The organism is Acidithiobacillus ferrivorans, from assembly GCF_016250455.1.
Taxonomy (GTDB): domain Bacteria; phylum Pseudomonadota; class Gammaproteobacteria; order Acidithiobacillales; family Acidithiobacillaceae; genus Acidithiobacillus; species Acidithiobacillus ferrivorans.
This window is the reverse complement of record NZ_CP059488.1, coordinates 1,173,142-1,288,484: the sequence shown is the minus strand read 5'-3', so window position 1 is coordinate 1,288,484 and position 115,343 is coordinate 1,173,142. Positions and strand designations below refer to the sequence as shown.

Genomic DNA, 115,343 nt, shown 5'->3' with positions numbered 1-115,343 from the left:
CTCCGCGGTGAAACCCTATGACTATGGCCTGTCGAAGGTCTTCGCAACCCTGATCTACAACCGCGGCAATGGATATGAGTCCGACTATGGGGGCTACCCGGTGGCCTTGCAGCAGAAAAATGGCCTCTACTACAATGTGCCTTTGTCGCAGACCAGTACCCGGCAGTTCAACCATTACCTCACGGCGATTGTTGGAGATAGAACCTACATCAACCGCCATGTGATTGCCAGCGCACGGTTTTTTTACATCCATAAGTCCAGCAAGTTTGAAGCGCAGACCAATCCCGCTGTGATCGGTTTCAACTATCCCTACCAGAATAACTACTACACCCCGATCGTATACGACGGGTATCTCGGCGGTCCCGGTGCGGCCCACCACGACTTTTCCTATAATCCCGTGCAAACTTTTGGCAGCTATATCTCCGGCGAAGCGGCTGGGATCAATTACACGAACTCGGATACCATCGGCTTTGTACCAAAAGTCAACTTCTTCCTGCCACACAACGACATCAGCCTCGGCGGCTTGATCGCCGAGGAGACGAGCCACTCCTCTCAGTATGTCTATGGCACCCTCAATATGCCGCAGATCAATGGTTATAATGCCTATGAATATGGACTCCGGGGCCACCGCGTCGTCTATAGCGGCTATCTACAGGACAAGATCAATCTATTGAACGACACCCTGCACATCGAGCCAGGAGTCACTCTGACGGGTGTGAGTTCGAGTAACTATATCCCGCAGAACGTGTACGCGACGCCTGATCATGCCTACACGCTGAGTAACTACGACAAGACCATCCTGCCGTATCTTGGGGTGTCTTACGACGTCACCAAAAATGTCATCGCTTATGCCAGCTATGGTAAAGGCGCGCGTTTTGCACCCGTTGGCGACTACACCTTAGGGGGGGCGGGAAGCACCACAACGGCGCCTGGACCAGAAACAGTGAACGCTTATGAGGCGGGACTGCGTTATATCAGCAAAAGACTTTATGCCAATTTCGACGGTTTCTTACAAGATGAGCGTGGCGCATTCTCATTTGTGACACTGCCCGCGGAAAATCTGTCCTTGTATACCAATGTCGGCAAACTCCAGTACAAGGGCCTGGAGGCATCTGGTAAATATCTGCTGACACAGCATTTAATACTTGCGGGCAATGTGTCCTATACCCAGGCAAATTATAAAAACAGTTACTTCGCGGCGGATACCGCTTCGTCAGTCCAGTACGGATATGTCCTGGCTGGAGACCCTTTGGCGGATGTCCCCAACTGGCTGGGCAATCTCTCGCTGACCTATGAGAGGGGAAACTTCACGGGTCAATTGCTCGGCAGTTATACGGGCACCATGATAGGGACTAATGCCCCGCCATTGCCACCGGCGGTATCCGCGGCGTCCGGAATCCCGGATCTTGCGGGCTGGACTACACCAGACTCCGCGGTGCGATTCGGGAATTATTTTTTAATGAACCTGTCCGCCGCCTACAAAATTCCGATACACGAAGATCACCTGAAATGGCTGAAAGTAACCCTAAATATAGATAACTTACTGAACAGACACTATTATGCGCACTACGATCAGATTTATAAGTTGTTGCTGGCAAAACCAGCACCAGGAGCAAGCCCCCTCTACGTCGCCTATCCGGGCATGCCGAGATTTATCGAGCTTGGACTAGAAGGTCGATTCACTTAGCAGTGACTATCAGTATCCATTCGAAGGCCCTTCGGTCGCGTACCACTACTCAATATTCATGATGTCTACGTACGGCCAAAAACACATGGTTAAGGCGTTTTTCGCGGGTATCGACATGTCCTGACAAAAATATTTACCTGCCGATCCTGTCTAAAACGTACACGCAGGTAAAGCGCCTACCGTGGCGCAGCCCTTTCAGGTACTTGTCATGACTGCCATCCTTGCCCCAGAATCGCTGCTTATGACGAAAGACTCCATGAATCCCCTGCTGAAAACCTTGCAGGCTTATCCTTTCGAGCGCTTACGCACGCTCCTGGCTGGAATAACTCCGCCAGCCAAAGAACTTATCGACTTTTCCATCGGTGAGCCGCGCCATCCGGCACCGGCCATAGTCAGTGAAGCGATCATTGAGCACCTGCATGGTCTCGCCGAGTATCCCAAGGTGCTCGGCGACTTGCGTTTACGGCAGGCCATTACCGACTGGGCCACCCAGCGCTTTGCCCTGCCCGCTGATTTTCTGGATCCGGAGCGGCATGTCATCCCCGCCAATGGCAGCCGGGAGGCCTTGTTCAGCATCGCACAAGCGGTGCTGCCGCCTTGTCAGACCCCCAAGCCCCTGGTCTTGTTACCCAATCCCTTCTATCAGATTTATGAAGGTGCTGCCTTGCTCGCCGGGGCAGAGCCCTATTATCTGAATTGCGCTGCCAGCGGGCAGCCGGACTTTGCCGCCGTAAACGAATCCGTCTGGGCACGCACCGCGCTGCTTTACGTCAACTCTCCCCATAATCCCACAGGGGCGACCCTGTCTCTGGAGACGCTGGGCTGGCTGATTGCCAAAGCCCGACAACACGGCTTCCTGCTCGCCGCTGACGAGTGCTACAGCGAACTCTATCCCGAAGGGCAGGCGCCAGCAGGCATTCTGGAGGCAGCCGCGGCAACCGGCAGTCTGGCGCAGGTGCTGGCTTTTCACAGCCTCTCCAAGCGCTCCAGCATCCCCGGTGCGCGCAGTGGTTTTGTCGCGGGTGACGCGGATATACTCAAGGCTTTTGTCCGTTACCGCACCTATCTGGGGGCGGCGACACCGCCTTTTATTCAGGCCGCCGCCATTGCCGCCTGGCAGGATGAACAACACGTCAAGCACACCCGCACCGATTATGCCCGGAAGTTTGCCGCCGCCCATGATATTCTCGGTGCGGTGCTGCCGGTAGAAACGCCCGCCGGTGGCTTTTATCTCTGGCCGCAGGTGGGGGATGGCGAAGCCTTCGTTCGCGCCCTCTACGAGGCAGAGCATGTACGCTGTCTGCCCGGTGCTTATCTGGCACGGGATGCCCACGGCATCCACCCCGGCCAGGATCGGGTCCGCATCGCGCTGGTCGGCAGCCTGGAAGATTGCGTCGAGGGTCTGCAGCGCATTCGTCATTTTTTGGACAGCCACCCCATTTCGACTTTATAATCAACATTCATCAAGGAGTTCGTGTGAGCCAGAGTCTTGCCACCATTATCGACGCCGCCTGGGAAAACCGGGCGGCGATTTCCCCCAAGCAGGCTCCGGCCGAACTGCGGGAAGCCGTACATCAGACCATTGAAGGGCTGGACAAGGGCGTCCTGCGGGTGGCCGAGAAACGCGATGGTCAATGGGTCACCCATCAATGGATCAAGAAGGCGGTGCTGCTCTCCTTCCGTTTGCAGGATAACGCCCGCATTCCAGGGGCCGAGACTAATTTTTACGACAAGGTGCCGGGCAAGTTTGCCGACTATAACAGCAACGATTTTCGCACCGGCGGTTTTCGGGTAGTGCCACCCGCTACAGCGCGGCGCGGGGCCTTTATCGGCCGCAACTGCGTGCTGATGCCCTCGTTCGTCAACATCGGTGCCTATGTGGATGAAGGCACCATGGTGGATACCTGGGCTACCGTCGGCTCCTGTGCCCAGATCGGCAAAAATGTGCATCTCTCCGGCGGTGTTGGCATCGGTGGCGTGCTCGAGCCCTTGCAGGCCAACCCCACCATCATCGAGGACAACTGCTTCATTGGTGCCCGCTCGGAAGTGGTGGAAGGTGTGATTGTTGAGGAGGGCTCGGTCATCTCCATGGGCGTCTTCATCGGCTCCAGCACGCGCATATATGATCGCGCAACCGGCGAGATTAGCTACGGACGGGTACCCGCCGGTTCGGTGGTGGTTTCCGGCAGCTTGCCTTCCAAAGATGGCAGCTACAGCCTCTACTGCGCCGTCATCGTCAAGCAGGTGGACGCCAAAACCCTGGGCAAAGTCGGCATCAACACCATTCTCCGTGACATCTGAGGGACGCCCCGTGGGCAAAAGTGCCGTACTGGAGCTGGCTGAGGACCTGATTTCCCGCCCTTCGGTGACCCCGGAGGATGCCGGCTGTCAGGATCTGATGATCGCCCGACTGGAGGCTATCGGTTTCCGGGTGACACGCCTGCCCGCCGGGGGAGTGGAGAACTTCTGGGCGGAGCGCGGCAACGTCGGTCCGCGCCTTTGTTTTGCGGGACATACGGATGTGGTCCCCAGCGGCCCGCTTGCAGAATGGCAGAGCGACCCCTTTGAGCCGACCATCCGCGATGGCATGCTCTACGGTCGTGGCGCCGCCGATATGAAGGGCAGTCTTGCCGCCATGATCGTCGCCGCAGAACGCTTTGTCGCCCTGCATCCGGGGCATTCCGGGCGTCTGGCCTTTCTGATCACTTCCGATGAAGAAGGCATCGCCACCCATGGCACCCGGCATGTGGTGGACTGGTTACGGGAACATGGGGAGATCATCGACTGGTGCGTGGTGGGGGAGCCCTCTTCCGAAAACATGCTGGGCGATGTTATCAAAAATGGCCGACGCGGCTCGCTGAACGGACGTCTGACCGTGCAGGGTATACAGGGTCATGTAGCCTACCCTGACAAGGCCGATAATCCCATCCATCGCGCTTTTCGCCCACTCGCGGATCTCGTGGATCAGACTTGGGATGCGGGGAATGATTTTTTCCCGCCCACTCGCCTGCAGTTCTCCAATATCCATGCGGGTACCGGGGCTAACAACGTCATTCCCGGCCAGTTGCAGGCGGATTTTAATTTCCGTTTTTCCACGGAGTCCACGCCGGAATCTTTGCGGGCAGCGGTCCACAAAACGCTTGATGCCTCCGCCATGCGCTACACTATTGACTGGCAATTGTCCGGTCCACCCTTCTTTACTGCACCCGGTCCCCTGGTAGCCGCCACCCAAAAGGCCTTGCAAACCGTAGAACGGCATGAAGCCCGGCTCTCTACTGGCGGTGGCACCTCGGACGGACGCTTCATCGCCCAACTGGGCGGGCAGGTCGTAGAGCTGGGACCCGTCAATGCCACCATCCACAAGATCAACGAGTGTGTCGCCGTTGCCGATCTGGAACATTTGTCCCAGATCTATGCGGAGATCATGGTGCATCTGCTGGCGGCTGCGGATGGCCATTAGGCGCGTGCGGCATATCCTCTACACGGCGGCAGGTATGGGGACTCTGGCACTGGGCGGCTGTGCGGGGGTCGCGCCCCCTCCCCCTGCCGCCGGCGCTTCGCCGTCTTCCTCTGCGGCCTGCGCCACGCCCGCCCCTAATCTGCGCGCTGCCTATAACCGTCCCTATCATATTCATGGTCGCCACTACGCGCCACTGAGCAGTTCCACGGGGTACACGGTGCGCGGTATGGCCTCCTGGTACGGCTGGGAGTCCGGTTCCACCACCGCCATGGGCACCCCCTTCCGACCCCGCGCCTTCAGTGCCGCCAGCAGGGACCTGCCATTACCCACCTGCGCCCGGGTCACCAACCTCAGCAATGGGCGCAGCATTGTCGTGCTGGTCAATGATCGCGGCCCCTTTGTGGATGGTCGGGTAATGGATCTCTCTTATGGAGCGGCCAACGCCCTGGGGATGGCCGGACAAGGGACCGCACCGGTACGGATCGTCGCTCTGGCGCCTGCCGCCACTCCTCCAGCAAGCACAGCGGGGGGCACGAGCACGGTGGCATCCCTGCCCATGGCCCCGGAGATATCTGTGCCGTCACAAAGCTTCCTGCAAACCGGGGCTTTCCGTCAGATCAACAACGCCACTCGCGAGCGTGGCCGTCTGCTCAAGGCGGGCATTCACGGTGTGCTCATCGTACCGGGACTGGTGCAAGGGCAGCCGTATTACAAGGTGCAGATCGGCCCGCTGCCGGATGGCATCACCGCCGTCAAAGTCATTGCCGAGCTTAAGCAGATGGGCTTTCACGACTTTTATAGCGTGGAACAATAAAGGAACCGCATAATGTCCCAAGGTATATGGCCCAATTTCTATATCGTTGGTGCGGTAAAAAGCGGCACGACTTCGCTCTATGCCTACTTGCGGCAACATCCCCAGGTTTTTTTGCCGGCGATGAAGGAACCGCATTTTTTCACCCGGCCCCATCCATCTCCGGAACAAGCCCATCTGATTCAGTACGTAGCCAATGTCGAGCAATATCAGCACCTCTACCGGGGTGCGAATCAGTTTCCCCGTATCGGCGATGCCAGTCCTTCTTATCTCTGGTGCGAAGAGGCCCCGGAGCGTATCCATGCCGTGCAGCCCGATGCACGGATTATTGTCATCCTGCGCGACCCGGTACAACGGGCCTACGCCCAATACCTCATGGATTTCAATGAAGGGGTCCTCGACCTGCCTTTCATGGCGGCGTTGCAGCGGGACTGGACCCGTCCCGACAAAGGCTGGGGCATCTCCCAACTCTATGTGGAACTCGGGCGTTATACGGCGCAGATCATCCGTTATCAGCAGCGTTTTGGAGCCGAGCATGTGCATGTTTGCCTCCTGGAAGATCTCAAAAAAAACCCGCTGATGGTGCTGGAGGGCATTGCCGATTTTCTGGACATTGATCGTGCGGCGATGCGCGCCATTGATTTGGAAACGGCCCACAACGCGCACCGTCTGCCGCGCGGCAACTGGGCCCGGCGCCTTGCCAGCGGACGTTTGAGCCGTTTTATCGGCGAGCATCTTTTCCCGCATAGCTGGGGCGAATATATCTGGCGTCACATTTTCCTGCGCGCCGGTCGTAAGCCGCCCATGGACAGCGCAGCACGCCGTTTTCTGCAGGAACTTTATGCCCCGGAAATCGAGCGCCTGGAACATTTTCTGAATCGACCTCTACCCGAGTTGCGGGTGTCGTGGAAAGACTTTGAGCCGATAAAAGATAGCAAACCGTCCACCCTGCCCCAGAAGCCATCCGGCAATATCTGAGCCCTCGTTCAGGCGCTGCCAAGGCTTGCTGGACCCCGACACGTCTACTATGTTTAATGGAGAGGTGGCAATCGGATTTACAGCAGAGGAGAAGGTTATGTCTGGTCGTTATATTCGTTTTTTCAAAGATATACGCATTGAAGACGTGCCTCTGGTAGGAGGCAAAAATGCCTCGTTAGGGGAAATGTACCGAGAACTGAGTCCACAAGGCGTGAAGGTCCCCAATGGTTTCGCCATCACCGGCGAAGCCTATCGTTACCTGCTGGATCAGGCCGACGCTTGGCCAGCATTGCATGCTGCGCTGGATGGATTAGACCCGACCAACGTCACCGATCTGGCCGAACGCGGCGCACGGGCGCGCGAAATCACCTATAGCGCGCCGTTACCCGCAGACTTACAGACAGAGATTCTGACGGCTTACGCCGAACTGCGTACGGAATATGGAGAAGCACTTTCGGTAGCGGTCCGTTCCTCGGCGACCGCCGAAGACTTACCCACTGCGAGTTTTGCCGGTCAGCAAGATACCTACCTCAACATTTCCGGCGAGGCCGCCCTGCTGGACGCCTGCCGCCGCTGTTTTGCCAGCCTGTTTACCGACCGCGCCATTCACTATCGGGTGGATCAGGGCTTTGATCATTTCAAGGTCGCCCTTTCCGTCGCTATCATGAAGATGGTGCGGTCGGACCAGGCGACCAGCGGCGTGATGTTTTCGCTGGACACCGAGACAGGCTTCCGCGACGTGGTATTCATCACCGCGTCCTGGGGGCTGGGCGAGAACGTGGTGCAAGGCACCGTGGACCCCGACGAATTCTATGTCTTCAAACCCGCGTTTCTGCGTGGCAAAAAGGCGGTTTTGCGGCGGGTGTTGGGCAGCAAGAAAATCAAAATGATCTATACCGAAGGGGACACCCGGCACAGCACTCGCAATGTCGCCACCCATCGCCATGAGCAGGAGAGCTTCTGCCTCAGCGATGCGGACGTGCTGACCCTGGCCGATTACGCCATCAAGGTCGAACAGCATTACAGCCAGAAAATGCATGCAAGTCGACCCATGGACATGGAATGGGCAAAAGATGGTACTGATGGCCAGCTTTATATGGTCCAGGCGCGGCCAGAAACTGTGGCCTCGCAGAAACAGGGGCAAGTACTCGAAGAGTACATCCTCAATGGTCAAGGCACCGTATTGGTGCAGGGGCGTGCCGTCGGCGGCAAGATTGCTTCCGGTCCGGTGCATATTATCAGCGATGTGAAGCATCTGGCGGCGTTCAAGCCCGGGGAGATTCTGGTGGCGGAAACCACCACCCCCGACTGGGAACCCATCATGAAAGAGGCGGCAGCCATCGTCACCAATCGCGGCGGGCGTACCTGCCATGCCGCCATCATCGCCCGGGAACTGGGTATTCCCGCCGTCGTCGGCACCGATCAAGCTACTACCACCTTGAAAGAAGGCGACAGCGTGACGGTATCCTGTGCCATGGGCGATATCGGCAATGTCTACGCCGGTGCCCTACCCTTCACGGTCCGCCATACCGATCTGGCCACCCTCCCCCGTCCGGTGACGAAGATCATGATCAATCTCGGCAATCCGGAAATCGCTTTTCAGACGTGCATGCTACCCAACGATGGCATCGGCCTGGCGCGGATGGAGTTTATCATCAACAGCGCCATCAAGGCCCATCCCATGGCGTTGCTGTATCCGGAAAAGGTCGAGGATGCCCTTGAGCGCAAAGCATTGGCAGCACTGACCCAGGGCTACATCCAGCCCGCTGATTTTTTTGTGGAACGCTTGTCGGAAGGCATCGGGACTATCGCTGCCGCCTTCTATCCGAAGCCGGTGGTCGTGCGCATGTCCGACTTCAAAAGCAACGAATATGCCGCACTGTTGGGGGGACGCTGGTTTGAGCCGGAAGAGGATAACCCGATGCTCGGCTTCCGCGGTGCCTCGCGCTACGCACACCCAGCCTATACCGAGGGGTTTCGTCTGGAGTGTCTGGCCATGAAACGGGTCCGCGAAGAGATGGGGCTGGATAATGTCATCCTCATGCTGCCCTTTGTGCGCCGAGTGCAAGAAGCGGACGACGTGCTGGCGAAGATGGCGGAGTTCGGCCTGCGCCGTGGCGAAAATGGCTTGCAGGTCTATGCCATGTGCGAAATCCCCAACAATGTCATTCTGATCGATCAATTTGCCAAACGCTTTGACGGTTTTTCTATTGGCAGCAATGATCTCACCCAGCTCACCCTGGGCGTCGATCGCGACTCGGCCATTGTCGCTTTCGACTATGATGAACGGGACGATGGTGTCAAAGAGATGATCCGCCTCGCGGTGGAGGGCTGCACTCGTAATGGCATCCACTCCGGGCTTTGCGGACAGGCCCCTTCGGACTACCCGGAAATGGCGGAGTTTCTGGTGCAGATCGGTATTCAGTCCATGAGCCTGAACCCGGATACGGTGCTGGCCACCACCTTGCATGTATTGGACGTAGAGAAAGAGCGGAGAGGAGAGGTATGAAGGTCAACCCGGTATTGCTGGTGATCTTTGATGGTTTCGGTCTCAACCCGAATCGTGCCTTTAACGGCTGGGCACAGGCGCAGACGCCGCATCTCGATCACTATTTTGCCAGTTTTCCCCATACCGCCCTGCAGGCTTCGGGGCGGGCGGTGGGCTTGCCGGACGGGCAATTCGGCAATTCGGAGGTGGGTCACCTCACTCTCGGCTCAGGGCGGATTCTCCTGCAGGATCTGGTGCGCATTTCCGATAGCCTAACGGACAGCAGTTTTGCGCAGATTCCGGCCTGGCAGGATATGCTCAGGAACACCAGACGCCTGCATCTGGTGGGCATGGTCTCCGATGGTGGCGTGCACTCCCATATCGAGCATTTGCTGGGCATCCTGCCGCTGGTGGCGGCGGCGGGTGTAGAGCCGATAATACACATGATTACCGATGGCCGTGACACGGCGCCGCAGTGCGCCGACCTTTACGCCCGTCAGGTGGAGGAAACCCTGCACCGGCTGGGGAAGGGCAGCATTGCCACCGTCTGCGGGCGCTATACGGCCATGGACCGGGCCGGATATTGGGACAGGACGGAAAAGGCCTGGGCCGCTCTGCTGCGCGGCGAAGGATTCACCGCGGACAGTGCTGAGGCCGCTATCCACAGTGCCTGGAAGCGCGGTGAGGGGGATGAGTTCATTCAGCCCACCATCATTGGCGAAGCGCAGCAGAACCGCATAGCCGCCGATGAGCCGGTCTTCTTCTTTAACTTCCGTTCGGATCGCATGCGTCAGTTGAGTGCGGCCGTCGCCATGCCCGACTTCAAGCACTTCGACCGGCAGGGCGAGGCCGCCAGACCTGCCCTGTGCATGACCTCCTACAACAACGAGTATCCCTTTCCAGTCCTTTTCCCCCCCGAAATTCCCGACAGGGTCCTGGCCGAAGTGGTCAGCGACGCAGGTCTGAAGCAGTTCCACTGCGCCGAGACCGAGAAATACGCCCACGTGACCTATTTTTTTAATGGCGGGCGGGAAGACCCTTTTCCGGGGGAAGATCGCGAGATCATCCCCTCACCCCAGGTCGCGACTTATGACCTGAAGCCGGAGATGAGCGCGCCGCAAGTGGCGGACCGCATCATCACGGCGCTGGAGAGTGGTGACTACGCCTTTGTCCTGGTGAACTTTGCCAATGGCGACATGGTCGGTCATACCGCCAAAATCCCCGCCATCCTGCGTGCGGTGGAGACCCTCGACCTACAGTTTCACCGGGTGCTGCACGTGGCCCGACAGCAAGGCTTCAAGGTCATCCTCACCGCCGATCATGGCAATTGCGACGAGATGGTGGACCCGGTAAGCGGCGAGCCCCATACCCAGCACACGGTGTACCCGGTGCCTATGCTGCTGATCGGCGAACCGGGCGCGCGCCTGGGTATCGGTCGCGGCACCGCCGATATTGCGCCCACCATCCTGGAGCTCATGGGTCTGCCGCAGCCCAAAGCCATGACCGGACGCAGCATCCTCCTCAAACATGGCATCGTCTGAGTGCAGATGGCCCGGCAGATGATGCCCCCCCATGGAGAAAGCACATGAAAACAGAAATCACCATGCCGGTACTGTCTGACACCATGCAGACCGGACGCCTCACCCGCTGGAACAAGGCCGTTGGTGAAGCGATCAAGAAGGGCGAAGCCATTGCCGAGGTCGAAACGGATAAAGCGATTCTGGATGTGGAGGCCTTTGCCGATGGTTTTCTGGCAGGCCCCTTAGCCGCGGTGGACACGGACATTCCGGTGCGGCAGGCTATTGGCTATATCGTGGATACTCTGGAGGCCGCCCAAGGCAGTAATGGTATCATTCACGCGGCCCAGGTGCTGGCCAGCGCCCTGGCGCCCGAAGATGCGGACCTGCGCCGCGGCCCGCCCTACACCATCGAGCGACCCAGCATGCTCCGCACGGCAGTGGCCCGCAATATGTCGGCGACCCTCGACACCCCCACCTTTCTCATCAGCAGCCGCTTTGCCACGGCACCCCTACACGCTGCTGCCAAACAGGCGGGCCTCAGTCTGACCCTCGCCCTGACCCGCGCCTGTGCCCTGACCGTCGCCGAAGATCCATGGTTTAACCATGCCTGGACCCGTCAGGGATTGGCCAAACGCAGCCGGGTGGATGTAGGCGTTGCGGTGGATTCGGGTGAAGGTTTGATTACCCCCGTTTTGCGCGATGCGGCCATCCGTCCGCTCAAAGAGCTGGCCGAAACCTGGCGGATCATGCTCGGCAAAGTCAAAAAGGGGCGGATTTACCCGGAAGATTATCAGGGGGCCAGCTTCTACCTCTCTAATCTCGGGGTTTTCCCGGAAGTAGAGCGCTTCAATGCCATCGTGCCGGTGGGCGCCTCCGCCATACTGGCCGTGGCTGCCGCAGGCAGTGATGGGCGTGCGGACTTTACCCTGAGCTGTGATCACCGCGTGATTTTCGGCGCTGACGCGGCGCGCTTCCTGCAGCGGCTGGGCAAGCGGCTGGAGGACTTGTCCTGGTTAGCCTCTGGCGAGGGCGGACGGTGAGTATAGCGGCAACGCGACATGTCCTCTGCCTCAACAGCGGTTCGTCCTCCATCAAGTTCGCGGTTTTTGCACTGGGGGCTGCAGGGGAAGAGAAACTCGCGGAAGGCGCCGCCGAGCGTATTGGACAGAGCGTCGGGCGTTTATGGCTGCGACGCGGAGACGAGCAGGCCATTGACCGGCAGTTGGCCCTGCCGCAGCAGCAGGAAGCGTTAAAGGCCGTATTTGCGGCACTGGCGGAGGTACAATGCGCGACGCCGGACGGCGTCGGCCACCGCATTGTCTCCGGCGGACCGCGTCATCAGGCGCATTGCCTGATGGATAACCAGGTGCTCAGCGATCTGCGCGCCTCCCTGCGTTTTGCCCCTTTACATCTTCCCGCAGAAATCGCCGCCATAGAGGCCGTACAAACGGTGTGGCCCCATATTCCGCAGGTCGCCTGCTTCGATACGGCTTTTCACCAAAGCATCCCGGAAATCGCCAGCCGCCTGCCCCTGCCGCGCAATCTCTGGCAGGAAGGTGTCCGTAAATACGGTTTCCATGGCCTCTCTTACGAGTACATCGTCAGTCGGCTCCCCAATCACGCCACCGGCAAAACCATCATCGCCCACCTCGGCAATGGCGCAAGCATGGCGGCGGTGCATAACGGGCAGTGCCGCGATACCACGATGGGCCTCACCCCCACCGGCGGCCTGGTGATGGGCACGCGCAGTGGCGATCTCGACCCCGGCGTCCTGCTCTATCTCATGGAAGAAAAGGGCTATAATGCCGGGCAACTGGAGCGGATCATCAACCATTTATCCGGCTTGCTCGGCATTTCTGCCAGTAGCGGCGACATGCAGACCCTACTGAAGCTGCGCAGTGGCGATCCCCATGCGGCGCAGGCCATCGACCTATTCGTTTATAGTGCGCGCAAGGCCATCGGTAGCCTGATGGCGGTGCTGGGTGGACTGGACCGGCTCGTCTTTACGGGAGGCATTGGCGAACACGCCGCCGCGATCCGCTGGGCCATTTGCCGGCCCCTGCTGGGGCTGGGGCTGGAGATAGATCCGGTCGCCAATGAAGACCCCGGACTACGCATTTCCGTGCCGCACAGCCCCGTAGAAATCCTCGTCATACCCACCAATGAAGACCTGATGATTGCCCGGCACTGTCACCGGCTCCTGCCGACACCGGAGCACCGTCGTTGAAATCCGGTAAAACCCATCACCGTGCGCAGCAGCCCGCGCACCCAATACACCCCGATCACGCCAGCATGACCCAGATTCTCGACGAAAGCGCCATGCTGCCGATTCATTATCGCATCTGGGCGTTATCCACCGGCGGCACCTTGCTCAGCGGCGTCTCGATGTTTCTATTGGGTGTCACGCTGCCCCTGGTGATACCCATTTTTGCCCTGCCCGCCACCAGCGTCGGCCTTGCCGCCGCCATGCTCATGGGCGGCACCGTCATTGGCGCATTGGTCGGCGGGCACCTGGCTGACCACTTCGGGCGCAAACCCGTCATGCTCATGGACATGATCCTGCTCATGATGGCCGCCCTGCTGGCCGCGCTCGCGCCCAATGCTGCGGTGCTCATCGCTGCCGAATTACTGGTCGGAGTGGGTATTGGCATGGATTTTCCGGTCGGCAGCAGTTATCTGGCGGAATTCATGCCCCAGAGGCGGCGCGGACGCATGATGGCGGCCGCCATCGCCGTGCAATCCATCGGCATGCTGACAGGTGCCGGTTTTGCGCTGGTCCTTTTGCAAAGCGCCCACCCCGGAGACGACACCTGGCGCTGGTTGCTGGCCGCAGAAGCACTGCTGGTGCTCCCCTACCTGCTCGGCCGCCTCACCCTGCCGGAGAGCGTACGCTGGTGTATGGGGCGTGGTCACAACGCCGAAGCCGCCCGCATTCTCGAACGCATCGCGCCGCAACAAAAAGAGATGCTCGCCGCCATGGCCCAGCATCTGGGCAAAAAAATCCACCATGTGACCAAGATCCGTCCGGGTCGACACATGGGTATAGGGACCCTATTTTCTCCGGAATATCGACGCCGCACCTTTCTGGTGACCATGCCGTGGTTTTTTATGGACGTGGCCACCTACGGTGTCGGCCTTTTCACCACCATCCTGCTCGGCACCATGCGCAATGGCGGGAACGCCGGTATCATCGGCGTTGTCGGCAGGGACCTTGCCAATGCCCTGGACAGTGGCAAGGTGGATATTTTCCTCCTCCTCGGTTCCGTGCTCTCTCTCTGGGCGGTACCCTGGCTGGGCCGGATTCATATGCAGATAATCGGTTTCGGGGGCATGGCGCTCGGCATGGGATTGCTCTATTTTGCGACGGGCATGGCCGGAGGGGCCGCTGCCCACCTGCAGCTCATTCTGATAGGTTTCATGGTGTTCAATCTGTTCATGACCGCCGGCCCCAACGCCACGACCTTCATCTTGCCAACAGAAATGTACCCCACCCAGGTCCGTGCCTTCAGCGCCGGGTTCGCTGCCGCCATAGCCAAGATCGGCGCCACCATCAGCGCCTTTCTGCTGCCGGTGATCCAGTCTGCGCTGGGCGTTACCATGGTCTTGCTGCTGATGGGCACGGTCAGCCTGCTGGGTCTAGTGCTTACTTACAGCTTCCGTGTGCAAGGCCGTGGCCTGACGCTGGAAGAGCACCACGGACCGGCCTTGCCCCAATGAAGCATCGAGAGAAGGAGATCAGACATGCCCTATGCCCATTTTGATGCGCTGTTAGCCGCCGTCGCCCCCCTGGACGACATCCCCGTGGCCGTGGTCGATGCCGCCGAGGAGCATGTCCTGCGCGCTGCCTGCGAAGCAAAGCTGCAAAGCATCGTAGAGCCCATCCTCATCGGCGATGAAAACAAAATTCGCAGCCTGTTGCTCAAGCTGGGACACGATTCCGGCGTCTGCCCCACCTTTCGCATCATCCACGTCGACAGTGCCGAAGCCGCCGCGGAAAAAGGCGTCGAGTTGGTGCTTGCCGGAGAGGCCAAGGCGCTGATGAAGGGACACCTGCATAGCGATGCCTTCCTCCACCCCATTCTCGCCAAACTGCGCACGGATCGTCGCCTTTCTCATGTTTTTGTTGCGGATATCAAGACGTATCCGAAACTCCTGCTCATCACCGATGCCGCCATCAATATTGCACCTGACCTGATCACCAAGGCGGCCATTCTGCAAAACGCCATTGATCTGGCGCGGATTCTGGACGTTACACAACCCAAGGCCGCCATTCTCTCGGCAGTGGAGGTAGTCAACCCCGCTATCGTCTCGACCATAGATGCCGCCTGTCTATCGAAAATGGCGGAACGCGGGCAGATTACCGGCGCGCTGGTGGACGGCCCCCTCGCCTTCGACAACGCCATCTCCAAAGAGTCTGCAAAGATCAAAGGGATACAGAGTGCCGTGGCCGGAGATGCCGATATTCTGCTGGTGCCCGATCTGGTATCCGGCAATATCCTCGCCAAAGATCTGGAATATCTGGCCGGGGCGACACTGGCAGGGATCGTGATGGGCGCCAGGGTGCCGGTCATCCTCACCTCCCGCGCTGATCCCGCCCGTGCCCGCCTGGTTTCCGCCGGCCTGGCGGCGCTGGTGCACTATCATCGTCTGCAGATGCTGCCATGATCGAAAGCAACGCCCGCTGCCCGCCCATCGCCACCCTCACCCTCAACCCGGCCGTAGACATCGCCTACGCAGTGGTGCACCTGATTGCGGATCAGAAAAGTCATGCCATATCCACCCGCTACGATCCCGGCGGTAACGGCATCAATGTCGCCCGCGCCCTCAAAGAGCTGCTGGTCTACGCCCACAGTTGCTGTGTCGTGGCCGGCAATATCGGCGAGCTGCTGCAAAAACTGCTGCAGCATCAATTGGATGATCCCCACTGCGTGCATGTGGAGGGGGAAACCCGCGTTAATGCCACCATTTTGCAGGCTGACCCCGCCGCACAGTTTGAAATCACCGGCATCGGGCCGCGGGTTTCAGAACTCATCCTCGCCGAAGTCCGGGAAACCTTTCTGGGCCTCTGCAAAGACGGCTTTGCGGTGCTCACCGGCTCCGTCCCCCCTGGCGTGGATGACCATTTCTACGGAGATATGGTCGATCGCGTCCGCGCCGGCGGCGGCCAATCCATTGTCGATGCCCATGGCGCCCTCTTGCAACACGCCCTTCCCCATCAGCCATTCCTGATCAAACCCAACCGCTATGAGCTGTCCCTGCTGCGTCAGCGCGAGCTCCCCACGCTGGAAGATGTGGCGCAGGAGGCGCGCGCCATACAGCGGGAGGGGGTACAGTATGTTTGTGTCTCCCTGGGGGGCGACGGTGCGCTGCTGGTCGGACCCGATGGCAGTTATTTCGCCAAAGCACCCCCTATTCCAGTGAAGTCGACGGTCGGCTCGGGCGATTCCATGGTCGCTGGCCTCACCGCCGCGCTGGCCCACGGCCAAAGCCCGGCAGAAGCCCTGCGTCTGGGCGTCGCCTGCGGTAGCGGCACGGCCGCCCGACCGGGAACCGAGATATTCTCCCATAATGATCTGGACGAACTACTGCAGATGACCGAGGCACGCGTGCTGGATATTTGAGAGCACCCCCAAAAAAGCCCTCGCGAGGAGGGCCAAAGGGAGGTATGGGAGATGGATCATTCGTCCTGCGGATCAAACAAGGGTGATTGGCGCGTACCCTCTCGGCGCATCAGGACAACGGGCCTTTAGCAATGCCCGTTGTCGTTATCGCCATTTTTCAGATTCTCCTCCGCTTCGGTGCGCCACCAGGTTCCGATCCCTGCGGCGGTCTGGGCCACTGCCTTGTTGGGATAGCAGGTTACCGGGTCCTTTTGTGACTGTGCGGACCTTTGGTACCAGTAAGTCGCCCGCACCCAGTCGGGCTTTTCGATATGCCCCAATTTCAGGTCGGGATCATAAAGCGTCCCCAGATAATACCCGGCAGCACGGTTTCCGGTATCGGCCTGGTTCTGCAGTTGCTGCAAGGACGCAGGGGAATCTTCGGCCTGGTTTCTGAGGTTCAGCATGGACCCTTCGGCCCAGGACAGGACCGGAACCGTGAGACCGAGTAACAACAGGATCGATGCAGTAAATTTGCCTTTGTACATAACGTGCTCCTCTTCCAAAAAAGGTTTCCACCAGCATGCCCGCTTCCCGGCGTGGGTTCAGTAACGGGGAAGGGAATCAACCCTTGCCGCTACACTAATGTGGGAAATTTTCCCACATATATAATTTAAGCAGTATTCGTGCCATATTTAATAACCAATTGTATGGCTGGGGATTTGCCAGTTTCATCCCGAGCCTGGCCGTGATAGTCAAGTAGATCGCTCCGGATATTTGTCGCTGGAACACGACGATATATCAAATTGTTTATAAGTATATATAGTATATATGATAATAAACAATGTGTTACGATTGTAGCCCATTGTCTACACTAGTCCGCCATAGCATCATTCCTGCTGAAACCACTCAGGCCCCCACGGGTGTTACAGGATCATCCGCTGGAGCACTCAAAATCCCCGACTGTTCTATACTGATGACTGATGGACGAAGCCGCCCATAGAGTATCCTGATGGCGACCATGAACCAGCCGCTGCATCCCTTTTCCAACCGCACCTGACGAGGAGTAACAGATGGCTGAGACTACAACGGATATTTTGATCGTTGGCGGTGGCCCCGCCGGCATGATGACAGGCATCACCGCCGCCCAGTTCTCGCCGCACAAAAAGGTGCTGGTGATCCGTCCGGAGACGGACGCGGTGATTCCCTGTGGTATTCCCTACATTTTTGGCACCCTGGGCGGCACCGATGAGGACATGGCCGGACGCGCGCCCCTGCTGGCGGCCGGTGGACAGCTTCAAATTGGCACGGTTCAGAAAATCGACCGCGCCATACACACCGTCATCCTGGCCGATGGCGATGTCATTCACTGGGAACGTCTGGTGCTGGCCACCGGTGCCGAGAACTTCATCCCCTCCATTCCGGGCACCCATCTGGAAGGCGTCTTCAGCATCCACAAGGACTACGATTATCTGGATCAGCTCTTCAGCACCCTCATCCCGCAGATCAAAAAACTGGCCATTATCGGTGGCGGGTTTATCGGGGTGGAATTTGCCGACGAAATCCGCAAGCGCGGCATTGAGGTGCATATCGTCGAAATGCTGCCCCACCTGGTGCAGGCGGCCTTTGACCTGGATGTTTGCGCGGCAGTGGAGAAGCAGTTGCAGGCCCATGGCGTTCATATTCATACCGGGGCCAGGGTGGAGGCACTGCTGCCCGATGCCAGCGGCAAGCGCGTCGGACAGGTGCAGATCGCCGGACAGGATGTCCTGAACGTGGATGCAATCCTCATCGCCATCGGCACCCGTCCCCAGGTCGCACTGGCCAGGGATATGGGTTTGACCCTCAGTCGCTCCGGCGGGATCTGGGTCGATGCCTTCCAGCGTTCACGGGAGGATCCGGACATCTTTGCGGTAGGGGATTGCGCTCACAAGCAGGACTTTTTCACCCGCAAGGCCAATCACGCCATGATCGCCTCACAGGCCGCCGCCGAGGGCCGCATCGCCGGAATGAACCTCTATGGTCTGCGCCAGCTCCGCTACAACGCCGGATCGGTGAGTATTTATGCCAGTGAAATAGATGGCCTGGCCTTCGGCGTCGCCGGACTTACCCAGCATCAGGCAGAACAGGAAGGCTTCCCCATCCTGGTCGGTGAAACCCGTCTGCCCGACCATCACCCTGCCTCCATGCCCAACACCACGGAGATTTACTGCCGGATTATCTTTGCCGCTGACTCCCTGCAGATTCTCGGCGGGCAGATTCTCGGCGGTGCTACCACCGGCGAACTGGTCAACACCATCGGTCTTGCCATTCAAATGCACGCTTCGGCACCCGACTTGGTCAGCATGCAGTTCGGCAGCCAGCCCCGCCTGACGCCTTCCCTACACCCACTGGTAACCGCTGCGGGTGATGCCCTGCGGCGCCATTACGAACCTCTCCATCCCTGCATTACAGGAGCTCCGCATGCCTAAAATTGCCCAAGCACCACTCGGTATGTCCGCCGAAAGCACCCGGCACTGGACTGAAAACTATCGTCTCGTCACCCAGGACAGCGGGCGCCTGTTCCTGATGGCGGGCGATCAGAAAGTCGAGCATCTCAACGACGATTTTATCGGCGGTCAGGTAGCGACGGACGATTCCGACCCGGAACATCTGTTCCGCATCGCCAGTGCAGCGCCCGTGGGCTGCTTTGCCGCACAAATGGGCCTCATTGCCCGCTACGGCATGGATTACCGCGATACGCCCTACTTGCTCAAACTGAACAGCAAGACCCACCTGATCAAAAGCGCGCAACGCGATCCGGTCAGCCTGCAGTGGCAGAGCATGGCGCAAGTCCACGACTTTGTGCGCCATTCCGGTCCCCGGGTAGTTGGGGTGGGTTACACCATATACCCTGGCTCTGAGTTCGAGCCGACCATGCTCAGTGAAGCGGCACGCATCATTCAGGATGCCCATGCCATGGGATTACTGGCCGTCATCTGGGCCTACCCGCGCGGCAAGGCCGTGGGTGAACGCGAGCAGGACCCGCATCTCATTGCCGGTGCCGCAGGTCTGGCAGCCTGTCTCGGGGCGGATTTCGTCAAGATCAACCCGCCACTCAATGCGGCTGGCGCCATGGACGGCACGCTCCTGGGTGAAGCGGTAGCCGCTGCCGGACGCACCCAGGTCGTCTGCGCGGGGGGTTCGGAAACCGATGCGCCGGAGTTTCTGCAACGCCTCTACGAACAGATTCATCTCGGTGGCACACAAGGCTGCGCCACCGGCCGCAATGTGCATCAGCGCAGCCAGCCCGATGCCGTCAACTTTTGCAAGGCCATTCACGCCATTGTGGTCAAAAACCGGGGGGTCGATGAAGCTGTCAAACTGCTGAATCCCAACACATGATGAAACTGCCGACGCAGCGCAGAAAAATTGTCAGCACCATCGGCCCGGCGTCCGATACACCGAAAACAAACGGGTGGCCAGTACACAACCAGTTGCTGCGTACTGAAGAACTGGGCACCGCTCCAACTGCGACCAAAGGAGAGAAATCATGCGTTGCTTAGTCACCAGTGCGCGGCCCTATGATCAACAGTCCCTCAGCGCTGCCAACGACGGGCACCATGAGTTGGTCTTCGTCGACACGGTATTAAATGCCGATACCGCCTTCATTGCCCAAGGCTATCCCGCTCTCTGCCCGTTTGTCGATGACACGCTGGATGCAAAAACTCTGGAAACCATAGCGCGCCTGGGGACAAAGCTGCTGGTATTGCGCAGCACCGGATTCAACCATGTCGACATCCCTGTCGCGGAAAAGCAGGGCATCACCGTCATGCGGGTGCGGGATTATTCTCCCTACGCGGTCGCCGAATACGCGGTCGGCCTCATGCTGACCCTGAACCGGCATCTGCATAAAGCCTATAACCGGGTGCGCGACGGCAACTTCCTCCTCGACGGTTTGCTGGGCTTTGACATGCACGGCAAGACGGTAGGCATTGTCGGTACCGGCAAAATTGGCGCAGCACTCGCCCGGATTCTGCATGGCATGGGCTGTCACTTGTTGGGCTACGATACCGTCCCCAATCCCACCTGCCAGGAACTGGGAGTTGCTTATGTATCACTGGAAACGTTGCTCGCCAAAAGCCAGATCGTCAGTCTCCACATTCCGCTTTTTCCGGAAACCCGGCATCTCATGAATGCAGAGCGCCTCGCCCTGATGTCCGAAGGGGCCATGCTCATCAATACCAGCCGTGGCCCGCTCATTGATACAGCGGCGCTCATAGCTGCACTTAAAAGCCGCCACCTGGGTGCGCTTGGTTTGGATGTCTATGAAGAGGAAGCTAATCTGTACTTTAAGAATCACTGCGACGACATCATCTGCGATGACAGCTTTGAGCGGTTGCTCACTTTTCCCAACGTCGTCATCACGGGCCATCAGGCCTTTTTCACCCGTGAGGCCATGAAAACCATCGCGGACACCACCATTCAGAACCTCGACGACTACAGCGTCGGCAGGGACAGCCCCAACCTCGTCTCTGCCAACCGCACCGCCCAATGAACCGGAGACCTTTTTTGTGATCATCGCACCCTATTACCTGCTCCCCCAACTCCCGGAATCACTGACCGGCCTCGCCGAACTCGCCATCGACCTGCGCTGGTCCTGGAGCCACGCCACTGACACGCTCTGGCAGCACATCGCGCCTGAACTCTGGGAGCAAACTCGCAATCCCTGGCTGATTCTGCAAAACATTGGCGGCGACACACTCCAGCACCTGGCCCAAGATAAAGATTTTATCGCGAAACTGGACACCTTCGTCAGCAAACACCATGAGCACCTTACCCAGAAAGGCTGGTTCAGCGAAACCTATCCCCACCCACCCTTCAGCCAGGTGGCTTACTTCAGCATGGAGTTTGGCCTCTCCGAATCCCTGCCCATCTACTCGGGTGGCCTCGGTATCCTTGCCGGCGACTGCCTGAAAACCGCCAGCGATCTCGGCATCCCCCTGCTCGGTATCGGCCTGCTCTGGCAACAGGGTTATTTTCGCCAGAGTCTTGACGATTGCGGTCGCCAGATCGAACTCTATCCCTACAATGATCCAACCCAGATGCCCGTCACTCCAGTACGCGATGCCGAAGGCGAATGGCTCCGTCTGGAATTGCCATTCCCAGGCCGCACCGTTATTCTTCGCGCCTGGCAGGCACAAGTGGGTCGTGTCACCCTCTATCTGCTCGACAGCAACGACCCTCTCAATGCCCCTGCCGATCGCGGTATCACGGCCGAACTCTACGGTGGCGGCACCGAGAACCGTTTGCAGCAGGAAATCTGTCTGGGCATCGGCGGCTGGATGCTGTTACGCCGCTTGGGTATTCAACCGGATATCTGTCACCTCAATGAAGGACACGCCGCTTTCGCCATTCTCGCCCGTGCCTACAGCCACATGCAGGATCATGGTACCGACTTTCCCTGTGCACTCACCGCCACCCGCGCCGGCAACATCTTCACCACCCATACCCCCGTTTCCGCCGGCTTCGATCGCTTTCCGCCGGAACTGCTGACGCGTTACATCGCTGGCGCCCCCGGGGCTTTCGGCGTGGATGTGGAGACGATCCTCGCTCTTGGCCGGGAGAACCCCGAAGACACCCACGAACCCTTCAATATGGCATGGCTCGCCATTCACGGCAGCCTGATCGTCAATGGCGTCAGTCGCCTGCATGGGGCCGTCAGCCGTCATTTATTCCAGCCCTTGTTCCCCCGCTGGCCCGAGGACGAGGTTCCCGTCATGCATGTCACCAATGGCGTGCATATGCCCTCCTGGGATTCCGCCGAAGCCGACGCCTTATGGACCAACCACTGCGGCAAGGCACGCTGGCTGGGAAATTTAAAGGATATCGAAGCTGACTTTCGCCAGACCTCCGATGACGATCTCTGGCAACTGCGCAGCACCGCGCGCCAGCAGGTGATCCTCTTCGCCCGGCAGCGTCTGCAAAAACAACTGGCAGCGGCGCACGCCCCCAATCAGGACTGTGAAAACGCCAAAACGGCCCTCGACCCCAATACCCTGACCATCGGTTTCGCCCGCCGCTTTACCGCCTATAAGCGCCCCAATATGTTGTTGAACGATCCGGATCGCCTCTACCGCCTACTGAATAACCCGCACTACCCCGTACAACTACTGATCGCTGGCAAGGCCCATCCCCAGGATGATGTCGGTAAGGCCATGATCCAGCAATGGACTCAGTTTCTTCAGCAACACCCCGACCTGGCCGGACGCATGGTCTTCATCGCCGACTATGACATGCTGGTAGCCGAACATCTGGTGCAGGGGGTCGACTTGTGGATCAACACCCCCCGCCGCCCCTGGGAAGCCAGCGGCACCAGTGGCATGAAAGTACTGGTCAACGGCGGCCTCAATCTCTCGGAACTGGATGGCTGGTGGGCCGAAGCCTATAACCCGGAGACCGGCTGGGCCTTGGGTGACCGCCAGGAGCACGATGCCGACCTGGAATGGGATCAGCAGGAAGCGCAACAACTCTACCGTCTGCTGGAAGAAGAAGTCGTGCCCCTCTTTTACCAGCGGCGCGATGCCAGCGGCTGCCCCTGCGGTTGGGTCGCCAAAATCCGCGAGAGCATGAGTCGCCTGACCCCGCGATTCAGCAGTAACCGGATGTTGCAGGAGTACGTGTCAACCCTCTATGCACCAGCGGCGCGCCTGCTCATCGCGCGCCGTGAACGCGCCACCGTTGAAGGCATCTGCCAATGGCAACATGATATCCGTCAACACTGGCAAAGCCTGCATTTTGGCGAGCTGGATGTACAGAGTGACACGGACACGCACCATTTTCAGGTACATGTGTATCTGGACGATCTCGACGCCGACGCTGTAGCCGTACAACTCTTTGCCAATGGCGACGGAGAACAAAATCCTGAAATCTATGCAATGACGCGCGGAGATGCCTTAACCGGGGCCATCAACAGCTACAATTATACCTGTACAGTACCGGCCCATAGCGCGGTCGAAAGCTTCACACCAAGGATCATTCCGCATCGCGAAGGATGTTTGGTTCCCATGGAAAGTACCGAGATACTCTGGTATCGCTGAGAGGATAACTTCATGATCGATCAGATGCCTGATCTTCCCACTATCGTCGAGACTGAACGCAAGATGTTCGGAAAATACGTCCTGCCGATTGCCATCATACTGATAATCATAGGAATACTAGGACTTCTGAGTCCGGTCATTCTGTCTGCTGCAACCGATGGGGTACTGGCCGCCGTATTGATTCTGGCCGGGTTCACCTGGTTCATCCACAGTTATCAGATGCATCAGCACCAGTTGGCAGACTGGCTTAAGCCGGTGCTTCTGTTCGCCACCGGCGGCGTCATGATTGCGCTGCCCAACGCTGGCATCGCTGCCATCGGTCTGATGTTCATCCTTTATTTCGTCATGGATGCCTACCGCAACTTCACTCAATCTAACGCTCACGCCGGCCATCACGGACGGGGGTGGTTTATTTTCAGCGGGGTGATCGATATTGCCATAGCCATTCTGTTTTTTGTTACCTGGCCGCAGGGCTCGCTTATTCTGGTCGGCATCTTTGTGGGCGTAAATCTGATTTTTGATGGCATCATTTTGCTGATGCTCCGTAATGCTGTTGCCGGAGATAACAAATAACAATGGATGGTACTCACACACTGAAGATGCCCCGTCGGGATTTGGTAAACATCACGACGGCAATGCCTGTTGCAGCAGGAACAGTCCATGCCGCAGCCGCGCACATTGAGTGCCGTAATTGAGCCGAACATAGCCGCTTCCCTCCTGTCCGAAGCCGAGCCCGGCATTAAGTCCCAAACCCGCATTCAGCAGACGCTGATGCAATTCGGCATCGGAGAGACCAAAACTCCGCAGATCGAGCCAGGCAAGGTATCCAAAGTCCGGCGGACGAAAGTGTACGGCAGGAATGTTTTGATGCAAAAAGGACTGTAGATACAAGGCATTTTTTTCCAGATAGTCTTTCATCTCCCGCAACCAGGATGCTCCTGCATCCCATGCTGCCTGGCAAGCCACCTTGGCAAAGGTGTTCATTCCCAGGCTCTTGCTTCTGCGCAGCTCTGCCAGATAGACGGATTTTTTCTCCGATTCACCAACCCAGGCAATGGCACCACCGATGCCCGCAATGTTGAAGCTCTTGCTGGCCGATGCCAGAAGCACGCACTGGGGGTCCACGGTGGCCAGGGGAGTATGGACTGCCCAGGTATGGGTCAGATCCGCATGAATCTCATCGACTACGATCTGGACCCCGTGCTTTCTGCATGAGCTGACAACTTGTTGCAGCTCATCCCGGGACCAGACCCTGCCTACGGGGTTGTGCGGGGAACAAAGCAGTAACATTCGCGCTTTGTCCAGCACCTTTTCGAGGTGCGCAAAATCTATGTGATATCGGCCATTGCCCCCATCCAACAAGGGGACGCTGAGTAAATGACGACCATTTTGTTCCACTGCCTCGAAAAACGGCGGATATATGGGCGGCATCACGATGATCCCGTCTCCGGGCCGGGAAAAAGCACGTACGGCTGCGAACAATCCCGGCAAAACCCCTTGTACCAGGATGAAGTTCTCCGGTTCCGATACCCATTGATATTGCTGCTGCATCCAGCGAACTGCCGATTCCTGGACATGAAGATCGTGGTCTGGGTAGCCATAGATGGGATGCGCGATGCGTTGTGACAGGGCATCAGTAATGCACTGGGGGACGGCAAAGTCCATATCGGCAACCCACATGGGGAATACCGCTTTGCCAAATTTGTGTGCCGCACCAGCCCATTTGACGCTATCGCTATGCAGACGATTCCACTCCTTGCTGAATTGCTCTGAGGGTTTATCCATCATACTGGCCATGTTCTGCTGAACTGGATGAATGACTCACTGTCGAACTATCCCCATGATGTTTTTGCCAGCGCACGATGACGTTGCCGTCAATTCCAAATCTGAATACGTTTTCATACCACCCCAGCGCAAACAGGGCCAGATTCTGATTGTAATAGTGTGCCGGAGGATGACCATACAATCCGGTGCCAGGACGATATTTGGATTGCAGTCTGGCCAGTTGCACCTGGAGCAGATCGTCCTCGTGCAGGCTGGCCAGGTAAGGAATGAGGCAGGCGGAAAATCCGCTTGGTCCCTCACCCTCGGCTTTCCCGGTCTGCCAGTCGACCTTGAGTGGTGGAGCGGGGTGGCTGTGCAGATATGTTGACATCCCCCATAGTTCGCGGAGGATTTTCCCTGCCCCGGGAGTTTGGGGATTGGTCATGCCAGCCCAGAGATAGACGCGAATGGCGTTATAACTGGCGATAACGCCTTGGGGAGCGGGGAAATATCCTTTTTGAGGATTAAAAGCGACCCAGTCGGGTGAAAACCCGTGGGGCGCAGATCCGGCGATCACTGCGGGAAGAGTTTCTGCCATTTTTCCCCAAGGACCATCCGGCATGGCTTGCGCCAGACTGGCCAACAAGGGCAAGGGCAAATAGCTGGCATTGATGATCAGGGTTTCCGGGCTGGGGCGAAAGTATTTTCCACCGGGAATCAACATGGGACCGGCGACTGGCATGTCGAGTACTTCTTTTTGGGCGATGTGTCTTGCCAATGCCAACCCTATTTGTCGATAGTATGGATCGTGCCACAAACGCCCTGCCTGAATCAGATCATAGGCAATCCAAAGGTCAGAGTCCGCAGCGTGGTTGGTACTGAGTAATCCCCAGGGGCCATCGTTGCGTTGGCCCCAGCGCCAGGCCGGCAGGTTTTTGCCCAGATCATCCTGGGCGAGGTTATCCTGGGTCCAAGCCAGCAGTTTGTTAAATAAAGGACGGTCATTATCCACCAGCGCGAAAAACAGCGCATAGGATTGTCCTTCTGATGTGGTGATGCCACCCTCATGCCAATCGATGACGCGGCCAGAAGCAGGATCAATGAAATACTGTTGATAAGCCTTCCAGAACTGATGCCACGGCGGCGCTGCCGCCGCATACGCATAGCCGGACCCGAGTAGAAGGGGAATGACCGCCGATAGCCAAATTGCAAAGCGATAGATCACTACGATGGCGACCCTGCGTGAACTCGCCATGAGTATCATGCGTCTCAGTTGCGTTAAAAACATCGACAAGAACGAATTGGGTAGCGCATTGTTAGGATAGGTCTCGGGGATTACGGACGCGTTGCGCTTGCTTCTCGGAAAAGCCCATTTTTTTGGTTAAGGCGTCGAGAATAAGTGCTGCACGGCCCCTGATCCATCTGCTTGAGGCACGCCACATATGACGCAAGAAAATAACACCTCCTTGCGTTGTTTTATAAATGAAATATGCATATGCTGCCGCGAAGGATTTGCGTCCGCGGCGTTTTTCCAAACGATCTTCGAGACGTTTGGCATTGCCATACATGAAATCTACAACTGCTCGTTTTTCTGCCAAATCCTGATATACAAAGCGCGCACCCAGCCAGCCCCCAGACTGATAGATGATTTCCACAATAAACGAGACCATTGTTTTGCTCGCTTCACTGTCAACAATGTTTAGCGTAACAAGTTGGTTATTATTGATTTTATCAAAAATCAGTTCCTCTTTATATTGGAGGCGCGCGCCGTTGACGGAAAGATCATCCACACGCACCGCAATGGATTTGCCGTTCATCTCCATGGTGGCGGGCATGTCTAGGGGGATGGCGACACGGTAGCTACCGCGGACCTGCTTGCGCTCGAACATCACCACCAATGTTGCCAGCATGATGATGAAGTTGATGATTTCCCATAGCATGGTGAAGATGAGTTGGGGACGTTCTCCAGGATGTGAGAACCAACGCCATATGCCTACCAGGAGGGAAATGAATACAATGGTAAAAAAGACAACCTGGACTTTTGCCGCAGAGGAGATAAAATCCTCTCCCAGATGTTCACCCTTGGGTGTGACCTTGAAGGAACGCTTTCCCGGACGCAACAGGGTTCCTAATAGCATGATGGAAGCGAGGGGGGCTTGCACCATTTCGTAAACGTCAGAGGCCAATGGCCAGCGAACTTTTCCATAAGCCAGGTCCGAATAGATCCAGGTGGCGATGAAATAGGGAACACCATAAATGGCATATTGCCACGCAGTGGCATTGTATATCATGACCCCAAAAAGCAGGAACATGGACGGCGCCAGCATGTTTACCAAACGCGCATAAGGGAAGAACCAATAGGAAAAACTGGTGACATAGGCGATCCTCTGGGTAAGCTTCAACCCTTTTAAGCGTAGCGGATTTTTCACCTGCAGGATCTGGATGGCCCCCTGGGCCCAGCGGATGCGTTGCTGGATGAAGCTGGTGACCGTTTCTGGCTGCAAACCGACAACCAAGGACTTATTCAGAAATACGCTATGATATCCCTTGGAGTGGAGCATCATGGCCGTTTCCACATCTTCCGTCAGGGTGTCGGTCTGAATCCCGCCCACCTCCATGAGCATGCTGCGTCTGATGACAGCGGCGGAACCACAGAAAAAGCTCGCCCCCCAGCCATCAAGCCCACTTTGAATATACTGTTGAAACAATTCCGTTTCCGGCGGTGAATCGTGCATGATATCGAGATTTTTCTCGATGGGATCGGGATTAATGAAGCTGTGGGGGGTCTGCACCACGGCACAGAGAGGATCCTTAAGTAAAAATCCGACAGTTTCCCGCAAGATAGCTTTGGCGGGGACATGATCGGCATCTATGATCAGAATAAGATCACCTTCGAGGCCGTTGAGAGCGGCATTGATATTGCCTGCCTTTGCATTATCGTTGTGCATCCGGGTGTGGTAGATGGCGCCTACCCGCTGACATAGCGACAGCAATCGGGCACGCCGTTGCTGTGAGGCATCGGAAATCTTGGGGTTTTGACAGCGATCATCAGTACCCCCATCATCGAGAAGGTGTACAAAGAGCTTACCTTTGGGATAGTCGATATTGGTTGCCCCCAGCAGGGTAATCTCCAATATCTCCTCCGGCTCGTTGTAAGTGGGAACCAGCACATCCACCACGGGTAGTTCGGCGTCTGCGGGGAGCGCGGGCGACTTTCGTTGTCGGGGATAAAAGCTGACGAAAAATCCCAGCATAGAATAACTGGCGGCATAAATTTCCGTGACAAACAGAAGCAACCCGGCGATCAAACTGATTACGCCGTAGCCACCGATGGTATATTCCGCACGCCATATGAGATAGCGAAAAATCATGTAAACAGAAATGGACATACACAGCACTCTGAGCGCCGTCAATGCATATTCTGATGAGGCCGATGTACGTTTGTAAATAAACAGGATAACCATCAACATCAGCACAAAGGCTGCGCTGACATAGGCTTGGCTGGCGTTGCTCACCGGGAGATTAACCAGACCGATGATGCCGGTCAGGCCGAGCGCCAATAGCGCCAATTGGAGCCCATTTGTTATGCGTTCGGATAGAATGCTCATCCGCCGTCACCCCTCATGCCATGTCGCTTCATTGTGAGGATAAATCATGCGCATACTTTCCAATGATGGACCAATGTTCGCGATACCAATCCAGGGTCTGCTGCAGGCCATCGGCAAGCGTGATGCTAGGAGACCAGTCGAGGAGCGTATTCGTCTTTTGAGTGTCAAGATACTTGATGGCTGGCTTGCTCTTCTTGGGGCCAGAAAAAATGGCGTTGCGATGTTTGCCGTCAAAGAGGTGACTCAGTGTCTCCGTCAGCTTCCGTATCTGTGTCGGCTGCCCGCTGCCAAAGTTAAAGGCGTCTCCACTGTGCTCTTCCAGGCGTTCGGCCGTTTTGATGTAGGCATCAGCCATGTCGGAAATGAACAGGAAATCGAGCCCGGAGCTGCCGTCGTCGCGGGAGCCGAAGTCATAGGCTTTATTGTTCATGAGATTGGCAATTGCGCGGGGTACGATTCGGGAGAAATTGAGATCTCCGGGACCATAGGTGTTCATGAACCGGCAGGTGGCGATCTTGAGCCCGTAGATGCGGGCGTAGGCCCTGGCCACGATATCTCCAGCGACTTTCGAGGAGGCATAGATATTGGTGGCATCCAGCGGCGCAGCGTCCTCAGGAATGGCCTGATCCGTGGTGGTCGCTCCGTAGTAGGCGCCACTGGAAGCGAAGATAAGGCGTTGCACGTGCCTGGAGGTACGCATGGCTTCGAGCACGGAAAAAGTACCGGCGACGTTGACGCTCAATGTTTCCCAAGGCACTTCATTGCTGATGGGCACGATGGGCTGTGCGGCGACGTGAAAGATGGTATCGATCTGCAGACGGGCAAGAGTCAGTTTCAGGAATTCATGATCGCGGATGTCGCCAGCGATGTAATTCACGTCATTTTCCAGGTGCTGCAATCTGAGATATGAGCTTGGTGGCAAGACCCGATCGTATACATGCACATTGGCACCTCGCGTCAGTAACTGTACGCAGAGGTGTGCGCCACCAAAACCTGATCCCCCGGTAACCAGACAATTACGTCCCCGCCATGAGCTCGACAAGCTAGTGTTACTCCCATCCGGTCATGAAGGTGTCGCGATAAAATTCAATGGTGCTCCGCAAGGTATCCCGGAAATCGCTGTCCGGGGCGAAGCCGGTTGCGGCTTGTAGCTTCTCCCCATTGAGATGCTGCTTGCTGATGGCCTGCATGGTGGAAGCGTTGTTATTCACTTTCACACCGATGCCATTGCTGAGGATCTGCTTTGCTCGGCTTTCGTCATACCTCGCTTCCACCTCTGCTGCCACCTCGACGATGGTGCGCAACATTGCCGGTGTCGATAGATAGGTACCGCCCGCGAGATTGAATACTTCGCCACGACAATGTGTGGATCGCGTCAAAAGTAGTATGGCGTTGACCAGTTCATCGATATACAGGTAGTCACGCTGATGTTCTATGGCATTGAAATAAAGTTCTGGCGCATCGGGTGTTTGTTTTCCGAAGATGTTGCGCATGGCTTTGGGTAGCAGACGATAGGCGATGTTGTAGTCATACGGGCCGTAGATATTGCACATCCGCAGGGTGATGGTGGGCAGCCCAAAGGCTTCGTGATAGGTGCGAGAAAAGACGTCGGCAGCGAGCTTGGCGGAGTCGTAGACCCCGATGCCCCGCAGCGGGGTGAGATGCTCAAAGTAGGCATCTCCATCCATTTCTCCATAGACCTTGTCGGTGGATGCCAGGAAGGCCATGGCAGGTTTGTGCGCAACCATCCGGCAAGCTTCGAGGACGTTGATCCAACCCATGGTGTTGGCCATGATGGTATCGTAAGGAGCCGTCAGCGCCTTTTCTATCACCGTTGCATAGGCGGCGAAATGGAAAATATAGTGAAAGCGGCCTTCGGTAATGATGTCCAGCATGCTTTTCTTGTCGGTCACGTCTGCCTCTATCACCTGTACCGAATCCCGTAGACGGTGATTCTTGCAGTTCATGATGGACATGCGGGTGGGTGAGGGATCGATATCCAGGACCGAGACATCCGCACCCAAGTCCACGAAACGCTTGCTGACATGCCCGCCGACGAAGCCGAAGCCGCCGGTGACAAGTACTTTCTTGGCATTGAAATATTCATCGATTTTGTGGCTGTGCGGGTGGGTGTGGTGTATGTTCATGCGGCTCACTTTGTCTTTATTGGCTGATTATGTCAGTAATCTCACGAAATCCTGTGCAAAACCTGCTCGACCAAGTGTCACAGACCTGAAAATGGTGCAAAATTTAGTGCGTTGTCATGGGCTGTTTTTCCCTAACTGGTGATGTATGATACCCACAAAGATCGTATCGTTGCCGTATTAGCAAAATCTTTTAAGTATCATCTGTTTCCGTATTAGCAAAATCTTTTAGGTGCCATCTGGACAAAGGTATTATGGATGGCAAGATTGTATCCCCCTCACTTTGTGTGTATTGGGCCGATCCGTGTTGGAAGCGCTGGGTAGGCTCTTCGGGCAGCTTGCAAGGTATGCCAGGATGCACGGTCGTCCAAACCCGCCGCAGCGTAGTGCCGCGCCAATAACGAGGGTTCCGCGCCCTGCTGCTCCAGAACCGCAGCCACCTGCGCGTGCAGATCCCGCCGGGCAAATAAGGGGATTCCCGCATATACGACGTCCCTCAAAAGATCGTGACGAAACTGCCAGCCGCCGGAAATACTTTGCAGCAAATCCTGTCGTACAAGCCGGTCCAGGTCATATAGACAAACCGTTTGGTCCCTACTCGGAAGAACTGCCAGCAGCAGGGGTACCGAAACGGCGTCATTGACAACAGCCGCCACCTGGAGCAGATCGAATGCTTCTTTTCCGCGCACGACATGCACGTCGAGCGCCTCCTGGAGGGTTTGCGGGAGATGCTCGGGAGAGGCCCCAGGGGTTTCAGCCAGGATCTTCAGATAAAACGGAATACCACGACTGCGCGCGATGAGGGCGTCCTCCACGGCAGAATCCCCATACCAGTGGGGTAATTGTCGCAAATAACCTCGCGCCGTTCCGGCCTCCCATGGCGAGAGGTCGAGCAGGGTTTCGTGCTGTGCCACCCCGATCATCGTCGGCATGACGTCGCGGGTGGTGATGAGTATCAACATCGGCAACGGTTGCATCACCTGGAAGCATTGCCGCAGCCAGCTCAAGGTGGCGGCGTCCGCCCATTGCAGGTCTTCGATAACCGCCACCCGGCACCCCGTGAAAAAGTGACAGGTAAGCACACAGTGTATGCTTTCAAAAAGCAGATCCTGATAATCCCGAAACTCTCCGCCGTGCAGCGTCTCGGCTTCCGGACTCCACCAGCTCTCCCACAGGGAGCGCACCAAAGGATCTTTTTCACCTGCCGCATCCAGCAAGGAATGGATGGCCTGTATTTTTCTGGCATGGGATTCTGTCCTGACTCCCATGATGTCCTGCAGCAACATGGCCACCGGGTACAAAAAACTCTCCGAGTGCACTGCGGAACAGGTGTATTGGGTAGTGGTTACTGCGGCGGGGATCTGATCCAAAAAGGTATGCAGCAGATGTGTCTTGCCCACGCCCGCCTCGCCGTGAATCCAAACGACCCGACCACCGGAACCTGCCGTCAGGTCATCCAGCGCCTTTTTCAGTACGCCGAATTCCCGCTCACGTCCATGCAGTGGCGTGTCCTGTATTATATTCCTACTGCTCCACAACTCTTCTGTGAACGGCAGCCAACAGGCAGCCACAGATTCCAGCGGCTGCCCCAAGCGCTGCGGGAACTCATGCGCGCAGAGCCACTCCCAGGCCCCAGCGTTCAGGAGCACCCCCTGCCGTTTCTCGATCACCTCTTTCAGGGCGCCGGTTGCGGGTCGAAAATTAGCTATCGGCAGGCCATCCGTACCGACCCAGGCCGGCCCGTGATGGATGATGAGGCGGAGGACATGGCCCCCCGCTGGACTTTTCGCTCCAATCCGCTCTGCCGCCCATAAGGCCCGGCGCGGTCCATCTTCCACCTGCGCGTCCAGTCCCAAGCGCAATTCGATCTTCCCCTCCTCGTTGATATGTACCACGGCCTGGCACTGTGCCGCGACGGATTCTGCCAAGGCTCGATAGTATTGCACATACCGCAGAATCCCCTCTTCGGCTTCCTCATCTGCGACCAGCAGTTTAATGGTCAACACCGTCAGAAAACGGCGCTGAAACACCGGGGAGATGGTCGGTTCAGGAAGGGGCGCAGCTGGCCGCGATTGATGCAGGCGCTTGATCAATGCATACAATGCCTCTCCAGGTTTACAGCCATACTCGGTCACCCGCCTTTCCTCGTATACATGAAAAAGGTGCATGGCCTCACTCCTGCGGCCACCCTCCACCAGAAGTTCTATGGCCATCTGGTGCGGTAAGTCCAAGTGGGGTGCTTCACGCATCCACTCCTCCGCCAAGCCCCAGCCCCGATGGATATCTTGTTGGGCGATGGCGTCCGCCAGACATTTTTCGTAGTACAGAGAAAGTCTCTGATCAGTCACGCGCCGCATGTCACTTACCCAGCCCCACCATTCTTTGGCGGCAGTTTCCCGTGTCTCCTCCGCAAGGAATACCCCCCGGTAGAGACCTATTGCCTCGCGGCAGGACGCCACATCCCACGAGTCGCAAGCCATGAACTGCGCGTGGTCCACGACAAGAGGCTGGGAAGGATCCATCTGAATCCCCTGCCTATCCGTCCGTAATAAAACAGGCGGGCGCATCAGGCGCAGTTGTTGGAGAGCCTGACGTAGATAGCTGCGCGCCATATCGGCGGGATAGCCGGGAAACAACAAGGGTGCCAATATCTGGCGTTCGTGATAACCCGGTACGACACAAAGATAGATCAGCAGCCGACGTGCATGTCGGGATCCCAGATATAGCTGCCTACCCGGCGCTTCCAACACGGATCGGCCCAATACACGCAAAGTGAGGGGATACAATCTTGCCATCCGTAATACCTTTATCAAGATGAAACATAAAGGATTATTCCAATACGGCAACAACACGATCTTTATGATTATTATACGCCACCAATTAAGGTTCAAGGCAATGTTGTGAGGGACGCATCCCACACCACCAGTAACTTCATGTTCAGCTATCGTACAGGCAGCACGGGCGAATATGGGATTGATATCGCTGGTGTGCATCGGTGTGCCTGCCCTTCGTCCAGAATCCTCCCATGCCTGCCTATCCCCGAATCACCACGCTGGGCGATAGCGTTCTCTGCCGTGGTGGCCTTGCGCCACTTTCTGGTCTCACCAATTCCGGCCTTGTTAAACAGGTGTTGGGAGAAGTCTTCCTCTCCGTTGAATACGACTCCGGTAGCCTCTATCCGCATACACTTCCGTGCTGGTATTCCAGTCATTCAGTACACCTTCAAAGTGCCGGCTGTCGTGGACCTACTCAATCGCCGTGTCAACCCCTTCAATGTGCGTTGCCGCGATGCGTGCTATACTGGACGCGTTTATCTTCATTGTTCTGGGTTTTTTGGTCGGGATGGCCATCGCGCTGCTGAAGAAAACATAAAAGGAGCCTTATGTTTGCCATAAAAGCTTTATTTAGTGATGAGAATGCCGTCAGAGAGGGATTTTCCGGCATCAGGAAAGCACTGATGGAAAACCATCCGGATCGTCTGGATTACTATGACGTATTACGCAAAATACTACAGCAACAAATTCACCTGAAGCATGCCGTTTTTGCAGAAAAAGACGTCGTTTCATGCGAATTCTACGGCTTTGATGAGAGGGAGTCGGCGATGGCGGAGGCCGCGTTGCTGGATGTCGGTGCGCTGGAAATTATCGTCGAGTAACTTCCGACTTGAGCGATTATTGAAGATTGCGCCGTCCTTGTCTGTGCCACCAACACCAAAAATGACATGCGGTATCCATCCTGTTTCATAAAACTTACACCGCCAATACTGCCATAAATTTTCGTTATGAATGTTCTGGTTGACGAGGGCGGCATTGTCCTGCCGCATAAGCGCAGTGCGTATGGAGCGGACAGGTATCGCAGCGCGGACGCGGCCGACAGTAATCCTTACCCAAAGAGACCAGCAAGGCATGCAGCGCATTACGTACTGCCACGTCGCCGGGCTCCAACTCAGCCTCAATGGCAGCCTGCACCTCGGTATAGGAAAGATGATTCTCCAGCAGACCCAGGCGGCCCCCAATCCGGCGAGTGTAAGCATCCACCACCATAACCGGGAGGTTCAGGGCATAGAGCAGAATGGAATCCGCCGTTTCTTCACCGACACCGTGGACTGCCAGCAAGTCTCGACGCAGCGCCGGAACGGCCGCCTGCCGGGCGAGCTGTTCCGGCACCACGTCCACCCCCCGCGCCTTCAGAAACCGGCACAATGCCAACAGACGTTTGGTCTTTATCCGATAAAATCCAGATGGCCGGAGCAGTTCAGCCAGGTCATTTTCGGACAGTGTCAGGATGGCTGCCACACTCAGGGCATTGGCCGCCCGCAGATTGGTAATCGCCTTTTCGACATTGCGCCAGGCGGTATTCTGGGTCAGGATCGCGCCCACCATGACCTCAAAGGGCGACTGCGCCGGCCACCACTCCTGCGGGCCGAAAGCCGCTTCCAGCACCCCGAATACGACTAACCAACCCCTTTCCCCTGGCATCGGCAGGAACTAACCCCGGACCACCCGACGTCCCTGCCCCGTTCGGCCGCGCGGCGCCCCCTGTCGGGCTTCTCGCCGACTATTATTTTTGCGCGGTTCAGACGCCCCAGTCCCGCGCTCCGCCTGGTCAGGAGGCGGCGTCGCGGGGTTGACCCACTGCACGCTGGCAAGCAAGGCTTCGCGCTCTTCGTCGGGCAATTCGTCAAAATAACCGGTCTTGAGCAAACGCGGCATTTCCACCACCCCGTAGCGCACCCGGATCAGGCGACTCACGGTCAGGCCAACTGCCTCAAAGAGTCGTCGCACTTCGCGATTACGCCCCTCGGCCAGAGTGACGTGATACCAGCGATTGAGGCCCTCACCACCGGCCTCTTGCAAAGTCGCAAAACGTGCCTCGCCATCTTCCAGTGGCACACCTTGTAACAGGCTGGTCTGCTGCTCCGGACTCACCGCCCCCATCACCCGGACGGCATATTCCCGCTCGATGCCCGCACGCGGATGCATCAACGCATTAGCCAGATCACCATCATTGGTTAGCAGCAGCAAGCCCTCAGTGTTGAAGTCGAGACGCCCAATCGTGATCCAACGGCTACCGCGCAAGCGCGGCAAACGATCAAAAACCGTGGGGCGGCCCTCGGGGTCACTGCGGGTCGTGAGTTCCCCGGCCGGCTTGTGATAGCGCAGCACACGCAGGCGTGGACGCACCCAGGAGGGAATCCGCAATGCCGCCCCGTCAACGGCAATTTTGTCCTGTGCCGTCACCCGATCACCCAGTTTGGCGGGCTGGCCATTCACCACCACACGCCCTGCCGCGATCCACTCCTCCATCAGGCGGCGGGACCCCAGGCCAAAACGAGCAAGTACCTTCTGCAATTTTTCGTCCATATTTCTCCAAAACCTACACAAGCTGCGACCAATACTTCCCGGATCATATCCCGTCCGCGCTCTCGCACCTACAAAAAACATACCCCGCAACCAAGGCGGGGTAGTTTTCTAAGGAACCATGAAACGGTCCGGAAGCCTTACGATGGGTATCACCCGTCTTCCTTAAGACGGGTGATACCCATCATCTTAAGCAGTACTTTCTCATAGAACGGCTCGGAGATACCCATCTTCATCTTGCGGATGAAGTATTTCTCGAATGCAACCTTGGCCAGATGCACCCAGCGCCCATAGGCAAAGATGTCGACCTTACGGGGCCGCAACTGGGGCAAGGCAATAAACGCTGCACCGCGATCACCCATGTCGGCAAAACACACCGCATTCCAGGTGCCCATGGTCTGCTCGCCCTTACGGCCCTCCAAATCTGCCCTGATATTGTGTATCGCCGCCGCCACCATGGACTCGATCATATAACCGGTCTTCGGCGCCCCGGTCGGCACCGGGGTTACCTCCACCGGCGGAATCGCAATAGCGATACCCGCTGCAAAGATGTTCGCATACTTCTTGCTGCGCTGATGTTCGTCCACCAGGACAAAACCGCCGGGATTGCACAAGCCCTCGACACCAGCCACGGCAGGCACGCCCTTGAAGGCTGGGATCATCATGCCGAACTTGACTGGCAGAACCATTTCTTTGACGGTTTCACCCTTCTCATCCACCTGGGTCACATACATCTTGTTGTCTTCGACCTTGGTGACCTTACAATTGGTATAGGCCTCAATACCCTCTTCCTTGAGCCCCCTGGTCAGAATACCCGACGAGTCTCCCACGCCCTGAATGCCCAGGTGACCAATGTAGGGCTCACTCGTGATGAAGGTGAAGGATGGAATCTTGTCGCGCATGCCCCGCTTTTTGAGGTCAGAGGCGACAATCATGGCATATTCATAAGCGGGACCAAAGCAACTGGCACCCGCCATAGCGCCCATGACGATAGGGCCCGGCTCACGTAACAACGCCTGATATTCAGCAAAGGCCTGCTCTGCATGATCCACCGTACAAATGGACTGTACCGGGCCTTCATGCGGGTTGGAACCTGGCACATTCTCAAAAGCCAGCTTCGGACCGGTAGTAATCAGCAGATAGTCGTAATGCACCTTGCTACCATCGGCGAGGGTGATATTCTGCGCTTCGGCATCGATATGCTCGGCGGACTGCGGAATGAAGTGTATCCCTTTGCGTTCTACGTAAGGTCTGATCGGGAACGCGATGTCGTCGCGCTCCTTCCAGCCTACGCCCACCCACGGGTTGGACGGCACGAACTGGAAATAATCATTGGCGCTGATCAGCGTCACCTCGTGGGCTGAACCCAAAGCTTCTTTCATTTCGTACGCGGCCGGCATTCCGCCGGTGCCTGCACCCAAAATTACGACATGTGCCATTGTTTACTCCTCACGTGACTTAGCGCGCCAGATCCAAGGTAAGCCACAACACCTGCCCCCGCTTACCGAGCCCTAATTTGCATATCTGTCTGAGTATCATAGTACGCCCCAAATTCGTCAAATCAGATCGTTATAAGTTTCCTAACATTTTTTTATCATGCCCCATACCATCGCAATTTCCTCTTCGCGTCAAACCTCTGCTGCCCCCATGACCGTTGGTAACCCGGCCAGCGAGGCCAGAGAAAAATGTTCCAGAAATTGGGGCGTCGTTACCCAGAGCGCGGGGCGACCGGGGGTTTCACGGTGCCCGGCAACCATAATCCAGCCCCGATCCTGAAGCTGCTGCATAATCTGTGCACTCACGGCCACGCCCCGCCAGTGCTCAATTTCCGGTCGCGTTACCGGCTGCTGATAGGCGATCACCGCCAAGGTCTCCAGTGTCGCTTTGGATAAAGGCCGTGGCGCCTCGACGTGAAGACGTGCCAGGAGGGCATTGTGCTGCGGATGAATCTGCAAGCGATAGCCACCCGCAACACAGACGAGTTGCAGAACCCCTTCACCAACGGCCAGCAGAGTATCCAGCTCCGCCTCCCATCCGGCGTAGTCCGGATTATCGTCAAGGATGGACGCCAGATGCTCGCGGGAGAGCGGTTCAGCGCTGGATAGAAGCAACGCCAGGAGCGCCTCACGCATCGAATATTATCCTGCGTTCTTCGGCAGCAGCCACCGCCGCCACCCGCCACTCCCCCTCTTCGTCGTCTATCAAAATCAGCGCCTGTTGCCGGAGTAATTCCAATAGGGCTAACAGTGATACAGCGAGGGTCAGGCGATCTGCGGCGGGCGGCAAGATCTCGATGAAACTCCAGGGGCGTGACTCCCGACGGCAATGCAGCAGTAACTCCATCATCCGCTGCCGTAAGCCCATATGCGGATTCGTCAGAGCATGGGCGGGAGGTGGCTTGCGCGCCGGACGCAGAAGCAATGCCCGCCAGGCAGTTACGAGATCAGCGAGGGTTACCAGCGGGGGTGTCACCGGCAGATCAGGATGGGTTGCGGGGTAAACCGACCAGAAATCCCGTCCGTCTTGGGGCAAAGCGTCGAGCGCCGCCGCTTGCCCCTGCACTGTAGCCAGAGCCTCCAGGCGGCGTGCCAGTTCCAGACGGGGATCGCAGTCTTCATCGTCTGCTGCGGGTGGCACGGGCAGCAGCATGCGGGCCTTGATCTCCGCCAACCAAGCCGCCATCAGCAGATATTCCGCCGCCAGTTCCAGATTGCGGCGACGTGCTTCGTGCAGGTAGAGCAGATACTGCCGGGTCACTTCGGCCACTGGAATATCGCGGATATCCATGCGGTTACGGCGGATCAGCCAGAGCAGCAATTCCAGCGGGCCGGCAAAGCTTTCCAACAACAGTTCCAAGGCATCCGGCGGGATGAAGAGACCATCGGGCAGAGTTTCCAGGGGCCGCCCATGGACCTGCATGGGCGCTGCCGAAAGACTGAGCTCAGAGGCCGTGCTGCCCATGCGCCAGACCCATGGCCGCACGCACCCGCTCCAGCGTCTGCTCAGCGCGTTGGCGGGCCCGCTGAGCGCCCCCATGAGCGATCTCCCGCAGTTGCTCCGGCCGGGCCGCCCAGTACTCTGCCCGCGCACGGATCGGGGCCTGCTCAGCGAGCACGGCTTCGATCAGCGGCCGTTTACAATCCAGACAGCCGATGCCCGCCGTGATACAGCCATCACGTACCCAAGACTGCGTCTCCAGACCGGAATAGACTTGGTGCAAGGCCCAGACCGGGCACTTTTCGGGTGTACCCGGATCCGTGCGCAACACCCGCGCCGGGTCAGTGGGCATGGTACGGATTTTTTTCTGAACCTCTTCCGGCGCTGCGCGTAGTGGGATGGTATTGCCGTAAGACTTGCTCATCTTCTGTCCGTCGAGCCCGGGCATTTTGGAGGCGGCCGTCAGCAGCGCTTGCGGCTCACGGAGAATATCCCGGCCTTTGCCCTCTAGTCGCGCGAGAAGCTGTTCGCGCATCCCAGCGCTGAGCCCCGCCTGTTGTTCGAGAAACTCCACGGCCTCGGTCACCGCCAGTGCGTCCCCATTTTGCTGAAAACGCTGCTGTAAGGCGCTAAACGTCTTCGCCGCGCGCTTACCCATGGCCTGCAGGCCCTTTTCCACCTGCGCCGCAGCACCGGCATCACGACCATAGAAACTGTTGAAACGCCGCGCCAGCTCCCGGCTGATCTCCAAATGCGCCACCTGATCCGCCCCCACCGGCACCTTGTGGGCGTCATAAAGCAGGATATCAGCTGTCATCAACAGCGGATAACCCAGAAATCCAAAGGTAGCAAGATCCCGCTCCCGCAACTTTTCTTGCTGATCCTTGAAGGTCGGCACCCGCTCCAGCCAGGGCAGCGGCGTCAGCATCCCCAGCAGCAGTGCCAACTCTGCGTGCTGTGGTACGTGAGATTGAATAAAGAGCACGGCCTTGTCCGGGTCCACCCCCACCGCCAGCCATTCAATAAGCAGATCCCAGACTGCCGCACTGATTCCTTGTGTCGTTTCATAATGGGTGGTCAGCGCATGCCAGTCGGCAACAAAAAAATAACATTCCGCTGTGTCCTGCAAACGCAGCCAGTTTTTGAGTACGCCGTGATAATGCCCCAGATGCAGGTGCCCAGTCGGTCGCATGCCGGAAACGATGATCTCGCTCATCACAAAGCGCCGATAGTCAGAAAAAAGTTGCGCATCAACAGGAAAAGAGGACCCAGAACGGACCACAGTACGCCGGTAAACAGCAGCACAATCAGAATAATGAACCCGTAAGGCTCTACCCGGCTCAGGGCAATACTGGCGGACGCCGGCAAGAGCCCCACTGCCACCCGACCACCGTCCAGAGGCGGGATGGGGATCAGATTAAAAATGATCAGAATGACATTGATCATAATGCCCGCCTCGCCCATCAACTGCATGGGCTCACCTATATACGCCAAGACACCGGGAAGATGTCCACCCAGCCACAACACCAGCGTCCAGAAGAAGGCCATCAACAGATTAGCGACCGGCCCGGCGATGGCGACGAGTACCATATCGCGTTTAGGGTCTTTCAGTCCGCCAAAATTGACGGGTACCGGCTTGGCGTAACCAAAGAGAAAAGGAGAGTGAAACAGGAGCAGTATACCCGGCAGCAAAATCGTTCCAAAAGGATCAACGTGTTTAATCGGATTCAGGGTCAGTCGACCCATAAGCATGGCGGTAGGATCACCCCGCTTCCAGGCGACCCAGCCATGAGCTACCTCATGCACGGTAATGGCGAAGAGCACAGGAATGGCCCAAATGGCCAGGGTTCGGATAAATTGCGCAGCATCAGACATGGACGCAGTATATCAGCGTAATGCCCCGTCCGCCTAATATGGCACGGGACACTGGGCGGCAACACTGAGGCCCAGCAACCCTGGGTCACCAGAGCCTTCACGGAGCACCCGCGGCGGCCATTGCAGAAGATCCACCACCGTCGAACAGAGCACTCCACCCACACCCGAAAGCAGCACCATGTCCACCTGATTCCCCAACACCTCGCAAATTTCGTCTGGGTCCGTCAGTGGCGCACTGGCGCCCGGAAGTTGCAGGGTGGAACTCATCAATGGCTCCCCCAAATCCGTAATGAGATTTTCGCACAAGGGATTTTTGGGTATCCGCACGCCAATACTGCGTTTGCGCGGGTCAGCGAGACGGCGCGGTACATCTTTGGTAGCCGGCAGAATGAAGGTATAAGGTCCGGGCAGGGTCTTGCGCAGCAGTGCATAGGCGCGATCGTCCAGTTTGGCGTAGTCCGCCAATTGGGAAATGCCGGAGAACAGGAGCGAGAGGTCATGCTGCAAATCCAGTTGCCGGATGCGCCGCAACCGCTCCTGCGACTCCCGCGCCGCAATCATGCAGCCCAAGGCGTAACAGGTATCTGTAGGATAGACCAGCAAGCCCCCCGCACGCAGCACCTCAACCGCTTGCGCCAGCAGTCGCGGCTGTGGATTCACGGGATGCAACTCTATACACAACGCCATGGTATATTCCTTAACGACGCAAATTTGCTTTTGAGGATGATACGTCAGCCGCACCCGACCCCGCCAGATGGCACCAGCATTGCGGACATTGGCAAAGCCGGAAGAGACGTACCACCTTTGTCGCCACAGAAGCATCACAACAAGATATGCGCTACAATCGTTAACCCCACTGCCAGAATTTTAAGGAGGCGGCAGATACAATGCCCGCAGATGACGTCCGTCCGACCTGGTCTCTGGCCGATATTCCTTACGCGGCCATTGAAAAAGAAAAAATCATCGACAATATGGACTGGTTTTATCTATTAGCCGGTGCTTCCTTCGTAGAAACACTGTCTGATCTCTACACCCGTAACCTAGTGAATTACTATCGGGAGAATGTAAGCGCCACTGCGTGGTTACGCCAGGAGTGGGAGCTCGAAGAGGTACAACATGGGCACGCACTGCGCCAATATGTGCTCACTGTTTGGCCGGGTTTTGATTGGGAACGCGCTTATCAGGGCTTTGTAGAGGCTTATGTACCCTACTGTCGCACTGAGTTACTGGGACCCACACATGCCTTGGAAATGGCTTCACGCTGCGTCGTCGAGACGGGTACGGCCAGCTTCTATACGATGATTCAGGCGGCCAGCCCGGAGGCCGTACTGCGCCAACTCGCTGCCCGCATTCGCGCCGACGAAATCCACCACTATAAATATTTCTACCGCTTTTTTCTGCAATACCAGGCGCGTGAAAAAAATTCACGCTGGCGCATCGGTCGCGAACTCTGGAAACGTGTAGCCGAGGCAGATCAGGAAGACAGCTATCTGGCCCTCAAAAATGCTTTTGAAGTAAAAAATCCCGGGCAACAATTCTCTCCAGAGGATTTCTCGGCATTTCGACGCCGCATGGGCAATTGGATAAGGCATCACTACCCCTTCGATATGGCGATAAAAATGCTGCTTAAACCGATCGCCTTACCCCCCATGCTACAAAAAGCCGTGCTTCCTTTACTAGCGCGCAGCGCACGGCGCGCCATCATCCATTAACCGTATTACCATGGGCGCGCCACCTACTAACCGCCATCTCAATCATCATCACCCCAGCGCCGATCCTCATGCTCACGGTGCCAGCGATATTCGTGATGCCGGTACCAGCGCCGGGGTGGGGGCGGTGCATAGTAGTAAGCGGGCGGTGCCCGGTAATAGGTTGGCGCTGAGTAAATAACACCAGGGACACCGATAGATAAATTCATGGCCGGCGGGCCACCCCAGCCATCCCCATCCGCAAACGCCGGATTCGACAATAACAGGATACCCGCACCTAATGCTGTCACTGACAGCAGGAAACTCCATTTGTTAGTAGACATAATTTCCTCCACATTTTTTTCAATCAAAATGGGGAACAGTCGCCCGTTGCCTACCTGGCTACAGGGACCATACCGTCACAGACACCGCCTGATGATGAGGGGCAGATGAAGATGCATGATTGGACTCCTCCGGGGTGAGCAACAGCCAGTTCGCCTGCTCAACATGACCCATCACCAACTGCGCCTCGCCCACCGCCCGCTGACCACTGGTTACCATCGGTCGGGCAGAGGCAGCCGTTGTTGAATCCAGCGGCGTCACCTCCTGCACAAAACCTCCCAAAGCGATGAAAGGTGCGGCAATCAGCGCCACAAACAGAGCACTATAAATGGGCTTCTTCATGACTAATCCCTCATATGATAATCACACACCTTACGCTGAAGCACTTTCCATGCCATAGATGCCGAAAGGTCAACAACACCAGCGTGCGGGAAAGCCAAAACGCCTACTTATGAAAGGCCGCAGCCGCTTTGCAGATGCATCATCCAGCAGACATGCCCCGCAAAAAAGTCGGGCCTCAGGACCACGCCCCCTTCAACCTGTCGCTATATGCCGACGGTGCACCTCCTTCTTGTTGTTTTTATCATGCAAATCAGCACCTAGTAGGGTGGCCACGTGACTACAACAAGCCGCATGCAGAAGCACACCAGCATCACTTGTGATAAGATGACCCCCCACGCAACCCGATGCCCATTTATGGCTTCATAAATGGCTTCAGCAAAGGAGCGGTATGTGATTCATCGGACGAACATTTTATGGATCAACAACTGGAATATTTTTAACAAAAGGCATATTTTTTCTTATTTATCCTTGTTAGGTATATGCCTTATCATACTGATTTTTCCACGGTTGGCACACGCCTCCAGCACACCGGTGTCACAGACCAGCGCGGTGCTGCAATCGATACACCAGGATTTATCAAAAAACGTCGATTTACAACAGCTTCTATCCTGGCAGAAAACCGTAGATGCGCTCAGCCACAACGCGCACCAGTGCATAACCGAAAGGAGCGGCAACCTCAACCAAATAGATAAAAGTCTGGGTATACTGGGATCCGCTGTGGCCGGTGAACCAAAGAATCTCAGTACGTTACGGCTGAAACTACAGGGTGAGCAAAAAAATCTCAGCGGAGAGCTCGCCACCTGCAAGGTCCTCGCAATCGCCAGTGCGGATCTGGCCCAGAAAATCCAGCAGAAGCAGGAAGCGCTGCATGCCGCAATGCTGTTGCAGCGTGATCACAACCTCTGGCAACAGGCGCTTGCCCTGCAATCCGTCCCGATCAGCACCTGGGTGGGTGAACGGGAGTTCTGGCTCATGCAGAATGGCCAATCTATTTTTGCGCAGAAAAGCTTGCAGATATCCTTTGCCATTGGCGTAGTTATCTTTGTATTGTCACTGTTTCTGCGTGCGCCACTGGCGAAAAAAATACACCGCCAGCACCCCTTGCCCATTGCAAAAAACAATTTCTATCACTACGTGCCTTTGCTGGCGGGGATAAGCACCATCGCGGCGATTAGCGCTTTTACCAACACCTTATCGCCCTTGATTATGCTCTTATTAGTCACGTGGGGTGGCTACGCCTTTACTGCTATGTTTCTTGCGTTGGCATTAAGACCCTCCGGGGTGGTCAGCCAACATTTTGACTGGCCACCGCAAACGCTGCGTTCTACGCTGCGCAGGTTACAATCCATTGCCACTCTAGCCGTATTTGGCCTTGCCTGGCTGGTCATGGCTCCCAGCGACCCACTCTCTCTGACGCACCAGGACTTCTTTTACTCCGTATATCATCTGACACTACTTGGTGCGGTATTTTGGCTGATCTGGGGGGTGGGTGCGCACAAGCCCTTCCATACTTACCCATTGCTCAGAGCACTGACACTCCTGGCGTTAATGGTCACCGCCGCATTCACCATCCTGGGCTACCGCAATCTATCGAACTATCTGTTCTTTGGTCTGCTGATGTCTCTGTTCGCCTTTGGCATTGGCCTCTTTTTTTCCTGGGGACTGACCGATTTCTGGTCCCAACCACCGCAGCCCTCCAGTCACTGGCAGCGTTTCCTGCGCCACCGCCTGAATCTTAAAGATGACCAGCCACTGCCGTGGATCGCCTGGTTAAGCACTATCAGTCACACCTTCGTGTGGCTGGGGATAGCCGCGTTCATCTTGTATGCCTGGGGCCTGACGCATGCCGGTTTTACGCTCCTCTGGAAATATTTTATCACCGGCTTCGCCGTCGGCAGTTTTCATGTCCAGCCCTTTCGCTGGGCGATCGCCACCCTGCTGCTCATCCTGCTGTTCAACATCAATACCGTGGTTCAGCAATATCTGACTAATCATTCCCGTATTATTGGCCACATGGAAAGTGGGGCCCGCCATTCGGTGTTATCCATCGTCAGATATACCGGATTCATTATCGCCATACTCATCGCACTCTCCACCGCGGGTGTGGCACTGCACAATTTCGCCATTATCGCTGGCGCATTATCCGTGGGTATTGGCTTTGGCCTGCAAAACATCGTGAATAACTTTGTCTCTGGCCTGATTCTGCTTCTGGAGCGTCCCATACGGGTCGGTGACTGGATTCAGGTAGGCACTACCCAGGGCTATGTGCAAAAAATGAGCATCCGTTACACTCTGATCCTTACTTTTGATCGCACCGAGGTTTTCGTTCCAAATTCTGAATTGATCGCCGGTCAGGTGACTAACTGGATGTATACGAACAGTGTGCTGCGCCTCATGATTCCCTTCAACATTGCGCACGACGCAGATATCTCTCTGGTGAAGGAGCTCCTGGTAGCAGAAGGTCAAAATCATCCCGATGTATTACAGGATGATCCGCGTGGTATTCCTCCCACCGCACTCTTGCTGGACGTCAGCGAAAATGCGCTGCAATTCTATTTGCGCGTGTATCTGGATGACTGCAACAAAAGCTTTAATGTACAGACAGACCTGCGGGCTTCCGTGGTGGAAAGTCTGCTCCGCCACAACGTGGTACTGGCGCACCAGCAGCAGGACGTCCACATTATGTCCAAGCAGATTCTGCCTATGGAAGGGAAGTTGGCTCAGCCGACAGGAGATCGTTGACAACGAGGTTATCGCGATGAATCAGTACGCCTTCCACCGCTTCGGGATCGTCAGCGAGTTCGCTACTATTTTTTCCGAGGCTGCGAGCAACCACCAGGGCATCCCAGTTGACCAGACCGCGGGCGATTTCATGACCGAAAGGATCTTTACAGAGCACCAGATCCCCGCGGCGAAATTTGCCCTCAATGGCGGTGACCCCGACGGGTAGCAGGCTACCTCCGTCACGCAGCAAAGCGTGCGCCGCGCCCGCATCCAGATGCAACGTACCATGCGCTCGCAAATGCCCGGCCAGCCAACGCTTGCGTGCCGCCAGGGTAGGCAGGCGTGCATGTATAAACGTACCAATCGCTTCCCCGCGTTGCAGGCGCAGCAGCACATTTTCGCAGCGGCCATTGGCAATAATGGTAGAAGTACCGGAACGTGCAGCGCGAGCCGCTGCCCGGACCTTCGCCAACATGCCGCCGGTACCAACACCTGATCCCCCACCTCCGGCAATGCGCTCCAGCATAGCTGCCCCGGCGTTCACTTCGGTCAGCAGCCGGGCATCGGGACAGCACCGCGGGTCGGCGTCAAAAAGGCCATCCTGATCCGTCAGAATCACCAGGAGATCCGCATCGAGCAAATTACTCACGACCGCCGCCAGAGTATCGTTGTCTCCCAGATTAATCGCGTTATAAGAGACCGTGTCATTTTCGTTGATGATGGGTAGCACATTCATATCCAGCAGCGTCCGCAACGCGGATCGTGCATTCAAATATCGACGGCGGCTCCGCAAATCATCATGGGTCAGCAAGACCTGTCCACAATGCAGCGGAACTTCGCCTGGTCTATCCCCTTCCCGCAACATCTCTTCATAGGTATGGATCAATGCCGATTGCCCGACACTGGCAGCCGCCTGACGCGCTTGCAGTGTCGTCGGGCGTTCCGTCCAACCCAAACGCTGAGCACCCGCGCTGACGGAACCGGAGGAGACCAGTACCACCTCAATACCGGATCGACGAAGCGCCAAAATCTGCCGCACCCAACTGCGGATGGCATCGACATTAAGGCCTTTGCCATCATCCGTCAGCAAACTGCTACCGATTTTAATCACCCAGCGTTGGGCCTTGAGCTGCACCAAATCCCGGGACAGTTCCGGCAATTTAATCTTCATGGTTTTGCTATCCTCCGTACCAGCGAGAGCACTCCTTATTTTGTTTTTCTCAGAGCACTTCCGATAAAGAGCAGAACCGCGACCAATTCGTGATAAAACACCTACTAGATTGATATTTTGTCATAATTTACACACATCGACCAAATATAGAAATACAAAATGTGTCACGACCATCCCGATATTCCTATACAAAGGAATTAACGATGATATCGAGGCGGGCAAAGTGCCATACAAAAGGAGGAAACGGTGACTATTCCCACTCAATCGTAGCCGGCGGCTTTGATGAAATATCGTAGACCACGCGATTCACCCCAGCAACTTCATTGATGATCCGGGTGGAAATGCGACCCAGCACTTCATAGGGTAGATGCGCCCAGTCGGCGGTCATCCCATCCGCCGACTCCACGGCACGCAATGCAATGGTTTCGTCATAGGTCCGCGCATCCCCCATCACCCCCACACTACGCACCGGCAGCAATACCGCAAAGGCCTGCCAGAGGCGGTCATACAATCCGGCCTCGCGGATTTCTTCCATGACAATCCGGTCAGCACGGCGCAAGACTTCCAGACGCAGCTCGTCAATTGCACCCAAACAACGAATCGCGAGGCCCGGTCCGGGGAACGGCTGACGACGGATGACTTCTTCGGGCATACCCAGCTCACGGCCCAACTCCCGCACTTCATCCTTGAACAGCTCACGCAAAGGCTCGACCAGTTGCAAGTGCATGCGCTCCGGCAAACCACCCACGTTATGGTGGGACTTAATGGTTGCGCTCGGCCCCTTAAAGGAAATGGACTCGATCACGTCAGGATACAGGGTACCCTGCGCCAAAAAGTCGGCGCCTTCCAACTGCTTCGACTCTTCCTCAAAAATCTCGATGAACAAATTACCGATGACTTTGCGCTTCTTTTCGGGATCGGTAACATCCGCAAGCACTTCCAGAAAACGTTGACGCGCATCGACTACCTGCAGGGGAATCTGGAAATAATTGCGGAATACGGTAGCCACCTTCTCCGCTTCGCCAAAGCGCAGCAAACCGTTATCCACAAAAATACAGGTAATCTGCTCGCCGATAGCGCGATGAATGAGCACCGCAGCCACAGCCGAATCCACTCCGCCGGAGAGCGCGGCAATAACCCGACCCTTACCCACCTGGGCGCGGATCGTCGCCACTGCCGTATCCACGTAGGAATGCATGGTCCAGTCACCGGTGCATCCGCAAACGCCACGCACAAAGGCGGTGAGCATCTCCGCACCGCGGGGCGTATGGGCCACTTCCAGATGGAACTGCACGCCGTAGAAGTTCCGAACTGGATCACCAATAGCCGCCAGCGGCGAATTGGCACTGCTGGCCAGCACCCGAAAACCATCGGGCATGGATTCAATCCGGTCACCATGACTCATCCAGACTTCTTCGGCGTCACCGGCGGCACCAAAGGGTAGCAAGGGGCCAACCGCCTCTTTGATCTGAATATGTGCCCGGCCATATTCCCGATGCTCCGCCTTACCCACCCGTCCGCCCAGCAACTGCGCCATCAATTGCAGACCGTAACAAATTCCCAGGAGCGGCAGACCCAGGGCAAATAGGCCCAGGTCAACCGTCGGTGCATCAGCATCATGCACCGAGGACGGTCCGCCGGACAGAATAATCCCCTGCGGCGCCCAAGTCTGGATGTCCACCAGCAGCATGTTATAGGGATGAATTTCACAATAGACGTGGGCCTCACGTACCCGCCGCGCGATAAGCTGGGTGAACTGTGAACCGAAATCGAGAATCAGAATACGTTCTTGCATGGTTCAATCCACTCGGTAATTAGGTGCTTCTTTGGTGATATTCACATCATGTACGTGGCTCTCGCGCACCCCCGCCTGGGTAATCTTGATGAAGCGGGCACGGCTGCGCAGGGCCGACAAATCTTCCGCGCCCAAGTAGCCCATGCTGGAGCGCAAGCCACCAAGGAGTTGATGAATGACTTGTCCGGCGGGTCCCTTGTAGGGAACCCGGCCCTCCACCCCTTCCGGCACCAGCTTCGGCGCTTCCGGACTGGCATCCTGAAAATAGCGGTCGGCAGAGCCCTGTTGCATCGCGCCCAAAGACCCCATACCACGATAAGCCTTGTAGGAACGGCCCTGGTAGAGTTCGATTTCCCCCGGCGCCTCATCGGTGCCCGCCAGCAAACCACCCACCATAACCGTATGCGCCCCCGCTGCCAAAGCCTTGGCGAAATCCCCGGAAAAGCGGATACCACCGTCGGCAATGAGCGCTACGCCGGTACCCGCCAGCGCATCCGCCACATTACTGATAGCCGTGACCTGCGGCACACCGACACCGGCCACAATGCGGGTGGTGCAGATGGAACCCGGTCCGATACCTACCTTGACGGCGTCGGCGCCCGCTTTCACCAATGCCAATGCCGCTTCTGCGGTAGCAATGTTGCCACCAATCACATCTACTTCCGGAAAATGATCTTTCACCCAGCGTACCCGGTCGAGCACCCCTTGACTGTGACCATGGGCGGTATCGACGATGATGACATCCACCCCTGCTTCAGCCAGTGCCTGTACCCGCGCGTCAGTACCTTCACCAACACCCACCGCTGCGCCCACCAGTAGACGACCTTGTCCATCACGGCAGGCCAACGGGTGTTCTATGGCCTTACGGATATCTTTGACCGTGATCAATCCACGCAACTCAAAGCGTTCATTAACCACCAGCATTTTTTCGATACGATACTGATGCAGCAAGGCCTTCGTCGCATCCAGACTGGTGCCTTCCGGTACCGTAACCAAACGCTCGCGCGGGGTCATGACACTGCTTACCGGAGCATCCATGCGTGTTTCAAAGCGCAGATCACGGTGGGTCACAATACCCTCCAGACGCTCGCCATCCACCACCGGCACGCCGGAAATCCCATGCTCGGACATTACCTGCAATACCTCGCGAATACTCACATCGGCGCGGGTGGTAATGGGATCTTTAATGACCCCTGACTCGAATTTTTTGACCCGCCGCACGAGTGCTGCCTGCTGGTCCGGCGACATGTTTTTGTGAATGATGCCGATACCTCCCTCTTGCGCCATCCCGATGGCCATGGCGGCCTCGGTCACCGTATCCATCGCCGCCGAGAGCAGAGGGATATTCAGGCTGATGCGGCGACTGAGCTGGGTCGCAATGTGCACATTACGGGGGAGCACTTCCGAATGGGCGGGGACGAGAAGAACATCGTCAAAAGTGAGGGCTTCGCCAATCAATTGCATCGTGGTTCACCTAACAAGAAGGGGGCCGGGTGGTGATCTACCAGCTCCATGGCTAAAGGCATCCCGCACTATACCCAAGCAAACACCTTTTTTCCAGCCTGGTTTGACGCGACAGACCCAGTCTTGTAGCTTTCCGATCTGGTCCGCTCCGCGATAACTCGAATCTTAAAATTTATGACGGTTTCCATCATCATCCCCTGTCACAACGAATCCGGGAATCTAGAAACGCTCTATACGCGCATCCGCGCGGTCATGGAACAAACTGGCGAGTCCTGGGAGATGATTTGCGTCAATGACGGCAGCAGCGATGATACACTACTGCAATTAATTGCCCTGCACAGCCAGGATAAACGGGTAAAAATTATTGATTTATCAAGAAATTTCGGCAAAGAGGCAGCGCTCACCGCGGGGCTCGACGCCACCCTGAGCGATGCCGCCATCCCGCTGGATGCTGACTTGCAAGACCCCCCCGAACTGATCCCCGAACTGCTCGCTCAATGGCGGGAGGGATTTGATGTGGTTAATGCCGTGCGCCTTTCCCGCACAGGAGAATCGTGGTTAAAACGTGCCTCCGCACATGTTTTTTATCGGATTGTCAATCGCATGAGCGAGGTGGAGATACCACCCGATACCGGTGATTTCCGATTGCTCTCCCGCCCGGTTCTGGACGCCCTGCAAGCACTCCCTGAACGCCGGCGCTTCATGAAGGGTTTGTTTGCCTGGGTTGGCTTTCGCAGCACGAACATTTATTACCATCGCGCGCCGCGCCATTCGGGAAAGACCACGTGGAATTATTGGCAGCTATGGAATTTCGCCGTAGAAGGCATTACCTCTTTTAGCCAAGTACCCCTGCAGCTCGCTGCTTATCTGGGCTTTCTGGTTTCGTTACTGGCTTTTCTTTATGCCATCTGGCTGATAATCAGCACCATTGTGTATGGAAACCCGGTAAAGGGGTATCCATCCATAATGGTTACCTTATTGTTTCTGAGTGGCGTGCAGCTCATGGCCCTCGGTGTGATCGGTGAATACCTCGGCCGGATCTATGAGGAAAGCAAGCAAAGGCCGGTGTATCTGGTCAAACAGGCTTGGGGAATGGTCAATGCACCTAACACGATTCTAGCAGATGACATCCATAAATAGGCTTTGCGTAGCGCTCTATTAGATTCATAATCCCCAACATTCACCGCAACCGCATTATAGCAGCACAAATCGGGTCACGTTCCATAACTAAATCTTATGGTCTACTCGGTAATTCTTGTTCCTGGATATTGGGCATTGTTAGCCACATGTGCTTTCCAGCAAACACTGCTTTTCCACAACTTTTCAGGTACACTGTCGCCCAGATTACGTCCCACCAACCCAGAGACCACCCTTGGTATCCATAAAAGACTTTATTACCAAGCAGTTAAACCTGCCAGATTCTGCCGTCGAAACGGTGGCGGCGCCCTCGCCGCTATCACCCGGCATCCCCGGTGCACGGATAACGCCGCGTAACGAGCACAACGTTTCGCGGCGTCAAATCAGCGAAGGCGCCTTGCAGGTCCTCAATGGTCTTCATCGCGCCGGCTTTCAGGCCTATCTGGTCGGCGGCAGTGTCCGCGATCTGCTGCTGGGACGGGAGCCTAAGGATTTCGACGTCGCAACGGACGCGCACCCGGAGCAGGTCCGCAAACTGTTTCGGCGCAACGCCCGCCTCATTGGTCGACGCTTCATCTTGGTGCACGTACAGTTTGGCCACGAGATCATCGAGGTAGCCACTTTCCGCGGCAGCGCGAACGGCAAGGAAAACGAGGCCAGTGAGCGCAGCGAAACAGGGCGCATATTGGCAGATAACGTCTATGGTTCACTTGAGGAAGACGCCCGGCGCCGGGATTTCACCGCCAACGCACTCTACTACAACATCGCTGACCGCAGCATTCTGGATTTCTCCACCGGTATGGAAGATTTGCAAGCCGGTCGTCTGCGCGTCATTGGCGATCCGGAACAGCGTTACCGGGAAGATCCAGTGCGGATGCTGCGGGCCGTTCGCTTTGCTGCCAAGCTGGGATTCATAATGGATACAGCCGCCCAGGCGCCCATAGCGGCCTGCCGCGAGCGCCTGCAGGAGGTGCCCTCGGCGCGGTTATTTGAAGAAACCCTAAAACTTTTTCTGAACGGTAACGCGCAAACCAGCTTTGAACACCTGCGTCAGCAGGGGCTATTTGCCGCCTTGTTTCCGCAGGTGGATGTGCTCCTCGACAACGCGGAACACAGCGCGGCACGTGCGTTGTTGCAAGGCGCGCTGGGAGGCACCGATACGCGGGTGCGTGACGGCAAATCGGTAACCCCCGCATTTCTCTTTGCCGCACTGCTCTGGCCCGCCTTGCAAGAGCAAAGCCACTTGCTCGAACAGCAGGGCAAGCCCGCAACGGTCGCCCTGCAGCAAGCCGCCAGCGACGTGTTGCAGGAATGCGTTGGGCGTGTTTCTGTCCCTCGTCGCTTCGCTCTGCCTATGCGCGAAATCTGGGATTTGCAGGCGCGTTTTATGCGGCGCGGCGGACGTCGCCCTCACGCACTGCTCGCCCATCCGCGCTTTCGTGCAGCCTTTGATTTTCTGAGTCTGCGCAGTCAGAGCGGCGAAATACCTGCTACTTTGGTGGAATGGTGGGATCAATTCCAGACCGCAGATCATGATGGTCGACGTATCCTCATCGAACAGGCCCGCCTCGAAGAAACCGGACAGGAAGCAGCACTGGGACCACTCCCAGCAACATCACGTCGCCGTCCCCGGCGACGGCGACGGCGCGGTAATCGTCCTGATCAGGGCGGCGATGCGGCCCAGCCGGACGGCGCAGACGACAGCCATGACGACGGACAAAGCGACAGCGATTAATCCGGATCCCCGCATTTCCATGGGACATGACGCTCTGGATGCACAGAGTGCCGCTCCAAGTGCAGACCCATTACCCGCCACACAAATTCACCAGATGCTGCAACAGCAATGGGGAGACGCGCTGCTCCAGCGCCTGCACGTCATCGGCAGGATTGCTGCGAACCTTGGCACACCGGCCTATCTTGTCGGCGGCTGCGTCCGCGATTTTCTGCAAAACCACCCCGTGCCAGATATCGACCTGGCCATTGAGGGCGATGTCCGCGCCGTCGCCGAGGCTTGTTCCGCGGAACTGTCCGGCGTGCAATGTACCTATCATGCGCATTTCGGCACCGCCATTCTCCAGTATCCCGATGGCTTCCAGCTGGATCTGGCGCGTTGCCGGATAGAACATTATCCGGCGCCAGCCGCGCTGCCTGAGGTGCAGCCTGCTGCTATTCAGACAGACTTGATCCGCCGTGATTTCACCATCAACGCCATGGCCATCTCCCTGGATCCGGAAAAGTTTGGTGACTTTCTGGACCCCTATGGAGGCCGTGCAGATCTCCAGCGGCGTCTGCTGCGCGTGCTCCATCCCCATTCTTTTCTGGACGACCCCACTCGTATTCTGCGCGGGCTGCGTTTCGCCGTGCGTTTCCAACTCCAACTGGAAGCCAACACGCGCGGTCTGCTGGAGGAGGCATTAACCCAGGATATTTTCGCCCGACTCAGCGGCGCGCGCTTATGGCGTGAACTGAAATATCTACTTGAACTCAGCGACCTCCCGGCGGCCTTGGAAGAGCTGGGTGCCTGGCAGTTATGGCCACTGTTGCGCCCGACGCCGCTGGAAGTGGAGTCGCTCCTTGCCAAAATACGACGTGGTCAACAGGGAATCCACTGGCTTCACTGCCACCTCCCTGACGAGAAGCTTTGCGACACCGCCGTTTTGCTGACTATACTCTGGCGGGATATCCCTTGGGCGGAGGCGGAGAAACGCTTACACTATTGGCCGGTGGCCGATGGGCGTTATATTCTGAACGATCTGCACCGGCTGTCAAAAATACCGGCAGCCCTGGCGGCGGCAAGTCACCCCAGTGCAGTGGCGCAGTTATGGGAATCGCTGTCGCTGCCAGGCATACTGGCGCTACTTGCAGAGTACCCGGAAAGCGCTACCATCACCGAAAGTGGTCGCTACTACTTGCTGAAACAGCGTGGCCTGACATCACCGCTCAATGGCAAGGATCTGCAAGCCATGGGCTTGGCGCCCGGGCCACAGCTTGGTACGGTACTGCGCCGCCTGCATGATGCCCGCCTGGATGGCGCGATTAAAGACAAGGAAACCGCCCGACAATGGCTTATCAGACAAGGCATCCTGCCGTCCACCCAACCGTAATCGCCTGGATCAGTATTGGCAGCAACCTGGACCTGCCCGTGGCACAGGTGCGACATGCGTTGGGGGCCCTGGCCACTGTACCGGAAAGCACCCTCCTGTGGCAGTCCCATCTCTACCAGACGGCACCTGTGGGCGGCATCACCCAGCCTGCGTTCATCAATGCGGTCGCCCGCCTGCAAACTGCATTGCAACCCCGCGCCCTCCTCAGCCATCTGCAAACGCTGGAGGCAGCCGCTGGACGTCACCGCGCCGACGAAATTTACTGGGGTCCCCGGGTGCTGGACCTCGACCTGCTGAGTTACGGGACTACCCATTCTACGGATCCGGAACTCATCCTGCCCCATCCCCGTCTGCACGAGCGGGCCTTCGTGCTCATCCCCCTTGCCGAGTTTGATCCGGAACTGATCATTCCCGGCTGCGGGTGCATCGCCGATCACCTGCCTGCTGTGGCCGGACAGTCCATTACCCGTATCCCTGACAGCACTTGGGAAACGTCCGCGTGCAACGCCCGTTCTGCCCAAGCATGACCAATCCCCGTATCATCAGTATTGAAGGTCCGATGGGCGCTGGCAAAACCAGTCTGGCACGGCAACTGGGCCATGCCTTGGGTGGACAAATCATTCTCGAAGCACCCGCCCAAAACCCCTTTCTCTGCCGTTTCTACCAAGGTTCGGGCGCAGCGCTGGCGACGGAGTTGCAGTTTTTAATGCAACGCCGGGCACAGTGGCAGCAGCACCCAGGCAATAAGCATTGGATCATCAGCGACCACAGTGCGCGCAAAGACGAAATTTTTACCCCTCTTACTCTGGATACAGAAGAACTTCGTCTTTTTCACGCTTTGCGCGTGGCTCTGGACTACCATCCCGCACCGGCAGACCTGATGATATTCCTGGAGGCGCCACTACCGATCCTGCTGAAGCGCATCCGGACCCGTGGAGATGCCTACGAACAGGCACTGACAGCGGATTATCTGGAGCGGGTGCAGACGGCTTACCGTGCGTGGCAGGCGAACTATTCCTGGCCCAGCCTGAATATCGACTCGGCGCAGGTGGATTTTGTCCACAATCCGCGGCACACTGAGCAGTTGATCGATACCGTCAGGTATCGGCTGAAAGAGACTGAGGAGCGCGATGCATAAGAAAATTGCCCGCTGGGTGCAGGACAAACAAAACGGCATCAAACGCGCCGTAGTTACGGCCTATGACTATCCTTTCGCCCGTTGCGCGGCGGAAGCGGGGGTGCATGGCGTACTGGTAGGTGATTCACTCGGCATGGTGGTCACCGGTGCCGACGACACCCTCGGTGTTACGCTGGAGCAGATGGTTTATCACACCCGGATGGTGGCGCGGGGGGCTGGGGACTGCCTGGTATTTGCCGATCTGCCCTTCGGGACTTACGAAAAGGGTCCGGAGCAGGCCTGGGATGCGGCGGTAGCCCTGCTGCGCGCCGGTGCCGATGTCATCAAGCTGGAAGGGGGTGCGGAGATGGCGCCTACGGTGGCCTTCTGCGCGGAGCGGGGCGTCAATATCTGCGCCCATATCGGCCTGACTCCCCAGCGGGTGCGGCAGTGGGGCAGTTTTCAGCGGCAGGGTACCGACGCGGATAGTGCGCGCCGCTTGCAGACCGATGCCGGAGCACTGGTGGAAGCGGGCGCCCGCTTCGTCGTTTTGGAAGCGGTCCCCGATGCGCTGGCGGCGAATATTACCCGCGATATCGCCATACCCACGATCGGCATCGGTGCCGGACCGGATACCGATGCCCAGGTGCTGGTGATGCACGATCTGTTGGGGCTCAGCGCGAAAAGCCCACCCTTTGCACGGCGTTATATTGAAGGCAGTCAGATCATGCGTGACGCCCTCGCCGAGTATGTGCGAGACGTGGGCAACCATGAGTTTCCGCCGCGTCGTAAGTGCTGACATGGCGATTTTCAAGGATATTGCCAGCCTGCGCCAATGGCGCCAAAGTCTGCGTGGCACTCTGGCCCTGGTGCCCACCATGGGCAACCTGCACGATGGCCACCTCGCGCTGGTGAAACTCGCTGCCACCCGGGCCGAACAGGTGCTGGTCAGTATCTACGTCAATCCGTTGCAGTTCGGTCCCCGGGAGGACTTTGTGAATTATCCGCGCACTCTCGATCGGGACTTGCAGCGTCTGCAAGAGGCGGGTTGCCAGACCGTATTTACCCCGGATGACGGATTGATGTATCCGCGCGGACGCCAGGATATCAGCGTCGTCATGCCGCCGCACAGCTTGAGCAAAGTGCTTTGCGGAGCCAGTCGTCCCGGTCACTTCGTCGGGGTCTGCACCGTACTCAGCAAACTGCTGCATATGGCCTCACCAGAAATACTCATTCTTGGCGAGAAAGACTATCAGCAACTGCGCATCGTTCAGCAGATAGTGGCCGACTTGAACCTCAATGTGCAGGTCTTGCCGGGGCCCCTGCAGAGAGAGACCGATGGGCTCGCCTACAGTTCGCGCAACACCTTTCTGAGTCTGGCAGAGCGGCAGGTCGCGCCGCTGCTCGCAGAAACACTCTTCGACCTTGCCCGCCGCAGCACCAGTGGCGTAGATGTGCCTGATCTGGCGGCGGCAGGCCGGGAACGGCTGGAGCAGGCCGGTTTTTTACCGGACTATCTGGAGTTGCGCGATGGTCAGTCTTTGCGGGCACTTACCGCTCCGCAGCCTGATGCACGCTGGTTCGCGGCCGCATGGCTGGGGCAGACCCGGCTCATCGACAATGTTATAATCTCTGGATGAGCACTCGCCTACGCGAAATTCCTTACAACTACACCTCATTTTCAGACGCCGAGATCGTCCGCCGCCTGATCGGGATGGATGCCTGGCGGCTGCTGGAAGATCTGCGCGAACAGCGGATCACCGGACGCTCGGCACGGATGCTCTTTGAAGTGCTGGGCGACCTCTGGGTGGTGCAGCGCAATCCTTACATCCAGGATGATTTGGCGCAGGATCGGCATCGCCGTCAAGCCCTCTGGGATGCTCTGGCACATCGCTTGAACGATATTGCCGATCGCGCTGAGGGCAATCCGCTGGTGATCCGTTTGCTGGAGAGCGCGCGCCTCGCGGTGCGCAGTTTTACGCAGCAATTTGATGAGGATCTGGCGCTGCGCAAGAAAGCGGAGCGCCGTCTGCTTAAAATCACCAGCAAAGATAATGTCAACTTCAGCGCCTATGCCCGCGTCGCCCACGTCACTGACGCCTCCGACTGGCGTGTGGAACTACCCTTCGTCGTCCTTTATCCCGCCGACGAGCCCGAGGTGCAGCGCATGGTCGCCGCTTGCCGTGAAATCGGGCTATCCATCATCCCGCGCGGTGGCGGCACCGGCTATACTGGCGGAGCCATTCCACTGCGCCGCCGTTGCGCCGTCATCAACACCGAAAAGCTGGAACAAATGTCGGTGATCGAAATGATCACGCCGCAAGGCCTGAGCACCCCTGTCCCCAGCATCTTCGCCGGTGCGGGTGTGGTCACCAAGATCGTGGCCGATGCGGCCGATGCGGCAGGTCTCGTCTTTGCCGTCGACCCCACTTCCATGGATGCCTCCACCATCGGCGGGAATATCGCCATGAATGCAGGGGGCAAGAAGGCGGTGCTCTGGGGTACGGCACTCGACAACCTGCTCTCCTGGCGCATGGTGACCCCCGATGGGAATTGGCTGGAAGTGGAGCGCCTGGACCATAATCTCGGCAAGATTCACGATCAGCCGGTAGTCCGTTTCCGCCTGAATCGCTTTGCCGCCGACGGACACACGGCGCTCGGGGAACCGGAAGTGCTCACCCTGCCCGGTGCCAGCTTCCGCAAGGCAGGGTTGGGCAAGGACGTCACCGACAAGTTTCTCGGCGGTCTGCCAGGTATCCAGAAAGAAGGCTGCGACGGCATTATCACCTCCGGGCGCTTCCTGCTCCATCAGATGCCTACCCATGTGCGCACGGTTTGCCTGGAGTTTTATGGCAGCAATCTAAACGCCGCGGTACCAGCCATTGTCGAAGTGAAATCCTACGTAGAGGGGCTGGAATCGGTCTTGCTCACCGGTCTGGAACACCTGGACGAGCGCTATCTCAAAGCCATCAAATACAGTAACAAAGCCCCCCGCCACGAACGCCCGAAGATGCTGCTGCTCGTGGATATCGCCAGCGATAACCCCGATGCAGCGGGTGCGGCGGCAGCGACAGTAGTGCGTATTGCCAACGCCCGTGGCGGTGAGGGCTTTGTTGCTACCACGCCCGAGTCAAGGCGTCGATTCTGGGCCGATCGCAGCCGCACCGCCGCCATTTCTGCCCATACCAATGCTTTCAAAATCAATGAAGATGTGGTCATTCCTCTGGAGAAGCTGGCGGAGTATAGCTCCTCGGTTGAGCGTATCAATATCGAGCAGTCCATCAGCAGTAAACTGGCCAGCCTCAGCGCACTGGAGGAATATGTCTCCGGTGATCTCGCAGAAATCCGCAAAGCTAAGGATTATGAAGAAAGCAGTGAAGATCAGGCCATCGTCGACGCCAAAAAATCCGCCGCCAGGGCGTTGATTGGCGATACACGTCAGCGCTGGCAATCTCTGCTGGAGAAGCTGGATATGCTGGCTATGGAGCATCCGGAACTGCTGGATGCGCACATGCTGTCCGCCGTGCATCCCAATGATACCCTGGCCGGTCTCCTGCTGCGCGGTGCCCTGCGCGTCAGTTACCGGGAGCACGTCGGCAAGCCGCTGGAAGCGCTGTTTGCTGGCGATGCTTTTGCTGCCGTGCGGTCGCGTATCCGCGAGATTCATGCAGAGGTGCGCCGCGCCCGTCTTTTTGTCGCCCTGCACATGCATGCCGGCGATGGCAACATCCACACCAACATCCCGGTGCTCTCCAGCGACTACGCCATGCTCCACGAGGCCGACCGGGTGGTGGACCGGATTATGGCCATTGCCCAGGAACTAGGCGGCGTCATCTCAGGCGAGCACGGCATCGGCATCACCAAGATGCGCTGGCTGGAACCAGAAAAGATTGCCGCTTTCGCAGTTTACAAAGCAAAAGTAGACCCGGACAACCTCTTCAATCCGGGCAAGCTGCTGGCGGGCTCCGGGCTGGAAACTGCCTATACACCCTCTTTACAACTGGTGGAACAAGAAGCGCTGTTGCTGGAAGCCAGCGAGCTGGGTGCCCTCAATCGTGAGATCAAGGACTGTCTGCGCTGCGGCAAATGCAAGCCGGTCTGCATGACCCATATCCCCCGTGCCAATCTGCTTTACTCACCGCGCGATAAAATCCTTGCCACCGGCATGCTCATCGAGGCCTTTCTCTATGAGGAGCAGACACGGCGCGGCGTCTCTCAGCAACATTTTGCTGCCCTCAACGATGTGGCCGACCATTGCACCACCTGCCACAAGTGCGAAACACCCTGCCCGGTGGATATTGACTTCGGCAAGGTCTCCATTCACATGCGTAACATTCTCCGGGCACGGGGTGAAAAGTCCTTCAATCTCGGCACCCGGCTGGCCATGAGCTATCTCAATGCCGCCGAACCCGGCAAAGTCCACTTTTTGCGGCGGGTCGTCCTGCAAACCGCTTACAAGGCACAGGCCCTGGCCCACAAAGTCGCCAGACCGCTGTTGCCCAAGGGGCCACCACCGGCCACCACCGGCAAAGCGCCGATGCGCGCCGAAGTCATCCACTTCCTGCGCAAACCTCTGCCCACCAAGATGGGTGCACAGACCATGCGTCAACTCCTCGCCATTGTCGATGACAAGACGGTCCCTATCATCCGTGACAGCGCCAAGGTCACGGACGGCAGCGATGCGGTGTTCTATTTCCCCGGTTGCGGCAGTGAGCGGCTCTTCAGCGAGATCGGCTTGGCAACGCTGGCCATGTTGCATCATGTTGGCGCGCAGACCGTGCTGCCGCCCGGCTATCTCTGCTGCGGCTATCCGCAGACGGCGGGCGGGCAGGAAGACAAAGGTCAGGAAATTTCGATACGCAATCAGGTGCTCTTTCACCGGGTCGCCAACACTCTGAATTATCTGGATATCAAAACGGTCATCCTGTCCTGCGGCACCTGCATGGACCAACTGCTGCAATACCAGTTCCAGCAGATTTTTCCCGGCTGCCGCCTGCTGGATATCCATGAATATCTGATGGAAAAGGGTGTCGCGCTGGACGGTGTAGAGGGCGTGCAGTATCTCTATCACGATCCCTGCCACAGCCCCATGAAGACGCACAAACCCCAGGCCGTGGCGTCACAGTTGCTCGGGCAACAGGTACTGGACTCCGCCCGCTGCTGCGGCGAAGCCGGCACCCTGGCCAGCAGTCGCCCAGACATCGCAACCCAGTTACGCTTCCGCAAGGAGGAGGTGCTCAAGGAGGGCATCTTCCAGCTCACCGGTAAAGAGCGCGCGGAGAACGGCAACGTCAAGCTACTCACGAGTTGTCCTGCCTGCCAGCAGGGCCTGGAACGTTACCGCGAAGATACGGGCCTCGACACCGATTACATCGTCGTCGAACTGGCGCGTACGATACTTGGGCCGCAGTGGCAGCAGAGTTTCATCGATGCCGCCACCCACCAGGGGGGTATTGAGCGGGTTTTACTCTGATGGCCATGAATCCTCCACCCACCGCCCAACGTTTAGACAGGTCTGACCGCTCCATGCACCTGCTGTCGGCCACTTCTGGCGCGGCAGACATCGTCGCGTTCCTCAAGCTGAACATGGTGTTTACCTCGGCGATGACCGGTAACCTCGCACTCTTTGGCATCGCCGTCGGTCAAGGCCATCTGCTCTCCGCCACCCATTCCCTCACCGCCCTTCTAGGATTCATCATCGGGGTGGCCATCGCCGCGCTCTGGAAAGAGCGCCCCTTCGGGTTACGCTGGATATTAGCTCTGGAAGTCGTTTTTCTCGCGCTCTATGCATTTTGCTGGTTGCGCTGGGGTTTTCCCCTAAGAGGCAGTCCGCTCTATGCCTTGATCCTGTTCTCCGCCATCGGCATGGGAATGCAGAGCGTCGCGGCGCGACTGATCAATGTCGCCGGGGTCCCGTCCGTCGTCTTCACCAACACCCTGACCAGTATCGTCTTGGTCTTCATCCAAAGTATCCACAAGCACCAGCCCCTGCCCTTTGCTCTGCGCCAACAGATGGCTGCCCTGCTCGCTTATCTCGGCGGTGCCGTGGTCTTCGCATTCCTGCTGATGGTTATGCCGGTGCTGGCTATGACTCTGCCGGCCGTTTTAGTAGCTCTGGCCCTCTGGATGCACTGGCATCCGGTTGCCGATGCAGCAGCCTGAAGGCGGCATCAGTCCATGGTAACATCCGATCCAGACACGCCCCCCGCAGCCCCCGTACTGACCTCGATCAATGGTATTCTCGACCTGCACGCGTTCCACCCCAAAGAAGTGCCCGACCTGATCCGCGAATACCTCCGCAGTTGCCGCGCTGCCCACATCACGGAAATTCGTATCATCCACGGTAAAGGCAAAGGCGTACTCCGCGAAACCGTCCACACGCTGCTCCGCCGCGAGCCCATGGTCCGGAATTTTCGTCTGGCCAATGACCGCAGCAGTTGGGGTGCAACCCTGGTCGATATTTATCCGCCGGACGTTCCTTTACCACCCCGCTGTGCACCGGCTTCAAAGGCACCGGTGCTGGTATCGGTGGTACCCGGCTGGTACCGTCTGCTGCACCGTATTTTCGTGAAACGCTAAGGATAAACATGGCTCAGGAAGGCGTCAGCAAATTTCACCTGGACTGGCAGGCAGGTCCCGTCATCGAGTGCCCAGACCGGTGCCTGCTCAGCCATTGGCGCGATGTACTACATGCCCACGGCCTGATTGGTGCTGATCCCGCCCGTTACGGCGGCATCGGTTTTGGTAACGTGAGTTGTCGTTGCGACAGCGGTTTTCTGATCACTGCCACCCAGACCGGTCACCTCGCCACTTTAGCACCCGACCATTTCTGTCAGGTCACCCGCTGGGATATTGTCCACAACCAACTCAGGGCCGAAGGACCACAGCCACCCTCCTCAGAAGCCCTCAGTCATGCGGCCTGCTATGACGCCCATCCGGAAATTCTCTGGGTCTTCCACATTCATGATCCGCTGCTCTGGCAACAGGCCGCAGTTCGGGGGTTGCCAGCCACCCCCCTGGATGCAGAATACGGCACCCCCGCCATGGCCCTGGCCGTATCTCATCTCGCCGGACAGGGTCGGTTACCCCTACTCATCCGGATGGCCGGTCACGAAGACGGGCTCATCGCCGCCGGCCACAGCGCCGCAGCGACTGGCGCCGTGCTATTAAACGCCGTTGCCGAAGCTCAGGCCTCCAGCGCCTTGCGCAGGTAGAAGTCCATATCGGTGAGATTATTGAGGGCCCAGCGTCGGTAATCATCGGGCAGATCGGCAATTTTCACACCCTTGTGCTTGCCGAAAGGCATCGTCTCGGGAATCCGTGCGCGCTCGCTGAACTCCCATAAATCTTCCCAGGAATTGGGCCGCACCGAGAGAATGACCTTGTTCAGCAGAATCCGGCAAAATTTCACGTCCGCCAGTGCGGAGTGGGCGTTTTTGAGGTTGTCCCGGGTCTTGTGCTTATCCTTGCTGAAGTGATACATCAATGCCGACTGGGAATGGCTATCCACCTCGGGCCAGAGCTTGCGGGTCATGGCATAAGTGCAGATGCGTTTGACGTCGGGCTTGCCGATGACGCCCCAGTCATAATCAATGCTGTGACCGACGAGATACCCTGTGTCTTCGGGTAACTGAAAACTGCTCGCGGGCGGGCTTTCCAGCAGATCTTCCTCGAGAATATGGTGTACCGCCATCGCACCCATCTCAATGGGCTTGGCCGGTCGGTAACGCTGCACAAACTGTTCCTCCACCGCCAGCGTCTTCAAATCGCTCACCGCCAGCCAGGCCGCCTCAATCAGATCAGGCTCCACACGGCCCGTCGTTTCGGTATCAAAAATCAATGCGCGCATACAAAACCTCATCCCTGATCCGGCGAAAAAATGCAGGGTAAATGCCTGCTTCGCAATGGGCAAGCGCCCATGCCCGATGGAACCCTGCGAAAAACACAACAGCCTATTGTTTATACTAGCGCTTTATCCAGACGTTGCTTTTTTCACCTGGCAACCCCATTCATACAAAGGAGAGTAAAAATACGTAATTTACGTTATCATGTCGACGTGTTAGTGCACAGGAGTCAAAACATGAACCAGGACCAGAATCAGAACCCGTACCAGTTTCCAGACAGTATGAATCCGGCAGGAGTTGGCAGTGGCAGATCCATTGGCGCACTTATGGGCAAAACCTATGCGCTGCTTGCTGCCACCCTCGTGGTGTCTGCCATCGCCTCGGTGTATGGCATGCACTCGGCATTCGCCTACCAGCATCCCTTCATCCTGATGATCGGCTCGTTTGCCCTGCTCTTTGCGGTGCAGTACACCGGCGCGCACCGCAGTCCCTTTGCGGTTCCCCTGGTTTTCCTGTTCGCTGGCGGCATGGGCATGATGATGGGTCCGGCTATTGAGATGTATCTGCGGATGCCGGGTGGCGCCTCGATCATTGCCGAGGCCTTGGGCACTACCGCAGCCATGTTTGTTGGACTGTCCGCGTATGCCCTGACCACCCGACGGGATTTCAGCAACATCGGCGGCTTCCTGATCACCGGTCTGGTGCTGGCCATCGTGGTCTCTCTGCTGAACATGTTCCTGCTCCATATCCCCGCGTTGCAACTAGCCATTGCCGGCGTACTGGTACTGGTCTTCAGCGGCCTGATCCTTTTTGACACCCAGCGTATGATTCGCGGCGGCATTCAAGAGCCTGTCCTGCTAGTGGTCGGCCTCTATCTGGATATCATAAACCTTTTCATGGCGTTGCTCGAAATCTTCGGGGGCAACCGCAATTAGTCACCGCATCCTTCCTGCATCGGTGGGAAGGACGCTTTTTCTGAAAGCATGCCAAGCAAGTGTTTGCCATATCGCCATCGGAGATGTCAGGCATCGCCTTTTCCCGTTTTCTGAACCATGACTGATCCTACTCCTCTGCAAAACCACACCCCGATGATGCGTCAGTATTTCGGGCTGAAGGAACAATGCCCGGATGCGCTGCTTTTCTATCGCATGGGGGATTTTTACGAGCTATTTTTTGAAGACGCCGAAAAAGCCGCCCGCCTCCTCGGCATCACCCTCACCAGCCGTGGACAAAGCGCCGGACAGGCCATTCCCATGGCGGGGGTACCTGTCCAAAGTGTAGATGGCTATCTCGCGAAACTGGTGCGTCTGGGCGAGCGGGTGGCCATTGGCGAGCAAATTGGCGAAGCGACCACCGCCAAAGGTCCCGTGGAACGCGCCATCGTGCGGGTCATCACCCCCGGTACCATCATTGACAGTGCCTTATTGGATGCCGGCCAGGAGCCTCTGCTCCTGGCCCTCTGCCCGGACGGCCAGCGTTGTGGCCTGGCCTGGCTGGATGCCGCCGGAGGGCGCCTCATGGTGCGTGAGGTGGCCGACACCGCCATCGCAGATGCCATAGCGCGGCGTCCCGTCGCAGAAATCATCGCCCCGGAAGATACGCCGCTTCCGGTCGGAGTCGACCCGCAAAAATTGCAACTCCTGGAGAAAACCGGTTTTCAAACTCGGCGCACCGAGGCAGTACTTGAACGCTATTTTGGGGAACGACTGGCGAGTTTCGGGTGCAACGACTGGCCCCTCGCCCTACGCGCCGCCGCCGCACTCCTCAATTATGCCGAGGCCCAACTACGCAGCAGCCTGACCCAAGTCCAGCGAATTCATCCGGAGCGCGCTGAAGATGAGCTCTATCTGGATGCGACCGCCTTGCGGGCACTGGAAGTGGTGGAAAGCCTGCAAGGGAATGGTCCCACTTTGTTCAGCTTGTTGCACAAAACCCAGACGGCCATGGGCGCCCGCTTGCTCCGTCGCTGGCTGCTACGACCACTACGCCAGGGATCCGTGCTTGCGACCCGCCAGGAAGTCATCGCAGCGCTTACCCAAGGCAGCGGACCAACCGCCATCCAGAAGGCCTTGCACGGTATCGCGGATGCGGAGCGCATTCTCACCCGCATCGCCTTAAAAAATGCGAGCCCCCGGGATTTCGCCCAACTCCGCAGCACCTTGCAGGCGCTACCCACGCTGCGCGCCACCCTCGAAGAAACAGGGCACCTGGCATTGGCACCTTATCAGGAGCGCATAGCGCTCTTTGCCGCCCTCCGCACGCTGCTGGAAGCGTCCTTAGTGGATGCCCCGCCCATGACCCAGCGGGATGGTGGCTACATACGTGCCGGCTACGATGCCGAATTGGATCGGCTTCAACAACTCAGTCAGAATTTGCAGGAAGTACTGCGTGATCTGGAGCAGCAGGAGCGCCAGCGTACCGGCATCACCCAACTCAAAATCCAGTTCAACCGGGTGCATGGTTTTTACATCGAGATCAGCCGCAGCTATCAAGGGCCCATTCCTGACGATTATCGCCGTCGCCAGACCACCAAAAATGCAGAACGCTACATCAACGATGCCCTGAAAGTCATTGAAGATCAGGCCCTCTCGGCAGAGAGCCTGGCCCTGAGCCGGGAGCGCCTGCTCTTCACGCAGGTCCTGGAAGCGGCAATCCCCGAAGTGCCGACCCTGCAAGATGCCATGACCGCCGTTGCCGAACTGGACGGTCTCAGCACGCTGGCCGAACGCGCCATCACCCTGCACTGGTGTGCCCCGCAGTTCGTCAGAGAACCGCTTTTACACATCCGTGACGGTCGTCATCCCGTCGTAGAAGCCCAGATCGGCAGCAATTTCGTGCCCAACGATCTCGATTTTGATAAAGAACAGCGGATGCTGCTTATCACCGGTCCCAATATGGGCGGCAAATCCACCTACATGCGGCAAACAGCGCTCATCGTCCTGCTCGCCCACATCGGCAGCTGGGTGCCTGCCCGCGAAGCCATCATTGGCCCCATCGACCAGATTTTCACCCGCATCGGCGCTGCCGACGATCTGGCCGGCGGTCGCTCCACCTTCATGGTGGAAATGAGTGAAACAGCGCGCATCCTCCATCTCGCTACGGCCCAAAGCCTGGTGATTCTGGATGAAATCGGACGGGGCACCGCCACTTATGATGGCCTCTCCATCGCCTGGGCCACGGCCGAGGCGCTAGTGGAACGGGGCGCCTGCACGCTCTTCGCCACCCACTATTTTGAACTGACGGAGCTGGATCTTCCCGGCCTGCGTAACGCTCATCTCGACGCTTTGACACAAGGGGATCAGGTCGTATTCCTGCATCGGGTGGAGAGTGGTCCGGCCACGCAAAGCTACGGACTGGCGGTTGCCAAACTTGCCGGGATTCCGGATCTAGTCGTGCGGCGCGCCCGCCAGCGACTCAGTCAACTGGAAGAAACCACCCAACAGCCGACCCGCAATACAGCACCCGCCCAATTGCCCCTCTTCCAGGCCGCTCCGCATCCGGCGGTGCAGCGGTTAAGTCAGCTGGAACCAGATCAACTCAGCCCCAGGCAGGCCCTGGATCTGCTCTATACACTCAAAGAGTTGGCGCAATAAAACAGGTTGCGCAACGCGCAAGACGACCGCGTTCTGGCGCTCGCAGACCATACGCATTGGATACGGGAATGGAGTATGCTGTCCCGGGCTCGCTCGACGCGCACAGGAATCTGATCGTTCACTATCACACAGCACGGGGAAAACCAGACATGCTCATTGTTATTGAAGGCGTTGAAGAAGTTCGACGCGACGCAGCGGCTTATAATGCACTGGTTCATTAGCACCTTCGCCTATCTGATTACCACGGCAACGCCCATGCTCCACACTTATGGGCTCTGGGCCTTGGTTGGCATCCTGTTCATCGAAAACCTGGGCATTGTTTTCGCGCCCGGGGAAGCCGTCATCGTAACTGCCGGATTTCTGGCTGCCAAAGGCGTATTTCCGATCTGGCTGGTCATCCCGCTGGGCATTCTAGCCGCCGTCTTGGGTGGCTACGTTGCCTACGCTTTGGGTGCGCGTTACGGGCACAAGGGGCTTTTGCGGTACGGCCACCACGTCTGGATCAAGCCGTCCATGGTGGACAGAGTCCATCATTTTTTTCATCGTTTCGGTGCCCCAGTCGTGGCCATCGGCCGCTTTATCGTGCCACTGCGCCAGTTACAGGGCTACATCGCCGGCAGCGCGGAAATGGGATTTCCGGTCTTCGCAATCTGGAGTGCGGTCGGCGGCATATTGTGGGTGTGCGCATGGAGCGGTGGGGCCTATATGCTGGCGGCACAGATCAGCGCCTAGCTACCTTATGTCGGTCTTGGCTCGCGACTGCCAATTTCGGAAAACCGGAACTGGCAAGTATGGTGAGCCCTGCTGGGGACACAGCATCCATTTTCTGGATCATCGTTGGGATGCTCACCTGCGTGTCCACCATCGGGCTGATCGGCGTATTCCTGGGCTCCGCGTTTTTCGCCATACTCATGCATGTCCTCCACCAACTGAAACCCACAGGTGCTGTGGGCAGGGCCGAAAAGGGAGATCATGAGAATCTATAGGATGTACCGCAAAGACGCTGATATTGTTGCCGTCAAAGACGGGTTCTCCTACCCAGGGTTTTTCTTCACCTGGGTTTGGGCGTTCGCCAAAAGATTGTGGGGTGTTGGAATATTCTTTTTTCTCCTGAATATCATGGCCTTTTCATTTTTCGAGTGGATGCCTTACAAGAACTTCCTCACTATCCATCATCTGCCATCCTTATGGATGACCGTCAATTTTTCCGCCTGGATGGCCAAAGCTCTACTGGGTTATTTCGGGAATCGCTTGACAGGAAACAAGCTAATACGACAAGGATATACACGTCTACCCGGCACGATTCGCGCAAAAAATGTTCATGAAGCAACCATCATTGGTATGTCGCTACCAGCAGATCGCCAAAACAATCTTCGCGATGGTCACCATTCGACCCGATGGATCGGTGGAACGATTTTGGTTTTATGGTCATTTTTCCTGTATGTGTCGCCATTGCCCAATATGGCCATTTACCCCGCCGCCCATGATGGCGCCTCAAAAAACAATAACCCACTTGGCGTGGGTCGCATGCTGGAAGTTGGAAACCGCGCCTTTCCATTATTTGGCACGCAACAGCCAGAAGCATTGGAGGTCTCATTGAAATGCTCCACGGGGTTCTTTCCAAGCCTCAAGAAGGCGTACGAAAATGACTGAAGTTGATGATGAGAAGGGGCGGGGTCTGTCAAGCTAGATACCTGGGTGGTTACGTGCCATGCCCGGCACACACTTGGAGTTCAGCGAGCCACGCCTTAATAATGGATTGCCGGGTAATGCCGAGCTTTCTTGCTTCCCGATCTAATGATTCAATCATCCACGTAGGAAAATCGACATTAACGCGCTTTTACTCCTGCAACACGCGTTTCGCCTTGGATAACTCCAGCGCAGCAATAATGTCAACACCCTCATCAAACTGTTTATCGAACGTTTTAGCTTTCATATAGTGCTGCCTCCTCAGTTCGTGATCGACGAGCAGAAATAAGTCGAATATCTGCACCCCTGTAGGTGACGACAGCTGACCAGTGTTTCCCGTTGATAGATCCTATCACCAGATATCGGGGCTCGCCGTGAATCAGCACTTCGCGAATGTGTCCACAAGATTCAGGGTACCTCACTTGTCATGAGCCCCTTCAGCGTGTACTGTATGTTTATACAGTACACCAAAGGAGGCATCACATGGCACCCCATCGTTCTGCATCGCAGTTGTGGCCCAAGACGGCGGGCATTCTGGTCTTTGGCGCGTTGATTGGCCTCTGGCTGGGGCATCAGGACAAAGGTTATCAGCCCTGTCCTACGTCCGCTATGGAGTCTGTGGTACTTCAACAATCGCAGCAAACGGCCACCTTCCGGCGCACCGCACAAAATCAATCCGCCACGGAGCCTTTCACCGTGCGACCGTGATAAACTGCGCCGGGCAAAAATGGCTTTAGGGCCGATCACACATGGCAAATCAGGGAGTTACTTTGGAACTGGATCACAAGGCCCGCGCGGCCATAGAAGACATCATCAATCGCCGGGAGGGCATCAACTCCATACAGACGCAACTGAAGGAAGACATCAAGGCAATAGCCGAGTACCTTGCGGTAAAACCCGCACAGGTGGCCCGGATCATCAGCCTGGTAGAGCGGGAACGTGCCAAGGGAGATGTACTGGAGGCCGAGCGTGGGGTAATAGACGCGGCGGAGTCCATGATCCCCGTAACCGCGTCGGCGGAAGAAGTGCAGGACGCTTAACGCGGCAATGCGGCTGCGGTGCCTGAAGTATGCACTGCATCCGCATCCAGAAATTGCAGAAATGCCTGGATGGTATGGGACTGGTAAATGGGCTGCGGTCTGGCCATATACAACGTCCATTGAATGCCGTGCGGTGATGGTAAGCGGCGTACATTGACGCGCCAGTCTTTTCGGTGGCGCAAGGCGGCGGCAGTCACAAAACCGATGCCCAGCCCTGCATCCACGGCGGCACCAACCGCCTCGACACCGGTCACTTCGATGGATTGTTTGGGCATCAAGTGCGCATCACGAAACACCTGCTCCACAGAGCGCCGAATGCCCGAGGCACGCTCCCGCCAGATTATGGGGTAGGACATGAGGCTTTCCAGGGTGATCTCGTCTTGTGCCAGCAGCGCGTGTCCCTCCGGGAAAATCGTCATGATTTCGTCGTGTAACCATGGCGTTACCGTATAGTAAGAGGGCAACCCTTCCAGGTCCAGTCCGCCTTCCAGAAAAAACAAATCCCAGTCGGACAACGAGATGTCCGACCAGTCGATGACGCCACCGCGCAGTTGGAGTTCCACATCGGGGAACTGGCGCTGAAAGGCCACCAAACGTTGCGGCAGAAAATAATTGGCCACCGTATTGGTTGCGGCGATGCGCAGCACCCCATTTTGTAGGCGCTGTCGGCGCAACACGATGTCGTCAAATTCGTCGACCACGTCGCGCAGCCGCTGCGCGGTGGCAAGCAACGCCTCCCCGGCCGGCGTGAGGCGAATACCGCGGCCACTGCGCATGGTGAGTGGTTCCCCCACTTGCTGGGTAAGTTTCTGTAAACGTTCCGTCACCGTCGGCTGACTGCGATGCAGTGCCTTGGCCGCCGCACTGATACCCCCGGAGCGGGCTACCGTCAGAAAGGTCAGCAAAAGCTCGGTGTCCATATATCGATATGCCCTATATATTAGTTATAAATTTCCAATTTGACCTATATGTTAATGGGCCGCATTATCACCGTGTCTTCCGAAAAATAGCAAATGCAACTGCCCGTGACATCTTCCCTCCATATTGCCGCCCCGATACCTGCGCTCAGTGCGTCGATGGTGATACTCCTCAACCTGGTGATCGGGCTTGGTCATATTCTTGTAGCCTTCAACACCGGAGCCTATCTGCCCATGATCCCGCATGTGGCCGGGAGTCTGGGCGTCAACCCCGCTTATGCAGACTGGACCCAGGCGAATTTTTTCCTGGCAATGGCACTGGCCTTTCCCACCGCGACATGGTTTCTGAACCGCTGGGGGGAGATGCGTAGCCTGCTCGGCGCCTTCCTCGCCTTTGCCCTGGCTTCCGTCGTATGTGCCCAGACCACTGATTACGACTGGTTTTTAGCCGCACGTGTCGCCCAGGGTTATGCCGGTGGGCTGACCATTCCCATCTCTCTTGGGGTCATCCTGCGTCATTACACCCCACAACGGCGCAATATTGGCCTCAGTCTGTGGAGTATCGCCGCCATTACACCGTTCACCTTAGGGCCGACCATCGGGGGCTGGATCACCGACACCCTGGGTTGGCGTTGGCTTTTTTACCTCAACATTCCCATAGCCATCCTGGTCGCTTTGATCAGTGCAATTCTTCTGGTCGGGCGTGAAGCGGAACATCGCCATCCGCCATTAGACTGGCCGGGTCTGATTTTTCTACTGATCGCCTTAGGGGCGCTGGAGTCCGCACTCAATTCCGGAGAAATCATCAGCTGGTGGCGTTCCAATACCATCCTTTTTCTGACGATTACCAGCATTTTCGCGCTTATTTTATTCGCGTTCTGGGAATGGCACAGCACCCATCCATTGCTGGAACTGCGCTTTCTGCGACGTCGTAATTTCCTGATCGGAGCGATCGGTCTATTTCTCACGGCGCTCTTCTTTCAGGGCACTATGGCCATCTATATTGTGGAGTTCCAGTTAACCATGGGATATTCTGCCTGGATGGTCGGCCTCCTATTATTGCCTATGGCCATTTTCTCAAAACTCAGTGCCACGCTCACCCAATGGTTCTTGAATCACATCGATGCACGCATACTGGGGATGACTGCCTTGCTGGGATTTTCGGCATACAGCTTCTGGATTTCTTCCTACAATCGGACCGCTTCGTTTGATGAATTGCTCTGGCCGCAGATACTCGTGGGCATGTTTCTCGGCGGTTTATTCCCGCCGTTAGTCGCCATAGCGCTTTCCGGGTTGCGCGGAACTGCCGAAATGCGTGGTACTGCCTTTTTAAACCTGCTGCGGGTGTGTGGACAGGCCATGGGCATTCCTATTATGGCCACCTTGTGGGACAGACGCCTGATTTTCCACGAGCATTTTCTCACTGAGAATAATCCGTCTGGAAAGCATTTTATCAGCACATTAATGGGGCATACGATATTGGCCAAGCAGATAATATACCATGCCGCACTGCTGACTTTTAATGAAATATTTTACATCGCCGCGTGGGGATTTCTGATCGTGGCCGGTCTGTTATTGTTGGCCAAACGGGTAGTTTTCGCCGAGCCGGATGTCCGGGTGCGCCGGGCATTGGAAGAATTGGCGGAGCCCTGATGAAACGCAGCATCGCCCTTATCCTATCGCTGTTGCTGCTCGGCGCCTGCGCGCGCCTGCCGCAGCATCTCCCCGGCGACAAAATGGCGCATGATACCCAAATCAGTGGGACACTGGCCCAGTTGGACGGCCACGCCGGGATAACCCCAGGTGCCTGGCCCGCGTCAAACTGGTGGGAATCGGCACAGCTACCGGCCCTGAATAATTTAATCAGCGAGGCGCTGCGCAACAATCCATCGCTACAGGCCGCCAGCGCGCGCATTCTGGAAGCCAAAGCGGCGGCAGCAAACCAGCATGCCACCCTCCTCCCGCACTTTTCCGCAGGGGCGGCGGTGACTCAGGAGCACTTTTCCCGGCAAGGCTTACACGCCCCGTTGAACGGCAAAACCATCACCTATGGTGTTCTCAATCCTCTGGAAATGCGCTATCACCTGGATTTGTGGGGACGTGACAACGATCACTTTCGTGCAGCCCTGGGGGAGGTACGCGTCCATCAGGCAGATTACGCCGAGGCAAAATTATTGCTTTCCACCCGGCTGGCATGGCACTACTTTTTGCTGGCCGGTGATGTACAACGTCTCCGGCAGGTGGCACACGCGGAAGCCCTGCACAGCTCCTTACTCCACCTGGAACAACAGCGCTGGCATGACGGCCTGAGCAGTGCCCGCACCGTTTATCTTCAGGAAGTGGCGCGCGCCAGGGTACGTCAATCAGCAGCCGAAATACAGGCAGCCATTGCTCAACAGCGCTATATATTGGCGGCACTGGCCGGACACGGACCCGATTGGGGGCGAGATATTCCGGTAGAGCCGTTGCCCACGCTATCCACAATCAACATACCCCGGAATTTGCCTCTACGCCTCATTGCCCACCGTCCGGACATAGTCGCTGCGCGCTGGGAAATAGAAGTCGCGGCGCAACAGATGGGGGCGGCACGTGCGGCTTTTTATCCCGATGTGAATATCGCCTTGTTTGCGGGATGGAACAGCATTCATCTGGGTGATTTGTTCAGCCCCGGCAATCTCGCAGATGCCATCGGCCCGGTCATATCCCTACCTATTTTTGAAGGGGGGAGATTACGCGCCCATTTGCGGGAGCAAAACGCATTATATATAGCCGTGAAAGATCATTATCGCGCCACCATCCTCGACGCAGTACGTGAGATTGCTGGTCGTCTGGCCATCTGGCGGCAGACACGTCAAGAAATCCGTGGACAACGGCAAATGATCTTAGCCGCTGAGCATACGACGACGCTGGCGGAATCCACCTTTCATTCGGGAATGACCAATAAAGCAGAAGCCTATATCGCGCAGATTCAGGAAACGGAAATAAAAAATCAACTGCTGGCTTTAGAGACGAAAAATGCGCAATCCTGGGTGTTACTGCATGCCGCGCTAGGCGGCGGATATACCCCGAGGAAAAATCCCGCATGAGCGCGCAGAAGCCAGGGCATTCGAGCCCCCCCATCCAACCGGGGAAACGCACCCGGATGCTGGTCCTCGTTACCCTCATTTTTATACTTGCCGGATTGCTCTGGACCGCGTGGTGGTTTTGGCGGGGGCAATACTGGATAGAAACCAATGATGCCTATGTCTCCGGCAATATTACGCCGGTGAATGACCAGACGGCGGGCACCATCAGTAGGGTACTGGTAGAAAATACCGAATTCGTCCGCGCCGGACAAGTGATGGCCACCCTTCAGGCCAATCATTCCCAGCTTGCACTGCAACAGGCTCGAGCACATCTGGCGGCGACGGTCAGAATGGTACGCAAAGATTTCGCCCAGGTCACCGCGCTGCAACAGACGGTCAGTGCCAAAAACGCCGAACTCCACAAATTAAACGCCGATTTAATCCGCTATAAGCAATCCCTGCCGAGTGGTGCTGTTTCTGCCATCCGTGTTGAAGACACACAAAACGAAATTGCTGCTGCAACAGCACAAGTGGCAGCGGCCCGGGCGGCGTTACAAGGCACGCAAGCCATCACAGCTGGCACCACGCTGCAAACGAATCCCCTCGTGCGTCAGGCTACGGCGCAGTTCGAACAGGCGGATATTCAATGGCAACGCCGTGTTATCCGTGCTCCGGTATCAGGTTATGTCGCACAGCGCGCCGCCTACCCAGGACTCCTGGTGCATCCCGGTCAGCATCTGTTTTCCGTGGTACCCCTCAATGATTTGTGGGTTGTAGCCAATGTCAAAGAAACCGCCATGCGGCATGTCCGCCCCGGACAAAGCGTTCAATTGACCAGTTATTACTATGGCGGCGATGTCCATTATCACGGTATAGTTTTGGGGATGCTACCGGGCGCCGGTAGTGCCTTCAGCATCCTGCCGCCGGAGGATGCCAGTGGAAATTACATCCATATCGTCGAACGTGTACCAGTGCGTATCGCGTTACCTGCTGCGGAACTCGCCCAGCATCCACTGCGGCCCGGACTCTCCATGGTTGCGGAGATTCATTGGACGCCCTCACAAAAGCATTCGGTGCTCAAAGCGCTCACCACCACACCAACTCGAGGATACCAAACTGCTATATACAATGAGGAGTTACGGCATGCCCGGCAACGCGCCACCGCCATCATCCGCGATAACGCGTGGGTCGGCGGTGACGCAAGCAAAGCTTGACCGAAGTCAAGGAATGCACACAGGCAACCGGCTAAACTGCAAAACGTGCGGCGTTTTACTAAAGTAAATCCATAGTTCAACCAGAAGGAGCAACAACAGATGGCTATCAATATCCAACTCATCAAATCCAGCGGCGCAGCAGTTAAGGACTTAGGCGTTCCGGTTGCCGCGCATTTTTATAACTATATGTTCACCCATTACCCTGAGGTGCGGAAAATGTTTCCGGGGGACATGACGGAGCAACGGATACGTCTATTCAATTCTGTCATTCTGATCGCCACCAATATTGACACCATGGAAGTGCTGGTCCCCTATCTGAAGGAACTCGGTACTGGGCATATTAAATACGACACCCGTCCGGAGCATTACGCTATCGTCGGCAAAAGCCTGCTCAACACCCTGAAGCATTTCCTGGGCGCGGCCTGGACGCATGAAATGGCGGAGTCCTGGATTGAGGCTTATAACCTGGCCGCCAGCGTTTGCATTGAGGCGGCCTACGAGGCCATGGCCCCTTCCCGCTTCATCCCGGTAAGCATCGACGACGTACCTGCCGCCGTCTGATTGACACCTTGCCATTGGCGTACCGGTTGCTCAGGTACGCCATTATTTTGAGGTATACCTGTTATGGAATATGAAATCTGTCTGGAACCATCCGGCATCCGCTTCATGGCGGATGCCGGCCAAAATATTGTCGAAGCGGCGAAACAACACGGAATTCCCATTAAACACGGTTGTGCCAGTGGTTCCTGTGGTGATTGCAAAGGCACCATTTTGTCCGGCGACAGCGAACAGGGACCTTTTATGCCACTGCTGCTCTTGCCCACGGAACGCGCCGCTGCCATGGCCATTCTCTGTAAACTGTATCCACGCAGTGACCTGCGTTTGCGTGCCGAAGTCGTTCGGGAAGACACCTGGGGCGCCCAAATCATCCAGCTTACGCCACTCGCCTGGAATGTACTGGAGTTACGGCTACAGCCGGAACGGCCTTATCCCTACCGAACCGGGCAATATGCCCGTATCGCAATACCGGGGCATCCGGATCAGTGGCGTTCTTATTCCATGGCAACGCCACCAGATGCCACCGGAACACTGGTCTTTCATATCCGTGAATTACCCAGCGGTGTATTTAGTCAATGGCTTTTTCACGAGGCACAAAACGGCGACCAATTAACGCTAGGTAGTGCACAAGGCGAATTTTCTCTGCATTCCGATAATGACCGTGATATGCTCTGTATTGCCGCAGGAACCGGTCTGGCCCCCATTGAGGCGATTATTCAGGAAAGTATTGCCTTGGGGCGGACCCGGCCTATCCATCTTTTTTACGGGGCCAGGAAACAGACCGATTTTTATCATCTGGAAGAACTGGCCAGATGGTCACAACAATATCCGCATATCACCATCACCTCGACACTTTCTGATATGCAAGACACCTCCTGGACCGGCGCCCACCGACTCCTGCCCACTGTTGCCGCCAGCGGCCACTGGAAGGATCATGAAGTGTATCTCTGCGGTGGCCCCGGCATGATAGAAGCCGCCATCGACCTGCTGCTCTCCCATGAAGTGCAGCATGACCATATTCACTTCGATGCTTTTGCGCCTAATGGGTAGTGTTCTACGATACCGCGTTTATGATGCGCCGAGCATCTTCAGCACTTCTCCCAAAGGCTGCGCACCTACCGTCTTTAGGGCGCCATCCACCACGATGGCCGGAACGGTCTTAATGCGCAGGTTACTGACTATTTCGCGCCCTTCACGGTCAGCGACATCCAGCACTTCCAGCTCCATGGGCACTTTCTGGGAAGCTTCTTTCCAAACCTTTTCTGCTTGCGGGCAAACAGGACACCACTTTGAAACCAGTATTTGTACTTTCATATTTCACCTTATTAAGGATACCAGTTTAACATTATGCGTATACGCTCAAATAATAGCATAATAGCTCACGCCGCCCAACATTATTTCCCACACAATGGAGAACGTTATGGCCGATATAGACCAGATTATGCAACACGATCATGAACGCCTGGATCAACTATTGGGACAGAGCGCACACGCTGTTTCGATTGGGGCATGGCAGGAGGCTGCCCATTTACTGGAGGTATTTCGCCACGGGATTGTTGATGGTCATATGGTGGTGGAAGAAAGCACGCTTTTCCCAGCCTTCGAGCGTAAAGAGGGTGGTGACGATCATCCGCTGACCGCATTGCTACGTAAGGGCCATCAGGATTTGCGGATATTTTTTGAGGAGATGGCTGAAGCCATCCAGGATCAGGATGCGGAAACCTTCGACGATCTGCTGAGCACTGTGCAAACCATTCTCAAACAACATGATGCCAAGGAAGAGACGGAACTCTATCCCTATCTCGCGGCCGCCTTACCGGATCGTGGTGAAGCAGCGGGCAAACGCATTCTGGCCTATGAAGCGGAGATGCCATCATGAGTGAATATCGCGGTTGTGAATTGCCTGAGGATCTGTTTTACGATCTCGACTATGTATGGCTGCGCCCAGAAGATGACGGCACCCTGACTATCGGGATCACGGATCCCGCCCAAACCATGTCGGGGCGTTTACAAAAGGCCAGAATTAAAAAAATCGGCACCCATCTGGATGCTGGACGGCATGTGGCCACACTGGAAAGTGGTAAATGGGCAGGCGGCGTACCAGTGCCCTTTGCCGGTGAAGTCATCGCCCGCAATGAAGCGCTGCTGGAAGATCCGCACCTGATTAATATTGCTCCCTATAGCGACGCCTGGATCGCCCGGATAAAACCCGATGATCCGCAACATGCATTGGATAATGTCAAAACCGGTCTCGAAGCTATTGAAGCACTGGAAGCCTGGATAAAGCGTTACGATGTGCAGTGTATGCGCTGTTCTGAGTGAATATTAAGGCTAGGCAGGCGGTTATTTTGCAACCCGCCGTGCGCCATCGCAGCCGCCGGAATTTCGTTGAACCAAACACAAACCTTGAGCTATCAGGGCATCCAGGCCATTGTTTGATCATGGCACTTTTATGCGGGGCTGAATTGTTTTCATCTTCTGCGCTCCGCCTGCAAAAGGACGACAGCCTGAATGAACGAGCAGGGACATAAAATGACTCCGGACCGCCCTCTGCACATTGAAATCACGACTTGGCGCGCCTATGAGCGTCCCCTGCCCGCAGGCTACCACGTACTGGCGGAGCGCCTCTGGCCCCGCGGTGTGCGCAAGGCCGACCTCGCGCTGGACGCCTGGCCCAAAGACCTCACTCCCAGCACCGCCCTGCGCCAGTGGTTCGCCCACGATCCTGAACGCTGGGACGAATTCCGCAGCCGCTACCTGGCGGAACTGGCGACGCAAAAAGCAGGCGCGCTGACGCTGCTGGCCGCGGCCGCCGGAACGCCTATTATCCTGCTCTACGCTGCCCACGACCAAGAGCACAACGGCGCACTGGTGCTCCGCGATTTTCTGCAGACTTTGGCGGAACCAACCCCCGACGCGCCCTGAATAGTGGCAGGACATCAGGGTACATCGCCTCAATGCCCTTCGGCCCAGCGCCGTAGAGCAGGCGGGTCGGGGATAATAATCATCCGGCGTTCCACTTCTATGAGTCCGGCCTTACGTATGCGGGTCAACACCCGCGACAAGGTCTCCGGCGCCAGGCCCAAGCGCGCTGCCACCGCCGCTTTCCTGGCAGGGAGTTCGAAGGCCGTGGGGCCATTTAGCATCGGGCACAGTTCCAGCAGATAACTCACCAGCCGCTGCTCCGCCGACTCCACACTCAGATGACGCAGTTCTTTGACCAGAAAATGCAGGCGCATACTGAGGCGCGCCAGCATCTGACGCATCAACAATGGCCGCTGCTCCAGAAGCTCGACGAAGAGATCCAGTGGAATTTTCAGCACGGTGCTCGCAGCATCAGCCTGCGCCGTCACCGGATAGCGGCCGCCGAGAAAAGCCACCGCCTCAGCGAAAAGATCATCAGGCTGGATTATTTCGACAATCTTCTCCTGCCCGGTCGCCGCCGTCGCAATCAGATCAATGCGCCCCGATGCCAGGAAATAGAAGGATTTGGCCAGCGATCCCTCGGCAAAAAGGATATCGCCTGACTCCAGGGTCAGCGGCCGGGACTGCGCCAGTAGTGGCGCGATGACATCCTCTGGCCAGGCAGCAAAGAGCGGAGTTTGCCGCAGGCGGGGAAGCAATGTCTCCTGGTTATTCTCCATGCGCGGCACTTTCTCCAGAATATAGGGCGGGCAAAGAAGATCAGCTTCTCTTGCCGTTTGCTCGGCGTCAACCACCATGGCCAGCGTCAGGAACTATGCAGATGAAATGCCCGCTTGCGGCGCGGCGGAGGTCATCCACGAGACGTGCATACGGTCAGGTAGCTGTATGGGATTTTGCCAGCCGTCATGGCTGGATAAACAACGACCGGAGCAGCGAAACAACGGATGAAACGATTGGCGCATTTATTGCTGTGACTAAAACATTCTGGACAACGACGTCCTCGCTACCTGATTCTAGGCCGCGAGGATTTTTTGTAGGTGCCGCTTATTTTGGAGAATTTATCATGGCGCATGAACACTCTCTCAGCATTGGCTATGTAGCTCTGGTCGATAGCGCAGCGCTGATTGTAGCCCGCGAGGGCGGCTTCTTTGCCGAACAAGGTCTGCAGGTGGACTTACAGCGGGAACCGTCCTGGGCGAGTTTGCGTGACCATCTACTTTTCGGTGATCTGGTGGCAGCGCATGCCCTGGCGCCGCTGCCGCTGGCGGCGACACTGGGCATCGCCTCACCGCGAATACCGGTGATAACGGCATTGACACTGTCCTTGAACGGCAATGCGATCACCGTAAGCACCGCGCTGCACCAGCGTTTGACGGAGATGGGTCTGACGGGCGGTGATCAACCCCTGTTGGCGGCCACCGCTTTGCACCGGGTCATTCAGGCATGCCCTGCCACCAAGCTGTGCTTCGCGGTGGTATCACCGGTATCCAACCATCATTATCAACTGCGCCACTGGCTACAGGCGGCGGGTATTGATCCGGCGACGCAGGTGCAGATCAGCGTAGTGCCACCGCGCTACATGGTGGAGGCGCTGCGCGCTGGCGAGATCGACGGCTACTGTGTTGGTGAGCCCTGGGGAACTCTGGCTGCGGTGGAAGGGGTGGGAATGCCCATCGTCAGCAGTTACGCGCTCTGGAACAACATGATGGAAAAGGTGCTCGCCGTGCGCGAGGACTGGGCTTTGGCGCAGCCTGGAGTACATCAAGCCCTGATTCGCGCGGTTCTGGCGGCAGGACACTGGCTGGATGATCCGCTGCACCGGCTGGAGGCAGCACCTTGGGTGGCGGCGGCCATTGATGTGCCTACTGAAGTCGTCGCACTGGCACTGACCGGCTCGGTGCCGGGCTTGCCGCAGCAGGAGGATTTCCATGTGTTTACGCGCTATTCAGCGAATTTTCCCTGGCATTCCCATGCGCACTGGCTGGTGCGGCAGATGCAGGCAGCAGGTCAATGGCCGGAGGGTGCGGATGCCGCGACACTCATTCCACAGGTGTATCGCAGCGCCGAATACCGGCAGGCGGCACATGCCCTGCAGATTCCCGTGCCGAAAGAGGATTTCGTCGCCTGGGGTGGCGAAGCACAGCCCTGGTTGCTGGCGGATGATCAGGGGGGCACGATCCGCATGGGTGCCAGCCGCATTTTTGACGGGAGCAGCGTGTTGCCGTAAAGCCGCTTGCACCATGATAATGCGAAATTTTGGTGCATCTGCACTAGTATTGCCCATCGCACGCGCTTCCCGGAAGAGTTTCGCGCCCCCGCATTCTTGTGGCTTTTGGGCAGAATATCCTATCAACATGCTGCACGACGGCACGGCGCCAGCACGTTCTACGACACCACACAAATAATGGCACGATAACTGCTTAAAGACCCACAAGCACTGTTCACCGACGGACAGCGTTTTGGAACGAAGGCGTTCCTGGCCCACCAGCCAGGAGCGCCTTTTTTCATGTCCAGCACTCTGCCTTCAAGGAGGCCATGATGAAAGAACTTTTGACGCTGCTGCGCACCGGCAACTGGCGGGCGCTGGTTGCCAGTTTTCTCTATTTCGATACCGGTTTTACGGTCTGGCTGCTCTACGGCCCCCTCGCGCCGTACATGATCAAAACCTTGGGACTCACCCCTGCGGAACAAGGTTTTCTGGTCGCCGTCCCGGTACTGGCGGCAGCGATTCTACGCGTCGCCATGGGCAATCTCTATCAGACCATGGACGGGCGCTGGTTAGCACTGGGCGGCATTGCCCTATCGGCCATTCCGTCGCTTTTCCTGCTTTTTTATCCGTTGGCACCCAGCTTTCCCCTGCTGATTGTCCTCGGGATTCTGCTCGGCGTGGGAGGTGCCAGTTTTGCGGTGGCACTACCGATGGCGGGGAGTAATTATCCCGCCAAGGTACAGGGGACGGTCCTGGGGATCGCGGCGGCCGGTAACATTGGTGCGGTGCTGGATGGCTTTCTGTTTCCGCCGCTGGCCGCCCAGTTTGGCTGGGCGCATGCTACTGCCGCCGCACTGCCCCTGCTGGCACTGGCCGGAGTGACAATGTTCTTCTGGGGTAAGGACAGCGCGCCGAAAAGCGGGCACGTCGGACAGGCGCTGGCGGGTTTTGCAGCAACACTGGCCGGGCTGGCCTTTCTGGCGGTGGCGACACCGCTGGGGTGGCTCGGATTACATGGCAAGGCTGCGCTGCTGATGCTGCCCGTCTTCGGAGTACTGCTCGCGGGTTCGGTGCTGCCGCAGCGTTACCGCCTAGCCCTCAGGGAGCGCGACACCTGGGTCATCATCCTCATCTACAGCATCACTTTCGGCGGTTTCGTGGGCATGTCCGCCTACATCAGTCTGTTGCTCGTATCTTTGTATCACTTGCCGAAAATCGATGCGGGTATGTTGATGGCGCTATTTGCCTTCACCGGCGCCATGTTGCGGCCCCTGGGCGGAATGCTTGCCGACCGGGTTTCCGGGGTCATCGCCCTGCGCTGGTTTCTCGGCGGCATCGCGCTGACGGACGCCGCTTTTGCCCTGTGGACGCCGTCGCTGACCGTGGCCGTGGCCCTGCTGCTCTTCCTTTATGCCTGCTTCGGGCTGGGCAATGGCGCGACCTTTCAACTGGTACCCCTGCGCTGGCCGCTGAAGACCGGAATCATGACGGGTATTATTGGTGCGGCAGGCGGGATCGGTGGCTTCTATCTGCCGGTAATCCTTGGCATTGCCAAGGAAGAAACCGGGACCTATCACCTTGGTTTCGCCTGCTTCGCCCTCCTCGCAACGACGGCGCTGGGACTGGTGCTGGCCATGCGCCGCCACTGGCTACCCTGGGCACGACATGAAGTCACCGCTCCGGACGCCAGCAGCCCCCCCACTTTGCAAAGCGCGGCGATCATAAGCGACTAATCCCCGGCGTCAACGTCCCCGCGGAGGATACTTTTCGAGCGCACAATCTTCGCGCCAGGGAACGCTTGCCCAGACCTCCGCAGGTCCGCACAGAAATATCCTCAAAATACTGGAGAAACCCATGTCGAAATCCTTTTCACATCACCGTCGTCATTGCGCTGCCGCCCTCTTTGCCCTGCTGGCCAGCACCGCTCACGCAGACACTCTGAGCAATGCCATCAGCGGTGGCCAGGTCAACCTCGACTTTCGTCCGCGCTATGAATTCATGTCTCAGGCGAACAAAAACGACGCCCATGCCTTCACGGTGCAAACCCTGCTCGGTCTGGCGAGCAAGCCCGTCGCCGGGATCAGCGCCGATCTGCAGTTCATCAATGTGGCCGGGATCGTCAATCAATACAACAGCCTGAAAAATGGTAAAACAGCCTATTCACTGATTCCCGATCCAGAGGAAACCAACGTCAACCAGGCCTATCTCCAGTATGCGGGCATTTCCGGTCTGCGCCTGCGCGCCGGTCGTCAGGAAATTAATCTGGATGACGAACGCTTTGTTGGTGCGGTGGGTTTCCGGCAGACGCCGCAGAGTTTCGATGCGGTCTCGGTACAGGACGAAGCACTGCCCGATCTGACGCTTTACGGGGCTTATATATGGCGGATCAAAAACATCCTCGACGAAAATGTACCAACACGAACTTTTCTCAGTGAGGCGAGCTGGACGCCATCTCCCTTACTGCATGCTCAAGCCTTCGGCTATGGCTATGGAAATCAGGCGCATAGCGCCATTCCCGGAGCGGCGGCATGTTTTCTGGCGGGTAATGCACAGGTTTGTAACAGCGCTACGCTGGGCGTACGAGTGCAAGGCGCCCTTCCTCTGGGGGACACTCTGCACCTACCCTACGACCTGAGCTATGCCAAACAGTTGCCTTATGACAACGGGAGTGCGGCGGTGAATGCCCAATATTATCACGTCGGTGCCGGTCTGACGCTGGCGGAGCTCTGGCTGCATGCCGACTACATGGTTATGGGGACAAATAGTCAGGGCAGTTACGGCTTTCAAACGCCGCTCGCCACCAAACACGCCTATAATGGCTGGGCAGAAGTTTTTCTGACCACGCCGCCCAAAGGTTTGCGCAGTCTGTACTGTACCCTCGGCGGTAAGTTCATGGACACCCAACTGGCGGCCATTTATTATGATTTCCAGGCCGCCCGCGGGGGAACGCAATATGGGCACGAGCTGGATTTGTCGGCCACCCGCAGCTTTTCCAAACACTGGGGTGCCGGGGTACAGTATGCAGATTACCGGCGCACCAGTTACGGAGTGAATACCGAGGGCGCGTGGATTTTCGTGACGGCGAAATTCTAGCCGCAGCGTCACCCAATTGCACTGTTTTGATGCAATTGCACCAGAGGCCGCACCATAATACGTCAGCGCACAGCAGAGCATTTACCATAACTATCTGTTTTTATTTGCCATGAAATTAGGTATGATTATTGCTTAAAAGTTTACAATACGATCCGCAATGATCGTTATAGTGCAAAACGGCAAAGGCGTCGTCAGCAATCCGGCTGACTACGCCTTTTTTCTATTTCGGGAGCCTTAAAATGATGAACCCCGTAGCTGTACAGCGCCGCAAAGCGCGCCTGGTGGTGGTCGGCAACGGCATGGCGGGTATTCGCGCTGTCGAAGAACTGCTGAAAATGGCGCCAGAACTCTACGAGATTACCGTTTTTGGGGATGAACCCCATCCCAATTACAACAGGATTCTCCTCACCCCGGTGCTCGCCGGGGAGATGGCTTTGGAAGAAACCATTCTCAATCCGCTGGGCTGGTATGCGGAACACGGAATTACTCTGCACACCGGAAGCCGGGTAACGGCCATAGATCGGGTGAAGCGGCAAGTGCTGACCGAAGACGGATGCTCTGCGCCCTACGATCGTCTGTTGTTAGCCACCGGAGCGGCGGCGGCTATTGCACCCATTCCCGGCAACCATCTGCCCGGAGTGCTCAGTTACCGGGATATGTCCGATGTCGAACAACTCACCCGCAGTTGCGAGCTGGGTGGCGAAGCGGTGGTCATCGGTGGTGGCCTGCTGGGACTGGAAGTAGCTCATGGGCTGCGCGCGCGGGGCATGGGAGTGACCGTGGTGCATCGTCGTGCCTGGCCATTGGACAAGCAACTGGATGCCCGTGGCGGTGCCCTGCTGCAGAAGGCCATGGAGGACCGCGGGGTGCGCTTTCTGCTCGGCAAGGAAAGTGCCGAGATACTCGGTGATACCCACGTCACCGGCCTGCGTTTTACCGATGACAGTGAGATTTCGGCGGACGTACTGGTGATGACTATCGGCATCAAACCGCGCATTGCCATCGCCCAGGCTGCAGGTTTGCAATGCGAAACCGGCATTCTGGTCAATGACACCCTGCAAACCTACGACCCGCGCATTTATGCCGTCGGCGAATGTGTGCAGCATCGCGGCCAGACTTACGGGCTGGTAGCGCCGCTGTTTGAACAGGCCAAGGTGGCCGCCAATCATCTCGCCGAGTACGGGCGGATGCGTTATCAGGGCTCGGTCACCAGTACCAAGCTCAAGGTCACGGGAATTGAACTGTTTTCTGCCGGGGACTTTATGGGGGGCGAAGGGTATGAGGAAGTTACCCTGTTGGATGGCAGTCAGGGTATCTACAAGAAAGTTATTTTACAGGACAACAAGGTGGTCGGCGGTTTGCTTTATGGGGATACCAGCATCGGTCCATGGCTGTTTCAGCTCATGCGCGATGGCACGGACATCTCCGCCTTCCGCGACAATATTGTCTTCGGCGAAACCCATCTGGGCGACTCTGGCCATGCCGGTGAAAACCAGGCTTCGCGGCTGGCCGACGGGGCCGAGATCTGCGGCTGTAATGGTGTAGCTAAGGGCAGTATCGTCAGAGCCATCCGCGAGCAAGGCCTGTTTACCCTGGAGGAAGTGCGTAAATGCACCAAGGCCAGTGCCTCTTGCGGTTCCTGCACCGGGTTGGTGGAACAATTACTCGCCAGTACCCTCGGCGGTTTTTATGACAGCAGTCCGAAAAAAAAGGCGCTCTGCGGCTGTACCGATTTCAGCCATCAAGAGATCCGCGATGCCATTATCCAGCAAAAGCTCCTCTCCGTGCGGCAGACGTTCGCCTGCCTTGACTGGCGGCACCCCGGCGGTTGCGCCACCTGTCGACCAGCGGTGAATTACTACGTGCGCACCGCCTGGCCAGCAGAGGGTCTGGACGATGCCCAGTCTCGCTTCATCAACGAGCGCGCCCATGCCAACATCCAGAAAGATGGCACCTATTCAGTCATTCCCCGTATTTACGGCGGAGTGACCAGCCCTGCTGAGCTCAAGCGCATCGCCGAGGTGGCGGAGCGCCATAACGTGCCGATGGTGAAGTTTACTGGCGGGCAGCGCCTCGACCTGCTCGGAGTGAAAAAGGAAGACTTGCCGCAAATCTGGGCGGAACTGGGTATGCCTTCGGGGCACGCCTACGGTAAGGCTCTGCGTACCGTCAAATCTTGTGTGGGCACTGAATTCTGCCGCTTCGGGGTGCAGGACAGCACCCACCTGGCCATCGAACTGGAGAAGGGATTAGAGCGCATGTGGGCACCACACAAGGTAAAGCTCGCTGTCTCCGGCTGTCCGCGCAATTGTTCTGAGAGTACCATCAAGGACTTTGGCATCATCGGCGTTGATTCGGGCTGGGAACTTTACGTGGGCGGCAATGGCGGCATGAAAGTGCGTGCCGCTGAACTCCTTTGCAAAGTCAAAACCCATGCGGAAGTGCTGGAAATGGCCAAGGCCTTTCTGCAAATGTATCGGGAAGATGCCCAATATCTGGAGCGTACTGCGCCCTGGGTGGAACGGGTCGGTCTGGACCACATAAAAGCGGTTGTGGTGGTGGATGTGGCCTCCCGCCAGCAGCTCGCCGCACGCCTGGATTTCGCCCTCTCCCAGGAAAAGGATCCTTGGGCAGAAGCGGTTTCCGGTTGCCTGAATATTCATGCTGCGCCCCTGCGCCGCATCCCTGCTTGAGGTGATCTCCATGGAATGGTTAGCGCTTGGCAGCATAGAAGAAATCCCCGCCCTCGGTGGTCGTTATGTGGACACGCCTCAAGGACAAATCGCCATCCTACGCAATGAAAATGATGAGATTTTCGCGGTCAGCAATCGCTGCCCGCACCGTGGCGGGCCATTGTCTGAAGGCTTCGTTTCTGGAAAAATCGTCTTCTGTCCGCTGCATAACTGGCAGATTGATTTAGAAAAAGGTGAGGCGATGGCGCCAGACCATGGTTGCGTGAAGACTTTTCCGGTGAAAATCGAAGACCAACAGGTCTGGCTGGGATTGGTGGGGGTGACACCATGACCTTGATCCGCCCGCAGAGCGGGCAGTCATTGCGCCGTCTAGAGAGCAAATCGGCTTGCCCCTACTGCGGGACTGGCTGTGGCGTCATCATTGAGCATGATGGCCAGCACATTACCGGCGTGCGTGGCGACCCGGATCACCCTGCCAATTTTGGGCAACTGTGCAGCAAGGGCAGCAACCTGCATTTGACCAGCCGGGGGGATGATCGCGCCCGCGAACCCCTGCAACACCAGCGCGGCAGCGAAAGCTGGTCGCCCCTGCGCTGGCCGGAGGCGCTGATGCAGATGGCGAAGGTCTGGGCGGAGATTATCCATACCCAAGGCCCCCAGGCCGTGGCCTTTTATGTCTCCGGGCAACTATCGACGGAAGACTATTATGTCGCCAACAAACTGGCCAAAGGCTTTATCGGTACCAATCATATCGACACCAACTCGCGGCTCTGCATGGCGTCTGCGGTAACGGGCTACAAATCCAGCCTCGGCATGGACTCTGTGCCTTGCAGTTATGAAGACTTCGACAGCGCTGATTGCCTGTTTATTGTTGGGGCTAATGTCGCCTACGCCCATCCGATACTATTCCGCCGGATCGAAGCAGCGAAGTTACGCCGCCCAGAACTGCAGATTATCGTTGTCGATCCGCGGCGCACGCCGACCGCCGCCATCGCTGATATTTTTCTGCCCATTCAGCCGGGCACCGATGTGGCGCTGTTTCACGGCATGTTGCACATTCTGATCTGGGAAGGGTTCCTGAACAGGGCCTTTATTGAGACCCATACTGAGGGCTGGGAAGAGCTCAAGGCGCGGGTGCAGAACTATACCCCGCAATGGGTAGCGGAAACCTGCGCTATTCCGGTTGCCGACCTGCGTGCGGCGGCAATAGCCTTCGGCCAGGCACCCGCCGCCCTTTCCCTCTGGTGTCAGGGCTTGAATCAATCCAGTCATGGCACCGATAAAAATGTTGCTCTCATCAATCTGCATCTGGCCACCGGACAAATTGGCCGGCCGGGCGCCGGTCCTTTCAGCCTGACCGGACAACCCAATGCCATGGGCGGACGCGAGACCGGTGGTATGCCCGCACTCCTCCCTGGTCATCGCGAAGTAGCCAACCCCGAGCACCGGGCAGAAATCGCCGCACTCTGGGGAGTGGAAAGTCTGCATCCACAGCCCGGCTACACCGCAGTACCCCTATTCCAGGCGCTGGAACGCGGGGAGATTGAGACTGTCTGGATCACCTGCACTAACCCGGTACTGTCCATGCCGGACCAGACACAAGTGCAGCGCGCTCTCGAAAAAGCCCGTCTCGTCGTCTTGCAGGACAGTTTTCTGGGCACCGAAACTGCCGCCTATGCGGATCTCCTGCTCCCCGCTGCCAGTTGGGGTGAACGCGAGGCTTTGGTGACCAACTCTGAACGGCGCATCACCCATCTGCGAACTGCAGTTCCCGCACCTGGCAGCGCCCTGCCCGACTGGATGATCTTCCGCGATTTCGCCTTTATTCTCGGTGACGCCCTGGATACCCTCAACCATCCACTACCAAGCGCAAAAGATGCCTCTTGGGCTGTACGTGCCCAGCGCATGTTCAACTTTGCCGATTCCTCCAGTATTTTTCTGGAATATCGGGAATGCACCCGGGGCCGGGATTTGGACATCACGGGTCTCGACTTCTCCGTATTGGATAATCAGGGACCGCAGCAGTGGCCCTATCCAGAAGGCGCCGTAACCGGGCAAGCGCGCCTGTACGCTGACGGCGTTTTCCCCACACCTAGTGGCCGCGCCCGTTTCCGTGATCCCGAATATCTGGGGGTTGCCGAAGAAATCGACGCACGTTATCCCTTACGCCTGACCACCGGTCGCTTGCGGGATCATTGGCATAGCATGAGCCGCACTGGCAAAGTGGCCGCTCTCTTCGCCAGCGATGAAGAAGCCTTTCTCGAAATACATCCGGACGATGCGCGACGCCTGAACCTCGATAACGAAATGCTGGCCAAAGTCAGCAGCCGGCGTGGCAATAATATCCTCAGGGTGCGGGTTAACGCCGATCTGCAGCCAGGGCTCCTTTTCGCTCCTATGCATTTCGGGCGCCGCTATGCCCCCGCCGCCCTCTGCAATCAACTGACTCTCGCAGCCATTGACCCCATTTCCGGCGAGCCGGAATTCAAACATACGGCTGTACGGGTAGAGCCGGTGTTATTCCCCTGGCAAGGTACGATTCTGCGCTTGCTGGACAAAGACGCGTATTTCCATGCCGCCCAACGGATCGCCCGCCAGTTCCCCTACGCCAGCCTCGGTCGCATGCGCCGGGGCGAGCGCGAGGGCTTCATTCTTCGCATCGCCGGTGAACAGGCTCCGGCGGCCAGTGATATCCAGGCCTGGGATCAGGCCCTGGGCATGGACGGCCTTGACATCCTCGACTATGACGATGGCCGACGGGGCATACGCAAACGCCTCTGCATTCGGCAGGACCAGCTTTATGCTGCGCGTCTCTTCGGGGAAGACGTCACCCGTGACTGGTTGCGCGAACTATTACTCAGCGCCGCCGATGTGCATTCTTACCGGCATGCCCTTTTTGCTCCCAAAGTCCCCACCGACATGGGCACCTGGGTGCGCTCACGGGGAGTGTGTGCCTGCACCGGGGTGGATGAGCGCACTTTGCGGCAACACGTTGCTGCGGGCGCGGTTACTCTTGGCCAGATCGCCCAGGCTTGCGGTGCGGGCGGCGAGTGCGGCTCCTGCAAACCGGAAATCCTCGATATCATCCGCCTTATGCGCCGGGAGGCCTCATGAGCACCCCAACTCTGAATCTGCCCCAGATCGTCGGCCGTGTGGCTCGAGGCCGCGAACATGCTGAAGACTTATCTCTGGAGGAAGCCCAAGCCCTCTTTGCCGCTTGGCTGACGGGCAAACTCCCTGATCTTGGCGCCGGTGCGCTGTGGACGGCCTATCGTATCAAGGGCGAATCCGTGGACGAGTTGCGCGGCTTCGTGCGCGCCACCGAGGCCAGCCTGCAGCCCGTTGTCCTCGACAGTGCTTGTCAGCCGGTCATTTTACCCAGCTACAATGGGACTCGGCGCGCTGCCAATTTGCTGCCTTTGCTGGCATGCATCCTCGCCCGTTGCGGCGTACCAGTATTGCTGCATGGCCTGCATGCCAGCAGCACGGAAAGTGCTATAACGCTGAGCGACCATGACCCTTCCGGGCGGGTCGGCACGGCACGGATTTTTACTGAATTTGGCCTACCCATCGCCCAGGACAATGTGCAGGCGGGTACCCAGTTGCAGCAGCAAGGGCTCAGCTACCTGCCTGTGGAACAGCTCTGCCCAGGCCTCGGGAGAATACTTCGACTCCGTCAGCAACTCGGCGTTCGCTCCAGCGTACATACGGTCGTCAAACTCATTAATCCCTTCCGGATACCTGCGGTACATTGCGCCGGGGTTACTCATCCACCCTATCTGGCGCTTCTGCAAGCTTTTTTTACCGCAACAGGGCGTCGCGCTCTTTGCCTGCGAGGCACCGAAGGCGAACCTTTCGCCAACCCCAAACGCCGCCCCGACCTGCATACCTGCCTAGCCGGAGAATGCACCCTGTGGATGGCTAAAGACGATAAGCCACTGCTCCAGATCCCGGTCTTGCCTGATGATCAGGGCGTTAATGCTACCTGCCGATTCATGGAACAGGTGCTTGCCGGACACGTTCCCTTACCCCCGGCGCTAGCCGATCAGGCAATTTGCTTGCTTTGCCTCAGTGGCCGCTGCGCCGATGTGGACAGCGCCCGCGCCCACCTTTTTCAAACCCTTTCCCGCGATGCGGTATAACCGGAGAAGCCCCCATGCACCAACCCTCCCTCCCTCCGGTCTCCATTGTCGGCGCCGGCCCCGGCGACCCCGAACTGCTCACCCTCAAAGCGGCGCGGCGTATTGCCGAGGCCGAGATCATTTTCTATGACGCTCTCGCCAACCCGCGTATCCTCGACATGGCGGCGGATCATTGCCGCAAGGTCGAAGTGGGTAAGCGCGGTGGCCAAAGCTCGACGCCACAGCTGCTCATTCACGAGCAGCTCATCCGCGCCGCGCAGCAGGGGTTGAGGATTGTACGCTTGAAGGGCGGTGACCCCTTCCTCTTCGGTCGCGGCGGCGAAGAATGCCTGGCCCTGCGCGCTGCCAACATCGACTACGAAATCATTCCCGGCATCACCAGTGGCATGGCGGCGGCAGCTTACGCCGGAGTGCCCCTCACTCACCGCCATCGCAGCCAGTCCGTACTCTTCCTCACCGGCCATGAAGCGCGTGGTGGCCAGGCTCCAGACTGGTCGCGCTACGCCCAGGCGGCTGATACTCTGGTGATCTATATGGGCATCGAACGGGCGGCTGGCATCTGTACAGCTCTTATGGCAGGCGGTCTTGCGGCGGGAACCCCGTGTCTTGCCGTACAATGGGCCACCTTAGAGCAAAAACAAGTGCAGGCCCCCTTGGCACGACTGAGCACGGAAATTGTCCGTGCCGGACTCGGTAGCCCGGCCATACTGATTATCGGCGCGGTCGTGGAGCTTGCCGAACTCTGCGCCTGGCTACCGAAAACAGAAGATGCTGCGCGCCACTTAATGCAACAACCTTAAGGAGTTTTCGTGTCTCAAGTGCAGTTCCTGCTGGCCCACGGTTCACGCGATCCGCAATGGCGACGGCCCTTCGAGGTTATTGCCATGCGCCTGCAAGCCAGCCAACCGCAGCGAAAAATCATACTCTGCTATCTGGAAATATGGACGCCCAGCCTCGCTGAGGCGATGCGCAAGGCCTACGCTTCCGGTTTGCGCCAGTACCGGGTTTCTCCCATTTTCTGGAGCAGCGGCAGGCATCTGCAGGAGGATTTACCCGCGCTTATCACCCAACTTCAGGGTGAATTATCTGGCTGCGAAATCACCATCGATAGCCCTCTCGGCGAATCAGAGATCATCGTCCGCGCTGCACTGCAAGCCCTGCAATGAGCCTATGCACCGCATCGTCCTGATCGACAACAATACTGAGCGCGCAGAAATTCTTCGTGACGCCCTCCATCTAGAAGGCCATCAGGTCGCTGACATTTTTGCTTGGACCGAACTCTCGTGGCAGCGTTTGGAAAAACTGCAACCCGACGTCATCATCGCCGAAGCCGGCACACCGGAGCGCGATGTCCTCGAACACATTGTCTTTCTCAGCGAAACCTTAGAACTTCCGGTTGTCGTTCTCGGCGCTCCCGAAGATGAAGATACCATGCGTCGCGCCATCCGTGCAGGGGTCGCTGCCTACGTCGCCCACGGCATCTCCGCCCGCGATATCGCCCCTATTATCAAGGTCGCCGCCTTGCGCTATGCCGATTACCGTCTACTACGCAAAGAACTCAAAGACACCCAGAACGCCCTCTCCGAACGCAAGCTGGTGGAAAAAGCCAAAGGTATTCTCATGCGTGATCTGCAGATTGACGAAGCCGAAGCCTACCGCCGCCTGCGCCGCCTGGCGATGGATAAAGGCAAAAAATTGGCGGAGATCGCCGAGATGGTGATTACCATCAGCTCGTAACCACGCTCCAACAGATCAGCACTCCGTTCCCTAGCTGTCCACGGAAAAAATAGTATCATCTTAACAACTTCGTAACCTATTGATTTAATGTTCACCGCATTTACAGGAAAATTAATGTTTCATCCTGGATCGTTAGTGCGCAATTTGCCTAACGGCTTTCCCCGGCAAAAAAGTATCATCCTAACGCTTCGCGGATTCTCTGCCTCCTGATGATCTTTCCACGTCCACCATTTTCTGAAAGTCTCAGTCTGCTTGAGTTCAATCGTCACATGGTCGTCGTTGTCTTGGTTCATGCACTAACTGTGGTTTATAGACTACTGCGCGTCAAGCATCGTCTAGCGCCGAGACAAAACAATTTGGCAGTGCCCGATAGATGTCCACTCAATATCAGGAGCACTACCCATGAAGAAAACCATCCCCCTGGCCATCATCCCCGCCTTGGCCTGGCTGGCTGCGCGACAACCCCGTTGAGTTATCAACGCTATGCATCCACCGAAAACCTGCAGGCCTGTAAAACAGCGTCTGCGTGTGTCAAGTTTTGACCAGAAATCAGCGTCAAGTTTGTTCACCTTAGATCAGATCAAGAATTCAATGTTTATGTTTTAGACCATAGAGGTACGAAGCGTTATATCGCTCCGTTAGGTGGCAAATGTTTGGTGCTGACGCATGGTCAATGGCTGATGCTGATTGACACTGCTGGTGGAAATCCGCTGCAAACAGGTCGGTTTTGATTGCGCTCTTTCGTGGCGTCATCCGGCATACCCCATAATATTCAACTGGTTATATTTTATCATATGCAGCTGAAATGGGGATGTTTTTCGAGGCTCCCAATCGTAATATTGTGATCATTACTGATTGTTTCTACAGGCGACCCCGTCATCACCGCCAGAATTTCTTCACATAAGCTCCATTCCACATGCACGAGGCAGCACGTTAAAGCAGGCTGCGGACTGCTCCAAAGAACAGAGTTGCGCGTCTGATCATATATATGTAATATACATATATAGTTAATAGGAGGTACTACTATGAATACTCAGAGCATTGGCCAGAACCTTCTGGATACCGCTGACAGATTGAGAGATCGAGAACTGCTTTTTCATGGTAATCATGCCAACCTTTCTGTCCGATCCGGAGAGCGTATGCTCATGACCCGCGGTGGCGATGTGGCACAGTTACGGGCGGATGATCTGGATTGGGTAGGTCTGGACGGCTCAGGTCAGGAAGCCTTCCAGCCCACATTTCGGGAAGTTATTGAGATGCATGCCAAAGTCTATAGCCAGCGCAGGGATTTTGGCGGCATTATTCACTGCCATCCGGCCCACCTTACGGCCTTCGCCATTGCACAACAGCCCTTGCCGGCGGTGTATGAGCCATTATTGCGTCTCGGAATCCATGAGGAAGTGCCGGTAGTGGCCTGGGCACCACGCGGTTCGCAAGAGTCCGTTGAAGGTATCCTCCGAGCGTTCGTGAACCCAGCGATCAGCGCAGTATTGCTGTCCAACCATGGGGTCCTGGTGGCAGGAGCCGATCTCGGTGAAGCATTGGCTCGACTCACGGCCTTGGAAGAAGCAGCGGAACTGGTGCTCCATGCTCGGGCTCTGGGTGGCGCGAAACCTTTGCCAAAAGCTGCCTACGAGGAGGTGGTGGGGCGCCAACACCAATTCCAGATGACGTCATGAGTAATGACCGTGTTCGGCCAGGTCGACATCTCGCCGCGTTCTCCCTGCTGTTGCTTTGGGAAATGCCAGACCATGGTCTTCATCTCCACCGGCGGATCAATGGCGTCCTCCCTGACGGACTACAAGTGGATATAGGGAATCTCTATCGTGCGCTTCGTGACTTAGAGGTCCGGGGGAGTGTCCAGTCTGTCTGGGATACCGAAGGCAGCGGTTCTGCACGACGGATTTATCGTATTACTGCCGATGGGCACGATGAATTGCGAGGCTGGAGCGAAGACATCAGCAAGCGGCGTAGCGCCTTCGACTGGTTTTTGGAGCACTGGCAGGCACTGGCGGAGTCGGATGGCAACGTAGAGGCGCGATTCCATGGATGAGAAAACTATCCGTTCACGGTATGTCGAACTTTTTGGGGTGGTGCCTGACAGCTGGCGCTTACGACAGGATATCGCCCGCCAAGCAGGACGGGAAACTGCCCTAGATGCCATAGAAAACCTGAGAGAAACGCTTATTCACGGGAATCCGCTCGACCGAAAAGTGCAACAGCTGGTCCATTTCGGCATGCTCCTCGTACGTAGCGAAGCGGCAGCAGCGGAGCTTCATGCCCGCGCAGCCCTTGTCGCGGGCGCCACGGTCGCCGAACTGCATGGCGTCTTGGAGACTGCGGCGATCGTGGCTGGCATGCCTGCTTTCAGCTTGGGTGTTCAGGCCGTGACCCGCGCCTTGGCAATACCGGCCAAATCTTTGGACACGGAGAAAAATAATGGCCTTACCGGCTAGTTTTGATTTCCAAATCCTAAAGAGGCCACTACGTCGGTGTACGCCCGTCCGGCTCATTTACCGGCGGGCGACTGCCGGCGGTTTCAATATGGGTGCAGACAGCCACTCGCACACTGACGGTCTCACTCATTATCCCTCCTACAGCAGCAAGGGGTAACCTATTGCAAGATTGCCACTAACTCATGCATTACTGCGTTAGCTCACCGGATTTAGCCAGTGGTAGATCAGTAACCATTGCTTCCCTTATGGCGCGGTATCCCCCAACCAAAGAAAAAGCACGATTATATCCAAGCATTCTCAGCAAGCGTGCAGCATTAATGCTGCGCTTGCCGCTGTTACAAACACACACAACAATACAATCTTTGGCATTATGTAGATCGTTTATCATGGTTATAAAATTTTGGATATCTTCCATTCCAGGAGAGTCTTCATCCAGAATTTCCTGTTCCTCTTGTGTGAGCTTGTGCCCAAGAAGATGTTTAAACTTAAACAATGGGAGAGAGTATGCTCCATTTATCTCTCCTTCTATTTCAAGCTCGAACTTTTGCCTAACATCAATTAAGCACGCTACATTCAAACGGCTTAACTCCAAGGTCGCCAGAACACTTATCTCAATAAGCTCGCCCTGAATGGTTGGCGTGACTGTGGTGGTATCTTTTGTAATCATTCTTGACATAACCCCGATAAATAGGTTTGCATTCGTATTGCCCAATAATTAATAGCCTATTAGGCCTTATGCATCATTTCGTCTAGTGGTTACTGATCCCGGCTGGGCAGACAGGCTGATTTTGCTTGGTCCGCAGCCTGCTGCTTGGTTACTATTTATAAACCAAATGGTAAAGGTCATCGAAAATTCTCCGGGGATAGCCCTGTCTGCTTGGCAAGCCCCACCAGCATTCTGGGGCCAATTTCTTCCCCGTCATGAAACGCGAACACGCCATCCGTCCGATGCAAATGAGTGCGGCCAATACAAGCCTCGCCTTCAAAGAAGGTCATTAGCTCATGCCTGAGCACTTTCCATTATCTCTATGGTAATTGGGGAGGCAGGCATTTCCCCTTCGTCCAGACGATCAGCTATGGTCCTGAGTGCAAGAGCTTCAACCTTGGCCACCGCATCGTTGCGTGATGCTCAATACCACATGACGCCCCCGAGTTCGACAGTTCATCGGCAAAAATCGTCAATTTCGTAACATCGCCCCAGCATTCATAGGGGTTTCAGCGCCTATTTTCTAAAACTTCTGTGGTGGCACGTTTTATCACTTAGGCTCTTTTGTTGACATGCCTATGAACGCTGATAAAGTGGCGGCATGCATGTGAAGATCACCACCTCCGGCAGCCGCCGCTATGTCCAGCTTGTCGAGTCCTACCGGGATGATGCCGGAAAGGTCAAAAAGCGTACCGTCGCCACACTTGGGCGGCTGGATCAGGTCGACAGTCAGTTGAATGCCGTGATTCAGGGCCTGATGAAGGTCAGCGGCCAGGTGCCCACCCGGCGCCAACGATTTCTTCTCCACCATCCATCGCTTTTGAAACAGCGCGTGCTTTTGGCGATGTCTGGGCCTTGACCGAACTCTGGAAGGAGCTGGGGTTCAGCGCCCTACGTCAGGTGTTCCGCAAGACCCGCCATACGACCGATGTGGAAGCGCTGATCCGGGTGATGGTCCTCAACCGGCTCTGCGATCCCGAATCGAAACTGGGCGTACTGCGCTGGGTGGAAACCGTCGCCTTGCCGGATGTCACCGTGACAACGATTACCCACCAGCAACTCCTGCGCAGCATGGATGCCCTGATGGAGCAACAGAGTGCCGTAGATGCTGTGGTAGCCGGACTGTTGCGCCCCCTGATCGATCAGGACCTGTCCGTGGTCTTCTATGACCTCACCACGATCCGCAGTGAAGGCCTGGTCACGGTTCCCCAGGACGTCCGTCAATTCGGGATGGCCAAGGAAGGTCTGATCGCTCGCCAGTTCATGCTGGGGGTCGTGCAGACTGCAGAAGGTTTGCCGATCTACCATGAGGTCTTCGATGGCAACACCGCTGAGACCAAAACGCTGCTGCCGACCCTGGGCAAAGTGCTGGAGCGCTTTCCGACAGTGCGGCGCCTGGTGCTCATCGCGGATCGCGGGTTGTTGAGTCTGGACAATCTGGAGGCGTTGCAGGCGATCCGGCTGGCCAACGGGCAGTCGCTGGAGTTTATCCTGGCCGTACCGGGGCGGCGGTACCATGAATTTACCGATCTGCTGGATAGTTTCCAGCGGGAGTCGTGCAACACTGCCACTGAAGAAGTCATCGGTGAGCGCACCTGGAACGACCTGCGGCTGGTTATCGCCCATGATCCCATGACGGCGGCGGACCAGACCGCCAAGCGGAATGCGCGGATCGAAGCGCTGATTACTCAGGGCGACCAGTGGGCCGGCAAACTGGATGATCAGGACGACGGCAAAAGCATCGGGGACGCAAACTCTCCGACAGCGGTGCCAAGGCACGCTTCTACCATGCCGTCTGCGAGGCGCATTTATCGCGCATCATCCAAGTCGATATGGCCGCACAGCAGTTTAGCTACGACATCGACAAAAGCGCACGCACCCTGGCGGAAAAGATGGATGGCAAGCTCCTGCTCGTGAGCAATGTGCAGGACCTGTCACCGGCGGAGGTCGTGGCCCGCTATAAGTCTCTCGCCGATATCGAGCGGGGCTTCAAAGTGCTCAAATCCGAGCTGGAAATCGGCCCGGTCTACCACCGCCTGCCCGACAGGATACGGGCGCACGCAGCGATCTGCTTCATGGCGCTGATTCTGCATCGGGTCATGCGCAGTCGTTTACGTGCGAGTCACACCGGGCTGACGCCGGAACGAGCCTTGGAGCAACTCCACCGCATTCAGCATCACCGAGTTCGTCTCAATGGCGCCCCACCCGTATCCGGGGTGTCTTCCATCCAGGAATGTCAAAGCGAGGTTCTGCATGCCCTCCGGGTAAAAAAACCAGCCGCGTCTCAGCAATTGACGCTGTTGTAGTGGAGCGTTTTGAAATCGCTATTTTCAATATCAAGGAGTTGCGAGATTAACTGTCGAACTCGGGGACGCCAGACATTTCTGGTATCGCTGCTATCCAGCGGTCGTCCTCTTTCGTATCGTATTTAGCATAGAGTTTCATGGTGTCAATCTCGCCTATATTGAGGGAAGTGCCATACTGCCACCATGGCCTTATCTTCCGCCAACATGCTGTGATGAGAAAATCATAATGCAATTCAGTCGGCCAAGCTACCCGTTACGCGATCGGCACCTGAATGCCTGTTGAACAGAGATCTTACAACCCAATGACCGCAATCAGTCTTTAACTGCCCACCATTTCTCCGCAATCTACAGATTTCCATCGTCCAGCAGCAAGCACCTTCATCGCTCATCGTCCCCTCCCCGAGCCGGTTCCTGCTAGAATCTGAGCAGTTGAGGAGACTGTCCATTGCCGGATCCACATTCAGAACACGGTGCCAAACTCCGCAAGATCATCCACGTGGACATGGATGCCTTCTTTGCGGCGGTGGAGCAACGGGACCAGCCCGAGCTGCGCGGTCAGCCCGTCATCGTCGGCGGCGATCCTGGCGATCCTGGCGGTCGGGGCGTCGTGGCGACCTGTAGCTATGAGGCCCGCCGTTTTGGCATTCACTCTGCCATGACGGCAGCCCGTGCCCGGTCGCTCTGTCCCCAGGCGATTTTTCTCCGCCCGCGCATGGAGGCCTATCGGGAGGTCTCCCGTCAGGTCATGGGAATCCTGCGGTGCTATACGCCCCTCGTGGAACCCCTGTCGCTGGACGAGGCGTTTCTGGACGTGAGCGCGGCCACCGCCGATGGGGTCCTGGCCGTCCAGATCGCCCGGGAGATCCGGGCGCGCATCGAGAGGGAAACGGGGTTGACCGCTTCGGCGGGGGTGTCCTACAACAAGTTGCTTGCCAAGCTCGCCTCCGACTGGCGCAAGCCCAACGGACTCTTTGTGGTTCCACCCGAACACGGGTTGGCCTTTCTGGCGCCACTCTCCGTTGGCAAACTCCACGGCGTGGGCCCGGCCACCGTGAAAAAGCTGTTATCGATGGAGATTCATACGGTCCTGGATCTCCGGAATGCGTCACGGGAGGCATTGATCGCGCAGTTCGGCAAGGCTGGCCTCTGGTTCTATGAGATCGCCAGAGGAATCGACAGACGCCCCGTTCAACCGAGCCACCAGCGGAAATCCGTGGGCACCGAGCGCACCTTCCCGAAGAATCTGGCAGACCCGCAGGTCATGCTGGCCACCCTGCAGCAGATGGCGGGACAGGTGTCCGCCCGTCTCCAGGCGCTGGGGCTGGCGGGGCGTACCGTGAGCATCAAGGCACGCTTCCCGGATTTCGCGACGGTCACCCGGGCGCATACCGACGCGCAGACGATCTGGCGCACGGAAGCCATCTCTGCCTGCTTGCCTGGCCTATTGGCCAAGGCCATCCCTGCCGGGTTGCCGGTGCACGCATCTGTCCGGTTGCTGGGGGTGGCCGTGAGCGGCCTGGTCAATGTCGAGGCGGTTCCGCCGGATACTGGCCAGATGAACCTGCTAGAGGATGCCGTCGACCTTCGGTGAAATGACGTTTCAGGAATAGGCGGAATAGTCGGTAAGGCAGCCCAATCGGACACTCGAATGCATCATTGACGGGTTTATGGCGGGTGCCTATGCCTAAACCTATGTCGAAAGGGAGCGTAGTAATCGGCCCTGGGTGCCGCAAATCGCGCCGAAGAAACACGCTGTGACTCTGTTTAATGGCAAAGTATAAGCGTGGCACTGCAGAAGGCCGAAGAGACAATGGTGCCTTTTATATCGCGGTGCCTGCGGATCGTGATGACGAACCGGTACGGGAGTTTGCCAGTTTCACCGCTCTTCGAACTGCTGGAATCGCGCGGATTCACCGTGCTGCTGGTCAATGCGCGCCATGTCAAGAACGTTTCTGGACGTAAATCCGACGTGCTGGATTGTCAGTGGCTCCAGCAGCTCATGAGTTACGGACTGCTCCGTGGAGCATTTCGTCCAGACAATGCGATTTGCGTATTACGCGCGCATGGACAAACCCAAAGCGGTGACTGCGGCGGCACATAAGTTGGCTCGGTTGATTTACATGATGCTCACCAAAGGTGAGGAATATACCGACCAGGGTCAGGACTACTACGAGGAGCGCTACCGAGAACGGGTGCTACGGCAACTGGCTCAACGCGCTGAAAAGATGGGCATGAGACTGGTTCCCGGTGAAACCGTCGTTTCGTAACTGTAACATATTCAAGACCATAAAAAGTGTTTCTTGAGAGGTTTTATGTCGCTGGACGCGGCAATCATCAAATACGCCAAGGTGGGTCTGACCGTGATGCGGCCCGATGTCCATTTCCCTTCTGCCTCTGTTCATCTCCAGGGTCGCGGCCGGCTTTCCTTCTCCCGCTGATTAAAGTATTCACCCAATAATTGTTGACCTGCTATTGTCATACCAAAACCCACATATATGCTAACGTCGTATACGAACCGGCACGCCCTTTGAAGCGGGTGTTTTTGACATCTCGTCATGATACCAGAGAGGAACAAGAGGATTCATTTCTGGATAATACCCGCCAAGGGCGCCACGCGGCAAGTTGAAGGGCGTAATCTTTAAGCCGCCAACTTCACGTATCACATCATCACCTGCATCGCTCAACAAACTCACCACATCACCTTCATTCAAACCTTCCTGTTCCATATCTTCTGGGCTGATCAGAAGAATTTCACGGGAGCCTTCAAGGCCACGTAGGCGATCACTGAAGCCATAAATTGTGGTGTTAAACTGGTCGTTAGAGCGCATTGTGATCAAGTGATATCGACCCGGTGCTACACCAACTCCCAATGCAGATAAAACCGATGGGCAGGTAAATTCGGCCTTTTTGCTGCTGGTTTTCCAGACACGTTCATGGGCAGTATTTCCCCTGTAAAAACCACCAGCCTGAAATATGCGTTGATTATAATCCTTAAAATCGTCAGGGTACGTCAATTCAATCAATTCACGCACCTTACCGTAGTCAGATGTCCATGCATCCCAGCACCATTTAGGATGATCAGGTAAGGTTGCCTTGGCTATACCCGTGATGATGGCAAGCTCTGAGAGTAGATGTGGACTGGCAGGTTTAACTTTTCCAATAGAGCCGTGTATGTGACTAAAGCTATCTTCTATAGTTACTGCCTGAGGAACATTTTCTTGGCAATCTTCCTCGGCGCGCACAAGGCATGGTAGTAGCCAAGAATTACGTCCATGAATGAGATGGCTTCGGTTCAACTTGGTTGCAATATATACCGTAATAGATTGATTTGTCCATGCTTGTTCCATGGTGTTCCGTTCCGGAATGGCGCGTACAAAATTACCGCCAAGACTGATAAAGCCATGTACTTCATTCTGAAGAATACCATGGCAGACATCTACCGTGGTTAGGCCATGATCCCTAGGAGGTTCAAAGTCAAAAAGTTCAGCGAGACGATCCAATGGTACAAGATCTGGTTTTTCAGAGATGCCTACTGTACGCTGCCCCTGCACATTGGAGTGGCCACGAACGGGCGAAATTCCGGCACCTAAACGACCAATATTACCTCTGAGTAAAAGGAGGTTAATCAGCATACCGACGCCCTGAGAACCATGTACATGCTGAGTAAGACCCATACCGTACACTCCAATTACGCGTTCTGCTGCAATATACACTTCAGCAGCGGCTTCCAGATCGGCACGCAGCAATCCTGAGTACATTTCAATATCTGACCAACTGGTTTCACGTGCTTGTTGCGCAAATTCGTTAAAATCATGACAGTGTTGTTCGAGGAATTTCACATCAAGAATACTATCGAGCGCCTCTTTTCTGAGAGTATCATCTACGGAAATTACATGTTTACATAAGCCCATTATTGCAGAAATATCCCCACCAGGTTTAACCTGTAGATACATATGAGCCAGATCTGTGCCTCGTCCAGTAAGCATCTCCAGAGGGTCCTGTGGGTTTAAAAACTCGATTAATCCTTTCTCTTTTACTGGATTAAATACAATAATTTTGCAGCCCCTTTTAACTGCCTCTTGTAGTGGATGTAGAAACCGTCCGCTATTTGTACCAGGATTCTGTCCGAAATAGAAAATTGCATCACAGTGATCGAAATCTTCCATCACACAACTGCCAACAGCTGTACCAATAACCTTCTTGAGGCTAACTGAAGTCGTCTCATGACACATGTTGGAGCTATCAGGTAAGTTGTTGTTGCCATAAAAACGTGCAAAAAGGCCATAAAGATAAGCGGCTTCGAGAGCCGCCTTACCTGAGGTATAAAATATTACAGTTTTCGGATCTAGCTCGTTGAGCTCTGCTGCAATTCCAGTAAAGGCATCTTCCCAGCTGCAAGGTATATAGTTGTCGGTGCTAGGATCATAGTGCATTGGTTCTGTGAGGCGACCTTGAATCTCCAGGTCATAATCCTGCCATTGCAGAAGTTCCGTAACGGTATGCTGGGCAAAAAAATCAGGCTTGCATCGATCTTCAGTCAAATCCCAAATGGTTGACTTGGCACCATTTTCGCAAAACTCAAACTTATGTGGATGCTTCGGGCGGCCCCATGAACATGAAGTGCACATGTATCCTTCAGGCTTATTCTGACGCATCAACGTTTGAACAACGCCGCGCGTTGGATGCTCACGAGAAAAAATACTCGCTATACCCCGCATCGAACCCCAGCCACCAGAAGGTAATGCATATTCCTTCGGTTTAATCTTTTTTCCGTTAGCCATGATGGCACCTCCAAGACGTCACAGAAGAAGAACCTATTTAAAACCTTGTCACAAAATAATCAGCATTGCAAACAAAGCTGAAGTTTAGACATGCAGCCTCCTCGCCAGCCCTCTGGGTGGCGTTGTGGCTCGGTAAATTTGGGTCAGAAGTGACTCATTCCAATTTGCGTTATAAGCAGTGATAATATGCCATGCTTTTCAGGGGGGTCATGGCATGGCACGTCCGGCAGGTGGCGTAGAGCATGTGGTGGCGGCACGAGAGTTGTTGCGCAGCGCGAAGACCGCTGAAGAACTGAGGCGGGCACAGGCGGTGCTGTTGCCCCTGAATTTGGGATTGAGCCTGGAGCAGACGGCGCGGGCCATCGGACGCTCCGTGAATACCACTTGTGCGATTCGCACGCGTTTTGCGAAGGTTGCCGAAGGGGTTATGGCGCCGCCCCAGGCGAAGACCGCATTGCGCAACCATGCATTGGCTGATCTGGAACGCGAGGCCAGCATTCTCGACGAAGTATTGGCCGACGCACAAAAGGGCGGCATCGTCGTGATTCCTCAACTCAAGCCGCTGATTGAGGAGAAGGTGGAAAAACCCATGGCGCTTTCGACGGTCTATCGCATGTTGGCACGCCACGGTTGGCGGAAGCTCGCTCCCGATACCTACCATCCACAGGGCGATGCGGAACGCCGGGAAGTCTGGAAAAAAAACTGCCCGAAGCCATAGCCGAAGTCTTGGCGATGTTTCCGACCTCCCGCCCTTTGCGCGTAATGTACCAGGACGAAGCGCGCTTTGGGCGGATCAGCGACACCCGTTACTGCTGGGCCAAGAAGCCGACGCGCCCCGAAGTGAAAGGCATGCTGATCTACCAATACACTTATGCCTATGCGGCCGTATCACCCCAGGACGGACGTATGGACTCCCTGGTTCTGCCAGAAGTCAGCGGCAGGTGCATGCAGATTTTCCTCGACGAGGTTGCCCAGCGTTATCCCGGTGATAACATCGTCATGATGGTCGATGGTGCCGGTTGGCACAAAAGTAACGATCTCAAGCTGCCAGAAAATCTACGCTTGCTCTTTTTGCCACCCTATTCGCCGGAACTGAATCCTCAAGAGCACCGATGGGACGCGTTGCGGGAGAAGTATTTTCACAACCGGGCCTTTGACAGTCTGGGGGCGCTGGAAGACCAGTTGGTCGCCGGCCTTCGTGCCCTTGAGGTGGACCATGCGCGGGTGAAATCCATCGCCGGATGGGAGTACATAATTAACTCTATTTCTAATGCGATTTGGAATTAGAGCTGGAAGTGGAAAATCAACGGCTCCGGAAGGAATTGGCACAAATGCGCATGGAACGGGATATTGTAAAAAACCGCTGCGTACTTTGCCAGGAAATCGCATAAAATCGACACGCCATGGACGCCATTTATGGCAGATCAAACAACAACAACTCCGCCGATTGTGTCGCTATCACCGACAAGCCCTCGGACCCGGAGATTGCATCTCCAGCACTGAGCAGAAGGTCTCCGACTTGCACTACACCTTGCACCACATGTAAATACAGACGCCGCGCGGTTGTCGGCTGATAGCCAAGCTCTGCACCCTGATCCAGTATGCTGGCATACAGCCGAAAATTCTGGTGCACCACTAACGCATCTTCGCGATCAGGGGCCACCAAAAGGCACCAGCAATTCAGCTTCGCGACGTCGGCAAAATGCCGCTGATCATAACTGGGTGGTAGAGCGTTTTGTGGAGGCAGTACCCATATTTGCAGCAGATGCACCGGCGTATCTACCGAGGGATTCCATTCGCTATGCCGCACGCCCGTTCCTGCACACATATACTGAACATCACCAGCGCGGATAACGCTGCCATTACCCATACTGTCCCGATGCTCCAGAGCGCCACTGAGGATATAGGTGATGATTTCCATATCCTTATGCGGATGCATAGGAAAACCAGACTGGGGGGCAACCACATCTTCGTTGATCACCCGCAATGGCCCGAAACTGACCGCTTCCGGATTATAATATTCGCCAAAAGAAAAGCTATGCGCGCTTTTCAGCCACTTCGCCCCGGTTCTGCCGCGCTCTTCCGCGCGATGTATCAGCCACATAATGTCAAGCTCCTGCTTCTATCCCGGGTTGCCCATGATGTTCAACGCACCCAGTAAACTGCATGAAGTTCCCTATGTAAAGTAGGTACGATTGAGTAACCATTGCGCCCTGAAAATCCGCGGTACACAGAGAAAAGTACATCGACACTCCGTTCAAAAAGTTGCCATACCAGAGAAATACGAGTATAAACAATGGCCCTTATGGAAACTCGGTTATTTTGATTTGAAAAAACTCCTAGTGGCCACTATGACGGCCGGCCTAAGCTTCTTTTTTATTAGTGCTCCACAACCCCTCCAGCGCACCCTTCCACGCCTCCCCGTAAAGATGGCGATGCCTGTGCTGCATGCCTTGGAGCCTATCCGGGACGTAAGCACAGCCACTTCGCAAGCTATAGCAACACCCGCGCCGCGCCGCGCATGGCGGCTTCTCGCCGGCATTTACAGCGCCGATGTGCTCTATGCCGCCAAACAGACCGGCCTTTCCCGCAAACTCATCGCCGCGGTTGTGCATGTGGAGACCCGCGGCCGAAACCTGGTCAGCAGCGCCGGTGCCATTGGTCCCATGCAGCTTATGCCCACGACCGCCAGTAAAGCATTGCACGTCGATCCCTGGCAGCCACGTGCCAATATTATCGGCGGTGCCCTCTATCTGCGCCGCCTGCTGACACGCTTCCACGGTCAACTGCGCCTGGCGCTGGAGGCTTATAATGCAGGACCTACAGCGGTGGCAGAGGGGGTCATTCCAATCCCTGCAGTTACCTACGCAAAACAGGTGATGGCGCTGGCTGCCTGATGTCATTGCGCTGAATCACGCGGTTAACGTGTCGCTCGGACATAGCGGGCAATGCTTTGCCGGGCCATCACTTTGCCGATCAGGTCGTCGTAATCGAGAACACGCGCCCTGGCCCAGGCATCGGCATGGCGGGCGTACAGTGTGGTCGTCGCAGAAGTATACAGCGTGCGAAACTGCCAGACCGCCATCCAAAAACAGGCCGTAGCCACACCCGCATCCATCAGCTCGGGGATCAGTGGCAACACCACTTTCATCAAGACTATGTCCAGGATGAAGCAGAGTAACAGCGCAGCAACCCCTATCCGCCAGCGCTTAGTTCGCTTGGGGGCCGAGACGCGTCCTAATTCGCGGGCGAGCAAGGCACGTTGGGAGTCCACAGACTGTTGCGCCAAAGCAGGAGAAATCAGCACAGCACCGGTAATGGGATCGTGCAGACCACCAGCATCATCTGCGAACGTGCTATAGAATACCGGAGTGTGTTCGTCTCCCAGACTATTGCGTAGGCTGGTGAGTTGCGCATCGCGGCGCAGCATATCTTTGATAAACATTACGGCTCCTCAGAGGGTGTGTCGGCAAGCAATATCCGACCTTTGCACTGCGGCTACTGCAAAATGCGTTCCTTACGTCACTACCATTCAGAGGGTAGGACACCGCAATCATCGCCCTTTTTTGGTGCGGCAGCACATCATACGAGTGCGCTTGCACCAAAAAGACGCGCTACCATAAAAGACTCAACGCGCCATCCTGCCCCGCCCTCCCCGTCGACCACGGCAAGCTTCCATGCGATTTTTCCGCAACCCGCGCGGCAAGGGTTGGCCTTCGCTATATACCGACAGGGATTGCAGGGTGGCCGACGCAGCCAGGGTGATCAGTTTGACACCTTTACCCTTGGGCAGATTTTTGACCTCTGCCAGCGGGAATAGCAGGCCATACCCATCGGAAGACAAGCAGAGGGTTTCGGCCTGAAGGTCGGTGACCGGCACCAACGGCAACGGCCGCTCATCCGCGTTCAAGGTTAAAAATGCCTTGCCCGCCCGGTTCCGGCCGGTCATATTTTCCAGTACTGCCAGGAATCCATAGCCACCGGTTCCAGCCACCAACCACAGGCTGTCGCTGGCTCCGCAGGCTACCGACGTTAGCCCGGCGCTGCACTGAAAGTCCACCTGACTGGAGGCCGGAATGCCGTCACCGCGCCCACCGGGTATTTGCGCGACCGCGATAGAGTAAGCTCGCCCGGCGCTATCCAGCAAGGCCAGCGTATCCACCGATCGCACCTCGAAGGCTTGCAGCAAGGCATCGCCTTCCTTGAATCCCAGAGCCGCCGTATCCAGTCCGTAACCGGAGCGAGTACGCAGCCAGCCCTTTTGCGAGACGATCACCGTGACCGGTTCGTCCGTGACGGCAGCAGCGATGGTCTGGATGGATTTGTTCGTGATCGCTGCATCAACTTCTAGCAGAGTGCGACGATCATCACCGAATTTCTGGGCATCGGCGGTGATTTCTTCTGCAATCAGGGCGCGCAACTGCGATTCATTGCGCAGCAGTGCGCCAAGGTAATCGGCGGTTTCCCGCTTGTCGTCCAGTTCTTTTTCCAGCTCAATACCAGCCAGACGCGCCAGTTGCCGCAGGCGAATTTCCAGGATGTCTTCTGCCTGAATCTCGCTGAGATTGAAGTGCGCCATGAGGTCGGCCCTGGGGTCGTCGGACTCGCGGATCACACGGATTACCGCGTCAATATCCAGCAGCACCCGTAAACGGCCCTCGAGAATATGGATGCGCGCCAGGGCCTTATCGAGGCGGAACTGGCTGCGCCGTCGTACGGTAGTCACCCGATAGCGCACCCACTGCCGCAATATCCTGGTGAGCGGCATACACGGTGCTTTGCCATCCAGATCCAGTACCGTGAGATTCACCGATTGGTTGGATTCCAGCGAGGTGCGGGCCAGCAAGTAGGTCATCAGACTCTGCGGGTCTTGGTTGCGCGAGCGCGGTTCGATGACGATCCGCACGGCGTGGGCCTTGCCCGACTCGTCGCGCACAGTATCCATCTGGGAAAGCATGGCGCTTTTCGTCGTCTGCTGCTCCGGAGTGAGCGCCTTTTTCTTACCCTCTCCTCTGGCCTGTGGGTTGGAAAGGGTTTCTATCTCCGCGAGGATTTGTGCGGTGGACACCCCTGGCGGCAGTTGCTGTACCGCGATACGCCACTCCCCGCGCGCCAGTTTTTCGACCTCCCAGCGGGCACGCACCCGGATACTGCCACGCCCCGACAGATAGGCCTCGCGGATTTGCTGAGGCGGCGAAATAATCTGGCCACCGCCAGGAAAGTCGGGGCCGGGAATCTGGAGCAGAATCTCGTCATCGGCCATATCCGGACGCAACACCAATTCCGCACAGACCTGCGCCAATTCACGCAAATTGTGGGGCGGAATTTCCGTGGCCATGCCGACCGCAATGCCGGAGGCCCCATTCATCAGTAGGAAAGGTAAGCGGGCGGGCAAGGTGACGGGCTCTTCCAGGGTACCGTCATAGTTGCTGCGGAAATCGACCGTACCCTCATCTATTTCTGCCAGCAGCAATTCAGAGATGGGCGTCAGATTGGCTTCGGTGTAGCGCATGGCGGCGGCCGAATCGCCGTCCAGAGAGCCGAAGTTGCCCTGACCATCCACCACAGGGTAGCGCAGGGTAAAATGTTGGGCCATACGCACCATGGCGTCATACACCGAGGTGTCACCATGGGGGTGCCATTTGCCGATCACCTCGCCCACCACCCGGGCGGACTTTACATGCTTAGGGGAGCGTTGCAGCCCCATGTCGCGCATGGCGTAGAGAATTCGCCGTTGCACCGGCTTCTGGCCATCGGCCAGCGCCGGGATCGCCCGCCCGGTTACCACGCTCATGGCGTAGGCGAGGTAAGCACGCGCGGCATATTCCGCGAGCGGCGGCTCGGGAGCTTCGCTAGAGTCCGAAGCACCATCCCCGGCTGGCGGAGGCGGTGATGCTGGCGCGGCAGCGGATAATGCAGCGACCGTCTGCACCGCTTCGGGTGACACCAGCGCCGGAGCGTTACCGGTGACCGCCCCGGTTTCCGGGGAGTGCGCATTACCGATGAGATCGAAAAGATCCCGGGTGTTAGTCATGCCTGAAAGCCCTCGCCTTAAATATCAATGTCTGCTGACCAACCATCCCGCTCCATCCATTCGCGGCGCCCGGCGGCCGATTGCTTGGCCATCAGCAGACTGAAACGTGCATGCAGAGCAGCCTGATCAGCAGCGGCCATCGACAACGGGACCAGGGAACGCGTATCAGGGCACATGGCGGTTTCCCAGAGCTGATCCGGATTCATCTCACCCAAGCCCTTGAAACGCTGCACCGAGATGGCACTTTCCTTGACGCCTTCGGTGCGCAGACGATCTATTGCCGCGTCCCGCTCGGCTTCGGCTTCGCAGTAGATTTTGCGGGCCCGGCCGCGCCAGGTGGTGTCCACCCGGTATAAAGGTGGTTTGACTACGAAAACATGCCCCCGCTGGAGCAGAGCCGGGAAGTGCCGGAGGAATAAGGTCAGAATCAGCACCTGAATATGGCTGCCGTCCACATCGGCATCGGACAGGATCATGATTTTGCCGTAGCGCAGTCCCGCCAGCACCCGATCCGGGTCCGCCTGAAAACTGTGGGCCTCGATGCCGAGGGCCACCGCCATATTGTGGACTTCCTGGTTTTTGAAGATCTGGTCCGCATCCACTTCCCAGGTGTTGAGCACTTTGCCGCGCAACGGCAGCAAGGCCTGATATTCCTTATCGCGCGCCGCCTTGGCCGAACCGCCGGCAGAGTCTCCTTCAACCAGAAACAACTCATTGCGCTGAATATCCTCACTTTCACAATCCGTCAACTTGCCGGGAAGTGTCGCCAGGCCAGAGCCCTTCTTACGCTCGATCTTTTGCGCGGCACGGGTACGGGCCTGGGCATTCTGGATCGCCAACTCGGCGATCGCCTTCCCCGCACCCGGATGACTGTTGAGCCAGAGTTCGAGCGGATCACGCACGGTCTGCGCCATCAACTTATGGGCATCGCGGCTGGTGAGTTTATCTTTGGTCTGCCCCTGAAACTGCGGATCAAGCACCCGGGCGGAGAGCACCAGCGCCATCTTGCCGGTAACATCATCCTGTACCAGTTTGAGCTTGGCGGGGACGAGGCTGTGGTGCTCCATAAAACTGCGCACGGCCTCAAAGACCCCGGCCCGGAAACCCGACTCGTGGGTACCGCCGTTCAATGTCGGGATCAGATTGACGTAAGTTTCCGGGTTGGGCATCGCGTTGCCACTCCAGCACAAGGCCCAGGCGGCGCCCTCCCCTTTGGCGAAACCATTAGTGTCTCCGTCCTGATAAGAGGCCCCCGAAAAAATCGGGGTGGCCAGTTCGAGATCAGCGACGATTTCTGCGAGATATTCCGCCAGACCTTCGCTGTACTTCCAGACTACGGGTTCCAGCTCCGGCAGGGTAAAGGTCACTTGCAGGCCGGGGAGGAGAATGGCCTTGGCGCGCAGGAGATGGGTAAGCTCCCGGACATTGATTTTAGCCGAGTCGAAATACTGCCCGTTCGGCCATACCTGAACTCGCGTGCCATGGGTGCGCTGGCCACAATCTTCCAGCCGGGTCAGCGGCTCACTGACATCTCCCTGGGTAAACGCTAACCGATAGCGACCATTCCCTGTTCCCTGAGGATCGCGGGTTTTGATCTCGACTTCCACCCTTTGCGATAAGGCATTAGTGACCGCAACGCCCACCCCGTGCAAACCGCCCGAAAAGCGATACGCCGACTCCCCGCCCATTTTGTCAAACTTGCCGCCCGCATGCAGGGTTGTGAAGGCCAGCTCGGCGGCCGGGCGGGATTCGCCGGGTGGTATGCCCACTGGGATACCTCGGCCATTATCTTCGACGATCACCGAACCGTCATGACAGACGGTGACGTCGATGCGTGTCGCCTGTCCGGCCAGCGCCTCGTCAGCGGCATTGTCGATCACTTCCTGAATGATGTGGGTCGGGCAGGTCGTTCGTGTGTACATCCCCGGACGTAACTTGACCGGCTCCAGCCCCTTGAGGACGGTAAATTGCTCGGCGCTATAGCTCAAATGGCGGTTCCCTTCTGCCTTCTCTTTCCATCATAAAGCTGAATGGGTCAAATTGGCAGCCCTGCGACCACTATTTTGCAGCCACCTTCGCATCCTCGTAGCACCTCGGGGTTTTCAGGGCTGTGCTAACACGCGCTGCCGCTTCGTTGGCAATCGTCATCTTAGTGTCACAAAACTGACATGATAGTGTCACATTAGGAAGTTACCATAAATAATGGATAGTCCGACACTGCCAACCAGCCGTTGGTGATCATAGCCTGACGATCCGTCGTTATGAATATGAATAATCCAGCGATAACCAGTGTGGAGTCATTCTAATGTTCAATATTCTCTTAGGTAACATCTATCTACAACACGTCCATGCAGTAGTTATGGAGACCCTAGCATGGCTGCATCTGCCAACATGTATTCACACCCCTCCGGAAGAGCGCAGAATTTTTCTGATTGCGCCCAACGCACACCAGTCAGGTCCGCAGGAGGTCGAATACGCTCTGGTAAAAAATGGCTACCGCGTGCAGAGGATCACCTCCCAGCAAGATGTAGAAAAACTCTCAGAAGGTGTCGAAATATACCACGTTGTAGTATATGGATGGCCAGATAATTCCCGGGAACATCTCCGGTTCCTGCGGGATATCTGTCATAAAACAGCGCCCTTTCTGGTCATAGGAGATAGTACAGAAGCAGACAGCGGATCGATAGCGGTCGCCGCGATTGAAGCGGGAGCCGCCGCCTTTATTCCGTGGGCTCTCGGGGAAGGGCTCCTGATGGCCCATCTCCGCAGACTTGCTGACGAGATGACTATCCGCCGCATGGAACTGGCAAAGTTACCAGGGCAGATTCAATTAGATCCCCGCTCTCGCAGAGTTTCGATATTCGGCCATGAACTTTATCTGCCAAAACAACTTTTCCGGCTCTTTGAATATATGGTGACACACCCCGATGAAGCGATATCTTATCACCAGCTTCTACAAGTCCTCGCAGAGGGAAAAAAGATATATATCGCACCGAATACGCTGGTAGTAAAAATTTACCGATTACGGAGGATACTGGAGGATACGGGGGTACACAGATGGTTGGAGACGATTCCCGGCTTTGGTTATCGCTTCTGTCCGCCGAAGCATGTTACCCGCCTGGTTGAACAGTCAACGCAGTAAAAGCGTAGTAAAGCCATATGACACCCATATATCATTTCCATGAATAAATTATGACTTTTCTAGGGACGAGCGCGCCATGCGTCGGCTAAAGGCCTCCAGAGCGGCATAAATGCCCGGCATTACCACCAGAACCAGGGGCAACTCCGCCAGCAATCCAGAGATAATGGCAATGGCCAGTGGGGCCTGCATTTCCGCCCCGGCTCCCAGGCCCAGTGCCAGGGGCATCAGAGCCAGTATGGCGATAATGGCCGTCATCAGAACCGGTCGCAGACGCGTCCTTCCCGCCCTGACGAGTTCAGCGACGTCGCTATTCTGCGCCTCGGCAAAGAAAAAAATAGCGGTTTCGGTAACGATCCCGACAATCATGGTGATACCGATCATCGCCGTAATGTTGCGTTGCGTTCCGGTGATCCAGAGGCCGATAAAAACACTACCGAGGGCAAGCAACGCCGTCGCCAGAATGCTGAGGACGATGGTGAAGCGCTCATAGAGAAAAAGCAGCAGAACCGCCACCAGCAAAATGGCGGCGAGCAGGACCAGCGCCAGCTCGTGCATGGCCTTCTGCTGTTCCCGGTAGAGACCACCATATTGCAGATATACCCCATGGGGCAAAGACAGATGGGCCAGCCGGGCTTTCACCACGCCCATAACCGTACCCATGGCCCGCCCCTCAATGCGTGCCGTGACGGCAACCATCGGCTTCAGATTTTCGGCTTGCAATTCCGCCTGTCCGGCCTTGATCTGAATCCGCGCGACCTGTTCCAGGGCCAGATAATGGCCATCCGGCGCGACAATGGGTAATCGCCGCAAACGGCGGATTTCATTCCAGCGATCATGGGGCGCCCGGACCCGCACCCCGACCATCTCCTGCCCCTGGGGAATCAGGCTGACCACCCTGCCTTCCATCAGGCTCTGTAACTGCGTGGTGACCTGCCCCGGCGTCATTCCCGCCAGGGCAGCCTTGACCGGATCCACATGAATATCCACCGCATCCCCGGCAATGGTGACTCCGTCAAAAACTTCCACCACACCCGGCACCGTCTTGATACGCTTGGCCACTTGTGCGGCGACTTTTCCCAGCGTCCGGGAGTCCGCGCCGAACACCTTGATTTCGACGGGCTGTGGTACGGCGGTAAGATCACCGATCAGATCCTCCATCAACTGTCCGGTTTCTACCCGCAGACCGGGCACCTGCATGTTGATTTGGTCGCGGACACTCTGCATCACCTGCCAGATGCTGCGGTTGCGGTGGGCTTTCAGACGAATGAAGAAGTCACCCGCATTGGCCTCGATGATGCCACCGCCAAGCTGCAGCCCGGTACGTCGAGAATAACTCGCCACTTCTGGCGTCTTCGCCAAAATCTGTTGCACCTGCTCCAGCAGGCGGTCGGTTTCGGCGAGGGAAGTGCCGGGAGCGGCCTTGTAGTCGAGAACGAAGCCCCCCTCGTCCATAGAGGGCATAAAACCGCTGCCCACCTGGGTATAGGACCAGCCCCCAAGGGCCAGAAAAGCGCACAAAATAGGCACTAGCAGTATGGGGCGTCGCAAAAGTTTCTCCAACACCTGGCCATAATGCAAACTGGTCCAGCCCAGGAGGCGACCCGGCCGCTCGGCCCTTTCGGCATCCCGGCTGGTCAGCAGGGCATCCGCCAGAATGGGAACCGCCAGATAGGCGACCAGAAAGGAAATAATCAGCGCGGCGGAGATGGAGATAGCCAGTGCCTGGAAAAAAGCCCCGGTCACCCCGGACAAAAAGGCCAGCGGCGCGAAGATGACGATCGTCGCCGCCGAAGAACCCGCCAGCGGCTTACTCATTTCCAGCGCGGAATGCAGCACCGGCACGCGCTCCCCAGGGTGTTCGCTGATGCGCCGCATAATATGTTCGAGCATGACGACGGCGTCGTCCACCACCAAGCCCACCGCAGCGGCCATACCGCCCAGCGTCATAATGTTAAAACTCTGATGAAGCACATAGAGAATCAGCACACTGGCCAGCAACACGCTGGGCAGGACGATGGCAACGATGAAGGTCAGCCGCAGATTGCGGAGAAAGGCGAGGAGCACCAATGCCGCCAACCCGGCACCGATAAAAATGGCATCCCGAACACTGGATGCCGCCGCCGTGATCAATTGGCTCTGGTCATACCAGGTGCTGATTTTTACTCCGGCCGGGATACTACCGACGTTTTGCCGCAGCAAAGTACGTATGGCTTGGTCAATCGCCACCGTATTAGCTCCGAGTTGCTGCTTGACGTTAACCAACACCGCAGGCTTGCCGTTGGCGGTGACTGTGGTCCACTGGGGAACTGTGCCGGGGTGGATTTGCGCCACATCACTGAGATCCACCACGCCGTTGGCACCCGTCTTGAGGACCGTGTGGCCAATATCTTGCGCATTTTTCAGGGGGCTCTCACTGAGAATCTGGTAGAGGCGATAGTGGCGCTGAAGACGTCCCACCGCAGTAATGATATTACTATTGGCGAGGGCATGTTCTACATCAGTGAGGCTCAGGCCGTAGCTTTGCAGGCGCATGGGGTCAACGATCACCTGATATTCTGCCTGCGCACCGCCTTGAATATCCACCTGTGCTACGCCGTGGACAGCCAGCAGCAAGGGGCGCAAGTCATAGTAGGCATAATGGCGCAAGGCCACGGAATCAAGGCGATCGGAAGTCAGGGAAAGACCGAGAATGGGGAAAACCGTCGGATCCATGCGCCGGGCGCGGAAGCGGGTATTGGGCGGCAGCCTCGGGAGTGTGCGATTGACGGCCGACTCCGCCTGCAGCAGGGCCGAAGTCATGTTGGTACCCCAGGCAAACTGCACGGAGATCTCCGCCGCGCCCCGCGCCGTGGTGGAGCGAATGCGCTGGACGCCAGGCACTGCGCGCAGGGCCTGCTCCAGCGGGCGAGTGACGGCAATTTGTGTTTGCGCGATGGGCATATTGCCCGAATCTGCGGAAACCACGATGCGCGGGAAAGTGATATTGGGGAACAGGGCGACGGGC

Annotated in this window: 96 protein-coding genes and 4 pseudogenes (2 of these 100 only partly in view); 67 read left to right on the top strand and 33 right to left on the bottom strand. The window is 56.9% G+C overall.

The window, feature by feature from the left end; genetic code table 11:
* From H2515_RS06425 to H2515_RS06365, 13 genes are all read left to right on the top strand, one after another.
* Positions 1-1,687, top strand: the 3' portion of a protein-coding gene (locus H2515_RS06425) for a TonB-dependent receptor (protein WP_232821619.1). Its footprint begins 560 nt before the window's first position; the window shows 1,687 of its 2,247 coding nt (coding positions 561-2,247); the start codon falls outside the window, past its left edge; the stop codon is at positions 1,685-1,687.
* Positions 1,688-1,895: 208 nt separating this feature from the next.
* A complete protein-coding gene (dapC, locus tag H2515_RS06420; RefSeq protein ID WP_456298308.1) occupies positions 1,896-3,140 on the top strand; it encodes a succinyldiaminopimelate transaminase in 1,245 nt (414 codons plus the stop codon).
* Positions 3,141-3,163: 23 nt separating this feature from the next.
* Complete coding sequence (gene dapD, locus H2515_RS06415; protein ID WP_198661212.1) at positions 3,164-3,988, top strand: 2,3,4,5-tetrahydropyridine-2,6-dicarboxylate N-succinyltransferase; 825 nt, start codon at positions 3,164-3,166, stop codon at positions 3,986-3,988.
* 10 nt (positions 3,989-3,998) lie between these two features.
* Positions 3,999-5,147: a succinyl-diaminopimelate desuccinylase gene (gene dapE, locus H2515_RS06410; protein ID WP_198661211.1), complete on the top strand. Its 1,149-nt coding sequence runs from the start codon at positions 3,999-4,001 to the stop codon at positions 5,145-5,147.
* On the top strand, positions 5,137-5,961 hold the full coding sequence (locus H2515_RS06405; RefSeq protein ID WP_198661210.1) for a septal ring lytic transglycosylase RlpA family protein: 825 nt from the start codon (positions 5,137-5,139) through the stop codon (positions 5,959-5,961). The genes dapE and H2515_RS06405 overlap by 11 nt, the downstream gene beginning before the upstream one ends.
* 12 nt (positions 5,962-5,973) lie before the next feature.
* Positions 5,974-6,936, top strand: a complete 963-nt coding sequence (locus H2515_RS06400) for a sulfotransferase family protein (RefSeq protein ID WP_035190410.1) — start codon at positions 5,974-5,976, stop codon at positions 6,934-6,936.
* A gap of 97 nt (positions 6,937-7,033) precedes the next feature.
* Positions 7,034-9,445 carry a phosphoenolpyruvate synthase gene (gene ppsA / locus H2515_RS06395; RefSeq protein WP_198661209.1) on the top strand — a complete coding sequence of 804 codons (2,412 nt, stop codon included), beginning with the start codon at positions 7,034-7,036 and terminating at the stop codon, positions 9,443-9,445.
* A complete protein-coding gene (gene gpmI, locus H2515_RS06390) occupies positions 9,442-10,965 on the top strand; it encodes a 2,3-bisphosphoglycerate-independent phosphoglycerate mutase (RefSeq protein WP_198661208.1) in 1,524 nt (507 codons plus the stop codon). Before ppsA ends, gpmI begins: the two co-directional genes overlap by 4 nt.
* 44 nt (positions 10,966-11,009) lie before the next feature.
* Entirely contained in the window at positions 11,010-11,984 is a 975-nt protein-coding gene (locus H2515_RS06385) for a 2-oxo acid dehydrogenase subunit E2 (protein ID WP_198661207.1), read from the top strand.
* On the top strand, positions 11,981-13,171 hold the full coding sequence (locus tag H2515_RS06380; RefSeq protein WP_198661206.1) for an acetate/propionate family kinase: 1,191 nt from the start codon (positions 11,981-11,983) through the stop codon (positions 13,169-13,171). Before H2515_RS06385 ends, H2515_RS06380 begins: the two co-directional genes overlap by 4 nt.
* A complete protein-coding gene (locus H2515_RS06375) occupies positions 13,168-14,661 on the top strand; it encodes an MFS transporter (protein WP_198661205.1) in 1,494 nt (497 codons plus the stop codon). Before H2515_RS06380 ends, H2515_RS06375 begins: the two co-directional genes overlap by 4 nt.
* A 24-nt stretch (positions 14,662-14,685) precedes the next feature.
* On the top strand, positions 14,686-15,609 hold the full coding sequence (locus H2515_RS06370; protein WP_065412995.1) for a bifunctional enoyl-CoA hydratase/phosphate acetyltransferase: 924 nt from the start codon (positions 14,686-14,688) through the stop codon (positions 15,607-15,609).
* Positions 15,606-16,565: a 1-phosphofructokinase family hexose kinase gene (locus tag H2515_RS06365; RefSeq protein WP_198661204.1), complete on the top strand. Its 960-nt coding sequence runs from the start codon at positions 15,606-15,608 to the stop codon at positions 16,563-16,565. The genes H2515_RS06370 and H2515_RS06365 overlap by 4 nt, the downstream gene beginning before the upstream one ends.
* 125 nt (positions 16,566-16,690) lie before the next feature.
* Here H2515_RS06365 and H2515_RS06360 read toward each other — a convergent pair whose 3' ends face one another.
* Positions 16,691-17,092 (bottom strand): hypothetical protein, encoded by a 402-nt coding sequence (locus H2515_RS06360; RefSeq protein WP_035190388.1) that lies wholly within the window; start codon positions 17,090-17,092, stop codon positions 16,691-16,693.
* Positions 17,093-17,617: 525 nt separating this feature from the next.
* Between H2515_RS06360 and H2515_RS06355 the strand changes: the two genes are divergently transcribed.
* From H2515_RS06355 to H2515_RS06330, 5 genes are all read left to right on the top strand, one after another.
* Positions 17,618-19,015, top strand: coding sequence for an NAD(P)/FAD-dependent oxidoreductase (locus H2515_RS06355; RefSeq protein WP_065413858.1), 1,398 nt, complete (start codon positions 17,618-17,620; stop codon positions 19,013-19,015).
* A complete protein-coding gene (locus H2515_RS06350; RefSeq protein WP_198661203.1) occupies positions 19,008-19,928 on the top strand; it encodes a beta/alpha barrel domain-containing protein in 921 nt (306 codons plus the stop codon). Before H2515_RS06355 ends, H2515_RS06350 begins: the two co-directional genes overlap by 8 nt.
* A 148-nt stretch (positions 19,929-20,076) precedes the next feature.
* Positions 20,077-21,081, top strand: a complete 1,005-nt coding sequence (locus tag H2515_RS06340) for a 2-hydroxyacid dehydrogenase (RefSeq protein WP_198661201.1) — start codon at positions 20,077-20,079, stop codon at positions 21,079-21,081.
* Between the two features lie 16 nt (positions 21,082-21,097).
* On the top strand, positions 21,098-23,623 hold the full coding sequence (gene glgP / locus H2515_RS06335; RefSeq protein ID WP_065413860.1) for an alpha-glucan family phosphorylase: 2,526 nt from the start codon (positions 21,098-21,100) through the stop codon (positions 23,621-23,623).
* Between the two features lie 12 nt (positions 23,624-23,635).
* A complete protein-coding gene (locus tag H2515_RS06330; protein ID WP_198661200.1) occupies positions 23,636-24,196 on the top strand; it encodes an HdeD family acid-resistance protein in 561 nt (186 codons plus the stop codon).
* Between the two features lie 51 nt (positions 24,197-24,247).
* Here the strand turns inward: H2515_RS06330 and H2515_RS06325 are convergent, their stop codons facing one another.
* The 6 genes from H2515_RS06325 to H2515_RS06300 form a co-directional block, all read right to left on the bottom strand.
* Positions 24,248-25,411 carry a MalY/PatB family protein gene (locus H2515_RS06325; protein WP_176712621.1) on the bottom strand — a complete coding sequence of 388 codons (1,164 nt, stop codon included), beginning with the start codon at positions 25,409-25,411 and terminating at the stop codon, positions 24,248-24,250.
* Complete coding sequence (gene bcsZ / locus H2515_RS06320) at positions 25,401-26,642, bottom strand: cellulose synthase complex periplasmic endoglucanase BcsZ (RefSeq protein ID WP_232821588.1); 1,242 nt, start codon at positions 26,640-26,642, stop codon at positions 25,401-25,403. The genes H2515_RS06325 and bcsZ overlap by 11 nt, the downstream gene beginning before the upstream one ends.
* Positions 26,643-26,703: 61 nt before the next feature.
* On the bottom strand, positions 26,704-28,995 hold the full coding sequence (gene bcsA / locus H2515_RS06315) for a UDP-forming cellulose synthase catalytic subunit (protein WP_198661198.1): 2,292 nt from the start codon (positions 28,993-28,995) through the stop codon (positions 26,704-26,706).
* A 28-nt stretch (positions 28,996-29,023) separates the two neighbouring features.
* Positions 29,024-30,037, bottom strand: coding sequence for an NAD-dependent epimerase/dehydratase family protein (locus tag H2515_RS06310; protein WP_081919160.1), 1,014 nt, complete (start codon positions 30,035-30,037; stop codon positions 29,024-29,026).
* 7 nt (positions 30,038-30,044) lie between these two features.
* Complete coding sequence (locus H2515_RS06305) at positions 30,045-31,142, bottom strand: NAD-dependent epimerase/dehydratase family protein (protein WP_035190360.1); 1,098 nt, start codon at positions 31,140-31,142, stop codon at positions 30,045-30,047.
* A gap of 275 nt (positions 31,143-31,417) precedes the next feature.
* Entirely contained in the window at positions 31,418-33,934 is a 2,517-nt protein-coding gene (locus H2515_RS06300) for an AAA family ATPase (RefSeq protein WP_198661197.1), read from the bottom strand.
* Positions 33,935-34,521: 587 nt separating this feature from the next.
* On the opposite strand from H2515_RS06300, the gene H2515_RS06295 reads away from it, so the two are divergent.
* On the top strand, positions 34,522-34,794 hold the full coding sequence (locus H2515_RS06295; RefSeq protein WP_035190354.1) for a hypothetical protein: 273 nt from the start codon (positions 34,522-34,524) through the stop codon (positions 34,792-34,794).
* Positions 34,795-34,918: 124 nt separating this feature from the next.
* Here H2515_RS06295 and H2515_RS06290 read toward each other — a convergent pair whose 3' ends face one another.
* The 8 genes and pseudogenes from H2515_RS06290 to H2515_RS06255 all read right to left on the bottom strand — a co-directional run bounded on the left by H2515_RS06290 (position 34,919) and on the right by H2515_RS06255 (position 41,998).
* Positions 34,919-35,617 (bottom strand): endonuclease III domain-containing protein, encoded by a 699-nt coding sequence (locus H2515_RS06290; RefSeq protein ID WP_035190353.1) that lies wholly within the window; start codon positions 35,615-35,617, stop codon positions 34,919-34,921.
* 9 nt (positions 35,618-35,626) lie between these two features.
* A complete protein-coding gene (gene rluB / locus H2515_RS06285) occupies positions 35,627-36,502 on the bottom strand; it encodes a 23S rRNA pseudouridine(2605) synthase RluB (protein WP_035190352.1) in 876 nt (291 codons plus the stop codon).
* 130 nt (positions 36,503-36,632) lie between these two features.
* Positions 36,633-37,938: pseudogene (locus H2515_RS06280) on the bottom strand (NAD(P)/FAD-dependent oxidoreductase); the annotation flags it as partial.
* A 189-nt stretch (positions 37,939-38,127) separates the two neighbouring features.
* A complete protein-coding gene (gene scpB, locus H2515_RS06275; RefSeq protein ID WP_035190349.1) occupies positions 38,128-38,631 on the bottom strand; it encodes an SMC-Scp complex subunit ScpB in 504 nt (167 codons plus the stop codon).
* Positions 38,624-39,481, bottom strand: a complete 858-nt coding sequence (locus H2515_RS06270) for a segregation and condensation protein A (RefSeq protein ID WP_232821586.1) — start codon at positions 39,479-39,481, stop codon at positions 38,624-38,626. Before H2515_RS06270 ends, scpB begins: the two co-directional genes overlap by 8 nt.
* The gene (locus H2515_RS06265; RefSeq protein ID WP_035190343.1) at positions 39,441-40,652 is read right to left on the bottom strand and encodes a tryptophan--tRNA ligase; all 1,212 of its coding nucleotides are present in this window, start codon (positions 40,650-40,652) and stop codon (positions 39,441-39,443) included. The genes H2515_RS06270 and H2515_RS06265 overlap by 41 nt, the downstream gene beginning before the upstream one ends.
* Positions 40,652-41,311, bottom strand: a complete 660-nt coding sequence (locus H2515_RS06260) for a site-2 protease family protein (protein WP_065413868.1) — start codon at positions 41,309-41,311, stop codon at positions 40,652-40,654. Before H2515_RS06260 ends, H2515_RS06265 begins: the two co-directional genes overlap by 1 nt.
* A 33-nt stretch (positions 41,312-41,344) precedes the next feature.
* A complete protein-coding gene (locus H2515_RS06255; protein ID WP_065413869.1) occupies positions 41,345-41,998 on the bottom strand; it encodes an L-threonylcarbamoyladenylate synthase in 654 nt (217 codons plus the stop codon).
* Positions 41,999-42,198: 200 nt separating this feature from the next.
* Between H2515_RS06255 and H2515_RS06250 the strand changes: the two genes are divergently transcribed.
* Complete coding sequence (locus H2515_RS06250) at positions 42,199-43,023, top strand: ferritin-like domain-containing protein (protein ID WP_035190336.1); 825 nt, start codon at positions 42,199-42,201, stop codon at positions 43,021-43,023.
* Positions 43,024-43,061: 38 nt separating this feature from the next.
* Here the strand turns inward: H2515_RS06250 and H2515_RS06245 are convergent, their stop codons facing one another.
* On the bottom strand, positions 43,062-43,343 hold the full coding sequence (locus H2515_RS06245; RefSeq protein ID WP_198661196.1) for a hypothetical protein: 282 nt from the start codon (positions 43,341-43,343) through the stop codon (positions 43,062-43,064).
* A gap of 58 nt (positions 43,344-43,401) precedes the next feature.
* A complete protein-coding gene (locus H2515_RS06240) occupies positions 43,402-43,683 on the bottom strand; it encodes a hypothetical protein (RefSeq protein ID WP_065413871.1) in 282 nt (93 codons plus the stop codon).
* A 507-nt stretch (positions 43,684-44,190) separates the two neighbouring features.
* Here H2515_RS06240 and H2515_RS06235 point away from each other — a divergent pair.
* Positions 44,191-46,425, top strand: a complete 2,235-nt coding sequence (locus H2515_RS06235; protein ID WP_232821585.1) for a mechanosensitive ion channel family protein — start codon at positions 44,191-44,193, stop codon at positions 46,423-46,425.
* On the opposite strand, the gene proB is transcribed toward H2515_RS06235, so the two are convergent.
* The 3 genes from proB to guaB form a co-directional block, all read right to left on the bottom strand.
* A complete protein-coding gene (proB, locus tag H2515_RS06230) occupies positions 46,385-47,578 on the bottom strand; it encodes a glutamate 5-kinase (RefSeq protein ID WP_051984648.1) in 1,194 nt (397 codons plus the stop codon). The genes H2515_RS06235 and proB overlap by 41 nt on opposite strands.
* Positions 47,579-47,828: 250 nt before the next feature.
* Positions 47,829-49,373, bottom strand: a complete 1,545-nt coding sequence (gene guaA, locus H2515_RS06225) for a glutamine-hydrolyzing GMP synthase (protein WP_198661194.1) — start codon at positions 49,371-49,373, stop codon at positions 47,829-47,831.
* Between the two features lie 3 nt (positions 49,374-49,376).
* Complete coding sequence (gene guaB / locus H2515_RS06220; RefSeq protein WP_035190329.1) at positions 49,377-50,837, bottom strand: IMP dehydrogenase; 1,461 nt, start codon at positions 50,835-50,837, stop codon at positions 49,377-49,379.
* 174 nt (positions 50,838-51,011) lie between these two features.
* Between guaB and H2515_RS06215 the strand changes: the two genes are divergently transcribed.
* The 11 genes from H2515_RS06215 to H2515_RS06165 all read left to right on the top strand — a co-directional run bounded on the left by H2515_RS06215 (position 51,012) and on the right by H2515_RS06165 (position 63,409).
* Entirely contained in the window at positions 51,012-51,977 is a 966-nt protein-coding gene (locus tag H2515_RS06215; RefSeq protein WP_035190327.1) for a glycosyltransferase family 2 protein, read from the top strand.
* A 232-nt stretch (positions 51,978-52,209) separates the two neighbouring features.
* Positions 52,210-53,709, top strand: a complete 1,500-nt coding sequence (gene pcnB, locus H2515_RS06210) for a polynucleotide adenylyltransferase PcnB (RefSeq protein WP_198661193.1) — start codon at positions 52,210-52,212, stop codon at positions 53,707-53,709.
* A complete protein-coding gene (locus H2515_RS06205) occupies positions 53,681-55,078 on the top strand; it encodes a CCA tRNA nucleotidyltransferase (protein ID WP_232821584.1) in 1,398 nt (465 codons plus the stop codon). Before pcnB ends, H2515_RS06205 begins: the two co-directional genes overlap by 29 nt.
* Positions 55,036-55,605, top strand: coding sequence for a 2-amino-4-hydroxy-6-hydroxymethyldihydropteridine diphosphokinase (folK, locus tag H2515_RS06200; RefSeq protein WP_065413874.1), 570 nt, complete (start codon positions 55,036-55,038; stop codon positions 55,603-55,605). The genes H2515_RS06205 and folK overlap by 43 nt, the downstream gene beginning before the upstream one ends.
* Positions 55,578-56,216: a deoxynucleoside kinase gene (locus H2515_RS06195; protein ID WP_232821583.1), complete on the top strand. Its 639-nt coding sequence runs from the start codon at positions 55,578-55,580 to the stop codon at positions 56,214-56,216. Before folK ends, H2515_RS06195 begins: the two co-directional genes overlap by 28 nt.
* On the top strand, positions 56,209-56,994 hold the full coding sequence (gene panB / locus H2515_RS06190) for a 3-methyl-2-oxobutanoate hydroxymethyltransferase (RefSeq protein ID WP_065413876.1): 786 nt from the start codon (positions 56,209-56,211) through the stop codon (positions 56,992-56,994). Before H2515_RS06195 ends, panB begins: the two co-directional genes overlap by 8 nt.
* Position 56,995: 1 nt before the next feature.
* Positions 56,996-57,835, top strand: coding sequence for a pantoate--beta-alanine ligase (gene panC, locus H2515_RS06185; RefSeq protein WP_198661420.1), 840 nt, complete (start codon positions 56,996-56,998; stop codon positions 57,833-57,835).
* Positions 57,832-61,668 (top strand): DUF3683 domain-containing protein, encoded by a 3,837-nt coding sequence (locus tag H2515_RS06180; RefSeq protein ID WP_198661191.1) that lies wholly within the window; start codon positions 57,832-57,834, stop codon positions 61,666-61,668. The genes panC and H2515_RS06180 overlap by 4 nt, the downstream gene beginning before the upstream one ends.
* A complete protein-coding gene (locus H2515_RS06175) occupies positions 61,668-62,357 on the top strand; it encodes a YoaK family protein (protein WP_035190314.1) in 690 nt (229 codons plus the stop codon). The genes H2515_RS06180 and H2515_RS06175 overlap by 1 nt, the downstream gene beginning before the upstream one ends.
* A gap of 15 nt (positions 62,358-62,372) precedes the next feature.
* Positions 62,373-62,774 carry a Smr/MutS family protein gene (locus H2515_RS06170; RefSeq protein ID WP_065413879.1) on the top strand — a complete coding sequence of 134 codons (402 nt, stop codon included), beginning with the start codon at positions 62,373-62,375 and terminating at the stop codon, positions 62,772-62,774.
* An 8-nt stretch (positions 62,775-62,782) separates the two neighbouring features.
* The gene (locus tag H2515_RS06165) at positions 62,783-63,409 is read left to right on the top strand and encodes a class II aldolase/adducin family protein (RefSeq protein WP_065413880.1); all 627 of its coding nucleotides are present in this window, start codon (positions 62,783-62,785) and stop codon (positions 63,407-63,409) included.
* Here the strand turns inward: H2515_RS06165 and H2515_RS06160 are convergent.
* Entirely contained in the window at positions 63,382-64,044 is a 663-nt protein-coding gene (locus H2515_RS06160; protein WP_014029424.1) for a putative quorum-sensing-regulated virulence factor, read from the bottom strand. The genes H2515_RS06165 and H2515_RS06160 overlap by 28 nt on opposite strands.
* A 231-nt stretch (positions 64,045-64,275) precedes the next feature.
* On the opposite strand from H2515_RS06160, the gene H2515_RS06155 reads away from it, so the two are divergent.
* From H2515_RS06155 to H2515_RS06140, 4 genes are all read left to right on the top strand, one after another.
* Positions 64,276-64,974, top strand: a complete 699-nt coding sequence (locus H2515_RS06155) for a Bax inhibitor-1/YccA family protein (protein ID WP_065413881.1) — start codon at positions 64,276-64,278, stop codon at positions 64,972-64,974.
* A gap of 117 nt (positions 64,975-65,091) precedes the next feature.
* Positions 65,092-67,632 (top strand): DNA mismatch repair protein MutS, encoded by a 2,541-nt coding sequence (gene mutS, locus H2515_RS06150; protein ID WP_065413882.1) that lies wholly within the window; start codon positions 65,092-65,094, stop codon positions 67,630-67,632.
* A 204-nt stretch (positions 67,633-67,836) separates the two neighbouring features.
* Entirely contained in the window at positions 67,837-68,364 is a 528-nt protein-coding gene (locus H2515_RS06145) for a DedA family protein (RefSeq protein WP_232821582.1), read from the top strand.
* A 255-nt stretch (positions 68,365-68,619) separates the two neighbouring features.
* The gene (locus H2515_RS06140) at positions 68,620-69,285 is read left to right on the top strand and encodes a hypothetical protein (protein WP_198661190.1); all 666 of its coding nucleotides are present in this window, start codon (positions 68,620-68,622) and stop codon (positions 69,283-69,285) included.
* A 49-nt stretch (positions 69,286-69,334) separates the two neighbouring features.
* On the opposite strand, the pseudogene H2515_RS16510 reads toward H2515_RS06140, so the two are convergent.
* Both H2515_RS16510 and H2515_RS16505 read right to left on the bottom strand, forming a co-directional pair.
* A pseudogene (locus tag H2515_RS16510) lies at positions 69,335-69,460 on the bottom strand (hypothetical protein); the annotation flags it as partial.
* A gap of 97 nt (positions 69,461-69,557) precedes the next feature.
* The gene (locus H2515_RS16505; RefSeq protein WP_408626822.1) at positions 69,558-69,707 is read right to left on the bottom strand and encodes a BrnT family toxin; all 150 of its coding nucleotides are present in this window, start codon (positions 69,705-69,707) and stop codon (positions 69,558-69,560) included.
* A 97-nt stretch (positions 69,708-69,804) separates the two neighbouring features.
* On the opposite strand from H2515_RS16505, the gene H2515_RS06130 reads away from it, so the two are divergent.
* Both H2515_RS06130 and H2515_RS06125 read left to right on the top strand, forming a co-directional pair.
* A complete protein-coding gene (locus H2515_RS06130; RefSeq protein ID WP_035190302.1) occupies positions 69,805-70,029 on the top strand; it encodes a hypothetical protein in 225 nt (74 codons plus the stop codon).
* Between the two features lie 62 nt (positions 70,030-70,091).
* Positions 70,092-70,361 carry a hypothetical protein gene (locus H2515_RS06125; RefSeq protein ID WP_014029433.1) on the top strand — a complete coding sequence of 90 codons (270 nt, stop codon included), beginning with the start codon at positions 70,092-70,094 and terminating at the stop codon, positions 70,359-70,361.
* Here H2515_RS06125 and H2515_RS06120 read toward each other — a convergent pair.
* The gene (locus H2515_RS06120; RefSeq protein WP_065413885.1) at positions 70,358-71,281 is read right to left on the bottom strand and encodes a LysR family transcriptional regulator; all 924 of its coding nucleotides are present in this window, start codon (positions 71,279-71,281) and stop codon (positions 70,358-70,360) included. The two genes, H2515_RS06125 and H2515_RS06120, sit on opposite strands and share 4 nt — an antisense overlap.
* A 93-nt stretch (positions 71,282-71,374) precedes the next feature.
* Here H2515_RS06120 and H2515_RS06115 point away from each other — a divergent pair, with 93 nt between their 5' ends.
* The 5 genes from H2515_RS06115 to H2515_RS06095 all read left to right on the top strand — a co-directional run bounded on the left by H2515_RS06115 (position 71,375) and on the right by H2515_RS06095 (position 77,165).
* Positions 71,375-72,931 carry a DHA2 family efflux MFS transporter permease subunit gene (locus tag H2515_RS06115; protein ID WP_198661189.1) on the top strand — a complete coding sequence of 519 codons (1,557 nt, stop codon included), beginning with the start codon at positions 71,375-71,377 and terminating at the stop codon, positions 72,929-72,931.
* A complete protein-coding gene (locus H2515_RS06110) occupies positions 72,931-74,364 on the top strand; it encodes an efflux transporter outer membrane subunit (protein ID WP_198661188.1) in 1,434 nt (477 codons plus the stop codon). Before H2515_RS06115 ends, H2515_RS06110 begins: the two co-directional genes overlap by 1 nt.
* Positions 74,361-75,557, top strand: coding sequence for an efflux RND transporter periplasmic adaptor subunit (locus tag H2515_RS06105; RefSeq protein WP_198661187.1), 1,197 nt, complete (start codon positions 74,361-74,363; stop codon positions 75,555-75,557). The genes H2515_RS06110 and H2515_RS06105 overlap by 4 nt, the downstream gene beginning before the upstream one ends.
* Before the next feature lie 99 nt (positions 75,558-75,656).
* Entirely contained in the window at positions 75,657-76,118 is a 462-nt protein-coding gene (locus tag H2515_RS06100) for a globin domain-containing protein (protein ID WP_065413889.1), read from the top strand.
* A gap of 63 nt (positions 76,119-76,181) precedes the next feature.
* Entirely contained in the window at positions 76,182-77,165 is a 984-nt protein-coding gene (locus H2515_RS06095) for a 2Fe-2S iron-sulfur cluster-binding protein (RefSeq protein WP_198661186.1), read from the top strand.
* A gap of 18 nt (positions 77,166-77,183) precedes the next feature.
* Here the strand turns inward: H2515_RS06095 and H2515_RS06090 are convergent, their stop codons facing one another.
* Complete coding sequence (locus H2515_RS06090; protein ID WP_014029440.1) at positions 77,184-77,429, bottom strand: thioredoxin family protein; 246 nt, start codon at positions 77,427-77,429, stop codon at positions 77,184-77,186.
* A 106-nt stretch (positions 77,430-77,535) separates the two neighbouring features.
* On the opposite strand from H2515_RS06090, the gene H2515_RS06085 reads away from it, so the two are divergent.
* The 3 genes from H2515_RS06085 (at position 77,536) to H2515_RS06075 (ending at position 79,040) form a co-directional block, all read left to right on the top strand.
* Positions 77,536-77,994, top strand: a complete 459-nt coding sequence (locus tag H2515_RS06085) for a hemerythrin domain-containing protein (RefSeq protein ID WP_014029441.1) — start codon at positions 77,536-77,538, stop codon at positions 77,992-77,994.
* Positions 77,991-78,437, top strand: a complete 447-nt coding sequence (locus H2515_RS06080; RefSeq protein ID WP_198661185.1) for a glycine cleavage system protein H — start codon at positions 77,991-77,993, stop codon at positions 78,435-78,437. Before H2515_RS06085 ends, H2515_RS06080 begins: the two co-directional genes overlap by 4 nt.
* A 210-nt stretch (positions 78,438-78,647) precedes the next feature.
* Positions 78,648-79,040 (top strand): DUF488 domain-containing protein, encoded by a 393-nt coding sequence (locus tag H2515_RS06075; protein WP_232821580.1) that lies wholly within the window; start codon positions 78,648-78,650, stop codon positions 79,038-79,040.
* Positions 79,041-79,069: 29 nt separating this feature from the next.
* Here H2515_RS06075 and H2515_RS06070 read toward each other — a convergent pair whose 3' ends face one another.
* Positions 79,070-79,837 carry a Crp/Fnr family transcriptional regulator gene (locus H2515_RS06070; RefSeq protein ID WP_231550975.1) on the bottom strand — a complete coding sequence of 256 codons (768 nt, stop codon included), beginning with the start codon at positions 79,835-79,837 and terminating at the stop codon, positions 79,070-79,072.
* A gap of 266 nt (positions 79,838-80,103) precedes the next feature.
* On the opposite strand from H2515_RS06070, the gene H2515_RS06065 reads away from it, so the two are divergent.
* The 13 genes from H2515_RS06065 (at position 80,104) to H2515_RS06005 (ending at position 95,370) form a co-directional block, all read left to right on the top strand.
* Positions 80,104-81,267: a CmpA/NrtA family ABC transporter substrate-binding protein gene (locus H2515_RS06065; protein WP_035190277.1), complete on the top strand. Its 1,164-nt coding sequence runs from the start codon at positions 80,104-80,106 to the stop codon at positions 81,265-81,267.
* Between the two features lie 308 nt (positions 81,268-81,575).
* Positions 81,576-82,982, top strand: coding sequence for an MFS transporter (locus H2515_RS06060; protein WP_232821579.1), 1,407 nt, complete (start codon positions 81,576-81,578; stop codon positions 82,980-82,982).
* A 121-nt stretch (positions 82,983-83,103) separates the two neighbouring features.
* The gene (locus H2515_RS06055; protein WP_198661183.1) at positions 83,104-84,342 is read left to right on the top strand and encodes an alginate export family protein; all 1,239 of its coding nucleotides are present in this window, start codon (positions 83,104-83,106) and stop codon (positions 84,340-84,342) included.
* Between the two features lie 239 nt (positions 84,343-84,581).
* Complete coding sequence (nirB, locus tag H2515_RS06050; RefSeq protein ID WP_198661182.1) at positions 84,582-87,035, top strand: nitrite reductase large subunit NirB; 2,454 nt, start codon at positions 84,582-84,584, stop codon at positions 87,033-87,035.
* A gap of 10 nt (positions 87,036-87,045) precedes the next feature.
* Positions 87,046-87,366: a nitrite reductase small subunit NirD gene (gene nirD / locus H2515_RS06045; RefSeq protein WP_035190534.1), complete on the top strand. Its 321-nt coding sequence runs from the start codon at positions 87,046-87,048 to the stop codon at positions 87,364-87,366.
* Positions 87,363-90,149: a nitrate reductase gene (locus H2515_RS06040; protein ID WP_198661181.1), complete on the top strand. Its 2,787-nt coding sequence runs from the start codon at positions 87,363-87,365 to the stop codon at positions 90,147-90,149. Before nirD ends, H2515_RS06040 begins: the two co-directional genes overlap by 4 nt.
* A complete protein-coding gene (gene ybiB, locus H2515_RS06035; RefSeq protein ID WP_198661180.1) occupies positions 90,146-91,177 on the top strand; it encodes a DNA-binding protein YbiB in 1,032 nt (343 codons plus the stop codon). Before H2515_RS06040 ends, ybiB begins: the two co-directional genes overlap by 4 nt.
* A 14-nt stretch (positions 91,178-91,191) precedes the next feature.
* Positions 91,192-91,977, top strand: a complete 786-nt coding sequence (cobA, locus tag H2515_RS06030; protein ID WP_198661179.1) for a uroporphyrinogen-III C-methyltransferase — start codon at positions 91,192-91,194, stop codon at positions 91,975-91,977.
* Between the two features lie 9 nt (positions 91,978-91,986).
* Positions 91,987-92,343: a sirohydrochlorin chelatase gene (locus tag H2515_RS06025; protein WP_035190266.1), complete on the top strand. Its 357-nt coding sequence runs from the start codon at positions 91,987-91,989 to the stop codon at positions 92,341-92,343.
* 4 nt (positions 92,344-92,347) lie between these two features.
* Positions 92,348-92,914, top strand: a complete 567-nt coding sequence (locus H2515_RS06020) for an ANTAR domain-containing response regulator (protein ID WP_014029454.1) — start codon at positions 92,348-92,350, stop codon at positions 92,912-92,914.
* A gap of 1,025 nt (positions 92,915-93,939) precedes the next feature.
* Positions 93,940-94,593 (top strand): class II aldolase/adducin family protein, encoded by a 654-nt coding sequence (locus H2515_RS06015; RefSeq protein ID WP_198661178.1) that lies wholly within the window; start codon positions 93,940-93,942, stop codon positions 94,591-94,593.
* On the top strand, positions 94,590-94,967 hold the full coding sequence (locus tag H2515_RS06010; RefSeq protein ID WP_051984642.1) for a PadR family transcriptional regulator: 378 nt from the start codon (positions 94,590-94,592) through the stop codon (positions 94,965-94,967). The genes H2515_RS06015 and H2515_RS06010 overlap by 4 nt, the downstream gene beginning before the upstream one ends.
* Entirely contained in the window at positions 94,960-95,370 is a 411-nt protein-coding gene (locus H2515_RS06005) for a carboxymuconolactone decarboxylase family protein (protein ID WP_051984641.1), read from the top strand. The genes H2515_RS06010 and H2515_RS06005 overlap by 8 nt, the downstream gene beginning before the upstream one ends.
* Before the next feature lie 187 nt (positions 95,371-95,557).
* Here H2515_RS06005 and H2515_RS06000 read toward each other — a convergent pair whose 3' ends face one another.
* On the bottom strand, positions 95,558-96,037 hold the full coding sequence (locus tag H2515_RS06000) for a rhodanese-like domain-containing protein (protein ID WP_049786906.1): 480 nt from the start codon (positions 96,035-96,037) through the stop codon (positions 95,558-95,560).
* A 640-nt stretch (positions 96,038-96,677) separates the two neighbouring features.
* Here H2515_RS06000 and H2515_RS05995 point away from each other — a divergent pair.
* The 4 genes and pseudogenes from H2515_RS05995 to H2515_RS05980 all read left to right on the top strand — a co-directional run bounded on the left by H2515_RS05995 (position 96,678) and on the right by H2515_RS05980 (position 100,649).
* Positions 96,678-98,382 (top strand): annotated as a pseudogene (locus tag H2515_RS05995) (IS1634 family transposase).
* Between the two features lie 445 nt (positions 98,383-98,827).
* On the top strand, positions 98,828-99,973 hold the full coding sequence (gene dinB, locus H2515_RS05990) for a DNA polymerase IV (protein ID WP_198661177.1): 1,146 nt from the start codon (positions 98,828-98,830) through the stop codon (positions 99,971-99,973).
* Positions 99,974-100,264: 291 nt separating this feature from the next.
* A pseudogene (locus H2515_RS05985) lies at positions 100,265-100,444 on the top strand (IS110 family transposase); the annotation flags it as partial.
* Positions 100,445-100,502: 58 nt separating this feature from the next.
* Complete coding sequence (locus H2515_RS05980; RefSeq protein ID WP_172804417.1) at positions 100,503-100,649, top strand: hypothetical protein; 147 nt, start codon at positions 100,503-100,505, stop codon at positions 100,647-100,649.
* A 231-nt stretch (positions 100,650-100,880) separates the two neighbouring features.
* On the opposite strand, the gene H2515_RS05975 is transcribed toward H2515_RS05980, so the two are convergent.
* Positions 100,881-103,163 (bottom strand): FdhF/YdeP family oxidoreductase, encoded by a 2,283-nt coding sequence (locus H2515_RS05975; protein WP_065412457.1) that lies wholly within the window; start codon positions 103,161-103,163, stop codon positions 100,881-100,883.
* Positions 103,164-103,377: 214 nt separating this feature from the next.
* Between H2515_RS05975 and H2515_RS05970 the strand changes: the two genes are divergently transcribed.
* The gene (locus tag H2515_RS05970) at positions 103,378-103,881 is read left to right on the top strand and encodes a winged helix-turn-helix domain-containing protein (RefSeq protein WP_198661176.1); all 504 of its coding nucleotides are present in this window, start codon (positions 103,378-103,380) and stop codon (positions 103,879-103,881) included.
* Between the two features lie 14 nt (positions 103,882-103,895).
* Complete coding sequence (locus H2515_RS05965) at positions 103,896-104,450, top strand: IS630 family transposase (RefSeq protein ID WP_232821578.1); 555 nt, start codon at positions 103,896-103,898, stop codon at positions 104,448-104,450.
* A gap of 127 nt (positions 104,451-104,577) precedes the next feature.
* Here the strand turns inward: H2515_RS05965 and H2515_RS05960 are convergent, their stop codons facing one another.
* Entirely contained in the window at positions 104,578-105,267 is a 690-nt protein-coding gene (locus H2515_RS05960) for a pirin family protein (RefSeq protein ID WP_014029487.1), read from the bottom strand.
* 247 nt (positions 105,268-105,514) lie between these two features.
* On the opposite strand from H2515_RS05960, the gene H2515_RS05955 reads away from it, so the two are divergent.
* Entirely contained in the window at positions 105,515-106,060 is a 546-nt protein-coding gene (locus H2515_RS05955; RefSeq protein ID WP_198661174.1) for a transglycosylase SLT domain-containing protein, read from the top strand.
* Positions 106,061-106,083: 23 nt separating this feature from the next.
* Here the strand turns inward: H2515_RS05955 and H2515_RS05950 are convergent, their stop codons facing one another.
* The 3 genes from H2515_RS05950 to H2515_RS05940 all read right to left on the bottom strand — a co-directional run bounded on the left by H2515_RS05950 (position 106,084) and on the right by H2515_RS05940 (position 111,185).
* Entirely contained in the window at positions 106,084-106,608 is a 525-nt protein-coding gene (locus tag H2515_RS05950) for a hypothetical protein (RefSeq protein ID WP_035190257.1), read from the bottom strand.
* 183 nt (positions 106,609-106,791) lie between these two features.
* On the bottom strand, positions 106,792-109,197 hold the full coding sequence (parC, locus tag H2515_RS05945; protein WP_198661173.1) for a DNA topoisomerase IV subunit A: 2,406 nt from the start codon (positions 109,195-109,197) through the stop codon (positions 106,792-106,794).
* Between the two features lie 17 nt (positions 109,198-109,214).
* Positions 109,215-111,185: a DNA topoisomerase IV subunit B gene (locus H2515_RS05940; protein ID WP_198661172.1), complete on the bottom strand. Its 1,971-nt coding sequence runs from the start codon at positions 111,183-111,185 to the stop codon at positions 109,215-109,217.
* A gap of 317 nt (positions 111,186-111,502) precedes the next feature.
* Between H2515_RS05940 and H2515_RS05935 the strand changes: the two genes are divergently transcribed.
* Complete coding sequence (locus tag H2515_RS05935) at positions 111,503-112,339, top strand: winged helix-turn-helix domain-containing protein (protein ID WP_198661171.1); 837 nt, start codon at positions 111,503-111,505, stop codon at positions 112,337-112,339.
* Positions 112,340-112,387: 48 nt separating this feature from the next.
* Here H2515_RS05935 and H2515_RS05930 read toward each other — a convergent pair whose 3' ends face one another.
* A protein-coding gene (locus H2515_RS05930) for an efflux RND transporter permease subunit (protein WP_198661170.1) crosses the window boundary here: on the bottom strand, positions 112,388-115,343 show its 3' portion. It continues 89 nt past the right edge of the window; only the last 2,956 of its 3,045 coding nucleotides appear in the window; its start codon lies beyond the right edge, outside the window — the gene reads right to left on this strand; its stop codon occupies positions 112,388-112,390.

Bases quoted from the DNA above. Each gene is read 5' to 3' on its own strand.
- dapC (WP_456298308.1), top strand. From the start codon at position 1,896: ATGACTGCCATCCTTGCCCCAGAATCGCTGCTTATGACGAAAGACTCC.
- H2515_RS06405 (WP_198661210.1), top strand. From the start codon at position 5,137: ATGGCCATTAGGCGCGTGCGGCATATCCTCTACACGGCGGCAGGTATG.
- H2515_RS06400 (WP_035190410.1), top strand. From the start codon at position 5,974: ATGTCCCAAGGTATATGGCCCAATTTCTATATCGTTGGTGCGGTAAAA.
- ppsA (WP_198661209.1), top strand. From the start codon at position 7,034: ATGTCTGGTCGTTATATTCGTTTTTTCAAAGATATACGCATTGAAGAC.
- gpmI (WP_198661208.1), top strand. From the start codon at position 9,442: ATGAAGGTCAACCCGGTATTGCTGGTGATCTTTGATGGTTTCGGTCTC.
- H2515_RS06385 (WP_198661207.1), top strand. From the start codon at position 11,010: ATGAAAACAGAAATCACCATGCCGGTACTGTCTGACACCATGCAGACC.
- H2515_RS06370 (WP_065412995.1), top strand. From the start codon at position 14,686: ATGCCCTATGCCCATTTTGATGCGCTGTTAGCCGCCGTCGCCCCCCTG.
- H2515_RS06365 (WP_198661204.1), top strand. From the start codon at position 15,606: ATGATCGAAAGCAACGCCCGCTGCCCGCCCATCGCCACCCTCACCCTC.
- H2515_RS06360 (WP_035190388.1), bottom strand. From the start codon at position 17,092: ATGTACAAAGGCAAATTTACTGCATCGATCCTGTTGTTACTCGGTCTC.
- H2515_RS06355 (WP_065413858.1), top strand. From the start codon at position 17,618: ATGGCTGAGACTACAACGGATATTTTGATCGTTGGCGGTGGCCCCGCC.
- H2515_RS06350 (WP_198661203.1), top strand. From the start codon at position 19,008: ATGCCTAAAATTGCCCAAGCACCACTCGGTATGTCCGCCGAAAGCACC.
- H2515_RS06340 (WP_198661201.1), top strand. From the start codon at position 20,077: ATGCGTTGCTTAGTCACCAGTGCGCGGCCCTATGATCAACAGTCCCTC.
- H2515_RS06330 (WP_198661200.1), top strand. From the start codon at position 23,636: ATGATCGATCAGATGCCTGATCTTCCCACTATCGTCGAGACTGAACGC.
- H2515_RS06325 (WP_176712621.1), bottom strand. From the start codon at position 25,411: ATGATGGATAAACCCTCAGAGCAATTCAGCAAGGAGTGGAATCGTCTG.
- bcsZ (WP_232821588.1), bottom strand. From the start codon at position 26,642: ATGGCGAGTTCACGCAGGGTCGCCATCGTAGTGATCTATCGCTTTGCA.
- bcsA (WP_198661198.1), bottom strand. From the start codon at position 28,995: ATGAGCATTCTATCCGAACGCATAACAAATGGGCTCCAATTGGCGCTA.
- H2515_RS06305 (WP_035190360.1), bottom strand. From the start codon at position 31,142: ATGAACATACACCACACCCACCCGCACAGCCACAAAATCGATGAATAT.
- H2515_RS06300 (WP_198661197.1), bottom strand. From the start codon at position 33,934: ATGGCAAGATTGTATCCCCTCACTTTGCGTGTATTGGGCCGATCCGTG.
- H2515_RS06295 (WP_035190354.1), top strand. From the start codon at position 34,522: ATGTTTGCCATAAAAGCTTTATTTAGTGATGAGAATGCCGTCAGAGAG.
- H2515_RS06290 (WP_035190353.1), bottom strand. From the start codon at position 35,617: ATGCCAGGGGAAAGGGGTTGGTTAGTCGTATTCGGGGTGCTGGAAGCG.
- rluB (WP_035190352.1), bottom strand. From the start codon at position 36,502: ATGGACGAAAAATTGCAGAAGGTACTTGCTCGTTTTGGCCTGGGGTCC.
- scpB (WP_035190349.1), bottom strand. From the start codon at position 38,631: ATGCGTGAGGCGCTCCTGGCGTTGCTTCTATCCAGCGCTGAACCGCTC.
- H2515_RS06265 (WP_035190343.1), bottom strand. From the start codon at position 40,652: ATGAGCGAGATCATCGTTTCCGGCATGCGACCGACTGGGCACCTGCAT.
- H2515_RS06260 (WP_065413868.1), bottom strand. From the start codon at position 41,311: ATGTCTGATGCTGCGCAATTTATCCGAACCCTGGCCATTTGGGCCATT.
- H2515_RS06255 (WP_065413869.1), bottom strand. From the start codon at position 41,998: ATGGCGTTGTGTATAGAGTTGCATCCCGTGAATCCACAGCCGCGACTG.
- H2515_RS06250 (WP_035190336.1), top strand. From the start codon at position 42,199: ATGCCCGCAGATGACGTCCGTCCGACCTGGTCTCTGGCCGATATTCCT.
- H2515_RS06245 (WP_198661196.1), bottom strand. From the start codon at position 43,343: ATGTCTACTAACAAATGGAGTTTCCTGCTGTCAGTGACAGCATTAGGT.
- H2515_RS06240 (WP_065413871.1), bottom strand. From the start codon at position 43,683: ATGAAGAAGCCCATTTATAGTGCTCTGTTTGTGGCGCTGATTGCCGCA.
- proB (WP_051984648.1), bottom strand. From the start codon at position 47,578: ATGAAGATTAAATTGCCGGAACTGTCCCGGGATTTGGTGCAGCTCAAG.
- guaA (WP_198661194.1), bottom strand. From the start codon at position 49,373: ATGCAAGAACGTATTCTGATTCTCGATTTCGGTTCACAGTTCACCCAG.
- guaB (WP_035190329.1), bottom strand. From the start codon at position 50,837: ATGCAATTGATTGGCGAAGCCCTCACTTTTGACGATGTTCTTCTCGTC.
- H2515_RS06215 (WP_035190327.1), top strand. From the start codon at position 51,012: ATGACGGTTTCCATCATCATCCCCTGTCACAACGAATCCGGGAATCTA.
- H2515_RS06205 (WP_232821584.1), top strand. From the start codon at position 53,681: ATGACGACGGACAAAGCGACAGCGATTAATCCGGATCCCCGCATTTCC.
- folK (WP_065413874.1), top strand. From the start codon at position 55,036: ATGGCTTATCAGACAAGGCATCCTGCCGTCCACCCAACCGTAATCGCC.
- panB (WP_065413876.1), top strand. From the start codon at position 56,209: ATGCATAAGAAAATTGCCCGCTGGGTGCAGGACAAACAAAACGGCATC.
- panC (WP_198661420.1), top strand. From the start codon at position 56,996: ATGGCGATTTTCAAGGATATTGCCAGCCTGCGCCAATGGCGCCAAAGT.
- H2515_RS06180 (WP_198661191.1), top strand. From the start codon at position 57,832: ATGAGCACTCGCCTACGCGAAATTCCTTACAACTACACCTCATTTTCA.
- H2515_RS06175 (WP_035190314.1), top strand. From the start codon at position 61,668: ATGGCCATGAATCCTCCACCCACCGCCCAACGTTTAGACAGGTCTGAC.
- H2515_RS06170 (WP_065413879.1), top strand. From the start codon at position 62,373: ATGGTAACATCCGATCCAGACACGCCCCCCGCAGCCCCCGTACTGACC.
- H2515_RS06165 (WP_065413880.1), top strand. From the start codon at position 62,783: ATGGCTCAGGAAGGCGTCAGCAAATTTCACCTGGACTGGCAGGCAGGT.
- H2515_RS06160 (WP_014029424.1), bottom strand. From the start codon at position 64,044: ATGCGCGCATTGATTTTTGATACCGAAACGACGGGCCGTGTGGAGCCT.
- H2515_RS06155 (WP_065413881.1), top strand. From the start codon at position 64,276: ATGAACCAGGACCAGAATCAGAACCCGTACCAGTTTCCAGACAGTATG.
- mutS (WP_065413882.1), top strand. From the start codon at position 65,092: ATGACTGATCCTACTCCTCTGCAAAACCACACCCCGATGATGCGTCAG.
- H2515_RS06145 (WP_232821582.1), top strand. From the start codon at position 67,837: ATGCACTGGTTCATTAGCACCTTCGCCTATCTGATTACCACGGCAACG.
- H2515_RS06140 (WP_198661190.1), top strand. From the start codon at position 68,620: ATGTACCGCAAAGACGCTGATATTGTTGCCGTCAAAGACGGGTTCTCC.
- H2515_RS06130 (WP_035190302.1), top strand. From the start codon at position 69,805: ATGGCACCCCATCGTTCTGCATCGCAGTTGTGGCCCAAGACGGCGGGC.
- H2515_RS06120 (WP_065413885.1), bottom strand. From the start codon at position 71,281: ATGGACACCGAGCTTTTGCTGACCTTTCTGACGGTAGCCCGCTCCGGG.
- H2515_RS06115 (WP_198661189.1), top strand. From the start codon at position 71,375: ATGCAACTGCCCGTGACATCTTCCCTCCATATTGCCGCCCCGATACCT.
- H2515_RS06110 (WP_198661188.1), top strand. From the start codon at position 72,931: ATGAAACGCAGCATCGCCCTTATCCTATCGCTGTTGCTGCTCGGCGCC.
- H2515_RS06105 (WP_198661187.1), top strand. From the start codon at position 74,361: ATGAGCGCGCAGAAGCCAGGGCATTCGAGCCCCCCCATCCAACCGGGG.
- H2515_RS06100 (WP_065413889.1), top strand. From the start codon at position 75,657: ATGGCTATCAATATCCAACTCATCAAATCCAGCGGCGCAGCAGTTAAG.
- H2515_RS06095 (WP_198661186.1), top strand. From the start codon at position 76,182: ATGGAATATGAAATCTGTCTGGAACCATCCGGCATCCGCTTCATGGCG.
- H2515_RS06090 (WP_014029440.1), bottom strand. From the start codon at position 77,429: ATGAAAGTACAAATACTGGTTTCAAAGTGGTGTCCTGTTTGCCCGCAA.
- H2515_RS06085 (WP_014029441.1), top strand. From the start codon at position 77,536: ATGGCCGATATAGACCAGATTATGCAACACGATCATGAACGCCTGGAT.
- H2515_RS06080 (WP_198661185.1), top strand. From the start codon at position 77,991: ATGAGTGAATATCGCGGTTGTGAATTGCCTGAGGATCTGTTTTACGAT.
- H2515_RS06075 (WP_232821580.1), top strand. From the start codon at position 78,648: ATGACTCCGGACCGCCCTCTGCACATTGAAATCACGACTTGGCGCGCC.
- H2515_RS06070 (WP_231550975.1), bottom strand. From the start codon at position 79,837: ATGGTGGTTGACGCCGAGCAAACGGCAAGAGAAGCTGATCTTCTTTGC.
- H2515_RS06065 (WP_035190277.1), top strand. From the start codon at position 80,104: ATGGCGCATGAACACTCTCTCAGCATTGGCTATGTAGCTCTGGTCGAT.
- H2515_RS06060 (WP_232821579.1), top strand. From the start codon at position 81,576: ATGATGAAAGAACTTTTGACGCTGCTGCGCACCGGCAACTGGCGGGCG.
- H2515_RS06055 (WP_198661183.1), top strand. From the start codon at position 83,104: ATGTCGAAATCCTTTTCACATCACCGTCGTCATTGCGCTGCCGCCCTC.
- nirB (WP_198661182.1), top strand. From the start codon at position 84,582: ATGATGAACCCCGTAGCTGTACAGCGCCGCAAAGCGCGCCTGGTGGTG.
- nirD (WP_035190534.1), top strand. From the start codon at position 87,046: ATGGAATGGTTAGCGCTTGGCAGCATAGAAGAAATCCCCGCCCTCGGT.
- H2515_RS06040 (WP_198661181.1), top strand. From the start codon at position 87,363: ATGACCTTGATCCGCCCGCAGAGCGGGCAGTCATTGCGCCGTCTAGAG.
- ybiB (WP_198661180.1), top strand. From the start codon at position 90,146: ATGAGCACCCCAACTCTGAATCTGCCCCAGATCGTCGGCCGTGTGGCT.
- cobA (WP_198661179.1), top strand. From the start codon at position 91,192: ATGCACCAACCCTCCCTCCCTCCGGTCTCCATTGTCGGCGCCGGCCCC.
- H2515_RS06020 (WP_014029454.1), top strand. From the start codon at position 92,348: ATGCACCGCATCGTCCTGATCGACAACAATACTGAGCGCGCAGAAATT.
- H2515_RS06015 (WP_198661178.1), top strand. From the start codon at position 93,940: ATGAATACTCAGAGCATTGGCCAGAACCTTCTGGATACCGCTGACAGA.
- H2515_RS06010 (WP_051984642.1), top strand. From the start codon at position 94,590: ATGAGTAATGACCGTGTTCGGCCAGGTCGACATCTCGCCGCGTTCTCC.
- H2515_RS06005 (WP_051984641.1), top strand. From the start codon at position 94,960: ATGGATGAGAAAACTATCCGTTCACGGTATGTCGAACTTTTTGGGGTG.
- H2515_RS06000 (WP_049786906.1), bottom strand. From the start codon at position 96,037: ATGATTACAAAAGATACCACCACAGTCACGCCAACCATTCAGGGCGAG.
- H2515_RS05980 (WP_172804417.1), top strand. From the start codon at position 100,503: ATGATGCTCACCAAAGGTGAGGAATATACCGACCAGGGTCAGGACTAC.
- H2515_RS05975 (WP_065412457.1), bottom strand. From the start codon at position 103,163: ATGGCTAACGGAAAAAAGATTAAACCGAAGGAATATGCATTACCTTCT.
- H2515_RS05970 (WP_198661176.1), top strand. From the start codon at position 103,378: ATGGCACGTCCGGCAGGTGGCGTAGAGCATGTGGTGGCGGCACGAGAG.
- H2515_RS05965 (WP_232821578.1), top strand. From the start codon at position 103,896: ATGTTTCCGACCTCCCGCCCTTTGCGCGTAATGTACCAGGACGAAGCG.
- H2515_RS05960 (WP_014029487.1), bottom strand. From the start codon at position 105,267: ATGTGGCTGATACATCGCGCGGAAGAGCGCGGCAGAACCGGGGCGAAG.
- H2515_RS05955 (WP_198661174.1), top strand. From the start codon at position 105,515: ATGACGGCCGGCCTAAGCTTCTTTTTTATTAGTGCTCCACAACCCCTC.
- H2515_RS05950 (WP_035190257.1), bottom strand. From the start codon at position 106,608: ATGTTTATCAAAGATATGCTGCGCCGCGATGCGCAACTCACCAGCCTA.
- parC (WP_198661173.1), bottom strand. From the start codon at position 109,197: ATGACTAACACCCGGGATCTTTTCGATCTCATCGGTAATGCGCACTCC.
- H2515_RS05935 (WP_198661171.1), top strand. From the start codon at position 111,503: ATGTTCAATATTCTCTTAGGTAACATCTATCTACAACACGTCCATGCA.